Below are 115,343 nucleotides of genomic sequence, written 5' to 3' on the forward strand. Positions count from 1 at the left end.
CCAGCGGGAACAGCGCGAAGGTGGCGAGCTGCACCACCAGGTGCAGCTGCCAGCGGGTCGCGCTCTCCAGCAGCCGCCGGGTGGCGAGCGACACGCCATAGAGGAAGAAGATGACGCCGATGCCCCAGGTCGCCGCGCGGTCCGCGTGGAGAAAGCCCCCGGTCACCCCCGGCTGCGGCCAGACCAGGGCAAGCACAACAACCGCCACAAGGGCAGGAAGAAACGGGTCAATCTTGATGCGTCGGGGCATGGAGGAGGTCATGGGCTGGGGCAGACGGCTTATGGCTTGAGGAACTCGGGGTGAGATCCTCCCTCGGCGACGGCGAATTTCCGAAGGAACGCGTCGGCCTGTTTTTGGCTGCTCCGGCCGCCGGAAAGAGTCCGGAACCGGGCGGGCTTGCCGCCGATCTGTGCCTCGGCAGCGCCGGCAACTTGGTCCGCGTTTCACTTTCGGTCAACCATGCTGCGCTTGCACCGCAGGCAAAAGACCCGGCACCCCCCGTCCGTCCCCAGAAATGCAGCGAAAGTGCAAGCGGCCGGCACGCCCGAAGTCCGCGGGCCGGCCGCTCCATTGCGATGCGCGCCCAGCTGGCCCAAGCTTGGCCCCGCCACCGCAAGGGGAGCCGCGAGCCGGCTGAGGTCAGAATTGTGTCGGCCGCCGGGGCGGGTTATGAGTTAAAAAAACGCGCTTCGCCCAAACATCATGCACGATGATTTTGTAGGCGGAGCCACCAGAGCAGAGGGGTCAAGCGGCGGATGGACATCTTCCTCCAGCAGCTTATCAACGGATTGACCCTCGGGTCGATCTACGGCCTGATCGCCATCGGCTACACCATGGTGTTCGGCATCATCGGCATGGTGAACTTCGCGCACGGCGACGTGTTCATGGTGAGCGCCTTCATCGGCCTCATCTGTGTGCTGCTTCTGACGACGGTCATCGGCATCAGCTCCATTTTCCTCATCCTGGCCATCACGCTCGTTGTGGCCATGGTGTTCACCGGGCTGGTGAGCTGGGCCATCGAGCGGGTGGCCTATCGCCCCCTGCGCGGCTCGTTCCGCCTGGCGCCCATGATCTCCGCCATCGGCATGTCCATCTTCCTGTCGAACTTCGTGCAGGTGGCCCAGGGCCCGCGCAACAAGCCGCTGCCGCCCATGGTGCCCGACGTGATCGTGCTGATGGAGCGCAACGGCTATCAGGTCACCCTCGCCTACAAGCAGATCATCATCATGGCGGTCACCGCCGGGCTGCTGTTCGGCTTCTGGTGGCTGGTGCAGAAGACGCCCCTCGGCCGCGCCCAGCGCGCCTGCGAGCAGGACCGCAAGATGGCCGCCCTGCTCGGCATCAATGTGGACCGCACCATTTCCCTCACCTTCGTCATCGGCGCCGCCCTCGCCGCCGTCGCGGGGGTGATGTACCTGATGTATTACGGCGTCGTGAATTTCGCGGACGGCTTCGTGCCGGGGGTGAAGGCGTTCACCGCCGCCGTGCTGGGCGGCATCGGCTCGCTGCCCGGAGCGGTGCTCGGCGGCCTGCTGATCGGTCTCATCGAAACCTTCTGGTCCGCCTATTTTTCAATTGAATACAAGGATGTGGCGGCTTTCTCCATCCTCGTCGTCGTGCTCATCTTCATGCCCCAGGGCCTGCTCGGCCGGCCTGAAGTGGAGAAGGTGTGATGGCGGACCACCGTTCCGACCTGTGGGAGCGTGAGGACACGCCTCCCGAGGGCGCGCCGGCGCCCCAGCCGGCGCCGCCCGCCCCGCCGGCCGAGGCCGTGCTGCTGCCGGCGCTCAAGGACGCGGTGCTCACCGGCATCATCACCGGCCTGCTGCTGTTGCCCCTGGTGGGCTTCCGCGCCACGGAGTCGGGCTCCGGGCCGCTCACCCTCACCTACCGGTTCGGGCTGGTGTCCGTGTTCGCCGGGCTGGTGATGGTTCTGCGGCTGGTGCTGAACCTCACGGTGTGGCGTCCCGGCCGGCCACCGCGGGCGAAATCGGCCGCGCTGGCCGGCGTCTCACAGCGCATCGCGCCGGCGCTGAAGCCTGCCTTCTTCGCGTTTGCGCTGCTCTATCCCTTTATTGCTATTGTCTTTTCCGGCAGCCTCTCGCTCAGCCGCTATTGGGTGGATCTCGGCATCTACATTCTCACTTACGTGATGCTGGGGTGGGGCCTGAATATCGTGGTCGGCCTCGCGGGGCTGCTCGATCTCGGCTATGTCGCCTTCTATGCGGTGGGCGCCTACACCTTTGCCCTGCTCTCCAGCAGCGTGCCGCTGAATGCCTTCTTCGACGCCCATGTGGCGGAGGGCTTCTGGGCGTCGTGGTCGTTCTGGGTGTGCCTGCCGGTGGCGGGCCTGCTCGCCGGGCTCTGGGGCATCATCCTGGGCTTTCCGGTGCTGCGGCTGCGCGGCGACTATCTCGCCATTGTCACGCTGGCCTTCGGCGAGATCATCCGCCTTGTGCTCATCAACTGGGTGTCGCTCACCAATGGTGGGGCTGGCATTTCCTCCATTCCGCCCATCACCTTCTTCGGCGTGCCGTTCAATAGCGGTGATGATGGTTTCGCGGCCATTTTCGGCCTCGACTACAATTCCATGCACCGGATGATCTTCCTGTATTTCGTCATCCTGGGGCTGGCCGCGCTGACGGCGCTCGCCACCATCCGCCTGCGCAGCATGCCGGTGGGCCGGGCCTGGGAGGCGCTGCGCGAGGATGAGATCGCCTGCCGCTCGCTGGGCATCAACACCACGCTCACCAAGCTTACCGCCTTCGCCACCGGCGCCATGTTCGGCGGGTTCGCGGGGGCGTTCTTCGCGGTGCGGGTGCGGTTTGTCTCGCCCGAGAGCTTCACCTTCATGGAATCGGCGGTGATCCTGGCCATCGTGGTGCTGGGCGGCATGGGCTCGCAGATCGGGGTGGCCTCCGCCGCCATCCTGCTCATCGGCGGCATGGAGCTCTTGCGCAACCTCTCCTTCCTGAAGGCGGACTTCCTGTTCGGCTCGGATTTCGACCCCTCGCTCTATCGCATGCTCATTTTCGGCTTCGCCATGGTGGCGGTGATGGTATGGCGCCCGCGCGGGCTGGTCGCCAATCGCATGCCCACCATATTCCTGAAGGAGCGCAAGGCCGTGTCCGGCGCCCTGGTGAAGGAGGGCCACGGCTGATGGCTGAAGCCGCCTCTCCCTCCCCCGCGCCGAAAAGCTGGGATCTCAACCCGCTGCTGAAGGTGGACCACCTCTCCATGCGCTTCGGCGGCCTGGTGGCGGTGGGCGACGTTTCGTTCCGCGCCGGCCGCGGCGAGGTCACGGCGGTGATCGGCCCCAACGGCGCCGGCAAGACCACCGTCTTCAACTGCATCACCGGCTTCTACAAGCCCTCCACCGGGCGGCTGGCCCTGATGCAGGGCTGCCCCGCCACCGATGCGGAGCTGGACGCGCTCACCTGCGGCGGCCTCGCCTCTGCCCGCACCGCGGCGGGCACCACCTATCTCCTGGAGCGCCTGGCCGATCACAAGGTCTCCTCCCGCGCCAAGGTGGCCCGCACCTTCCAGAACATCCGCCTGTTCGCGGGCATGACGGTGCTGGAAAACCTGCTGGTGGCGCAGCACATGTCGCTGACCCAGGCCGGCCTCATCAACCCCGCCGCGCTGCTGAACCTGCCCTCCTGGCGGCGCCAGCAGAAGCAGGCGGTGGACCACGCCCTGTACTGGCTCGACAAGATCGCGCTGACCGCCCGCGCCGACGATCCGGCTGGCGACCTGCCCTATGGCGACCAGCGGCGGCTGGAGATCGCCCGCGCCATGTGCACGCGCCCCGCGCTGCTGTGCCTGGACGAACCCGCCGCCGGCCTCAATCCCCGCGAATCCCTGGAGCTCAACACCCTGCTCCTCGCCATCCGCGCCGAGCACGAGACCTCCATCCTGCTCATCGAGCACGATATGAGCGTGGTCATGGGCATTTCCGACCACGTGGTGGTGCTGGAATATGGCCGCAAGATCGCCGACGGCACGCCGCAGGAGGTGCGCAACGATCCCAAGGTGATCGCCTCCTATCTGGGCGTGGAGGATGAGGAAGAGGTGGAAGCCGTGGCGGGAGTTCACGCATGACTGCAGCCACCGCCACCCCCCTGCTCTCGGTGCGGGGCGTGAAGACCTATTATGGCAACATCATCGCCCTGAAGGGCGTCGACGTGGATATCAAGGAGGGTGAGATCGTCACCCTCATCGGCGCCAACGGGGCCGGCAAATCCACGCTGATGATGACCATCTGCGGCTCGCCCCAGGCCCGCGAGGGGCGGGTGACCTTCGCGGGGCGCGACATCACGCGCCTGCCCACCCATGACATCATGCGCCTGCGCATCGCCCAGTCGCCCGAAGGCCGGCGCATCTTCCCGCGCATGACCGTCTACGAGAACCTGCAGATGGGCGCCGCAATGGAGGGCGGCACCCATTTCGCGGAGGATCTCGAACGCATGTTCGAGCTTTTCCCCCGCCTGAAAGAGCGCATCGGCCAGCGCGGTGGCACCCTTTCCGGCGGCGAGCAGCAGATGCTCGCCATCGCCCGCGCGCTCATGAGCCGGCCGCGCCTGCTGCTGCTGGACGAGCCCTCTTTGGGCCTCGCGCCCCTGGTGGTGCGGCAGATCTTCGATGCCATCCGCATGCTGAACGAGACCGAGGGGCTCACCGTGTTCCTGGTGGAACAGAACGCCTACCACGCCCTGAAGCTGGCCCATCGCGGCTATGTGATGGTCAACGGCCTCATCACCATGAGCGGCACCGGCGCCGATCTTCTGGCCCGCCCGGAAGTGCGCGCCGCCTACCTTGAAGGGGGGCATTGAGATGGCGTCGGACCCCGGCCGCTCGTCCTCGCCATGGCTCATCGGCCCCATCATCGTGCTGGTGGGACTGGCCCTCGCCATCATCGCCTGGCCCGACGCGGTCATGGGCACCTCGCTCGGCGATTTCGTCCTGGTCTCGCTCGCCATGGGCGGCGGGGCCGCCTGGCTCACCGGCAAGGCGGTGGCGCGGGGCTGGGGCTCCCCGGCGCAGCTCGTCCTTTATTGCGCATTGCTCGCGGTGGCGGTGCGCTTCTGCCACTTCGCCCTGTTCAACGACGAGTTGCTGGAGCCGCTGACCTCGCTGGCCGAGTTCCTGTTCCTGCTGGCGGTGGCGGTGCTGGGGTTCCGTCACGTGCGCAAATGGCAGATGAGCGTGCAGTACGGCTGGATGTTCACCCCCGCCGGCCCCTTCAGCTGGCGACGCCAGGACAGCGTCGAGGAGCCGTAAGGCCCCATCGACAGGCCCATCAATTGCGGCACAATGCGCCGCGCCATTTCCTGCCCGGCCGCGCCGAATCGCGGGGCGGGCACACGAGGGGAGAGATGAGATGAGGAAACTCTTGTTGGCGTCGCTTGCGCTCGGCGCCAGCCTCGCCTTCGCGGCCGGGGCCCAGGCTCAGGTGAAGATGGGCGTGGGCGGCCCCATGACCGGCGGCGCCGCGGCCTTCGGCGCCCAGCTCAAGACCGGCGCCGAGCAGGCGGTGGCCGACATCAATGCACAGGGCGGCATTCTCGGCCAGAAGATCGAGCTTTCCGTGGGCGATGACGCGGGCAAGCCCGAGCAGGGCAAGTCCGCCGCCAACAAGTTCATTTCCGACGGCGTGAAGTATGTGGTCGGCCACTTCAACTCGGGCGTCTCCATCCCGGCGTCGACCGACTATGAAGAAGCCGGTGTGCTGCAGATCAGCCCCGCATCCACCAACCCCACCTTCACCGAACGCAAGATGTGGAACACGTTCCGCACCTGCGGCCGCGACGACCAGCAAGGTTCGGTGGCCGGCGAATACATCGTCAAGAACTTCAAGGGCAAGAAGGTCGCCATCGTTCACGACAAGACGCCCTACGGCAAGGGCCTCGCGGACGAGACCCAAAAGGCCATGAACAAGGGCGGCATGAAGGAAGTCCTCTATGAGGGCATCAATCCCGGCGAAAAGGACTATTCGGCCCTCGTTTCCAAGCTGAAGGCCAATGGCATCGACCTCGTCTATTTCGGCGGCCTGCACCCGGAAGCCGGCCTCATCGTGCGCCAGATGCGCGACCAGGGCATGAACACCGTGCTGTTCGGCGGCGACGGCATCGCCGACAAAGAATACTGGACCATCGCCGGCCCCGGCGCCGCTGGCACGCTGATGACCTTCGGCCCCGATCCGCGCAACAACCCGGCCGCCAAGGATATCGTCGCCGCCTTCCAGGCCAAGGGCGTCGATCCTGAAGGCTATGTGCTCTATTCCTACGCCGCCGTTCAGGTGATCAAGCAGGCGGCTGAGGCGGCGAAATCCCTCGACCCGAAGAAGATCGCGGCGGAAATCCATTCTGGCAAGGTGTTCAACACCGTGCTCGGCCCGCTCTCCTTCGACAAGAAGGGCGACATCACCAAGATCGACTACGTGGTCTATGAGTGGAAGGACGGCGCCTACAAGCAGCTCTGAGCTGAGCGCAGCGCCGAAGAAACGAAGCCCGCGCCTTGTGCGCGGGCTTTTTCATGGGGCAAGGCCCGCCTCGCGGCTCCGCGGCAAACGCCCTCCGCAGCTTAGGCGGAAGGGTTGGGAGGAGCTGGCCGGCGAGCGGCAACCGCGCGGCACCCTCTCAGCCGATGGTGGACAGCGCCGGAAAGGTCTCGATCAGCCAGTAGCTGGCATGGGCGATCCAGCCGGACATGAAGGCGATGCCGGTGAGCACCAGGAGCGCGCCCATCACCTTTTCCATCACCGGCAGCAGCTTGCGCACATGCACGAGGCTCGCCAGGAACGGGCGCACCGCCACCGCCGCCAGCAGGAACGGAACGCCGAGGCCCAGCGAATATGTGGCGAGCAGCAGCGCCCCCTTGGAAACCGCGCCCTCCGAGCCCGCCACCGCCAGGATGGCCCCCAGCACCGGGCCGAGGCACGGCGTCCAGCCAAACGCGAACGCAAGCCCCATGACGAATGCGCCCCACAGGCCGGTGGGCTCGTTCACATGCGGCCGCGCCGTGCGATGCAGGAGCTGGATGCGAAACACGCCAAGGAAGTTCAGCCCCATCACCAGAATGGCGAAGCCGGCGATGATGGACAGCACGTCCAGGTGGGCGCGCAGAAGGTCGCCGATGGCGGAGGCGCCCGCCCCCAGGAGCACGAACACCAGCGAGAAGCCGGAGACGAACAGCGCGGCCCCGAAGATGGCGCGCCGCCCCACCTCCTTCACCGGCTCATCGCCGGCCAGTTCCTCCAGGGTGCTGCCGCCCAGAAAGCACAGATAGGGCGGCACCAGCGGCAGCACGCAGGGGGACACGAAGCTTACGAGGCCAGCCAGGAAGGCGGCGGGAAGGGTGACGTCGGCCATGGAACCTTGACGGCAATCGTTCAAATCCGCCCCCCTCATGGGCCGTGCGGGCGCCGCCGGCAAGCCGCACTTCGCCGCGCTCCCCGGCTTGTGAGCGCCGCACGAGCCCAGTGCGCCCGCCCCAGGCCGTTTCCGCTGGCGCCAAGGCGCTCTACAAGGAGAGGCCAGCGGGAGGACACCATGCGCAATCTCATCACCGACGTTCCGGGCCTGAAGGTGGGACATGCGGACGACGCGCGTCGTGGCACCGGCGTCACCGTGGTGCTGTGCGATGAGCCCACCGTTGCCGCAGTGGATGTGCGCGGCGGCGGCCCCGGCACCCGCGAGAGCGACGCGCTCGGCCCCACCGCCACCGTGCAGGCGGTGGACGCGGTGGTGCTCTCCGGCGGCTCCGCCTTCGGGCTGGACGCGGCGGGCGGGGTGATGGCGGAGCTGGCGGCGCAGGGACGCGGCTTCGCGGTGGGAACGGCGCGAGTGCCCATCGTGCCCTCGGCCGTGCTGTTCGATCTGCTGAACGGCGGCGATAAGGCATGGGGCGCCGAGCCGCCTTATGGGCACCTCGGGCGGGCGGCGCTGAAGGCGGCGGCGCTCGACTTTGCTCTGGGCAGCGTCGGAGCCGGCCTGGGCGCTACCACCGCCACGGTGAAGGGCGGGCTCGGCTCCGCGTCCGCGGTCCTGCCTTCTGGCCATGTGGTCGGGGCGGTGGTGGCCGTGAACGCGGTGGGCAATCCGCTGTTCGGCACCGGCCCCCATTTCCGCGCGGCGCCTTATGAGCGCGCTGCGGAATTCGGCGGGCTGGGCCTGCCAGCCACGGTTCCCGACGAGGCCTCCGCCCCCGCCCTCAAGGGCCATGTGGCGCGCATGGCCACCACCCTGGCCGTCGTGGCGTGCGACGCCGTCCTGACGCCCGCCCAGACGCAACGCCTGGCCGTGATGGCGCAGGATGGGCTCGCTTTGTCGCTGTTTCCGATCCACACGCCGCTGGATGGCGACAGCGTGTTCGCCCTCGCCACCGGCCGCCGCCCCCTGGCCGAGCCCCTCCCCGATTTGGCGCGCATCGGCGCCTGCGCGGCGAGCGTGCTCGCCCGGGCGGTGGCGCGCGCGGTGTTCAGTGCCAAGGCCCTGCCCTTTCCAGGCGCGCAGCCCAGCTGGCGCGACCTGTTCGGCGCCCCTGCCACGCCGCTCCAGCCCTGAGAACCCGCCCGCACCGGCAAGGCCTGAACCAGGGGCAGGCGCCGTATTCCCCGCCGCGCGAGAGAGCGAACCACCCCCATGTTTCATCGAATCGGCCCGATGCTCTAAACCTCCAACCCTTGATGTGCTCTCCTCATCCGAGCGGCCGCGCAGTACCCGGAGCGCGCCGATGGACCTGCCGACGGACCTGCCGAAGGACCTGACATGACCGAACCGCGTTCCGCCGTGCCGCTTTCCACGCCCCCGAAGGCCCCCCGGCCCCGCCGCCGAGCCACGGAACGGGAGACGCCCCGGTTGGGCGGAGCCCTCATGGTGCTGTTCTGGTGCGCCTGCGGTATCACCGCCCTGCCCCTGGCGGCACTGTTTTCCCTGGTGGCGGCCACCGGCGTTTCGGGCGCGAGCTGGGCTTTGAGCGAGGCATACGCCAGTTCTACCATCCAGGCCCAGCTGCTACGGCTTAGCCTGTGGCCGCAGCTGGTGCTGTTCGCCTGGGGCGTCAGCTTCATCGTTCTCACGGTGATGAAGTCGCGCCATGCGCTCATGGTGTCGCCGGCCCTGCTGGCGGCCTGGGTGCTGGTTTCGGCCTACAGCCAGTTCGCCATCCGATCCGCTATCACGCCCGATGGCGCGACGATGGCGGATTTCGCCGCCCTCGCGCCCGGCATCCTGGCGCAGGTGGTGGGTGCTGCCGCGCTATTCGGCTACTTCCGGGAAGGCACGCGGCCACGGGAATATTACGTCAGGGGCTAGAGCATTTCCGAGCGAGGCCGAAGCCGGTTCGCTCGGAAACAGCGGGGCGGCGCGCCGCTACAGGAAGCGGCGTGCCGAGAAGGGCTTGGGATCGGTGAAAGGCTTCTGCCCGGTCATCATCTGCGCAAGCAGCAGGCCGGTGACGGGGCCGAGCGTGAGCCCCCAATGGCCGTGGCCAAGCGCCAGATGCAGGCCGCCAAGGCCCGGCGCCGGGCCGATGATGGGCTTTGAGTCCGGCAGCGCCGGGCGCCGGCCGAGCCATGGCTCGCTCTCGCGCACCGCGCCCAGGGGCAGCAGCTCGCGGGCCAGGGGAATGTCGCGTGCCACCTGCACCGGTGTCGCCGCCGCATCGCGGGCGGCGAGCTCGACGCCCGTGGTCAGGCGAATGCCGTAACGCGTGCTTTGCAGCGCATAGCCGCCCGCCACGTCGACGATGGCGCGCCCGAGGCGCATGCCCCCTTCAGGCGCAAGATGCACATGGTAGCCGCGCTTCGACACCAGCGGGACCTTCACGCCCAGAGGCTCCAGCACATCGAGGCTCCAGGGCCCCAAGGCCACCACCGCCTCTTCGGCATCCACCGGGCCCTCAGCGGTTTCCGCCCGCCAATAGGCGCCGGCGCGGCGCAGGCTGCGGGCATCGCCGTGCAGGAACAGGCCGCCGCGCGCTTCGAACAGGGCCGCATAGGCCTTCACCAGCCCACCGGGGTCCGAGCAATTGTCGCAGTCGTGCCAGTGGATGGCCTTAACGAAATGAGGCTTCAGGGCCGGCTCGAGCGCCTGCGCGCCGCTCACGTCGAGCACCGTGTAAGCCACCTTGAGCTCATCGGCCAAGGCGCGCTCGGCGGCGGTGGCCTCGAAGGCGGCCTGGTCGCGGTAGAGCTTCAGCCAGCCGGTGGGGGTCAGCAGCCCCATGGCGCCGGCCGGCTCGGCGAGGGCATGGTGCTCGGCGCGGGCGCGGTTCAGCAGCGGGCGCAGGTCACGCGCGGTGGCGGCGAGCCCCTGCGGCGAGGAATGCTGGAGATAGGCCCACAGCCAGGGGGCGAGCGCCGGCAGGTCGGAAAGGTGGTAATTGCTCTCGGGCGCCTGCTTCAAGGCGTGGCGCAGCAGCGTGACGGGATCCTGCGGGAAGCCCACAGGGAAAAGGGCGCTGCCCTCGATGACCCCGGCATTGCCGAACGAGGTGCCATCCCCCGGCGCCGCGCGATCCATGAGCACCACGGACAGCCCCTGCGCCTTGAGGTGCAGCGCCACGCAGACCCCGACGATTCCCGCCCCCAGAACGACCACATCACAACGCGCCATGACACTGAGTCTCCCCGTGGGATGCTCGATCTTAGGCGCGAGCGATGACACGAGCACGCCCATCCTGGGGCGGCAAGGAGGCGAGCGACAGAGCCCGAGCTCTCACGCCCTGCGGCGCGACCATGCCACCGCCCCGGCGACCGCCAGCAGGGTCGCCGCAAGGCCGTACCAGGTCAGCGCATATTCCAGGTGGCGGTTGGGAAAGGCGAGGCGGGTGGTGCCGGCCAAAGGCAGGCCCCCGGGCACCGGGCCCGGGTCGAGGTCGATGATGAAGGGCGCTGCCCCGTGAAGCCCACGCGCCAGGGCGATGCTCGCCGGATCGCGACGGTAGAAGGCACCGTGGGCGGCATCGTTGCGGGGCACGAACCAGCTTGCATCCTCCGGCAGGCGCAACAGGCCGGTGATCTCCACCTCCCCCGTCACCTGCCCCGCCGCGCGGCCCTGCGGATCGCGCCGATCCTCCGGCACGAAGCCGCGATTGACCAGGATGGGCGGTTCCCCCACCCGCATCAAAGGCGTGACGACGAACGCGCCGGGGCCGTAAGGCGGCCCCTCCTGCGTTCCGCGCACGGTGTAGACGAGCGTTTCGCGCACATGGTCGAACACGCCGCGCACCCGGACATGGAGATATTCATCGGCCTCCCGTGTCAGCAGAGGCCAGCGCGCGGGCGACGGGACCTCCTGCGGGGTCGCATGGGCGCGGGCGACGGCGACGGCCACCAGATGTTCCTTCCACCCCAGGCGCTGGAGCTGCCAGGTGCCGAGCCCCGCCAGCACCACCACTCCGACAGCCACCGCCAGGAGCGCGGCGATGGAGAAAGCGGGGCGCAGGCGTTGACCCGCCGGCCGCGGCGGGGCGGCGGGCGGCGCGGCGAGATGGATCCTGATCCGCCCTTTCGCCATCATCACGGGGGTGCTCTCCGGTCGAGCCGCCCCTCCTGGGCGCGGTGACGATATTGAAGCGCCACCATCACCCCCTTGAGCGGCCGCAGCAGGCCGAGCGTGACCACCAGGATGGCCGGGATCCACAAGGCGGCGTGCACCCAGAGCGGCGGCTCGTAGACCGCCTCCACCCACAGCGCCAGCGCCACCACCACGCATCCGCCGATGAGGATGACGAACACCGCCGGCCCGTCCCCGGAATCGGCGAAGGCATAATCAAGCCCGCAGACCTCACAGCGCGGCGCGAGGCTCAGGAACCCCTTGAACAGGTGCCCCCGCCCGCAGCGCGGGCAGCGCCCCGCCACGCCGGCGGCAAATGCGGGGGCGCCTTCATGATGCGGGGCAGAGGGCATGTTCCGGCTCCCTCAATGGGTGGAACCACCAATGGAACCCCACACATAGATGAAGGCGAACAGGAACACCCACACCACGTCCACGAAGTGCCAATACCAAGCGCCGGCCTCGAAGCCGAAATGACGCTCGGGCGTGAAATCCCCCTGATAGGCGCGCACCAGGCACACCGCGAGGAACGCCGTGCCCACGATCACATGGAAGCCATGGAAGCCCGTGGCCATGAAGAAAGTGGAGCCATAGATGTTGCCGGCGAAGGCGAAATGGGCGTGAGCGTATTCATAGGCCTGGAGCGAGGTGAACAGCAGGCCAAGCCCCACCGTGCTCCACAGCCCCCATTTCAGCCCGTCGCGATCATTCTCGATGAGGGCATGGTGGGCCCAGGTGAGGGTGGTGGCGGAGGTGAGCAGGATCAGCGTGTTGAGCAGCGGCAGGTGCCATGGGTCCAGGGTCTCGATGCCCTGTGGCGGCCACACCCCGCCGAGCACCTCGGTGCGCTGGAAGGTGATGGCATCCCCCGGGAACAAAGACGAGTTAAAGAAGGCCCAGAACCACGCCACGAAGAACATTACCTCCGAGGCGATGAACAGGATCATGCCGTAGCGCAGGCCCAGCACCACCACCTGGGTGTGAAAGCCCTGGTGCCCCTCGCGGATCACGTCCCGCCACCAGCCCGCCATGGTGAAGACGATGCCGAGCGCCCCCAGCGTCATGTAGAGCGCCGTGCCGCCGTGCATCCACAGCACCGCGCCCGCCGTCATCACCAGCGCGGAGGCCGAGCCGACAATGGGCCAGGGGCTGGGATTGACCACATGATAATCATGCCCCCTGGTGTGAGCCTGAAGGGGTGTGTGAGCCTCCACATCCGTATGGGCCATGGCGAACGGCCTCCCTTGCCTTCCATGCCTCGTTTGCAGCGCCCGGAACTGGCGGGCGCCCTGTTTCAGCCCGGCGGCGCGCTCGCCGCCCGCGCGGTGCCCTCCCGCGCCGCGGAGGCGCCGCGCCCCTCTCCCGCCGCCGCCCGCGTGCGCGCGGGGAAGAAGGTGTAGGACAGGGTGATGGCGGGCAGGCTCCGCAGATCGGGATCATCGAGAATGGCCGGATCCACATAGAAGGCGACCGGCAGGTCCGCCTTCTCATGGGGGCCCAGATGCTGTTCCTCGAAGCAGAAGCACTGCATCTTCACGAAATAGGCGCCGGCCTGGGGCGGCGACACATTGTAGGTGGCATTGGCCGCCGTCTCGGTGGCGGAGCTGTTGCGGGCGCCGTAATAGGCAAGGCTCGGGGCGCCGATGCGCACCACCATTTCCCGTTCCTGCGGCGCAAAGCTCCAGGGCAGGCCCGCGGCCACATTGGCATCGAAGCGGATGGCGATCTGCCGGTCCTGCGCCCGCTCCGGCGCGCGGGCCGCAACGCGGGTGCTGCCGCCGAAACCGGTGAGGGTGCAGAAGGCGGCATAAAGCGGCACCGAGGCATAGGTGACCCCGACCATGACGCCCACGAACGCCGCGAGCGCAACCGCCACTATCCGTCCCCTGCCCTGCCTCCTCATCGCCCTTCTCCTTCCACCGGCGCTAGAGCGGCCGGTCCAGCACGCCGGGGCCGAGCTTGACGATGGTGACCGCATAGAAAAGCAGCGCCAATGCCGCCAGGACCAGCGCGATGGCGATGCTGCGGGCCCGGCGGCTGCGGCTCTGCTCGGGTGTCAGCACCACGCCGTCCTCGGGGCCCTGCTGACGCGGCAGGTGGATCACCGGCGCGCTGCGCACGGTGGCATTCGCGGAGACCGGCGGCCGGCGACGGCGGCCATGCTCGCCGCCAGCGTCGACACCCGGCTTGAAGGTCCTGCTGCTCGTCACCACGGGCGTGCCTCCACGAGATGCGCCGCCAGCGCTTCCCCCAGGAGGGTCGCGAACAGCGCAAAGAGATAGAGAATGGAAAAACCGAACAGGCCGCGTGCCGCCTTCACCGCGGCTTCCCCCTGCCGGGTTCGGAAGACCCGCACCGCGAGGCGCACCATCATCGCCCCCGCCAGCACCGCCACCAAGCCATAGACCGGCCCGGCGAAGCCCAGCAGCGCGGGGCTCGCGGCCACCGGCGCCAGCACCAGGGCATAAAGCAGGATCTGGAGCCGGGTCTGGTCCGCTCCCGCCACCACCGGCAACATGGGCACGCCGGCGCGGGCATAGTCATCGGCCCGGAACAGGGCGAGAGCCCAGAAGTGGGGCGGCGTCCAGAAGAAGATGATGGCCACCATCAGCACCGGTTCCAGCGACACCGTGCCGGCGGCGGCCGCCCAGGCGACCAGCGGCGGCAGCGCGCCGGCGAGGCCGCCGATGACGATGTTCTGCGGCGTCGTCCGCTTCAGCCACATGGTGTAGACGCCGACATAGAAGGCGATGGTGAAGGCCAGCAGCGCCGCCGCCAGCACGTTCACCAGCAGCCCCAGCACCACCACCGAGAAGGCTGAGAGCGTGAGGCCGAAAGCCAGCGCCTCTCGTGGGGAAACGCGCCCGGCGGGGATGGGGCGGCCCCGGGTCCGGCTCATGACCGCATCGATGTCCGCATCCCACCACATGTTGAGCGCGCCGGCCGCGCCCGCGCCCACGGCGATGCACAGGAGGGCAGTGAAGCCCAGGAGTGGATGCAGATCGCCCGGCGCGCGCAGCAGCCCGGCCAGGGCGGTGAACACCACCAGCGACATCACGCGCGGCTTCAGCAGCGCAATATAATCCCGCGGTGTCGCCAGCCCTTCCGCCAGCTCCGCGCCCGCCTGCGGGGCGGATGGTCCGATGCCGATACCCACATCGCTCATGACGAAACCCCTCACGACACGCGTTCAGGCTTGCGGGCTTGTCGGGAGGCGGCGGCGTCTGCCCTCGCCGCCGCCCCCCTTCGCCATCCTCAGCGAATCCGCGGCAGCACCTCGAAGGGGTGGAACGGCGGCGGCGAGGACAAGGTCCATTCCAGCGTGGTGGCGCCCTCTCCCCACGGATTGTCGCCCGCCCTCTCCTTGCGCAGGAAGGCGAGCGTGGTGCCCGTGAGGAAAATGAGCACGGCGACCCCCGAGATGTAGGAGCCCACGGAGGAAACGAAATTCCAGGGCGCGAACGCATCCGGATAGTCCGCATAGCGGCGCGGCATGCCGGCAAGGCCCAGGAAGTGCTGCGGAAAGAAGACGAGGTTCACACCGATGAAGGTGACCCAGAAGTGCAGCTTGCCCCAGAATTCAGGGATCATGTAGCCGAACATCTTCGGGAACCAGTAATACCAGCCCGCGAAGATGGCGAACACCGCACCCAGCGACAGCACATAGTGGAAATGCGCCACCACATAATAGGTGTCGTGCAAGGACCGGTCGATGCCGGCATTGGACAGCACCACGCCCGTGACGCCGCCCACGGTGAAGAGGAAGATGAAGCCGATGGCCCACAGCATGGGCGTGCGGAACTGGATGGAACCGCCCCACATCGTCGCGATCCAGGAGAAGATCTTCACCCCCGTCGGCACCGCGATAATCATGGTGGCGGCCACGAAATAGGACTGCGTGCCGGCCGAAAGGCCCACCGTATACATGTGGTGCGCCCACACCACGAAGCCGACGAGGCCGATGGCCACCATCGCATAGGCCATGCCCAGATAGCCGAACACGGGCTTGCGGGCGAAGGTCGCCACCACATGGGAGATGATGCCGAAGCCCGGCAGGATCAGGATGTAGACTTCCGGATGGCCGAAGAACCAGAACAAATGCTGGAACAGGATGGGGTCGCCCCCGCCCGCCGGATCGAAGAAGGTGGTGCCGAAGTTGCGGTCCGTCAGCAGCATGGTGATGGCGCCCGCCAGCACCGGCAGCGACAGCAGCAGCAGGAAGCCGGTGACCAGCTGCGACCACACGAACAGCGGCATCTTGTGCAGCGTCATGCCCGGCGCGCGCATGTTGAAAATGGTGGTGATGAGGTTGATGGCCCCGAGCAGGGACGACACGCCCGCCAGGTGCAGCGCGAAGATGAGCAGGTCCATGGCCGGGCCCGGATGGCCAAGCTTGGAGGACAAGGGCGGATAGATGGTCCACCCGCCGCCGAAGCCGTTGGCCCCCGGCGCGCCTTCCACGAACAATGACGCGCCGGCCAGGATGAAGGCGGGCGGCAGCAGCCAGAAGGCGATGTTGTTGATGCGCGGAAACGCCGTATCCGGCGCGCCGATCATCAGTGGCACGAAGTAATTGCCATAGCCGCCGATGAGCGCAGGCATCACCATGAAGAAGATCATGATGAGCCCGTGCGCCGTTGTGAAGACGTTGAACACCTGCGGATCGGAAAAGATCTGCATACCCGGCTGCTGCAGCTCCAGGCGAATGCCGATGGACAGGGCTCCACCTGTAATCCCCGCCACGATGGCGAAGATCAGGTACATCAGGCCGATGTCCTTATGGTTGGTGGAGAACAGCCAGCGCCGCCACCCGGTGGGGATGGGCGCGTGACCGGCATCCGACAGCGCATAACTGGCCATGCCATGTCCTTCCCTGGTGCGTTTCTTCCCCAGGGTCCGCCCAGTGAACTGCCATCACCAGCGACCCTCGCCTTTTATTTTCAGTGCCGCAGGCAAAACCTGCGGAAGCCCTGCGGGGCACCCTGAAGTCCGAGGCTGCCAGGGCCCCCGGGGTTCTGCGCCCCGGTGGTGCCCCGGCCCCTCTGTCCCCCTCGGCCCCGCCGGTCACCGCGGATGCGGATGCGACGGGTCGAAGGTGAAATCCAAATGCCGGCCCGCCGCGCCAAACGCCTCAGCGCGCCTCAGCCAACCGCCCGCGCGCGTCGTCCGAAGAGGCGAACTTGCCCTTGGCGCTCGCCACCCAGGCCTGGAAATCCTTTTCGCTCAGAGCCCGCACGGCGATGGGCATGAAAGCGTGATCGCGCCCGCACAGCTCCGAGCACTGGCCGTAATAGACGCCCTCCTTGGTCACCTTGAACCAGGTCTCGTTCAGGCGGCCCGGAAGGGCGTCGATCTTGATGCCGAACGAGGGCACGGCGAAGGAGTGGATCACGTCCGCCGCCGTCACCTGCATGCGGATCACCTTATTCACGGGGACCACCAGCTCGTTGTCCACGGTGAGAAGGCGCGGCTGGCCCGCCTTGAGGTCCGCGTCCTGCACCAGCAGGGAGTCGAAGGCGAAGCCGCCATGGTCCGGATATTCATAGGACCAGTACCACTGGTGCCCCACGGCCTTCAGCGTCAGGTCCGCGGTGGGTACCCGCAACTCCAGGTGGAGCAGGCGGAAGGAAGGAATCGCGATGGCCACCAGGATCATCACCGGCACCACCGTCCACATAACCTCGATGAGGGTGTTGTGACTGGTGCGGGAAGGCACCGGATTGGCCTTCTCGTTGAAGCGCACAACCACAATGGCCAGCAGCACCAGCACGAACAGCACGATGGAAGTGATGATGACCAGCAGGAAGCTGTTGAAAGAGCGGATGCTCTCCATCACCGGCGTGGCTGCGCCCTGCAGGTTCATCTGCCATGGAGAAGGTTGGCCGGTGCCCGCATGGGCAGCCGGAGCGAGAAACAGCGCCGCGGAGAAACTCGACGCGACGCAAGCGGCAATGCCCCTGCGCGACATCTCTTGTTCGCCTCTTCCCTGCCTCGGCTATGAGCTGCCGATGTGCGTGCCTGATATGCCCGCCTGGGGCGGACGGCCCGGCTTTCGCCGCATTTGCCGGCTTTTGCGCCGGTTATGCTCAGGCTGCCATCATCACGTATTTTCGGCAAACACATTCGATTGTGCTTTGCAATGCGACATGGCAACTTTTTGATGCGACACAGTAGCGCCTACGCTGCAAACGCACCCTTTGAGCAAGGCAGCCTTTCGTGCGCACTGCATTTATCGCAGCGGATCATGGAATTGCGAGGTTCCGCTTGGCCTGCCTGAAGGCGCGTCGCCCGGGCGACGCGGGGACGAAGCGAGACAATTTACCGCAGCCCATCCCGCGGAAATTCGTTCAGTGTGCGCCGCAGCAACGCCGATACGGGCCTTTCCGGGGTTCCACCTGAGCGCATGGCGCGACCCGACGCGGAATCGCCCCATTGTTGACAGGAACGCCTGAGCATTAAGGCAATCGTTGCGAAATGCCGCTATTCGAGATGGAGCTCGGCCCGTGGTCGAGGCGCCCGCAGCTTCCGGAGTCGTGTTGATGGTCGTGTCGTCCCGTGGTCTCCCCCTTTTCCCGGCCTCGCGCGGCGTGGCTTTGCGCGGCGGAGCCGGGTGGTGGGCCCGCGCCTTTTCCGCTCTCGGCGACCTCAAGGGACTGCTGCTGGTCGCGACCCTCGCCGTCGCCGCCCTCGGTTCCTCCAGCCCCGCCGCAGCCCAGGGCGTGGTGAAGTCGGTGCACGGGGAATGGCAGATCCGCTGCGACACCCCGCCCGGTGCCCAGGGTGAGCAGTGCGTGCTGCTGCAATCGGTGCAGGCGGAGGACCGGCCCAATGTGGGCCTGACCGTCATCGTGCTGAAGACCGCCGACCAGAAGAGCCGCCTGCTGCGCGTACTCGCCCCCCTCGGCGTGCTGCTGCCGGCCGGCCTCGGCCTCAAGATCGACGACCAGGACGTGGGCCGGGCCGGCTTCGTGCGCTGCCTGCCCAACGGCTGCGTGGCCGAGGTGGTGATGGACGACAACCTCATCTCCCGCCTGAAGAGCGGCAAGCAGGCCACCTTCATCATCTTTCAGACCCCTGAGGAAGGCATCGGCGTGCCGCTGAGCCTGGAGGGCTTCGGCCCGGGCCTGGACGCGCTGAAGTGAGCGGCTCGGCGGCACGCGCCGCGCGCGGCGTGACATGCTTGCCGCAGCGTTCAAGTTTCTGAGCGTCACCCCCGACATTGCCCCATCGGCGGCACGGTTTGGTCACGCTTTGATGTGCTCTTAGGGTTCGCGCGGGCGCTGGTGCCTCGAGCATCGGCCGCGCCTCCCATCTGCCCGCAGCCCGGCCTGCGGCCTTGCGGATCGGCCCTGCGGGCCGGCGCGCGTGGGATGATTCGAAGGTGAACGACGGGCACCCGCCACGCGCGGGGGCAGGCAAGCGCGGGCGGCAGGGGAGATTTGGGGATGCACGGCGAGGATCACGCGCTGTTCGTCGCGGCGCTGGCGCTTTTGACAGCCGCGGTGATCTCCGTTCCCCTCGCCAAGCGGCTCGGCTTCTCCCCCATCGTCGGCTACCTGCTGGTCGGCATCGCCATCGGCCCCGTGGGCTTCAACGTGGCCGACCCCTCGCTCGTGTCCACGGTGGCCGAGCTCGGCGTGGTGATGCTGCTGTTCCTGATCGGGCTGGAGCTCAAGCCCTCGCGGCTGCTGTCCATGGGCCGCTACATTTTCGGCCTGGGAGCGGCGCAGCTGCTGCTGAGCGGGCTGGCCTTCGCCCTGCTGGCTTTCTTCGTGTTCGGTTTCGGCCTCGCGGCGGCCATCGTCAGCGGCATGGCGCTTTCGGTGTCCGGCACCGCCATCGCCCTCCAGCTTCTCAACGAGCGGGAGGACCTAGCCACGCCCTATGGCCAGCGGACCTTCTCCATTCTTCTGTTCCAGGACATCGCGGTGGTGCCGCTGCTGGCGCTGGTGCCGCTGCTGGCGCCGGGGGAAAGCAAGCTCGCCCGCGACCCGATCACGGCCATGCTCAATGCAGGCACGGCCATCGTCGCCATCGCCTTCATCGTGGTGGCGGGGCGCTACCTGCTCAACCCCCTGTTCCGGGTGCTGGCCCGCTCCGGCGCGCGCGAGGCCATGACGGCAGCGGCCCTGCTGGTGGTGCTGGGCGCGGCCGGCCTGATGGAAGCGGCCGGCATGTCCATGGCGCTGGGGGCCTTCCTGGCCGGCCTGCTGCTGTCCGAATCCACCTTCCGCCATGAGCTGGAAGCCAATGTGGACGCCTTTCGCGGCCTGCTGCTCGCCATGTTCTTCATGAGCGTGGGCATGTCGCTGAACGTGGCCGTGGTGGTGGACCATATCGGCCCCCTGCTCATCGGTACGGTCCTGGTGTCGCTCACGAAGGGCGTGGTGGTCTATTCGGTCTTCCGCAACGACAATATCCCCCCGCAGCAATCGGCCCTGGCCGCAGTGGTGCTGCTGCCAGCGGGCGAATTCGCGTTCGTGCTGTTCCCGCTCGGCCTCAGCACCGGGATCCTGAAGCCGGACCAGGCGGATTTGCTGATCGCCATGGCTGCGCTCACCATGATTGTCGGCCCCCTGCTGTTCGCCGCCATGGGGCTCGTCCTCCCGCGCATCTCGCGGGCCGCGCCGGAGCCGCAGGCCGATGATTTTTCCGATGCCGACGGCACGGTGCTGGTGATCGGCTTCGGCCGGTTCGGGCAGATCGTGTCCCAATGCCTGCTGGCGGAAGGCGTGGGCGTCACCATCATCGACAACGATGTGGAGATGATCCAGAGCGCCGGCCGGTTCGGCGTCCACATCTATTATGGCGACGGCACCCGGCTGGAGGTGCTGCGCGCCGCGGGGGCGGAAACCTGCAAGGTCATCTGCGTGTGCGTGGATGACAAGGAAGACGCCAACCGCATCGTGGAGGTGGTGAAGGCCGCCATTCCCGGCGCCAAGCTGTTCGTGCGCAGCTATGACCGCATCCACTCCATGGAGCTGATGCGGCTGGGTGTGGATTTCGAGATTCGCGAGACGCTGGAATCGGCGCTCGGCTTCGGCGGCCGCACCCTTCGGGCCCTGGGTGTGAGCGCGGAGGGCGCCAACGCGCGGGTGGCGGACGTGCGCGCACGTGACCGCAGCCGGCTTGAGCGCCAGCTCGAGGAAGGCATCTTCGCGGCGCCCGAGCTGGTGCGCGGGCGCAAGGTGGAGCCCGAACCGCTCCACACCCCGGAGAAGCCCGCCCGCCCGCTCAATCCCGAGGCTCAGGACATCCTGAGCCATGAGACCGAGTTCTCCGGCTAGGGCAACCTTCCACAACCCTTCGTGATTTTGACGCCGCCATGGCGTAAGCTGTCGTCGACAGCCGCCTGACGGCATGCTCCACCGAGAGCGACCTCCATCCGCTGCGGCATCAGCCTTCCGGAGCGGTTGCCAAAAATGCCTGCGCATCCCATGCGGGTGCGGAACAACAAGAACCGCGGTTCGCGGACGAGGAAACGGACCGGAACCGGCGGGGCGCCATCTCAGCCTCCAGGCGGCAACCGGCGGAGGAGGTTGGATGGATCAGTTCGTGGAGCTGCTGCGCGCCGCTCAAGGGGGACAGGGGATGGAGAATCTTGCACGGGCCTATGGCCTGTCCGCTCAGCAGACCAAGGCTGTGGCCGACGCCATGATGCCCGCCTTCGCCGATGGCTTCCGCCATGTCGTCCAGTCGCCCGAGGCCATGGCATCCCTGATGGCGCTGATGCTCAGCGGTCCTTACGGCTCGTTCTACGGCCAGCCGGGCGGCTACGGCGCCTATGCCCAGCCCAGCCCGCCGCCGCCGCCCCCCTCGCAGCCGGACATCAACCAGGCCGGCGCCGATGCCCTCAATGCGGTGTTCGGCTCCAATGAGGTGAGCCGGGCGGTCGCCAACCAGGTGGCGGCCTCCACCGGGCTCGGCATCGCCATGGTGCGGCAGATGATGCCCACCTTCGCCAGCCTGTTCGTGGGGGGGCTCGCCAAGTCGCTCGCCGCCTCCGGCGCGCTGCAGACCATGACCGCCGCCCTGCTCAGCCGCATGCCCCTCGGCCTGCCGGAAACGCGGCCTGCCCCCATTTCCTCGGGCAATCCCTGGATTGACGCGTTCCTGGCCTTCTCGGCCACCACCGCCAGCAGCCCCAACTATTCCACCGGCAATCCGTGGGCGGATTCGTTCGCTCGGGCGATGTTCCAGCGCCCCCCCCAGCCGCAGCAGCGGGCCAACCCCGCCAATGCTTGGCAGGACGTGGTGAACGCCATGGCGAGCACCCTGGCCCAGGCGGGTGCCCCCGCACCGAGCCCGGCGGCTCCCCCGCCGCCGCCACCGCCGGTGCCGCCGCAGAGCGCCCAGGCCGATGCGATGGCGAACCCGTTGCAGCCCTTCCAGGAATTCTTCGCGAAGCTGTTCGCCCAGGGCTTTCCGCCGAACGTGCCGGGCGTTGACCGTCAGCCTTACACGGTGCCCGAATTCTGGCTGGACGTGCTGAACCGCTCGCGGCCGACGACGCCGGAAGCGGAAATCCTGCCGCCGGACAAGCCGCGCCTCGTGCAGAAGGGCGGCGACGGCAAATAAGCGACGCGGGGCGCCACTCCCGACGAGGCGGGGCGCCTTCGCCCCGCGCTTCCCGCATCAGGGGACGAGGCGGGCCATGATCGGAGAATCCAAAGCCCGCGAGGCGCACTCGCGGGCTTTTCCTTGCCGCCCCTTGCGCGGGCCACCGGGTGACGCCCGCGGCACTGCCCGCACGACCAAAAAAAGACCCGCGCCGGTTGCGGTCGGCGCGGGTCCAGCATCGGCGGGCTCCGAGGGGTGGACCCGCCGAGATCTCGGTCAAAGCGTTTTCGAGCGCGGTGACAACCGGTTTGCTCGAAGGAAGCGCATGGAAACAAAAGGATAGGCCGTTTTCGGGATTTCCATTAAAGCCCCGGACGTTCTGGCGTCGGCTCTCAGCCGCGCGCGGCCCTGGACGCGCGGTCGCGCTGGTCCAGGCACCGGGCGGCGCGCCGCTCGGTGGCACGCAGCACCAGGAGGCGGGTGGGGTCCGCCCCAAGGGGCTCGGACACCGCATCGCACACATCAGCGCGCGTGATGCCCATGTCCTTGAGCATGTGATCGTCGAGAGCAGCCAGGCGGGCCATGACGCGACGGTGTTCGAGCACGCGCCCCGCGGCCTTGAGCCAGGACATCGCACGGGTGTTGGCGCGGGTGATACCAGCCATCGCCGCCAGAACCACGCAGGCGACCACCGCGCCCACCGGAGCCATCACCATTCTACGGGTTTCACCGTGCATGCTCATCGCCATCTCCATCACTGCGACACGGGATGCCGCTCTCCTCTGCTGAGCTGAATGTCGTGTCTTCCGAACGGCTGCGGGACCGGTCTTTTCCGGCGCCCTGCCGCGGAAGCGCGGCCCCTTGTGCCTCCTGCGCATGAATCACGCTAGCGAATGTTATTCATCTCACATATCATTTTGCGTGATGGATAAGCCGAGGCCGCGAGAGCTCCGCGCGCCCGTGGGAGACGCCATGACCGCCTTGCTCGATCCCGACCAGTTGCGCACCTTCGTCGCCATCGCCGAAACCGGCAGCTTCACCCGCGCGGCGGATGTGGTGCACAAGACCCAGTCGGCGGTTTCCATGCAGATGAAGCGGCTGGAAGATCGCGTGGGGCGCCCCCTGTTCGCCCGCGACGGCCGCGCCTCGCGCCTGACGGAGGATGGGGACCGGCTGCTGGATTTCGCCCGCCGCATCGTGCGGCTGAACATGGAGGCGGTGTCCAGCTTCGCCGACATCGAACTTTCGGGGCGGGTGTGCCTGGGCGTGCCGGACGATTATGCCGACCGCTACCTGCCGGACATCATGGCCCGCTTCTCACGCACCCATCCTTCGGTGGAACTGACGGTGATCTGCGAGCCGACCGCCGAGCTGGTGCAGCGCATCGCCGCCGGAACCATCGACCTTGCCATCATCACCGCCACCGAGATCACCTCGCGCAATGCCCAGGTGATCCGGCGCGAGCGGCTCATGTGGGTGTCGTCGGCGCGCCATGCGGTGCATCAGGAACCGGTGGTGCCGCTGGCGCTCGGCCGGCCCACCTGCCAGTGGCGGGATATTGCTGTCGCGCGCCTCGCCACCGCGGGGCGTGGCCATCGCATTCTCTATTCCAGCCCCAATAGCGGCGCGGTGGCGGCGGCTGTGCTTTCGGGGCTCGCGGTGTCGGTGTTTCCCGAATCGGGGTTGCGGCCGGGCATGCGGGTGCTGGGCGCCTCCGATGGCTTTCCGCCCCTCCCGCCCTGCGATATCGGCCTCTTGCGCAACCGCCACGAGCCCTCGCCCCTGGCCGAGGCCCTGGCCCAGCACGTCATCCAGGGGCTCGACAACCTCACGGAACAGGAAGCGGCGCAGTAGCGCGCCTCCGGCAGCAGTGGGCCCTTGCCTGATGGGCGAAACCGCGGAACTCTTAGCCGCCGCCTTTCGCCCGAGAGAAACATGAAGCGCGCCCCTGCCCTGATCTGGTTTCGCGACGACCTGCGCCTGTCGGACAATCCCGCCCTCCACGCGGCGGCCGAGGGCGGTGGGCCGATCGCCGCCCTTTATGTGCTGGATGAGGATTCCCCCGGCATCCGCCCCCTGGGCGGCGCCGCGCGCTGGTGGCTTGCCGGGTCGCTGCGCTCCCTTTCCGCCCATCTCGGCCAGCATGGCGTGCGGCTGCTGCTGCGACGCGGCCCGGCGGCGCGCATCGTGCCGCAGCTGGCGGCGGAGCTGGGCGCGGAGCGGGTGCTGTTCAATGATCGTTCGGGCGCCGCGGAAGGCCGCGTGGATGATGAGATCACCGAACATCTGCGGCGCGAGGGGCTGCGGGTGGAGCGCTTCTGCGGCCACCTCCTGCATGCGCCGGGAACTGTGTTGACCGGCGCCGGCCGGCTGCCGCGCACCTTCGCCGCGTTCCACCGGGCATGCCTTGCGTCGCCGCCGCCCGGTCCGCCCTTGCCCGCCCCGGGACATCTCGCGGCCGCGCCCACCGATCTTGCCAGCGAGCCCCTGGAGAGCTGGGGGCTGGAGCCGGAACGGCCCGACTGGGCGGGCGGCCTGCGCCTGGCCTGGCGGCCCGGGGAATATGCCGCGCAGACGCGCCTTGCCGGCTTCATCGAAGAAGGCCTCGCCGGCTATGAGCAGGGGCGGGACTTCCCCGCCCGCCCCAACGTCTCGCGCCTGTCCCCCCATCTCCGGTTCGGGGAGATCTCGCCCCGCCAGATGCTCACCGCGGTGACCTATGCGGGCGACGCCGCGCCCGGCAGCGACGCCCTGAAATTCACGGCGGAGCTTTATTGGCGCGAGTTCAGCCACCATGTGCTGGCGGCGATGCCGGACATGGCCTTGCGCAACATCCAGTCCGCGTTCGATGCCTTTCCCTGGCGCGAGTGCCCGGGCGAGCTGAAGGCCTGGCAGCGGGGCCTCACCGGCTATCCCATCGTGGATGCCGGAATGCGCGAGCTGTGGCAGACCGGCTGGATGCACAACCGCGTGCGCATGGTGGTCGCTTCCTTCCTGGCCAAGCATCTGCTCATCGACTGGCGCGCCGGCGAAGCCTGGTTCTGGGACACGCTGGTGGACGCGGACCCGGCGAGCAATCCCGCCAACTGGCAATGGGTGGCGGGCACCGGGCTCGACGCCGCCCCCTATTTCCGCATCTTCAATCCCGTGCTGCAGGGGGAGAAGTTCGACCCCCGGGGCGACTATGTGCGCCGCTTCGTGCCCGAGCTCGCCGGGCTGCCGGCCGCCCTCATCCACAAGCCCTGGACGGCGGATGCGGCCACGCTGCGGCACGCCGGCATCCGGCTCGGCACCACCTATCCGCTGCCGGTGGTCGACCATGCCGCCGCCCGCGAGCGGGCGCTGCGGGCGCTCAAATCAACGAAAATATGATGTGTATTTTTCCTTGATACAGTGCGTTTTGAAGAGTTAGATTGAGCCCACTTTCTTTAAGGGCTTAATCGATGACAATCCGTAATGGCCTTGTGGAATCCATTGGCAATACCCCCCTCATCCGGCTGAAGCGTGCCAGCGAGCAAACCGGCTGCGATATCCTCGCCAAGGCGGAGTTTCTCAATCCCGGGCAATCGGTGAAGGACCGGGCCGCGCTCGGCATCATCAAGGACGCCATCGCGCGCGGCGCGCTGCGCCCCGGCGGGGTGATCGTGGAAGGCACAGCGGGCAATACGGGCATCGGCCTCGCGCTGGTGGCAGCTCCATTTGGCTTCCGCACCGTCATCGTTATTCCCGAGACCCAGTCCCAGGAAAAGAAGGACATGCTGCGGCTGGCCGGCGCCACACTGGTGGAGGTGCCCGCCGTGCCCTACTCCAACCCGAACAATTACGTGAAATATTCGGGCCGCCTGGCGGAAGCGCTCGCCAAGAGCGAGCCCAACGGCGCCATCTGGGCCAACCAGTTCGACAATGTGGCCAATCGCCAGGCCCATATGGACACCACCGGCCCCGAAATCTACGCCCAGACCGACGGCAGGGTGGATGGCTTCATCTGCGCTGTGGGCTCCGGCGGCACGCTGGCGGGCATCGGCATGGCGCTGAAGGAACGCAACTCCGCCATCAAGATCGCCCTCGCCGATCCGCCCGGCGCCGCGCTTTATTCCTATTACACCACGGGCAAGCTGGCCTCGGAGGGCTCATCCATCACCGAGGGCATCGGCCAGGGCCGCATCACCGCCAATCTGGAGGGTGCGCCGGTGGATCTTGCGTTCCAGATCCCCGATTCGGAATCGGTGCCCGTCGTGTTCGACCTGCTGGAGCATGAGGGCCTGTGCGTGGGCGGCTCCTCGGGCGTGAACGTGGCCGGCGCCATGCGCCTCGCGCGGGAAATGGGCCCCGGCCATACCATCGTCACCATCCTTGCGGATTACGGCACGCGCTACCAGTCGAAGCTGTTCAATCCCGACTTCCTCCGCTCCAAGAACCTGCCGGTTCCCGGCTGGCTGGAACGCAAGGCGCAGGTGCCCAGCGTCTTCCTGTGACAGGCCTGCGACGCCGGGCCTGTGGACGAAGCGCCCGGCGTCCGCCGACGGAGAGGACCGTCCCGGCTAGAACCATGGGGCAAACGCCCCACTCGCGACCAGGAGAATGCGCATGGCCGAAACCTCCCCCTTCGTTTCCACCGAATGGCTGGCCGCCAATCTTGGCGCGCCCGACCTCGTGGTGGTGGACGCCTCCTGGCACATGCCCGGCAGCGGGCGCGAAGGGGCGCCGGAGTTCCTGGCCCAGCACATTCCCGGCGCCGTCCATTTCGACATCGACGCCATCGCCGACCACTCCACCGACCTGCCCCACATGCTGCCGGACCCGCACAGCTTCGCCCAGGCGGCGGGCGCCCTGGGCATCGGCGACGGCCTGCGGATCGTGGTCTATGACAGCGTCGGCCTGTTCTCCGCGCCGCGAGTGTGGTGGACGTTCCGGGTGTTCGGCGCGCAGGATGTGATGATCCTTGATGGCGGCCTGCCGAAATGGCTGGCGGAGGGGCGCCCAGTGGACAATGGGCCGGCCCGCCGCGCCCCCGCCGTCTTCACCGCACGCATGGACCACTCCATGGTGGCGGACATCACCACGGTGGAGCGCGTGCTCGCCGCCGGCTCCGCCCAGGTGCTCGATGCCCGCAACGAAGCCCGCTTCCGGGGCGAGGCGCCGGAGCCGCGCGAGGGACTGGCCAGCGGCCACATGCCGGGCGCCTTCAACCTGCCGCACGCCCGCGTGGTGGAGAATGGCCGCCTGCTGCCGCCCGATCAGGTGCGCCCCATCATCGAGGCCACCGGGCTCGATCTGGCCCGCCCGGTCATCACCTCCTGCGGCTCCGGGGTCAGCGCCGCCATCCTCTGGCTGGCGCTCGAATCCATCGGCAAGCGCCCGCAGGCGCTCTATGACGGTTCGTGGACCGAGTGGGGTTCCAGCGGCAAGCCTGTCGCGGTCGGCTGAACGCGCCTCCCCTCACAGCCGGGCGGGCGCCTCCGCCGGTCCGGCCAGGGCGGCGCGATCCGCCTCGGTGAGCGCAGCCGCGCCGGCCGGTCGCAGGAGCAGCAGGGCTTCCCCCTCCACCTCCCGCATCGGCCGGTGATGGGCCCAGCCGAACACGTCCACGACGAGGTCGGGGGCCTGCTCGCCAAACCAAGCCAGCGCCTCCGCCGGGCCGATCTGCTGAATGATGCGCGGGCTGGGAGCCCGCTGGCCCAGCAGCAGCAACCGCGCCCCGCGACGCGCCCGCGCCGCGAGCGCGGCCAGGGCCGCGGCCGGGTCATGCACCGCCTGAAGGTCAATCGGCTCGAAAGTCACCCGTGTGCCCAGACGCCGGGAGAATCCGTGCGCCGCCAGCATCCTCCGCGCGATGCCAGCAAGCCCCAGCACCGGCGCCCCCCGGCAGTGACGGCGCAAGGCGCGCGCGCCGAAGCGCTGTTCCAGAACCTGATGGTCGGCGCTTGAAAGCGCCCGCAGCGCTGCCGCCATGCCGCCATTGCGCGCGAGTTCCACTTCCAGCGCGGCCCCCGCCTTCGCCAGCCGGCGGATGGGCGCCCCATACCAGGGCAGGCGCGGCGCGGGGGGCTGGGCGGAGGCCTCCTCCACCCGCCGGCACAGGCTCTCCCCATCATCCTGGCGCACCAGCCCCTGCTCGAGAACGTGGCCCACCAGGGCGGCGACCCGGCCCGACTCAGGCGCCGCCGGCGGCCCCGCACCAAGGACCGCCCCGAGGTCCGCGCCGTCCTCGATGTCAATGGTGAGGCCCTTGCGCCCGTAATAGGGCTCTCCCCAGGCGATGACGGGACGCCCCGCCATCAGCGCCTCCATGCCCACATTGGAAGAGTGCAGCCCCACGACATCGCAGAGCGCAAACAGATCGTGGATGGAGACATTGCGCACCAGGCGCACATGCTCCGGCAACCCTTCCGCCCGGCTGGGATCGGGCCCGCGGGGATGCGCCTTGAAGATGACGCGCCACCCCTCGGGCAGGCTGCGGAAGACCGCCCGGTAGATACTCGCCAGGTCCGGGTAGTTCCGCAGGCTCACGGTGATGCTGGCATCGAACGCCACCTGGCCCGGCACGAACAGAACCGGCCCCGGCCGCTGTGCCAGCCACGCCTTCAGCCCTTCGAGCTCGCCGCTGTCGGTGGACTGCTGATATTTGGAGCCGCGCTCGGCACGGATGCGGGCAATGAAGCCCACCGCGCGCACCGCCGCCCCCCCCTCATCGAGGCCCTCGCCCCTCTGCCAGGTGCGGTCGATGCGATGGGCGCCGCGAAAAAAGTGCGGCGCATAGGGATCCACGAAGTGGTAGCCGGGAAAAAAGGGGCTTTCCCAATACAGATAGCGGATGCCGAGATGGCTGCTCGCGGCCGCCAGAAGGCGTGAGAGGACCTCGGCCCCATGGGGCACGAACACCACCTCCGGCGCCAGCTTTTCCATCACCGCGAGCGCTTCGCCCGTCACCCCGCGCAATTGCTGGCTCCAGACCGATTCGGTCAGCAGGCTGTCGATGCGCGCGTCGTCGATGGTGAGGCTGTGGGCCGACAGGTCGATGAGATCCGGACGGAAGCCATGACGGGCCTGGAAGGCGAAGGCGGACAGACGCGGCGCGGCATCGAAGCCGCCCTGCAGCAGCACCGGCCCCTCGGGATCGCAGGCCGCATGCGCCTCGTCAGACCAGAAGGGGACGATCTGCGGCTCGAAGCCGCCGGCGCGCGCGGTCCGCGCCAGCAAGGCGGCATTGGTGGCCGATTCCTCCCCCACCATGCGGAAGATCACCGCCCGTCGCGCCCGACCACCCACCATCACCCATCCACCTGCCTCTGCTGCGAAAGGGTATAGACCGCTTTCGCCCGCTCCACACCCGCCCGAGAAAGGAACCCATCCGCCTTGGCAGGGCTTCGTGAGATGCCACAGCCGCACGCCCTACGTGAATCAGCGGTATAACTCGCGCGTTTCGAGGGTGCCGAGGCGATCAAATCCGGGTATCAACCGCTCGGGAAACCGAAACCAAACCCGCCCGCCGGATCCGGCACGCCACAAACGGAACCGAATTGGGATGCACCAGGGAGGAATGCAGGGAGGAATGATGGAGACATCCCCCATTCAAGAGGAAGCTGCAGCATTGGGTGCGGTGCCCCTGGTCTGGGCCGCGGCGACGGCGGACCAATCTCACCTCAATCTCGGCGACGCACTGAGCCCGGTCATGGTGGCCCTGCTCTCCGGTCTTCCTGTCGTCCATGCCGGCCACAATGCGAAGCGAACCCGCATGGCCGCGGTCGGCACCATTGGCCAGATGCTGCAGAACGGGGATGTGACCGTATGGGGAACAGGCGCGTCGCGCTACAGCAATCCCCATGTGGTGCCGCGTTCCGATCGCATGCCCTTCACGCCCTACCCCGGCACCCGCTACCGCATCGCCGCCACGCGCGGCCCGGTGTCCCGCGCGCTGTTCGCCCAGGAAGAAACCGGTGCCCCGGCAGCCTACGGCGATCCGGTGTGGCTGCTCCCGCAATTCTACCGTCCGCAGATCGAGAAGAAGTGGGAACTCGGGGTCATCGCCCACCTTTCCGACCTCAGCGGATCGGACCTGGACGCTCCCGTGCGCCCCGAGCTGCTGCGCTATCAGCTGCCGGAGGAGTTCCGCGACAGCGTCCGCATCATCCGCACACGCACCGCCATTTCCGCGGCCGCCCTGCGTGAGCGGCTCGACGAGATTCTCGCCTGCCGGCGCATCGTCTCCGCCAGCCTGCACGGCATGGTTTTTGCGGAAAGCTACGGCATTCCGTGCCTCTATTTCTCCCCGCGCGGGACCCAGCGCGGCTTGGTACGCCAGCACCTTTCCCCGGACAACGGCCAGGATTTGCGCATCACGGACCTCTACCAGGGCCTGGGCCTGAAAGAACTGCCCGTTTATGTTCAGTCGCGGCGCGCCCGCACCAACTGGGCCCACCTGATGAAGAGCATCGACCGCTTCTGGGAGCCAAAGGCGTTCGACTACGAACCCCTGCTGTCGGCGTTCCCACTGGAGATGGCCCCGCTCCATCCGCTGCCGGGTCAAAGCGTGTTCGAGCATCCCCTGATTCGCGACCTTCCCTTCCAACACACCAGTTACACGCGGGCCAACATGGTGGCGAAGACCGCCCCGCAAGGCCTCAAGCGGCTGGTCCGCCGGCTCATGAAGCGCGATGCGGACGAGGCCGCCGCCGACACCTCATCCGAGACTTCGGGCCTCCATTGACAGGACACCCCATGGCCGCCGACAGCCGCTCCCGCCGCTTCATCATGATCGACGGCTACAACCTCGCTTTGGAACGGGGGACAGGCGTTGCGACCTATGCGCGCAATCTGAGCTTTGCCTGCGGAGCACTCGGATACCGTACGGACATCCTCTACGGCATTCCCTCCGCCACCACGAAGGACCCCTTCTTCCGCGAAGTGTCGTTCTTCGCGACCCAGCCCGAGCGGACGAAATGGACCACGCGCCTCGCCCGTGACATTCACAGCCTGACCACGCCGCACGTGAATCCACGGGCGCTTTCCATTCCCGTCAGCGGGCGGGTCATCATCGACCAGTTCGCGAGCCAGCTCCCGCACTTCGACCACATCTGGAATGCGGCGAACCTGTTCGATCGGGCCTTCACCCTTTACTATGCGTACCGCCGCTTCAGCACGGTTGTCGGCACCGATACGCCGGACATCATGCATTGGACCTATCCGCTGCCCATCCGGCTGAAGAATACCAAGAACATTTATACCATCCACGACTTGGTGCCGCTGCGCCTGCCCTACACGACGCTGGATAATCGAAAATATTATTTCAGCCTCATCAAGGCCCTGCTGCAGCGGGCGGACCATATCGTTACCGTCTCCGAGTCGTCGAAGAAGGACATCGTCGAGATCTTCGGCTACCCAGAGGAAAAGATTACCAACACCTATCAGGCCGTCTCCATTCCGCAGCCCCTGCGCGAGAAAAGCGACGATGTGGTGCGCCAGGAGGTCGAAGGCGTCTTCAATCTGCCCTACAAGTCCTATTTCCTGTTCTTCGGCGCTATCGAACCGAAGAAGAATGTCGGCCGCATGATCGAGGGCTATCTGTCGAGCCAGGTGAAGGAGCCGCTGGTGCTCGTGGGCAAGCCCGCCTGGAAGGCGGACCGCGAGTTGCGCGTGCTGGCTGAAACCTCCCACGGGGAGCGCGTGCGCAGGTTCGAATATGTCTCCTTCCCGTTCCTCGTCAGCCTCATCCGCGGCGCGAAGGCGGTGCTGTTCCCCTCTCTTTATGAAGGTTTTGGCCTGCCCATCCTGGAAGCCATGCTGCTCGGAACGCCGGTACTCACCTCGAATCGCAGCTCCATTCCCGAGATCACCGGCGACGCCGCGCTGCGGATCGACCCCTACGACACGCGCGCCATCGCCGAGGGAATCCAGACCCTTTCCGCCGACGCAGCCCTGTGTGAGACGCTCAGCGCCAAGGGGAAAATTCAGGCAGATCTGTTCTCGCCCGAGCGCTATCAGGCCCGTGTCCGCGCCCTCTACGATCAGCTGCTCTGGCCGAACGGATGAAGGAATACCCCCAGAACACCATAAGGCCGGCAATGCGAACCAGGGCCATTCGTGCTAGGCACTTGGTCAACACTGTCGCAAGCCGTCAACAGACTGTCGAGATGGTACTATCGTCTTACGCGACCGGATCCGCCAAGCTCGCTTTCCAACGCAATTGCGCGCCGTTTCGTCATCAATATTGAATGGAGGTATTATAAGACCACGGAAATTAGGAAGTCTGGGCCTCTGCGCCATACCTGCTGTGTTTCATTTCCGCTGTTCGTGTCCATTTGTCGTCGCAATCAGGCGCTGCTCTTGGGCTTCCCCTTGAAGGGGCGGACCAACGAAACGCTTCGACTTGATTGACGCAGTGCCCACGAAGATCGTAACGGGACAGTCTTGAATCACGCTACACCGCCGAGAGTGGCGCTCTCGCACCACAAAAGGTGGCTGAAGCCGTGATGCGGTAAGGAATGAGGGGCGCTCCTGCGGCGTGCCACGGGACGGGATGGACGGCGAGCCGCGCTGTCACCTGCCGCCGGATCGGCGCGAGCAAGGAGCATCCGGCCTCCATTTCGGCGGGCGATGCCGGAATGGAGGATGTTGGGCGGCGGCGGAGCCACGCCAAAGAGGGGATGAATGACGAACCGCATCAGCCGTGCCCAGACGCCGATGCCCGAGATTGGACAGAACCACGCCGCCGCAATTCTGGGCTATGCCTGCCGGTTGCCGGGGGCTGCTAACGTGGACGCTTTCTGGTCCGTGCTGTCGCAGGGGCGTTGCGCCATCACCGAGATCAGCTCCGAGCGGTGGGCCAAGGAGCGCTTCCTGCATCCGCGCTCCGGAGAGCCGGGCCGCACCTATACCTTCGCCGCCGGCGTGCTCGACGACATCTACGATTTCGACCCCGGCGCCTTCGGCCTCTCCCCGCGTGAGGTGGAGCAGGTCGACCCCCAGCAGCGCATCCTGCTCGAGCTCACCCGCGAGGCGTTCGAGAACGCGAACCTTCCCCTGTCCGAGCTGGAAGGCAGCTCGGTGGGCGTGTTCGTGGGCGCCTCGTCCCTCGATTATTCGGTACGGTTCGCGGCGGACGTGTGCTCCATTGATCCGCATTTCGTCACCGGCAACGCGCTTTCCATCATTTCGAACCGCATTTCGTTCGCGTTTGGCTTCACCGGCCCCAGCCTGACCATCGACACCGCCTGCTCATCTTCCCTGGTGGCGTTCGACCGTGCGGTGCGCGCCATTGAAAGCGGCGAAGTCGAAGTGGCGGTGGTGGCGGGCGTGAACATTCTCGCTGCGCCGTATAACTTCGTCGGCTTCGCGCGCGCGGGCATGCTCTCGCCCACCGGCCGCTGCCGCCCCTTCTCCGCCCAGGCCGATGGCTATGTGCGCTCCGAGGGCGCCGTGGTGATGGTGCTGCGCCGCCTGGATGCGACGCGCGGCACGCTTCAGCCGCCGCGCGCGGTGGTGCTCGGCACCGGCACCAATTCCGATGGCCGCACGGTCGGCATCGCGCTGCCCAACACCAGCGCCCAGCAAGCCCTCATCGAGAATGTCTACGCCGCGCGGGGCATCGATCCGGAGGCCCTGGCCTTCATCGAGGCCCACGGCACCGGCACGCGGGTGGGTGATCCGGCAGAGGCGAACGCCATCGGCAATGCCATCGGTCGCCGGCGCTCGGCGCCGCTGCCCATCGGCTCGGTCAAGTCCAACCTCGGCCATCTGGAGCCCGCGTCCGGGCTCGCTGGCCTTTTGAAATCGCTGCTGGCGCTGCAACACAAGCTGCTGCCGGCGTCGCTGCATCTCGATGAGCTCAATGAGAGCATCCCGTTCGACGAACTGAACCTCGCGCCCGCGCGCACCCCCGTGGCCCTTGAAGAGGGACGCGAGGCGGCGGCGGTGTCTTCGTTCGGCTTCGGTGGAACCAACGCCCATGCGGTCGTGCGCCTGCCGCACTCGGACGAATGGGAAGCCCCCGCCAGCCCGGCCGAGAGCGCGCGACCTGCTGCCCTCGCCATCTCGGCTTCCAGCCGCAAGGCCCTGGCCGATCTCGCCGCCGACTACGCCGCCGCCATCGAGGCCGGCGCGGATCCGGCGATGCTGGCCAATGGGGCGGCCCATGGCCGTTCGCAGCTCGCTCATCGCCTGGCGCTGCCGCTCGACGGCATTCTCAAGCCGGCGGACGCCCTGCGCCGCTTCGCCGCCGATCAGCCGGAGCCCGGCCTCGTCTCCGGCGTCTCGGACCGGCCCCAGCGCATTGCCTTCGTGTTCGCGGGCAATGGCGGGCAATATGTGGGCATGGGGCGCACCGCCCAGCTGGCGAGCCCGGCCTTCCGCGACTCTATCGCGCGTATCGACGCCTTTTTCGTGCCCCACGCCGGCTGGTCCATCGCCGAGGCGCTCGAGGCCCCGGCTGACCTGGAGCGGATCGCGGCAACCGAGATCGCCCAGCCCATGCTGTTCGCCATCGGCGTCGGTCTTGCCGAGAGCCTGATGGCCGCAGGGTGCCAGCCCTCCGCCGTGCTCGGCCACAGCGTGGGCGAAATCCCGGCCGCCTATATCAGCGGCGCGCTCGACCTGAAGGAAGCGGTGGAGGTCATCTACTGGCGTTCCAAGCTGCAGGAGCCCGCCCGCGGCACCGGCGGCATGGCCGTGCTCATGGCTTCCAAGGACGACGCAGCCGCCCTCATCGGCCCGCCGGAAGCGTCCGGCGTGGTCATCGCCGCCGTCAACAGCCCGAGCGTGGCCACCATCGCCGGCCCCCATGCCGAGCTTGATGCCCTGCTGAAGCGCGCCCGCAAGAGCGGCGTCGCCGGCAAGCGCATGGACCTGGACTATCCCTTCCATTCGCCGCTGATGGCGCCGGTGGAAGGCCCCCTGCGCGAGGCCCTTGGTGGGCTGCACCCGCGCGCAAGCCACATTCCCTTCTTCTCCACCGTCACCGGCCGCCTGTTCGACACCACCCGCCTCGACGGCGAATACTGGTGGCACAATGTGCGTGAACCGGTGCTGTTCGCCGATGCGGTGCTCGGCGCCGCCGAGGTCGAGAAGATCGACATTTTCCTGGAAATGGGCCCGCGGCCGGTGCTCACCGGCCACATGCGCGAGACGCTGGAACCGCTGCCGGGAAGCCATGTGGTGCTTGGTTCCCTGCAGGAAAAGGCGCCGGCCCATCGCGACCCGGTGTTGCAGACCCTGCTGTCGTGCTTCGTCGAGGGCGCGCCGGTGGCGCGCGAGCGCCTGTTCGGTGCGCGGCGCCCGCTGGGCGAGGTCAAGCTGCCGCTGACGCCGTGGCAGCGCCAGACCATTGTGGTGCCCGAGAGCGTGGAAGCGGCGGACGTGGGCGGCACCCATCGCCTGCATCCCCTGCTCGGCGCCCGCCTGCGCCAGGATTCCCAGGAATGGCATGGCCTCCTGGATCCCCAGCTGGTGCCGTATCTCGCCGACCACAAGGTGAACGACACGGTGGTGGTGCCCGGCACCGCCTTGGCCGAGATGGCGCTGGCCGCCGGCCGCGAGATCCATGGCGATGTGCCGCTGGCCCTGGAGGAATTCGACATCCTCCACGCCCTCACCCTGGGCGAGGAAGGCGGGCGCGAGAGCCTGGTGCGCGTCGCCCCCACCGGCCTTGTGGAAATCCTGAGCCGGCCGCGCCTTACCACGGACTGGACCCTTCACGCCCGCGGCCACCTGGCGCCGTCGTCCTCCACGCCGGCCGACCGCGCGCCGGTGGACCAGGATGCGAGCGCCCCGGCCCTGCCCGTCACCGCCAGCGATCTCTACGCGGCCGCGGAGCGCATGGGCCTGCAATATGGCCCGCAGTTCCGGCTCGTGACGGAAGCGGTTCGCCGTGGCCGCCGCATCGACCTGGAACTGAAGCCCGAAAACGCCGACCAGGGCGCGTTTGGCCTTTCCCACGTGCTGCACCCCACCGTTCTGGATGCGTGCCTGCACGGCCTGCTGCTGGCGGTTGACCCGGCGGCGCTGGAGGATGGGCGCGTCTATCTGCCGGCCCGCTTCGGTGCGCTACATGTTTTCGCCGCCTCTTCGGTGGCGCGGGCCGAGCTGGCGGTGGTGCGCGCCAGCGCCCGCTCGCTGCTGCTCGACATCCGCCTCCTGGATGCCGAAGGCCATGTTGTGGCGCGGCTCGACGGTGCGCGCCTGCGGGCGGCGACCCTCTCCAACACCGCGGCGACCGAGACCGACTATCGCCAGCATCTGGAAGCCCTGCCTGCCTCCGTGGCGGATATTTCTGTCGTGGAGCAGGTGGAAGCCGCCTTCAGCGGTCTCGACGACAGCGTGGATGCCGGCGACGCCCATGTGCTGCTGAACGCGTTCGCCACCGCTTTGGCCCATGAGGCGGTTTCCGGCCTGCTGAAGGGCGATGTCGCCGCCCTCAGCTCCGTGAATCCGGACGATCTGGTGGAGCGGGGCATTCTCGCCGATGCGGCGCGCCCGACCCTGCTCGCGCTGCTGTCCATCCTCGCCGCCGGTGCCCTCGCCGCCCGCGAGGGGCAGGTGTGGACGGTGATCGCCGACAGCGGCCTTCCGGACAGCGCCAGCATCCTGGCCGAGGTGTTGCGGGATGCGCCCGAGCGCGCTGCGGAAGTCACCATCGGTTCCTATCTGGCCGCGGCGCTGCCGGCCCATCTGGCGACCGGCGAGCTCCTGCGCATCACCGGCGCGCTGCTGGACCACTGGGAGGCTTCCGCGCCGCCCGCGCGGGCCCTGCAGGAGGTCGCCCGCGCCCTGGTGGAAGGCGGGCGCAAGTCCGCTCCGGCCCGTGTCCTGGTGGTGGAGCGCCACGGCGCCGTGGCCCTGGCGCTGCTGCCGCTCGCACAGGCGGGCCACATCCGCCTCGCGGTGGATGGCAGCGAGCCCTCCGTGCGCGAGACCCTCGCCGCGCGCCATCCGGCCCTTGCCCCCCTGCTCGCCCCGGCCGCCGATGGCGAGGTCAGCACCTATGACGTGGTGCTGGCCGCCGACCCCCACCCGCTGGTGCTGGAAACCGAGCCCCTGGCCGCGCGCCTTGCCAAGCGGGTCAGCGGCGGCGGCGTGCTGGCCGTGCTGCAGCTTGAAAGCCATCCCTTCGCCGCGCTGATCGACGCGGTTGGAGCGGAAGAGGACAGCCCCGCCCGCCACCGTCCCATGGCGGAAACGGCCCAGCGCCTGGCCACGGCCGGCTTCCTGGGCGTGAAGACCCGCCGGGCCGTTCTCGCCGACGCCGTGGTGGACGTGCTTGTGGCCCGCGCCCCCCTGCCCGAGGCGGACGGCGCCCCGCAGGCCGAAGCTGCACTGGCCGAGGCCATCAGCCTGGAATTTGCCCACAGCACCGCGCCCGCCAGCCTGGTTGCGGCAATCGATGCGGCGGGTCACCTGAGTGCCCTGCGCCGGCTGGAAAGCGGCACCGCGCCCGGAGCCGACCTGCCATTGGCCGACGGCGAGGGGCGCAGCCTCGTCCTGCATCCGCTCATGCCGACCACGGCCGAGCCGGCCGCACTCGCCGGCCTGTTCACCCATGCCACCGCCCTTCTGGAGGCGGTGCGCGCCCATCCGGGCAAGGCCGAAGTGTGGTTCCTCACCCGCGGCAATGCGCCGGTGAATGGCAGCCCACTGGCCAGCGCCTGCTGGGGCTACGGCCGCGTTGCGGTCAACGAGTTCGCGGATATCGACCTGCGTCTCGTGGATGTGGCGCCGAGCCTCGACGCCGACACCGCCGCCGGGCGCCTCGCCGCGCTGCTGCTGGCTGCGCCGGAAGAGCGGGAACTGGTGATCGGCGATGGCCCGGTTTCGGCCGTGCGCACCACCACCGGCGCCGCGGCGCGCGAGCAGGTGGCGCCCGATGGCGAGCCGACCACCACCATGGCCCGCCTGGAGGCGAAGCCCGGCTCCATGGACCGGCTGACCTGGGTGGGCGCCCCGCGCCCCGCCCTTGCCGCCGATGCCGTGGAAATCGAAGTGGCCGCGAGCGCCCTCAATTTCCGCGACGTGATGTTCGCCCAGGGCGTGATCGGCGACGAGATGCTGGAGAACGGCTTTACCGGCCCCTCCCTCGGCTTCGAATGCTCCGGCGTCGTGACCCGGATCGGTACCGCGGTCTCAAGCGTGAAGGTGGGCGACCGCGTCATGGCGTTCGCCCCCGCGGCCTTCGCCTCCCACGTGGTGGTCTCGGCCAACATGGCCATGCCGGTGCCCGACAATGTGCCTCTGAAGGCGGCCGCCACCATTCCGGTGGCCTTCCTCACCGCGTGGTACGGCCTTGTCACCCAGGCCCGGCTGAAGCGCGGTGAGTGGGTGCTGGTGCACGGCGCGGCCGGCGGCGTGGGCCTGGCGGCCCTGCAGATCGCCAAGTGGCTCGGCGCGCGCATCGTCGCCACCGCCGGCACGCCAGAGAAGCGCGCCTTGGCGGCTCTCGCGGGGGCCGACCTGGTGCTCGATTCCCGCTCCCTGGCCTTCGTGGACGACATCCGCTCCGCCATTGGCGGGGTGGACGTGGTGCTCAACTCCCTGGCGGGCGAGGCCATGGAGCGTTCCATCAAGGTGCTGAAGCCCTTCGGCCGCTTCGTGGAGCTGGGCAAGCGCGACTATATCGGCAACACCGAAATCGGCCTGCGCCCGTTCGCCCGTAACCTGTCCTATTTCGGTGTCGATACCGACCAGCTCATCGCCGCCCGGCCGGACGCGCTGCAGGAGCTGTTCGGCGATCTGGTGCGGCTTCTGGCGGAGGGCGAGTTCACGCCCCTGCCCTATCGCGAGTTCGCCGCCGACAGCGCGCCGGAGGCGTTCCGCCTCATGCAGGGCGCCGGCCATGTGGGCAAGATCCTGCTCACCCCGCCCGTGACGCCTCCTCCCGTGGCCGAGACGCCGGCCCCGTTCCGGGCCGCCGCGGAAGGCGTGCACCTGGTGGTGGGCGGCACCGGCGGCTTCGGCTTCGAAACCGCCATATGGCTCGCGGACCATGGGGCGAACGCCATCGTGGTGGCTTCGCGCAGCGGTGCCCTGACGCCGGAGGCGGCCGCCCGCGCCGCCGCCCTCTCCGCCCGTGGCGTGACGCTGACCGCCGAGCGCCTGGACGTGCGCGACGCCGAGGGCGTGAAGCGCTTCGTCGATGGGCTGGTTGAGCGCTATGGGCGCCTCAGCGGCGTGGTGCACGCGGCCATGGTGCTGGATGATGGCCTGCTGCGGGACCTCACTGCCGAGCGCTTCGAGAAGGTGCTGGCCCCCAAGATTGAGGGCGCGGCCCATCTGGATGCCGCCACGCGGAACCTCGCCGTCGCGCCCGATTATTTCGTGATGTTCTCCTCGGCCACCACGCTGGTGGGCAATCCGGGGCAAGGCAATTACGTGGCCGCCAATGCCTTCCTTGAGGGCCTGGCCCGCGACCGCCGCGCCGCCGGCCTCCCGGCGCTCGCCGTGTCGTGGGGTGCCATCTCGGACGTGGGCGTGCTGGCGCGCGAGACCGCCATCAACGAAAAGCTGAAGCGCCGCATCGGCCGCCACGCCATGGCGTCGGCCACCGCGCTGAAGCATCTCGGCGCCTTCCTTTCGGAGGGCGACGCCATCCACCCGCCGGCCGTGACCTGCGCCTATATCGACTGGTCGACCGCCGGCGAGCTGGCCCTGGTGAAGGCGCAGACCTTCGCCGCCCTGCTCACCGACGGGCGCAGCGAGCGTACGCTGGGCAAGAGCTCCGACCTCGAAAGCCTCATCGCGGGGCAGAACGAGTCCGAGGCGCGCCTCACCATCGCCCGCCTGCTGGCTGAGGAGATCGGCAAGATCCTGCGCCTGCCAGTGGAGGCGGTGGACCTGACGCGTCCGCTCATGGACATCGGCATGGATTCGCTGATGAGCCTGGAACTCGACATGGAAGTGCAGCGCCGGTTTGGCGTGGAACTGCCGGTGCTGGCGCTGGGCGCCGGCTCCACCCTCATGGACGTGGCTGAAAAGGTGCTCCAGCAGGTGCGCGGCAGCGGCGATGCCGGGACCGCCACGCCCGAACAGCTGATCGCCGAGGCCGGCATCATGGACAAGCACGTGGATCTCGATCTCGACAAGGACGCCATCGCGCGGCTCAGCGCCAAGGTGATCAGCGAGAGCGAGCACACGGGCGGAGGCATAATGTGAGCGCCAACAACACCCAGGGTCGCCTTTCGGCCGACGCCAAGGCCGCGCTTTTGAACCGCATGCGCAGCACCACGCCCGGGGGCGCCGCCCCCGTGGCCGCCGCCGCCACGCCCCATTACGACACCTCGTTCGCGACCCTTCCGGGTTTCGAACAGCTGAAGCTCATGCACGCGGCCACGAACGCCTTCGGCATTCCGAACCCGTTCTTCCGCACCCATGACGTGCGCGCCGGCGCCACCTCCGTCATCGGCGGCAAGGAGGTGATCAACTTCGCCTCTTACGACTATCTCGGCCTGAACGGCGCGCCGGAGGTGATGGCCGCCGCCCATGGCGCCGTGGATGCCTATGGCACCAGCGTTTCGGCCAGCCGCATCGTGGCCGGCGAGCGCGCCTTCCACCGCGATTTCGAGCGCGAGCTCGCCGCCGTCTACGGCACCGACGACGCCATTGTCTATGTGAGCGGCCATGCCGCCAATGTCGCCACCATCGGCACGCTGGTGGGCCCGCGCGACGTGGTGTTTCACGACGAGCTGATGCACAACAGCGCCATCGTCGGCACCCAGCTCTCGCGCGCCCATCGCCGCTGGTTCGCCCACAACGATCTCGACGCACTGGAGGCCATGCTGGCCGCCGACCGCGCCAGCTATGGCCGCGCGCTGATCGTGGTGGAGGGCAACTATTCCATGGACGGGGACGCCCCCGACCTCGCCCGCCTCGTGGACCTCAAGCAGCGCTATGGCGCCTGGCTGATGGTGGACGAGGCCCACAGCCTCGGCGTCCTGGGCACGCGTGGCCTCGGCATTTTCGAGGCCCAGGGCATCGACCCCAGGTCGGTCGACATCTGGATGGGCACCTTGTCCAAGACCCTGGCGAGCTGCGGCGGCTATATCGCCGGCTCCAAGGACTTGGTGGATTATCTGAAGCTGTCGGCGCCCGGCTTCGTCTATTCGGTGGGCCTGTCCGCGCCGGCGACCCTTTCGGCCCTGACCGCCCTGCGGCTGATGCTGCAGGAGCCGGAGCGGGTGGCGCGCCTGCAGGCCAACAGCGCCCGCTTCCTCGCCGCCGCCAAGGCCGCCGGGCTCGATACCGGGGCAGCGGACGGCCATGCCATTCTGCCCGTCATCGTGGGCGACTCCCTCAAGGCGGTGGTGTTGTCGAACCTGATGCTTGATCGGGGCGTGAACGTGCTGCCCATCATCCATCCGGCGGTGCCCAACAAGGCGGCCCGGCTGCGCTTCTTCGTGACGGCCGCGCACACGCCCGAGCAGATCGACGCGACGGTGAACATCCTCAAGGAAGAGCTGCCGAAAACCGACGCCTTCATCCGCAAGCTCGCCTTCGCGGGCATCTCGGACATGCTGGAAGGCGGCGCCGGACAAGGCTGACGCCGGAGCGGCGGACGAAAGGGCGGGCCTCTCGCCCATCACCGCTCGGGGGGCGGTGCCATGACGATCCTGATGGACATCACGCGCATCTTCCGGCGCGCGCCGCAGCTCACGCCCACGGGCATCGACCGGGTGGAGCTCGCCTACGCCCTCCATCTGCTGAAGCGGGATGATGTGCGCTACATCGTGCGCTACCGCCAGCGTGTCTGGCCGCTGCGCCGGCAGCCGGTGCCGCGCTTCCTGTCGGCGCTCGAGGCCCGCTGGAACGGGGCCAAGATCGCCGCCGCCCGTTCAGGCGAGACCGAGCGCCTGGAAACGTTCCTCGCGCTGCCGGCGGGCACCCTGGCCGAACCGCACGCCTCCGGAACGACGGCGCCGGTGGCAGACATCTGGCCGCTCTATGCCAGCCTGTTTTCCCCGGGCGATGGGCTGACCGGCGCGCTGGCCCGGCCGGTGGGCCGTGGTGCCATCTATCTCAATGTCTCCCATGAGGGGCTGACCTTCCCGGGCGACATGGAGCGGCTGGTGCGCGAACTCGGCTGGAAGCCGGTCTACCTGATCCACGACCTTATTCCGCTGACCCACCCGGAATATGTGCGCGAGGGCGACGAGGCCAAGCACGACTTGCGCATGACGCAGGTTCTGAACACGGCCGCCGCCATCATCTACAATTCCGCCCACACCGAGCAGACCATGCGCGACTTCGCCGCGCGCAAGGGCTTGGCGATGCCACCGGGCATTGTGAGCCTGCTCGGGATCGAGGAAAAGTTCCAGCGGCTCCACCCGCCCGCCGTGGCCGGGGCGACAGCGACGGCGCCCCCCTATTTCGTCGCCGTGAGCACTATCGAGCCGCGCAAGAACCACCTGCTGCTGCTGCATCTGTGGCGCCGGCTCGCCGAGCTGCGGGGGCAAGCCACGCCCAAGCTGGTGCTGGTGGGCCGGCGTGGGTGGGAAAACGAGAACATCGTCGATCTGCTGGATCGGGCCAGCGGGCTGAAGCCCCATGTGTTCGAATGCAACCGCCTCGCCGATGAACAATTGACGCGGCTGCTGCGGGGCGCGCGGGCGATGCTCTTTCCCTCCTTCGCGGAGGGCTATGGCCTGCCGCTGGCGGAAGCCCTGGCCCTGGGCGTGCCCGTCATCGCCTCGGAGCTGGAGGTCTTCCACGAGATCGCGGGCGACATCCCCTGCTACCGGGACGCCATTGACGGGCTGGGCTGGAGCGCGGCCATCGAGGACTTCTGCCGCCCGGACTCCGCGCTGCGCCAAGGCCAGATGGCCGCGCTGAAGGACTTCCGCGTGCCCACCTGGCCCCTCCACTTCGCCAAGGCGGATGAGCTGCTCGACAGCCTCACCTGACGGCTGCGCGACCGACGCGATGGCGCGGCGCCCAGACGGCTTCAGGGTTCATGGAAACAGAGAAACCGTCTATCCCTTTGTTTCTACGGCATCTCTCCGCGCATACCGGTTCCCGTCCGCTCTGAAGCACCCTATGCCCGCCCCAGCATGCGGCGCAAAATGGCGTTGAGGCCTTCGGGCGCGCAATCGCCGGCCACCGCGCCGGCCGCCTGCCCCCTGACGCCGCCCACGACGTGGCGGCCGCACTCGATCACGATGTAATCGGTGCGGGGATCGTCTGCGAGCATGTCGAAGCCTGGCAAGAGCGGCGCGTGATCACCGTAGAAAACCAGCAGCGAGCGTTCGGTGGCGGCGTCCAGCCCCTCCACCATGCTCGCCAGGAGTTCGTCGGCATGGGCGGCGTGCCGGCAATATTGCTCCAGCGGATCGTCGGTCTCCGAGAGGCGGCCGGCGCCGTAGGGGTCGTGCGCCTCCATGGTGACCGCCATCATATAGATGGAGTGCCCCCGCTCCCGCGCGGCAGCGATCTCCGCCCGCAGACGCCGGCCCACGGCAGCGTCGGACACGTAGGGCCCGAAACGCTCCATGCCGGAAAAGTCCGCCTCGGTCAGGAAGCGCTGAAAGCCCAGCTCGGGCACCGCCCGCGCACGGCGAAAGAAATGCGGGTCATAGGGATGGACGAACACCGTCTCCCAGCCCTCCGCCTGAAGCTCCCCCGGCAAGGCATGGCCGGTGAAGCGGCGGGCGCGCAGATAGGGGTGGAACCGGTCCACCCCCTGGGCCGCGAAAGCGAGGCCCGTGGACACCGCGAACTCGGGCCGCAGCGTATAGGCCCCATAACAAGGCACCACCAGCCGCCCATGGGCCAGCGCCCGCTCCCGCAGGGCGTCGAAGGCCGGCAGCTCAAGGCCGACGCCCTGGCGCCGCAGGTCGTAGAAGGACTCGGACTGGATCACCACCACCGCGTCATAGACGCCGGGGGCAGCAGCCGTCCCGGCATCGGGCGGTGGTGAGGCGGCGGCGCGCTCGGGCCGCGGGGCTGGCGCGGGCACGGCGCGCAGCGCCACCGCCGACACAAGGATGGACGGCACCAGGCCGAGGCGGGTGACGAAAACCCGCGCCGATTCGCGGCTCACCAGCTCCAACGCCTGCGGCCAGGGGGCCAGCACAAGGCGCGGCGTGGCGAAGGCCAGGCCGAAAAGCAGCAGCAGCAGCCCCAGCGCGACGCCCTGCCCCGCCCAGCTCAGGGTGCGCGGCTCCAGGATCATCCAGCCGATGATAAGGCCCACGAGCCCGGCAATGACGGCGAGCATGCCCAGCGTCTTGCGCCAGCCCAGATAGAACAGGTCGGGATGCCGCACGAGATGGGTGATGAAGGCGAAGTCCGTGACCACGAACGGCTCTTTCAGATACCGCGCCTTCTCCCCCGAAATCACGAGGAACACCGCCGTGGTGATGATGGAGGCCGTGGCCGCGAACGCCGCGCGTGCCGAAAGCGCCAGCCAGAACAGGAACAGCACCGCGAAGGCCGCCAGCCGCAGTGCCAGGAAGCGGCCCGCCGCCCCCGCCCGCTTCGGCGCGGGCGCGAACACGCGCTCCATCAGGTCGCACACCAGCACGGCGAGCACCCCGGCCGCGAGGCCAGCCGTTACTGTGGAATGGATCATACCGCCATCGCCCCCGCTGCACGGAAAGAGGCGTGCGCCTCGCTCCGCTGGCCCGGTTCGCCACATATACCCGCCCTGGGTCCGATTTTGTGGCCGGCACCGCGGACACGAAGTCGGCGCCGGCTGCCCAAGGACAGACAGGGTTTCAGCCGCCGGCGGTCCCCCCGTCAACCCGCAAATTCGGCGCCGCCCGGCGTTCGCCGGCAAAGAACCGCAGACGGAGCAAGGCGCGGCACCCTCCCCTTCCGCGCCAATCGCCGCGCGGGGCGACGCGGACATCCCTGCCCGGCCCTCACGCCCATCGCGATGGAGGGCCCCACGCGCGGCATTGGGGCTGGCCCTTCATGCGGCAGCCCCGCGCGAAACCGGCATCGCCGGCGCGGCCTCATTGCTCCCCTGCGTTTCCTCGGGCTTGCCCACGGCGCCCGTGTCCGCTAGGCCCGCCATTGCGGCGCGGCGCGCGCGCCCCCAGAAGCCTCCCGGCCGTCCGCCCTGACGGCGGGAGATTGGAAACCTCGCCACCAAGTGGGTCTGCGCCTTGGTCGTTCTGCTCGTCATCGTGGTGGCGCTGAGCCTTGCCTTCAGCGTCGCGTCGCTCGCCTCGGCGGCCCGCAAGCTGCTGTGGATGCACCTGCCCAACGAGCAGGCGACAGCGCGCGTCAGCGTCATCCTGCCGCTCACCGGCGCGGCGCCCCATCTGCGCGAGATGATCGAGCTGCTGGCCGGCCAGACCCTCAAGCCGCGCCGCCTGATCGTGACCGTGGAGGCGGAAGAGGACCCCGCTTTCGCCGCCACCCGCGCCGTGGCGGAAGAGGCCCCCTTTCCCATTCAGATCGTAGTGGCCGGCCCGGCCACCGAGCAGGCGCAGAAATGCCACAACCAGCAGGCGGCCCTCGCCCTCATCGACAGCGAGGATGAGATCATCGTCCTCATGGATGGCGACATCCGGCCCCATTCCAACTGGCTGTCGGGCCTGGTGGCGCCCATCCTCCACGAGGGTTTCGACCTGGTGACGGGGCATCGCTGGCAGCAGGTGATGGCGCCGCGCCTGGGCGCCCATCTGGTGGCGGCGGTGGACCGGGCGGTGACGCTCACCCCCCGCCTCGACCGCGACAGCACCCGCGTGGTGTGGGGCGGCAGCATGGCCATTTCCCGCGACGCCGCGGCCCGCATGGATCTTGCGGGCAGCCTCGACCACACCTTGTCCGACGACCTCTCCATCTCCATCCAGGCGGCCGAGCGCGGGCTCAGGGTGGTGACGCGCGGTGCGCTCTACATCGCCTCGCCCTCGGACCTGCGCTTGGTCCCGGCCTGGCGCTTCGCGCGGCGCCAATACCAGATCTGCAACATCTACCGGCCGTGGCTGTGGCGCCTGGCGCTCGCGGTCATCGGCCTGCGGCTCGCGGCCTTCGCGGTGGCGGCGGCGGCCGTCGCCACCGGGTCGTCCTGGGCTGGCTGGGGCCTGGGTGCGCTCCTCGCGCTCTCGCTGCTCGGCCTAGTAAAGCAGTATCTGGTGGGCGTGGTGGCGGCGCGGGTGGGGCTGCCGGACCCTGCGTCGGTTCGCCTCGGTCAGCTTCTCCTCGGGATCGTGCAACCTGTGGCGGACCTGTTCCACTTCAGCGTCATTTTCGGCGCGGCCTGGACCGGCACCGTAAAGTGGGGGCATGTGACCTATGATGTCCGGGGGCCTGACCGCATCCGGGTGAAAGGGAGACGGCCATTCTCACATTGATCCGGGCCTTCGCCGGCGCCTTCGGCCGGCTGCCCTTCGCCGCCAAGATCGCGGGACGCTTTCTGGGCGACCCCATGCTGCTCATCGGCCACAAGCCGCTGGTGGGCTGGCAGACCGTGTTCACCCTGCCGTTCCGCCGCATGGCGCTGGTGAACGACAACGCCACCGCCGAGGCGGTGATGCTGGATCGCGCCGGCAAGTTCCCCAAGAGCACGGTCATCACCGCCTTGCTGAGGCCCCTCATCGGCGAGGGCGTCTTCGGCCAGCCCGGCGGAGACACGGTGAAGGAGACACGGCGCATTATGGCGCGCGCGCTCGCCGCCATCCCGGCGACGCAGATCGCCGAGGTCACCCGCGCCATGACCCTGGAATATATGGAAGGCTGGCTGAAGCACGCGGGCGCGCCGGCGCCCGTGGGGGTGGACCTGTCCCGCCTCACGGTGGACGTGGTTTCGCTCTGCACCATGGGCCGGCGCTTCACGGCCGAGGAATCCCAGCGCTTCACCGCGCTTTTCTCGCTCTACCACCAGCGCGCCAAGGCCACCCTGCTGCTGCTCGCCCATGAGGACGAAGCCACGCGCGGCCGCATCATCCGCGAGCTGGGGCTTGAGGAGGTCGGGGCCGAGATGCGCGCGCTCATGCGCCAGCGCTTCCTCGCAACGCCCCTCGGCCGGGACGGCGACGCCATCTTCGCCCACGCCCTGGCGGATGCCGGCTATGCCCGGCCCGGGCAGGACGACCGGGCGCTCGACGAGATCGCCGTGATGCTGCTGGCGGGCCATGAAACCACCGCCTCCACCCTGAGCTGGCTCGCTTATGTGCTGGCGGGCGACCCCGCCCTTCAGGAGGCCGCCGCCGCGGCGGTCGCCCTGCCCGAGGGCGAGCGCCTGCCCTCGAATGCGCCCCGATTTGCGGGCGCCGCCGGCGCGGAGGTGCTCTCCGCCCTCACCCAGGAGGCGCTGCGGCTTTATCCGCCCATCGGCTTCTTCCTGCGTGAGAACAAGGAAGAAGTACCGCTGGAAGGCCGCAACCTGCCCAAGGATAATTTCATCGCCGTGGCGCCACGGGTGCTGCATCGCCATCGCGGATACTGGAAGAAGCCCGACGTCTTCTGGCCCGAGCGCTGGCTTGAGGCCCATGACCTGCCGGCGCGCACCGCCTTTATCCCCTTCGGCATGGGCGCGCGGGTGTGCCCCGGTGCGCAGTTCGCCAATATCGAGATGGCGGAAATCACGCGGCTGATGCTCACGCGCCTGCGGTTCGGCTTGACAGCCGGCGCCGCGCCCCTTCCTCTCGGAAACCTGACCTCGCGGCCCGAGCCAGACATCGTGCTCACCGTCACGCCACGCGCCGCGGCGCCGTCATCCGCTCAACGGAGCTGAACCGCTCGTGTCCGATACCTCCACGACCACCAAGACCAAGGCCCCCAAGAAGAAGATTAATCCGGAGCTGGCCGGGGCGCTGCCCTGCCCCATTACCGGAGCTCCCCCGGTGCGGCGCATCCAGACCATGTCGAAGGCGCTGCTTCAGGACATCTGGCGGCTTGGACAGGGCGTGGACGTGAGCCATCTGTTCAAGGACATCAAGAGCTTCAGCCTCTACGAATCGCCCACCGGGCTCGTCTATTTCGACCCCATGGTGGTCGGCGACGGGGAGTTCTACGGCACCTATTACGACAAGTGGGAGGTGCATGACGCACTCACCTACCTGTCCGACACGCGCGTGGACTTCATGCATACGGCCAAGCATGTGCCGGCCGGCGCCAAGGTGATCGACATTGGCTGCGGGCCCGGCGTGTTCCGCCGCCATGTGCCCCACGCCACCTATGTGGGCCTCGACCCCTATGCGGGACCGGACGTGGACGACGTCGTCATCCGCGAGACTCTGGAGGAGCACGCGGAGAAGAATCCCGGCGCCTATGACGTGGCCACCTGCTTTCACGTCATCGAGCACGTGCCGAACCCGCGCCGCCATGCGGAGCTGATGGCGAAGCTGGTGAAGCCGGGCGGCCTAGTGGTGCTGGCGGCGCCGCTCTTCCCCTCGCCGCTCACCGAGATCCCCAACCTGCCCATCAACATGCCGCCCCACCATGTGACCTGGTGGAACGCGCGCGCCTTCACCGCGCTGGCGGAGAATCTGGGGCTCGAGGTGGTGGAGGCCAATGCCACGCCGCCCTCGCCGCACCAGAACATGTTTTTCTGGATGCACAAGCTCTTGTTCCGCCGCACCTATCATTCGCCGGACGAGCGCTATTTCGCCCATCGCTGGTCGTGGCACGCCAGCATCGCCCTGGCCTATCTCGGTGCGCGGGTGGTGAGCCGGTTCCGCTCCATGCCCGCCACGGCGCGGCCGGTGGACGCCTATCTGGTGGCTCGCAAGCCGGCCTGACGGGCCACCCGCGAAGCGCAAATGCTTTTGGCGGGCCGATGATGTATAGGAGCGCCAGCCAACAACGGACGTGAAGGCAAGATGCGGGTTCTGATCACGGGTGGCGCGGGCTTCATCGGCTCGGCGGTGGTACGGCATGTGGTGGGCCTCGGGCACGAGGCGCTGACCTTCGACAAGCTGACCTATGCCGGCAATCTTGCTTCACTGGAGCCGGTGAAGGACAATCCGCGCCACCGCTTCCTGAAGGCCGACATCTGCGACGCGGCCGCCGTGCGCGCCGCCCTCGCCGAGTTCCGCCCGGATCTGGTGATGCATCTGGCGGCCGAGTCCCATGTCGACCGCTCCATCGACGGGCCCGCCGCCTTCATCAATACCAATGTGGTCGGCACCTTCACGCTGCTCCAGGAGGTTCTGGACTACTGGCGCGCGCTGCCGGAGGCGGCCAAGGCGGCCTTTCGCTTCCACCACATTTCCACGGACGAAGTGTTCGGCAGCCTGGGACCGGAGGGCCTGTTCCGCGAGGACACGCCCTATGCGCCCAATTCGCCCTATTCCGCCTCCAAGGCGGCTTCGGACCATCTGGTCCGCGCCTGGCACCACACCTATGGGCTGCCGGCGGTGATGTCCAACTGCTCCAATAATTACGGGCCCTACCACTTCCCGGAAAAGCTCATCCCGCTGGTGATCCTCAACGCGCTCGACGGCGCGGAGCTGCCCATCTACGGCACCGGCGAGAACGTGCGCGACTGGCTCTATGTGGAGGACCACGCCGAGGCGCTGTTCATCATCGCCACCCGCGGGCGGCCTGGCGAGAGCTACAATGTGGGCGGCGCCAGCGAGCGGCGGAACATCGATGTGGTGCGCACCATCTGCACCACCCTCGACGCCAACGTGCCCGACCCCGCGGGCCCGCGTGAGCGGCTCATCCGCTTCGTCACCGACCGCCCCGGCCATGATGCGCGCTACGCCATCGACTTCTCGAAGCTCCAGCGCGAGCTCGGCTGGTCGCCACGCCACACGTTCGAGGGCGGCATTGCCAGCACCGTGCAATGGTACCTCGACAACCGCGCCTGGTGGGAACCGCTGCGCCAGCGCTACCAGGGCCAGCGGCTCGGTCTCACTCCCGCGGAAAAGGCCTCCTGATGCGCATTCTGCTGCTCGGCGCCGGCGGCCAGCTCGGCCGCGAGATCACGGAACACGCGGCCAAAAGGGAGGTGGAGCTCATCGGGCTCGACCACACCGCCCTCGACATCTGCGACCCGGCGGCCGTGGCCCGCGCCATGGAGGCGCAGCGCCCCGACGTGGTGATAAACACCGCCGCCTATACCGCCGTGGACAAGGCCGAGAGCGAGCCAGAGCTGGCGGCGCGCATCAATGCCTTCGCCCCCGGCCACATCGCCGAGCGCTGCGCGCGCTATCGCACGCCGCTCATCCATGTTTCGACCGATTATGTTTTCGACGGCACCAAGGCCGCGCCCTATGTGGAGCAGGACCCGGTGGCGCCGCTGGGCGTCTATGGCCGCACCAAGGCGGCCGGCGAGGCGGCCGTGCGCTCGGCGGCGGAGCGGCACATCATCGTGCGCACCTCCTGGGTCTATGGCGCCTACGGCCACAATTTCCTGAAGACAGTGCTGCGCCTTGCGCGCGAGCGCGAGCGGCTGACCATCGTCGCCGACCAGCACGGCTGCCCCACCGCCACATATGACCTTGCGGAAGCGCTGCTGACGGCGGCGCAGGCGGCCATGGGCGAGGATGCCCGCTGGGGCACCTATCATTTCGCCGGGGACGGGGCGACCACCTGGCATGATTTCGCGGCCGAGATCGTGCGCGCGGCGGGCCCGCGCCTGGGCAAGGTGCCCGAAGTGGCGCCCATCACCACCGCCGAATACCCCACCCCCGCCAAGCGGCCCGCCAATTCCCGGCTTGCCAGCGACCTGTTCCAGCGCACCTTCGGCCTCAGGGCCGCGCCCTGGCAGCAGCGTGTGGCGGAGGTGGTGGACACCCTTCTCGCGCCGGCCGCCGCCTCCTGAGGGAGGCGCGGACACGCCGTCGCACTTTTTCGCACCGCCCGCATCTTGTAGGGTGCGGCGCGATTTTATCGATGCAGCCCAGGTCTCCGCCGGCGTGGCGGCCTCTGAGGGCTCGCCGTTCCGGACTTTGAGATGAGCAGCAATTTCAACGAGGAAACCGTGAAGAGCGTCCACCACTGGACGGACCGGCTCTTCACCTTCACCTGCACCCGCGATCCCGGATTCCGCTTCCTCAACGGCCAGTTCACCATGATCGGCCTGATGGTGGACGGTCGCCCGCTGCTGCGCGCCTATTCCATGGCCAGCGCCAATTATGAGGAAGACCTTCAGTTCTTCTCCATCAAGGTGCAGAACGGCCCCCTCACCTCCCGCCTTCAGCACCTGAAGGTGGGCGACAAGATCCTGGTCGGCCGCAAGCCCACCGGCACCCTGATCCAGGACAATTTGTTGCCCGGCAAGCGGCTTTATCTGCTTTCCACCGGTACCGGCCTCGCCCCGTTCCTCTCCGTGACGAAGGATCCGGACGCCTATGAGCGTTTCGAGAAGATCATCCTCATTCACGGCACCCGCACGGTAGCCGAGCTCGCCTACGAGGACTTCTTCACCAAGGAACTGCCGAACAACGAATATATCGGCGAAGAGGTGAAGAAGAAGCTCATCTATTACCCCACCGTGACGCGCGAGCCGTTCCGCCACCAGGGCCGGCTGACGGACCTCATCACCTCCGGCAAGCTGTTTTCCGATATCGGCCTGCCGGTGATCTCGCCGGAAGAGGACCGCATGATGCTCTGCGGCAGCCCGGCCATGCTGAAGGACACTGTGGCCCTGCTGGAGGCGCGCGGCTTCAAGGAAGGCAGCCAGTCGGAGCCCGGTCACTATGTGATCGAGAAGGCCTTCGTCGAGCGCTGAGGCGGCCGGGGCCCTGTCGGCCCCCTTGTCGGCCACACCCTTGCCGGCCGCCCTTGCCGGCCTCCCTTGCCTTCGCCTGCCGGAGCCGCCCTAATGCCGAGGGGCCAGCGCGCTTCGGCGGGCCATGCGGCCGGCGGCGGCGGTCCACCACAATCCCGGGGGCTCGGGGACGAAGGCAGGCATGTTCGATGCGGTCATCATAGGTGGCGGACCGGCCGGCGCCTCCTGCGCCCTGTGGCTGAAGATGCTGGGCTTCCGCCCCTGCCTCGTGGAGCGCCGCCCCACCCTGGGCGGCCTTCAGAACGACAACCCCTATCCCAATGAGTGGATCGCCTCCGCCCCCAACCGCACCGGCTACGAGGTGGCGGCGGACATTCATCGCCAGATCCTGGCCCAGGACATCGTCTGCCGGCTCGGCGAGGCGGTGAGCGCGCTGGATGTGATCCAGGACGGCTTCCGCGTCACCACCACCGGCGGCGCCATGATTTTCGCGCGGTCAGCCGTGCTCGCTACCGGCGTGCGTCCGGTGAAAGGCGGGCTTGCCGCCTCCGACCAGGTGCTGATCGGTCCTGGCCGCACCATGTTCAATGCCGACTTCGACGGCCAGGAGATCGCCATTCTGGGCGGCGGCGACAACGCCTTCGAAAACTACATTTTCGTGCGCAAGCGCGGCGCGGCGGCGGTGCACATCTATGCCCGCACCATCCGCGCCCGCCGGGAGTTTCTGGAAAAAGTGCCCGCGAACGACGTGCGCATCGGCACCTACCATGTGGAGCCTGAGCGCCCCGCAGTGGCGGACCGCATCTATGACCGGCTGGTGGTGCTCTATGGCTGGGAGCCCTACCTGCCCTACGCCCACCACCTCGACCTCGCCCGCACCGCGCGCGGCTTCGTCGAGACCGATGCCGACTGCCAGACGTCCATCCCCAATCTCTATGCGGTCGGCGAGATCGCCCAGCGCATGCACCCGTGCTGTGTGACCTCCATGGCCGATGGCGTGGTTGCGGCAAAAGCCATCCAGCGCAGCTTAGAAGAAGACGCGGTCGCCCGTTTCGTGGAGCGTGTGCACGCCAGCCGCCGCCTGGATTGACGCCGGCAGATGACCCGCTTCCGCGCGAAGCGGGAACCGGTTCGCGCGGAAGCCCATACAAACACACGGATAGAGCGCTTCGGCATTTCCCGGAAAAACTGAAGTCCGCTGAAGCACGTCGCCTCATGCCGCCGACCAGTTGCTGATCGCGGCGGAAGGCGACCTGTGCGCACCGCAAGCGGATCCCCGAACGCCCCTTGACCATCAGGCGCGCGACCTCTTCCGACAAGCGCCCGAGCCAGAGCGGCTGCCCCAAGCCAGTCCTGCCGTCCCGGTCCGGGCGCCCCCGGTGAGCCCCTCCCAGAGATGCGCCGCCCCTGGGCGCGGGCCGGAAGCAGGCCTGCGCATCACCCGACATTGCGGTATCGGGACACCGCTGCCGCCTGTTGAGATGAGAGCATTCTCTTCAGGCGAAGCAGGTCGCTCCGCGAAGAGATGCACGATCAAGAGAGGCGTTATTCTCCCGGGACAGCCACCGCATCCCCGGCCAGCTCCGGCTCACGGGTCGTCCGCACCGCAGGAATGGGAGCCGCGAGCGCGGCGGCCACCTCGGGCTGTCGCATGAGGGCGGCGGCGGCGGCATAGATGTCGCCCGCCTCGCTCACCGGGGCCTGCGCCATCTCCGCCGCCACGCGCGAGGGGCGGGAGGACAGCACCACGATGCGGTCCGCCAGGCGCACCGCCTCGGCCAGATCATGGGTCACGAACAGGACCGCCGTGCCCGCCCGCTCCACTTCGCGCCGCACCAGCGTCTGCAGCTCCTGCCGCAACCCCACATCGAGGGCTGAAAACGGCTCGTCCATCAGCACCAGGTCCGGCGACACCGCCAAGGCACGTGCGATGGCAACGCGCTGCTGCATGCCCCCCGAAAGAGCTGCGGGGCGCTTCCCGAGATCGGTTTCGCTGAAGCCGAACCGCATCAGGATTTCCGCCGCCGCCGCGCGGCGCGCCGGCCGGCTCACCCCGCGCGCCTTCAAGCCAAAGGCGGCATTGTCCAGCGCGTCGGCCCAGGGCAGCAGGCGCGGCTCCTGAAACACCATGGTGGGGTTGGAAAAACCGTTGCGCAAAATGCCCGCGCTCGGCATCTGGGCCCCGGCCGCCAGACGCAGCAGCGTGGTTTTCCCGCAGCCCGAGCGGCCGATCAGCACCACCAGCTCGCCCGGCCGCACCTGGAGATCAATGCGCTCCAGCACCACACCGTCGGCGAAGGCGAGGCGAACCCCTTCAAGACTCAGCATGGTTCATCCTCCCGCCACGGAAACGGCCGCGCCCGAACCGTTGCGGGAGGCCAGCCACCCCCGCAGCGGCGCCAGAAGCACGGCATCGGCGCAGAGCAGGAACACCACCACCAGCACGATCCAGGCCATAGTCTCCCCGAGATCGAGATAGGCGCGCGCATCGGCGATGCCGCCGCCGACACCGTCCGCGCCGCTCAGCACCTCCGCCATCACCGCGACCTTGAAGGAAAAGGCCAGCGCCGTGGCGAAGGCGGGCACCAGATGGTCCGCCAGCGACGGGAGGATCAGATCGGTGGCGCGCTGCCACACCGGGGCGCGATACACCCGCGCCATCTCCTGCAGGCGCGGATCAAGGCTACGCACGCCCTGCGCCGCCGCCAGGAACACGATGGGGGCGGCCGTCACCGCCACCGTGAACGCCGGCGCGCCACCGCCCGGGCCGAACCAGAGCAGCGCCAGCACCACCCAGGCGATGGGCGGCGTGCCAAGAATCATGGTGAGCACCGGCGCCGTCATCGCGCCGATGGGGACGAACAGCCCGCCAAGCAGCCCCAGCGTGAGCCCCACGGCCCCTCCAACGAGGAAGCCGCTGAGGGCGTGGCCGGCGGTGGCGGCCAGGGCCGGCAGCGCCAGCCCTTCCGCGAACAGCCGCACGATGGCCTCACCCGTCGTCTGCAGCGAGGGAAGCACGAACGGCCCGAGCGCATAGTAGCCCCACTGCCAGGCCGCGAGCAGCAGCAGCACGCCAAGGGCACCCCAGCCCCAGCGCACCGCGCCTGACTTGAGGGAGGCGGCGCACATGCCAGCCTCCTCACATGTTCAGGTAGAAGTCGTCGGGCGGCAGCTTGCCGCCCAGGGCTTCCGGCTGCATGGAGAGAATGGTCTCGTAGAAGGCGACGAGGCCCGGCTTCAGATCCTTCGCGCCGGTGGCGACCACGTTGAAATAGTCGAGCGAGGCGGAAAAGATGGGGGCCTTCATGCCCATTTTTTCCTGGGCCAGCTCGCCAGCGGCGGCCTTGTTCGCCAGCACCCAGTCCTTCGCCGGGACGAGCCCGGTGCGCATGGCCGCCATCACCTCCGGATTTTCCTCGATCAGCTTTTCATGCACGGCGATGCCCGCCATGGGCAGGCCGAGCCCGTTGTGCTGCTCGCGCCAGACGTCCTGCAGGTTCACGGCGCGATAGAGGTCCTTGCCGGCCTTCTTCGCCATCATGATGGCCGCGGTGGCCGGCGGCTCGGAGAGCACGGCGGTGGTTGCGCGCCCGGCGCCCAGCAGCTGGGCCGCCTCCATGGGCGTCTGCACATAGGTGAGCTTGAGGTCCTTGTCCGGATCCATGCCCGCACCCTTCAGGCAGGCCCGGAACACCAGGTCCGGCATATCGTTGCGGAAGAAGCCGAGCACTTCCTTGCCGGCCAGATCCTTCAGGCTCTTGATGCCCGCATCGGCACTGACGACGAACAGATGGCCCATGGACAGGATGGCGAACAGCTTCAGCGGCATGCCGCGATTGGCCAGATTGGCCGGCACATGGGTGGGCGTGGTGAAAAGCCGGGTGCGGCCGGAAACGATGGCAGCGCGCAGATCATCCGTATCGCGCCAGAGGCGGAAAGTGGCGCCGGGCGCGGCGGCATTCAGCCCGCCCGAGGCCAAAAGGCGTACCAGAACGATGGTGGAGCCATTGGGCGCCCCCAGAATCTCAAGCCCCTCGGCGGGCTTGGCGAAAGCGCGCGGCAGGGAGCCGGCACCAAAGGCGGCCAGGCCGGAAGCAGCGAAGGCGTTCAGCATCTGCCGGCGCGAAAGCAATGCGGTCATGAAACCCGTCCCCTGAAAAGTCCTGCTCAAGCTGGAGCGCATCCTATATACCTGTAAATATAACACGAGCCACTCGGGGACTTCACGCAGGCCGAGCCCGGCGAGATGTCGCGCCCGCCGCGCCGACACGGGTGGCCTTTTTGCCGGTACGATGGCAGCATCCCCCCGCTGTTCGATCTGGCAGGACGAGGGGGGAAAAGGATGCGGGCACTTCGTGTGCGGCTGATGGCTCTTGCGCTGGCGCTGCTGGCACCGGCGGCTCTGTTTCCGGCGGCCGCGGAAACGCTGGAGCGCGTGACGCAGAACCAGACCTTCCGCATCGGCTACCGCCACTTCGCCCCGCCTTATTCCTATTCCGCCGCCGACGGCCAGCCCGCGGGCTACATCGTGGACCTCTGCCGCGAGGTCGCGGCCGGTGTGAAGAAGGCGCTCAAGCTGCCCAAGCTGAACATCGAATATGTGAAGGTTTCCGCGGACGACCGATTCGAGGCCGTGCGGGACGGGCGGGTGGACATTCTGTGCGAGCCCAGCTCCATGACCATGTCGCGCCGCGCCATGGTCGACTTCTCCCTCCCCACCTTCATTGACGGCGCCAGCGTCGTTACCCGTGGCACGCCGGTGAAGGGGCTGGAGGATCTTTCCGGGCGCAAGGTGGGCGTGCTCAAGGGCACCACCACCGAGGAAACCCTGCGCACCACCCTCGGCCAAATGCACGTGAAGGCGGACGTGGTCGCCGTGAACGATCACCCCGAAGGGCTGAAGATGCTGGCGGACGGCAAGCTCGACGCCTATTTCGGCGATCGCGGCATCCTCTATTACCTCATCACCAACAGCCCGTATGCCGGCAAGCTGGCCCTTTCGGACCAGTATTTCACCTTCGAGACCTATGCCCTGGCCCTGCCGCGGGGCGATCAGGCCTTCCGCCTGCTGGTGGACACCACCCTGGCCGACCTTTATCGCACCGAGCGCATCCGCGACATCTATGCGCGCACCTTCGGCAAGTTCCCGCCGGACCAGTTCCTGAACGCGCTGTTCGTCATCAATGGCGTGCCGCGATAGGGCGTTCTTGAGCGAGGTGGGATCCGGCTCGCACGAAAGAAACCCATCAACGCAAAGGGATCGGCTGTTTCCGAGCGCCCTTGAGGCACCGAAACAGTCCGGCGCGCCCTTGCCACGAGGACACCCTTGGCCCGAGGACACAGCGCAGGAAAATCCGGGCAAAGCCCGCCCCCTCCCTTGCGGGAGCGACTTTCTTGCGTCGCGCAATCGTGCCAGGAAGGGCGGAAGCATCGCGCTCCGACACAGATTGCCACACGGATTGCCCATGAATGCTCTTGAAGCTGAAGGCCTGCTCTCCGCTTGGTCCTTCGACGGCAAGGGGGCCGGAGTGCCCATCTCCTGGCACGACCTGCAGCAGCCCAATCCCGTGCCGGCGGGGGGCTTCCTCTGGCTCCATTTCCGGCACATCGAGCGCATGCCCCAAACCTGGCTGCGCCAGACCTCCGGCATCGACCCCTCCGCGGTCGAGGCCCTGGTGGAGGCGGAAGCCCGGCCGCGCTGCGCGGTGTTCGCGGATGGTGCCCTGCTCTCGCTGCGCGGCATCAACCTCCAGCGCAACGCGCTGCCGGAAGAGCTGATCACCGTCCATCTCTGGGTGGACGTCAAGCGCATCATCTCCGTGCAGCACGAGCCGCTGTCGGCCATCGCCGATTATGAGGACATGCTGAAACGCGGCCGCTGCCCGCGCACCCAGGGCGAGTTCGTGGCCGAGCTTTCCATGCGCCTTGTGGACCGGCTGGACGCGGTGGTGAACAGCCTCATCGATGAAGCCGACGACCTTGAGGACAGTGTCGAGAAGACGGAAAGCTCCGTGCTGCTGCCCAAGGTGGCGGTGCTGCGCCGCGTGGCCATCAAGCTGCGCCGCCACATCGCCCCCCAGCGCGAGGCGCTCAACCACTTTTCGCTGGAAGACGACGACTGGCTCGGCCCCAAGGATCGTAACCGCCTGCGCGACGCCGCCGACCGCGTGACCCGCTTCACCGAAGAGCTGGACAGCGTGCGCGAGCGTGCGGCCGTCATCCGCGACCAGATGGTGGACCGGCGGGCCGAGCAGATGAACCAATCCATGCTGGTGCTCGCGGTGGTGACCGTGGTGTTTGCCCCGCTCACCCTCATTTCCGGCATGTTCGGCATGAATGTGGGCGGTATACCCGGCTCGCAGGACGGCGAGGGCTTCTGGATCGTCACGGTGATCCTGATCGCCCTCGGAATGTTCTTTTTCTGGGCTTTCCGCCGCCTGCGCTGGATCTGAGAGCCAACCTCCACGAACCAGCCGGCGGAGCGCGCATCAGCAAACGGCTAGAGCCATCGCCCGCCTTTTCCACAGCGGGCGATGGCGTGGTGCCACGCGTTACTGGCCGGCGGCGAACACGCTTGGGAACGGCCGCCCGCGCACATCGAACACCCGGGCGTAGGTGACGCCGTCGCGCTCCACCTTGACCAGCACCGGCGCCTTCACATCGGCGCAGTAGAACTCACCCAGGGCCAGATAGAAATCGGCGGTCTGGCTGTCATAGGTGGCCTCGTACCGCGGCCCCAGCTCCGCCGCCGCCGCGAAGCGCGGGCCGCACACCGCCACCCGCAGCTTGCGCCCCTGGGGCAGGCTGTGGCGGTGGGCCTCCACATATTCGTCCAGCTCCTCGGTCGCCTGCTTGAAGGCGAGGCCCCAATAATCGAGCATGAACATCTTCTCGGCGCCCTTGATGCCGCCGACAATGTGGTTGTAATAGGTATATTCGTAAGGGTGCAGCTGATAGAAGCTGGCTGCGGGCAGCAGAATGCCCACCGCGAACACCGTCGCGAGCGCGCCGCGGACCACGGCAACTCGTCGCGCCTTCGCCAGCCGCCCCACCTTCTCCCACGCCCACCCTGCCGCGAGGCTGCCGAGAATGGCGAGCGCCGGCGAAATGAACACGAAATGCCGGATGCCATTATAGACGACGGGCCGCGTGGTCACGACCAGCAGAATGGGGAACAGCGCCGCCATCAGCACCACGATGAGCCGGGCCCGGCGCGCGGGCGTATCACGCCCGGCGAACACCGCCACCAGCGCGCTGGCGGCACCCGCCAGAGTGAGGGTGAGGAACAGCTCCGGCATCTGCACTGAAAACAGTGTCGGCACATAACTGCGCGGCATGTCCGGAACCAGGATCGGCCGGCCCTCGAACATCTCGCGCCACGGCACTTCCCAGAACTTCGAGTAATATTTGAGCGCATAGAAGGGGTTGGCCGGCTCCGCGACGCCCCAGGGCCACACCACGCCCAGCACGAAATAGGCCAGCGGCAGCCCGAGCGACAGCAGCAGCACAAAGCGGCCGACCTGCTTGGCGCTAGCGCTCAGCCCTTCCCGGCGCCAGGTGAGGGCAAACAGGAAGCAGATCGCGGTCAGGATATAAATGCCGGTCATGATGCCGACCACACGGGTCCCCACGGCAAGGCCGAGGAAAAGGCCGAACAGGCCCACCGTGCGCGGGGTCGGATTGGGGAATTCGTCGAACGCCCGCACCGTGCCGTAAATCAGGCCCGCCACCGCCACCGCGAAGGGGGCATCCTTCGCGTTCATGAACATATGGCCGTAGTACAGCGGGCAGATAGCCAGAAGCGCGATGGCGGCAAATCCCGCCACCGGCCCGGCGAGCCGGCGCGAGATGCGCCACACCAGCACGAACCCGGCCACACCCACCACGGCGCCCATGAAGCGGCGAATGTCGAACACATCCACCGGCAGCACCCGCGACAGCATGTTCGACAGCAGATCGAAGCCGCCGCCGTAATAATACAGGTTGACGAAGGAAAAGACCTTCCGCTGCGTCATGCCAGACGCAAAATACTGATACAGCAGATCGCCATATTGCGAGTGGGTGAAGTCATCCCACCCCAGCCCGTAGTCCGAGAAGGTCAGCGCGGCGATGGCCGCGAGCAGCACCAGAAGAGCGATGGAGCAGGCGTCGGCGATCGCGCCCGGCCGCCGGCTGTCAGGCAACACCCACATGAACGGAGGACCCCAAACGAGACACCTGAAGGGAGCGTCCACCCGCCTACCGGCAGCAATGTTCGCCGTCGGGCAAGCCCCCGGCGCGGTCACGGCCTCGGTCGCGAATGCAAGCGCAGATAAAGACGGCTAGCTTGGAACTGCAACAAGATTATGCCGACCGGCGCCACAATTAAGGCATTTTGCACATCGCCCAGGGGCAAGCCGTTACGTTATCTAAAACAATATTCTCGCAACGAAACGTTAGCCGCATAAAAAATAGCCGACCCAGAAGATCGGCCACGAGAGACGGCAATGAATAAAGTATCCGGCTACGGAACAGCGCGCCCCGGCTCCCGGCCAGAGCGCGCCCATCCATCGTCCCGAGAGGTCAGACGGCCTTGCTGTAAAGCTCGGCCACATACTCCCAGTTGACCATGTGGTCGATGAAGGCCTTCAGGTAGTCGGGCCGACGGTTCCGGTAATCGATGTAGTAGGAGTGCTCCCACACGTCGACGCCGAGAATGGGGGTGGCGCCATGGATCAGCGGGTTCTCGCCGTTGGCGCTCTTGGTGACCTCGAGCTTGCCGTCCTTCAGCGAAAGCCAGGCCCAGCCGGAGCCGAACTGCGTGGTGCCGGCGGCGATGAAGTCTTCCTTGAACTTCTCGACCGAGCCGATGTCCTCGATGATCTTCTTCTCGAGCTCACCGGGGATGGCGCCACCGCCATTGGGCTTCATCCAGTTCCAGAAATGCAGGTGGTTGTAGTGCTGACCCGCATTGTTGAAGAGGCCCGCATTCTTGCCGTAGGCGCCCTTCACCACCTCCTCGAGGGATTTTCCTTCAAATTCAGTTCCCTTTAGGAGATTGTTGCCATTATTGACATAAGCAAGATGGTGCTTGTCGTGATGGTACTCCAGGGTCTCGCGAGACATGTAGGGCGCGAGAGAGTCGTAGGAGTACGGCAGGTCGGGCAGCGTAAAGGACATGAAACATCTCCGCAAACGATCCGGCACGAACTCGGCGCCAGATCGCAGGTCCCCGCGGGAGCGCGGGAAGATGCGGAGCGACCGAGCTGCGAATAGATAGGGCGGGGTCGGGCTGCATACAACCTTGATCTCGCCAATTTTCTGGGTGCGGCGCCGCTCTGGCGTAACATGGCGTTGGATGGCAAAAGGGGCGGCCCGCCACCGGATCCTCGTTTAGGATTCGAAGCGGGCACAGCGTAATGGGGTAGCGGGATGTGGTGGTTTCTAGTCCTTCTCGGCATACTGATCGCGCTCGCCGGCCTTTCGGTCATCGCGCTCGGCATTTCCATTTTCGTGTCCACCTTCGGCAACACCCTCATCACCACCGGTGCGGTGGCGGCCTCGGGCGGCTTCGTCATCACCGCCATGGGCCTGGTGCTGCGGCAGATGGAGCGGCTTTCCCAGCGCATCGAGACCGCCATCGAGCGGGGCCGCGTCGAGGAAAAGTCGTCCGGTGAGCAGATGGAGAGCGAGGCCGAGGCCGAAGCGCCCCTTCCCGGTCAGCGCCGCGCCGGCCCCCTGCCCTTCCCGGCAGCCCGGAACACCGAGCAGCCGGCACCCGCCAGCGAGCCGGGCCCCGCTGCCGAAGAAGAACCCGTCGCGGAGAACGCGCCGCGTGCGCCGAGCGAGGCCCGACTGCCCCCCGTGCGCGAACGGAGCAAGCCGGACCTGCGCGCACCGGACCTGCGCGCGCCACGTCATTCGGAAGAGGCAGCCCCGCCCGCCGAAGCCGCGACAGCGGAACCCACTGCTCGCGCGCCCATTCCCCCGCGTGGACCGCAGCCTCGCGGGCCGCAGCCGGTCGACCCCATGCAGCAGGCGCGCCGCGAACGTCTGGAACGCCGTGGCGAAACAGCTCCGGCGGCTGAGCCGGAACAGCCGGCAGCGCCGCCCCGGCCGCAGACGGGCTATGAGCCTCCCCAGCGCGCGGCAGATGCGCGCGGCCCGTCGGCCCCCACTCCCGAGGCCGAGCAGGAAGCACCCGCCACTTCGGAAGAACCACGGGTCCTGAAGTCGGGCATCGTCGGAGGGATGGCCTACACCCTTTATTCCGATGGCTCGATCCAGGCCGAGCTGCCCGATGGCGTGGTCCGCTTCGCCTCCCTGCAGGAGCTGCGGGACCACGTGGCCAGGGCCCACCAGATGCGCTGATCGCGAATCCGCATAGCTGTGTCGTTGAGGTTCCCGCCGCTGCAGGCGGGCGCCTGCCGACAGCGGCGGGGGCGGAAAACGAAGGCGCGTTCAAAGGCGCAGTGAGCACCTGTTCTTCAGGCAGAAATACGCAGAACCGACCTGCGTATTCGGCATGCCTCATACCACGATCCGCTGCGTTCTGCCGTGCCGGCCGCGTGCAGGCCTGCCCCCGCCAAACAACCCTGCGGCGAAACTCGCCTCGCGCCGATCGCGTTGCATTAAAGCCGATGAGAGCAGGCCAGCCGAGCAGCGCCGCCGCGCGGCAGTCGTTTCCCGGCTGGTGTGGGCGACGGGGATCGAACCCGTAAGCCTTTCAAAGGCGAGGGATTTTAAGTCCCTTGCGTCTACCAGTTTCGCCACGCCCACCGCGCGAACAATCTTGAACCGAACCGCGATCCATAAAGCGGGATCAGATCGGCGTGTAAGCCGAAACGTCTGCCGGTGTCAAAGAAACCGATTCGCCACAACCACAGGAAGAAACCTGATTCGGGTTGTTGAAGACAAACTGCGCGGACAACTTGTCCACTTTAAAGTCCATTTCGGTTCCGAGAAGGAACAGCAGCGCCTTCGGATCGATCACGACGCGCACGCCTTTCTCTTCGACGACGGTATCCAACGCGCCGATATCATTGGTATAGTCCATCGTGTACGACATGCCCGCGCAGCCACCGTTGGCAACGCCGAGTCGTACTGCCTCGCCGGGCCGTTCGGCGTTGGACAAGAGTTCTTTCAGGCGCGCGGCGGCGGCGTCTGTGATGCGGAGAACGGGCGGACGTGAGCGCTTGGCTTCAAGTGACGGGGCTTGCCCCTCGGCTGGCGGAGAAACCTCTGTCATGAACACACTCCGGTTCGCGCCTCGCATGTTGGGGCGCCTCTGTGACCGTACATGGGGCCTGCCGCAGCTTCCCACAAGGCTGCCCTTCTGCGTGACGACGCCCCGCCCGGCACGCTAAAAGGCCCGCTTCCTGTCCCCCGCGGGCCTACCGCGCCCACTTTCACCAGTCGGGCGCCGACCGTCCCGTTCGAGAGTTCGAGATGCTTATTCGCAGTCAAAACCTGGGCCTGACGATTGCCTATGTGGCCATCGCCGGCATCTGGCTGCTGTTTCCCGAGGTGTTCCTCGCCCGCATGATCGGCGCCGACACGGCCGCCGTGATGTCGCCGTATCGCAACGCGCTGTTCCTGGCCTTCTCGGCTCCCCTGCTGCTGCTGGTGCTGCAGCGCGTACGCGGCGCCAATCCCGGAGAGAGGGCCTTCCGGCCGAAGCTGGTGCACGCGGCCATCCTGGCCCTTGCACTCAGCATCGCCGTGGTGGCGGGCATCGCCTATACCTACGACATGACCTCGCGGCGGCTGATCAATGACAACCGCCGCTATCTGGCCAGCCTCACCGAGGTTCAAAGCCGAACGCTGAACCGCCAGCGCACCATGCGGATGACGACCACAGAGGCGCTGGCCTCGGCTCCGGTGCTGGCCGACGTCGCTCGCCTGCGCCAGGGCGGTGCGGATGTCGCGGCCGCCCGCACGATGCTGCAGCGCGCCACCAATACCGCCGACTTCCTGGCCTTCAACGTCCTGGACGCAAGCGGCCAGGTCCTCTTCCACACCGGCGAGCCCGGCCTTCCGCCACCGGATCTCGCCGGGGCGCTGCGCGAGGCCGTGGAGACCCGCCGCCCCGTGCTCATCCCGCTGTGGAAGGCGGGGGAAGGCGATATCCGAACAGGCATCCTCGCGCCGATCATCGACGGTTCGGATCAGGCCGCGCCGGTGCGTGGCGCGCTGATTTCCGAGACGTCGGCGCCGCAATTCCTGTTCCCGGTCCTCACCGGTGCCCTCGCCGGCTCACGCACGACCGACGTCTTCCTCATTCGCCCGGCCGGAGAGGGGCGCTGGGTCATCGCCTCGCCGCAGCGCGGCTCTGATGCCGCCCCCCTGTCGCAGATCGTTGACAAGCATGTGTATGACTTCGCCGTCACGCCCGGCGGCAGCCAGCCCGGTATCGGCACGGATCACCTTGGCCAGCCGGTTCTCGCCTTCCGCCGCGCGGTTGAGGGAACGCGGGCCGAACTGATCGCCAAGATCGACCTGCAGGAGGTACTTGGCGACGCGCAGACGGTCGCGGCCCTGTCCACCGCCGTCGCGGGCCTGTCGCTGATGCTGGCATTCGCCATCGGCTACGCCGCCACCGAGGCCGCCAAGCGCCGCGCCGCCTCACGCATCGTCGCCCAGGCGCGCGCCCTTGATCACGCCGAAATTCGCTTCCGCTCCACGTTTGAACAGGCGGCCGTGGGCATCGCCCATGTAGGCCTCGACGACCGGTTTCTCCACGTCAACCAGACGCTGTGTGATCTGCTCGGCTACACAAAGGAGGAGCTGCGCGGCCAGCCTTATGGCCGTGTCCGCCGCCCCGACGAGGTCGCGGACGACATCCGCATCTGGCAATCCCTGGTCGCCGGCGCCGTGCCGAACGTGCACACCGAGCTGCGCCACATCCGCAAGGATGGCAGCGAGATCTGGCTGGCCTGCACCACCTCCCTCGCCCGCACCCCGGAGGGCGAGCCGGACTATTTCATCACCGTCGCCCAGGACATGTCGGTGCGACGCGCCCAGGAGGTCGCCCTGCTGGAAAGCCAGGAACGCTTCGAGCTCGCGGTGGCCAGCACCGACCAGGGCGTATGGGATTGGCGCCGCCGGGGCCCCGGCCTCTATCTTTCCGAACGCTGCTACACCCTGCTCGGCCGCGAGCCCGACTCCCCGCTGGACCTCCTGCAGCTCTGGCGCGACCTGCTGCATCCCGAGGATCGCAGCCTGTTCCGCGCCGCCTGGCGGCGGCTGCGCGGGGGCGATGACGACCAGTTCCAGGCCGACGTGCGCATCCTCCACACCGACGGCACCTATCATGACTTCCGCCTGCGCGGCTCCGCCAAGCGTGACCTGAACGGCACCGTTGAACGCCTGGTGGGCATGCTGGCGGACGAGACGGAGAACAAGGGCACCGAGCGCCACCTGCGGCTGGCGGCCGCGGTTTTCGTCAGCTCCCACGAAGGGCTGGTGGTCACGGACCTCAAGGGCACCATCTCGGCCGTCAACCCCTCCTTCACCCGCATTACGGGCTATGACGAAGCCGATGTGGTTGGCCGGAACATGCATGTCATGCGCTCCGGCCGGCACGACGCCGCCTTCTATCAGAAGATGTGGAACGCCATCCGGCAGAACGGCAGCTGGCAGGGCGAGATCTGGAACCGCCGCCGGAATGGCGAGATCTTCCTTCAGCAGCTCGTCATCAGCACCGTCTACGACGCGAACGGGGCACCCCAGAGCTATATCGGCGCCTTCCACGACATCACGGCCATGAAGCGGTCCGAGTTCGAGCTGGACCACATCGCCCATTACGACCTGCTCACCGATCTGCCGAATCGAACCCTCCTGGCCTCGCTGCTCGACCATGCGGTGATCCGCCCGGCCGCCCACTGCGCGGTGCTGTGCGTGGACCTGGACCGGTTCAAGACCGTGAACGAAAGCTATGGCCACGTGGCCGGCGACCAGGTGTTGCAGATGTCCGCGGCGCGCATGCACGGCGTGCTGCGCGGCACGGGCACCCTGGGGCGCTATGGCGCCGACGAGTTCCTGGTGATCCTGGACGAGGTCAAGGGCCCGCAGGATGCGGCCGCCACCGCCAGCGCCATCATCACCGCCCTCGCCGCGCCCTATGTCTTTCCCGACGGGCAGGAGGTCTATGTCGGCGCCAGCGTCGGCATTTCGCTCTACCCGCAGGATGCCGACAACGCGCAGAAGCTGGTGCAGCACGCCAACTCGGCCCTGTTCGAGGCCAAGAACAACGGACGCGGCACCTACGCTTTTTATACGCAGGAGCTCACGCAGTCCGCCAAGGCCCGCATCGAGATGGAGGCCGAGCTGCGCCGCGCCTTGGCGCGCAAGGAGTTCGAGCTGCACTACCAGCCCTGCGTGGACCTCTCCACCGGCCATATCCGCTCGGTCGAGGCCCTGGTGCGCTGGCGCGCCCCTCGCGCGGTCTTGTGCCGCCCGACCAGTTCATTCCCTTCGCCGAGGAAACCGGCCTCATCGTGCCGCTGGGCGACTGGGTGATGGAGGAAGCCTGCCGCCAGATGGCGGAATGGCTGCGCAAGGATATCGTCTGCGACTATGTGGGCGTGAACCTCTCACCGCGCCAGTTCAGCCGCGAATCCGTGTGCGACCGGGTGTCGGAAGTGCTGCGTCTCACCGGCCTGCCGCCTGAGCGGCTGGAGGTGGAAATCACCGAAGGCATGCTGTTCGAGGCCCGCGCCGCCGCCGAGCAGAAGTGCCAGAAGCTCTCGCGGATGGGCGTGCACATCGCGCTCGACGATTTCGGTACCGGCTATTCGTCGCTGGGCTATCTCAAGCGCTTCCCCATTTCCAAGCTCAAGATCGACCGCAGCTTCTTGCGCGACCTGCCCCGCTCGGTGGCCGATGGGGAAATCACGGTGGCCATCATTGCGGTGGCCAAGGCGCTGGGCCTGCAAGTGGTTGCGGAGGGCATCGAGACCGACGCCCAGTTCGCCTTCCTGCGGGATCGCTCCTGCGATCTCGGCCAGGGCTTCCTGTTCAGCCGCCCCCTGCCCGTGGCGGAGATCGAGGCGCGCTTCGCCGGCAAGCGGGTCAAGTTGGGGCAGGATGAGAACGGGGTCGTGACCGCCCTGTGAGGGGCGGTCCCCGCCGGGACTGGGCGCGGCACCGGGCAAGGGCCCCATCGCCCATTCCCGACCCCCCGGTTGCCTAGGCGGTTGCGCGTTCAATAATTGTCCCAGAGGCCGGGGCTCGCAATCTCCACCAGATTGCCGTCGGGGTCGCGGAAATAGAGGCTCACCCCGCCCCTGGGCCAGCGCGCCTCGCCTTCGATGGCCACGCCGTTGGCCTCCAGGTGCCGCCGCCAGGGCGCCACATCGTCTACGGCGAAGGCGAAATGCAGCCGGCCAGCCCCGTCATGGGGCGGTATGGAGCCACCGAACGGCAGCTCCACGACAGCGTCCGTGGTCCCGCGCTTGAACAGCAGCAGCACCGTCTGCCCCACCGGATAGGCAATAAAGCGGGCATCCGCGCGCATCGGGCGAAGGCCCATCACGCCTTCATAGAAGGCGGCCGCGCGCGCCAGATCATCCACATAAAGGCCGGTTTCCAGCACGCCGGAGAGTGCGGGCGGCCGCTCCATGTCCTTCGACAGCATCGGCTTTTCGGACCGCGCCACAAGAGGCGCGGCCTCCTCACACAGCGTGGATCCCACCAGGAACGCCGACTGCGCTCCCGGCAGGAAACGCCTCAGCTCACCACAAGTTCAGGGTGGCGCGCGCTTCATCGGACATGCGCCCCTGGTCCCACGGCGGATCGAAGGTGATTTCGACCTTCACGCCCGAGACGCCGGGCACCGCCGAAATGGCATTCTCCACCATGCTGGGGAGCTCTGCGGCGGCGGGGCAATTGGGGGTGGTCAGCGTCATCTCCACCGCGACGGCGCGGTCGTCGCCGATATCGACCTTGTAGATGAGGCCCAGCTCATAAATGTCCACCGGGATCTCGGGGTCGAAAACCGTCTTCAGCGCATCGACAATGCCGTCGGTGAGGCGGGCCAGCTCGGCCTCGGGAATGGATGAGTGGATCTGCGGCAGGTTGGCAGTCTCCTGAACTGCCGCGTGAGCCTTGGTCTCAGTCATGCGAACACATCCTGTGCCATGGGCCGGGCGCCGGAATGGCTGTTTTCCAAATGTGGGACCAAACGTCGAACTTTGGTGTAACGGCCTCGGGCACCACGGCCTTGGGAGTCAGGCACCTGGCTTCGGCCGGCATCGTACCCCTGGAAAAGGCGCACGCTACGCGGCCGGAAGCCTTCTTTCATATCAGCCTAAATGGGCGTGCATGCAACGCCTTCACGCCCATTGTGCTGCTCAGACGCACCCGGGGCCCCGTCCTAGGTGCCTCAGCGGTGCCGCTCTTCTAGCCAGCGCGTCATGTGGGCGGTGAGCACCTCGCGCACGGCAAGGTCCGCCACAAATTCCACGGCCTCTCCGGCAAAGGCCTGGATCAGCAGCATTTCGGCCTCCTCGCGGGGCAGCCCGCGAGACATGAGGTAAAACAGCATCTTGCCATCGAGGGCTCCGGCCGTGGCGCCGTGGCCGCACTGCACGTCGTCGGCGAAGATCTCAAGCTCCGGCTTGTTGTCCATCTCCGCATCGTCGGAGAGCAGCAGGGCCTGGCTCATCATGCGGCCGTCGGTCTTCTGGGCATCGGGTCGCACGATGATCTTGCCCTGGAACACACCGCGCGCCGAATCCGCCAGCACGGTCTTGAACAGCTCCCGGCTCTCGCACCCCGCCACCGCATGGTCCACGAACAGGGTCACGTCCGCATGGCGCTTGTCCGAAAGCAGGCTTGCGCCGCGCACCCCCAGATGCCCGCCCGTTCCGCCGAAGCGGCCATGGACGGTGAGGCGCGACAGCGCCGCCCCCAAGGTCAGCACGAAGGCGTCATAGCGCGCATCACGCCCCAGATCGGCCACCAGCGTTCCGAGATGGATCGCCGCCGCGCCTTCCGCCTGAAGGCGCACATGATCTAGCGCGGCGCCATCGCCGATAAACAGCTCGCTCACCGTGTCGTCGAGATAGGCGGCGCCGTCCCCTTCGAAACTCTCGATGAGGGAGAGGGAAGCCCCCTCCTCCACCACCACCAGCAACCGGGTGAAGACGCTGGCCGCCTCGCCGCCAAACAGCTGCGCCACCTGAATGGGCCGCGCCACCTTCACCCCCGCCGCCACATGCAGCACGAGGCCCGCCCCCAGGAGGGCGGTGTTGAGAGCGAGCGGGGCATCATACAGCGCCGGCGCGGCGGCGCCGAGGCGCTGCAGCAGCGGATGGTCGCTGGCGATGGCATCGGCAAGGGTGAGAAGGCTCACCCCCTGCGGCAGCTCCGCCGGCAGAGGTCCAACCTCGCCATTGGCGAGCGTCACGCGGATCGCATTGGGGAAGGATACGGCCTCTCCCGGCGTGCTCGTGGCGGCGCGGCGGGCGGGCACGGTGCGCAGCAGGGCGCGCAGGTCGGTATAGTGCCACTCCTCCACCCGCCGGTGGGGCAGGCCGTTTTCAACGAAGGCAGCGGCCGCCGCGCGGCGCAGCTCGCCCAGGCGCCCCGCCTCGGAAACGGGCGCGGCCGACAGCATGTCCGCAAGGGCCTGCTCGGCGGGCGTGCGGGTGGGGCGCGAGGTCATTTTCGGTTCGGCATTCATGACGCGCCCCTCACGCCGCGTCGGCGCCATAGGCGGCGTAGCCAGTCTCTTCCAGCTCCAGCGCCAGCTCCTTGCCGCCCGTGCGGACGATGCGGCCCTTGTGCATCACATGGATCACATCCGGCACGATATGGTCCAACAGGCGCTGGTAATGGGTGATGACCAGCATGGAGCGCTCGGGCGAGCGCAGGGCGTTCACCCCCTCCGCCACCACCTTCAGGGCATCGATGTCGAGGCCGGAATCCGCCTCGTCCAGGATGCACAACTTGGGCTCCAGAAGCGCCATCTGGAGGATTTCATTGCGCTTCTTCTCGCCGCCCGAGAAGCCCACATTCACGCCGCGCCGCAGCATGTCCTGGGAGATGCCGAGCGCGGGCGCCTTCTGCTTCACCAGCCGCAGGAAATCCGGGGTGGAGATCTCCTCCTCCCCGCGGGTGCGACGCTGGGCGTTGAGGGCGGCGCGCAGGAAGGTCATGTTGGCGACGCCGGGCACTTCCACCGGATACTGGAAGGCGAGGAACACCCCCGCCGCCGCGCGCTGGCTGGCGGAAAGGGCCAGCAGGTCCTGGCCATTGAAGGTCACGGAACCTTCCGTCACCTCATAGTCCTCCTTGCCGGACAGCACATAGGACAAGGTGGACTTGCCGGAGCCATTGGGCCCCATGATGGCGTGCACCTCGCCCGCCGGCACGGTGAGGTCGAGCCCCTTGATGATCTCGTTATCGCCGATCCGGGCGTGAAGATTTCTGATGTCGAGCATTTTGCCGTCCTTGAACCGTTGAAAGCGCGGGGGTCGCTCTCCTGCGCCCGCCAACCGCGCCGCGCCGCCCCCTCGGGCGGCCCGCATCATTCCGAAAGCGCCGCGACGGGCGCCGCTCAGCCCACCGAGCCTTCGAGGCTTACAGCGATGAGCTTTTGCGCCTCCACGGCAAATTCCATGGGCAGCTGCTGCAGCACGTCGCGAACGAAGCCGTTCACGATCAGCGCCACCGCCTCTTCCTGCGACAGGCCACGCTGGAGGCAATAGAACAGCTGATCCTCGGAGATCTTGGAGGTGGTGGCCTCGTGCTCGAACACGGCGGAGGCGTTCTTGGCCTCCATGTAAGGCACGGTGTGCGCGCCGCAGGTGTCGCCGATGAGCAGCGAATCGCAATTGGTGAAGTTGCGCGCGCCCGCCGCCTTCTTGTGCGCCGAGACCAGGCCGCGATAGGTGTTGTTGGAGCGGCCCGCCGAGATGCCCTTGGAGATGATGCGGCTCGACGTATTCTTGCCGAGATGGATCATCTTGGTGCCGGAATCCACCTGCTGGTGGCCGTTCGAGATGGCGATGGAGTAGAACTCGCCCCGCGAATTGTCGCCGCGCAGGATGCAGCTGGGATACTTCCAGGTGATGGCGGAGCCGGTTTCCACCTGGGTCCAGGAGATCTTGGAATTGTCGCCCCGGCAATCGCCGCGCTTGGTGACGAAATTATAGATGCCGCCCTTGCCGTCCTTGTCGCCGGGATACCAGTTCTGGACGGTGGAATATTTGATCTCCGCATCCTTCAGGGCCACCAGCTCCACCACGGCGGCGTGCAGCTGGTTCTCGTCGCGCTGGGGCGCGGTGCAGCCTTCCAGATAGCTCACATAGGAGCCCTCGTCGGCGATGATGAGGGTGCGCTCGAACTGCCCCGTATTCTTCTCGTTGATGCGGAAGTAGGTGGACAATTCCATGGGGCAGCGCACGCCCGGCGGCACATAGACGAACGAGCCGTCGGAGAACACCGCGGTGTTCAGCGTGGCGTAGAAATTGTCCGACACCGGCACCACGGAGCCGAGATACTTCCGCACCAGCTCGGGGTGCTCGCGGATGGCTTCGGAGATCGAGCAGAAGATCACGCCCGCCTTGGCCAGCTCCGCCTTGAAGGTGGTGGCCACCGAGACGCTGTCGAACACCGCGTCCACCGCCACCCTGGGCTTGTCCGCGCTCTCGATGCCCAGCAGCGCGTCACGCTCGCGCAGGGGAATGCCGAGCTTCTCATAGGTCTTGAGAATCTCGGGATCGATCTCGTCGATGGACTTGGGCGCGGCCTTGGGGCGCGCGAAATAGTAATAGTCCTGGAAATCGATCTTCGGATAGCTCACCCGCGCCCAGGTGGGCTCCGGCATGGTGAGCCAGCGGCGATAGGCATCCAGCCGCCATTCCAGCATCCATTCCGGCTCGTTCTTCTGAGCCGAGATATAGCGCACCGTGTCCTCGGACAGGCCCTTGGGCGCCTTCTCGCTCTCAATGTCGGTCACGAAACCGTATTTGTACTGATCCACATCGATCGCGCGCACCTGCGCGACGGTCTCCTGGACGGCAGACATCTTCACTTCTCCTCTCCCGCGCGGGGTCAAGGCCCGCGGGTCAAGTGCATCTCCCGGCGGCGGCCGGGTCCTCTCATGCCGCCTGCGGAGAGCGGCCTCTCACCTGCGGCACGACCTTTTGCAAGGCCTCCACCGCCCTATCCACATCCTCGTCACGGCTGGACCAGCCGAGCGAAAGCCGAATGGCCCCCGCCGCCCGCTCCGCATCCAGCCCCATGGCCTGAAGCACATGGGATGGGCCGACCTTGCCCGACGAACAGGCCGAGCCGGCACTGACGCTTATGTGGGCGAGATCGAGCGCAATCACCAGTGTTTCCGCGCGCAATCCGGAAAAGGCGATCAAAGCGGTATTGGGCACCCGCTCCACCGCCGCCCCGATGACCGACGCGCCGGAAATGCCCGCCAGCACCTCGTCTTCCAGACGGTCGCGCGCGGACCGGAGCCGAACCACATCGGCATGGAGGGCCGCCACCTCCGCGGCTGCGCCGAAGCCGGCAATGGCGGCCACGTTCTCGGTTCCCGCGCGCCGGTTCCGCTCCTGCCCGCCACCTGCCACCAGGGGCGCCACGCGAAAGTCCGGCCGCAGCCCCACCAAGGCGCCCGCCCCCTGCGGCCCGCCCAGCTTGTGGGCGGACAGGGCCATGAAGTCGATATCAAGGTCCGCCATGTCCAGCGGCACGCGGCCCGCCGCCTGCACCGCATCGCAGAAGATCACGCCGTCATAGGCGTGAACCAGGTGCGCCGCCTGCTCCAGCGGCTGGAGCACCCCGGTCTCGTTGTTCGCGGCCATCAGGGCGACCATGGCCCGACGACCGGAATCGCGATGGTGGCGCAGCCGTTCCTCAAGGGCGTCGAGGTCCACACGGCCGGCCACGTCCACCGGCACCCGCTCCACCCGAGGAAAGCGATGGCCCTTCAGCACCGCCGGGTGTTCCACCGCGCTCGCCAGCAGAACGTCGCAAAGGTGCGGGCGCCCGTCGATCTCCACTTCCGGATGCAGGGCAAGGGCCACCGCCTCGGTGGCGCCAGAGGTGAACACCACGCTGCGCGAGGCCCCGCCCACCAGGGCCGCCACCGCCCCCCGGGCCCGCTCCACCACCGCGCGGGCGCCGCGCCCCTCCTGATGCACGGAGGACGGATTGCCGGGCGCGTCGAGCACGGCCAGCATTGCGTCGCGCGCCTCCGGCCGCAACGGGCTGGTGGCATTGTGATCGAGATACACCCGGTCACGCGTTCCGCCGCCGCCTTCCGCCGTCTCCACCGCCTGCTGCCGCTCGCTCATGGCCGTCTCGATCCGCCTTGCATCCACCGGATGATCTTCTCATCCGCAGGCTTGCAATTGCCAGGAATCTCGGTCATAGGTCAAATTCCAACTGTTCCTGCCCTGCGTAACCCCTGAAAGCATAGCCTTTCAGCACCGCCGCGCGAGCAGAAACACATTAGAACGATTAAAAATGATGGGTCGACCCCGTCGTGAAGTCAAGGCACCCGAAGTCAAGGCCCCCGCGGCACCGGGCACCCATGGCACAGGCTCGGCCCTCCGCCGATTCGCCGTCCACAGTGCCAGTCCGGCAGGACTGTAAGGGCCCCGCCGGTTGAAGGCCACCCCTTCGGACCGGTCATCCCCCGGGGAGCAATTCCAGAAACCTACGCAAGGGGTTGGCACCAGGAATTGTGAAACGGCACATGATTGGAAGCCATCCGGTGAACTCGCTTTCGCCAGATGCGCCTGAAATCCGACCCGCGAGCGTTGCGCCCCAGGGCATGACAAGCGTGGGCCGGCCCTTGAGAGGTCGCCGCCTGGAGGTCGTCAATTGGCGCATGTCCCTGTTTCCCGGAATCGGGGAAATGCACCAGATCGTTGAGTTGACGCCTTTTCTTCACGCGACCCGGTACCCACTTGGCCCGAGAACGCTCTGAGAGGTTGCGGACGTCCAATGCCAGAAGTCATCTTCCCCGGCGAGAAGGGGCGCCTCGAAGGCCGCTACCAGCCCGCCAAGACCCGCAATGCCCCCATCGCCATCATTCTTCATCCCCATCCGCAATTCGGCGGAACGATGAACAATCCGGTGGTCTACAACCTTTACTACCAGTTCGCGAACCGCGGCTTCTCCGTGCTGCGCTTCAATTTCCGGGGCGTGGGCCGCTCCCAGGGCTCGTTCGACCACGGCCAGGGCGAGCTGTCCGATGCCGCCGCCGCGCTCGATTGGGCCCAGTCCGTCAATCCGGACGCGCGGGCGTGCTGGATCGCCGGCTTCTCGTTCGGCGCCTGGATCGGCATGCAGCTGCTGATGCGCCGCCCGGAGGTGGAGGGCTTCATCTCCATCGCCGCGCCGGCGAACCTTTATGACTTCTCCTTCCTTGCCCCCTGCCCCTCGTCCGGCCTGTTCGTGCACGGCGACAAGGATGCGGTGGTGCCCACCACCGCGGTGCAGACCCTGGTGGAGAAGCTGAAGACCCAGAAGGGCATCGTCATCGAGCAGCAGGTGGTGCCCGGCGCCAACCACTTCTTCGATGGCAAGACCGAAGAGCTGATGGGCGTGGTGGGCACCTATCTCGACAAGCGCCTGCCCGGCACCCGCAACGACAGCGCCGCCTGAAGGCGCGCCTTCGACGATGGAGGAAAGGGGTCGCCTCGGCGGCCCCTTTTGCTTTTGGCCCCCGCCCTCAGGTCTCCACCAGCCCGGTGCTGTCGCCGCCGATCGCCTCGGGGCGGCCATGGGGCTTGGCGAGATATTCGCTCGAACGCATCTCGTGTAGGCGCGACACCGTGCGCGCGAACTCGAACGCCTCCGTGCCGTCGGTGCCCACATAGAGGCCCTCCGGCGGCGCCGCGGCGGACGCGACGAGCTTCACATTGGCATCGTAGAGCGTGTCGATCAGCGAGATGAAGCGCTTCGCCTCGTTGCGCTGGTCCGGCCCCATGACCGGAATGTGCTCCAGCACCAAGGTGTGGAACATGCGCGCGAGGCTCAGATAATCCGGGTTCGGCCCCAGCGGCGCCTCGCACAGATTGGCGAAGGAGAAGCGCGCCGCCCCGTGGGCCATGGCCGGGATCTCCAGATGCCGCCCCTTCAGCTCGATGGAGCTGGGCACCCCGCCGGACGGCCCGGCGAGTCGCTTCCAGGCGTCGTTGATGGCGGCATCCGCCTGCGGGCCGAGGGGCGTGTACCAGGTGGAAAGGCCTTCCAGCTTCTCCATGCGGTAATCGGTCCGTGATTCGAGGGACAGCACCTTCATGCGCTCCTCGATCATGGCGATGAAGGGCAGGAACAGCGCGCGGTTGAGGCCGCCGACATAAAGGTTCTTCGGCTCCACGTTGGAGGTGGCCACCACCACCACGCCATCGGCGAACAGCTTCTCGAACAGCCGCCCCAGGATCATGGCGTCGGCGATGTCGGTGACGTGGAACTCGTCGAAGCACAGCACCTTGGCTTCCTGGGCAAGCGCCGCCGCCACCGGGGCGATGGGATCGGCCGTCTTGCGCTCGCCATTCTTCTGCGCCTGGCGCTCCTTGAAGATGCGCTCGTGCACATCGCCCATGAAGGCGTGGAAATGGGCGCGGCGCTTGCCCTTGGGCGGCAGGGCCTCGAAGAAGAGGTCCATCAGCATGCTCTTGCCGCGGCCCACCTCGCCATAGATGTAGAGCCCCTTGGGCGCGGAAACCGGCGCGCGGCGCTGGAACAGCCAGCCGAGGGAGGACGACTTCTGCGCCAGCGCCTTCTGCCGCAGCTCCAGCTCCAGCCGGGCGAATTCGCTCACCACCTCGGCCTGGGCGGGGTCGGCCTCGATATCGCCGGCGGCGAGCCTTGCCGCATAAAGCTCCGCCACACGCGCCGTCGTCTCAGTCGCCATGGAGTGTCCCCTGCGCCCGGCCGAGCCGGGGCTTCACCGCGTTGTTGGGGGAAGGTGGCCGGATGCCCCCTCCGTTGCGGTCTGGTTTAGAGCATTTTCCGCAGCGATGGATACCGGGGCACGCAAGGAAACGCCGGGGTCGAGCGGAAAGCCTCTCACGCGGCAGGGGGCGGCAGGGGATGGCCAGGCATCAGCTCATAGGGGTGCACCCATCCCGGCAGGGCGGCGATGCGATCGGCCCAGCGGGCGATGTGGGGGAATTGCTCCAGCTCCACCCCCGCCCGCTCCGGATAATAGACATAGCCGGCCAGGGACACGTCGGCGATGGTGGGCAGGCCTCCCACCATGAAGTCATGCTGCGCCAGATGGGCGTCGACGATGCCATAAGCGGCAAGGGCGCGCAGGCGCAGAAAGGCGGTCACATCGCCCTCCATGTGGCCGGACAGACCCACCATGAAGCGCAGGGTGGCGAAGTAGCTGGTGAACTTGTGGTTGTCGAACAGGATCCAGCGCAGCGCCTCCAGCCGCTCGCTCTCGCCCTCGGGCAGGAAGCGGCCAGTCCTGTGGGCGAGATAGTCGAGAATCACGCCCGATTGGGAGAGCTTCAGGTCGCCATCCACCAGCACCGGCACCTCGCCCATCTCGTTCACATTGGCGCGGAAGGCGTCCGAGCGGGTCTCGCCATTGAAGAAGTCCACGAACACGGGCTCCCACGGCACGTCGCACAATTGCAGCATCAGCGCGGCGCGATAGGCGTTGCCGGACTGGGCGAAACAATAGAGCTTCATCGGATGCACGGCGCACGCTCCCCTCAAGGACCGGTCCAGATTAACGCCTCCCGCCCTCCGCCGCACTGGACAGTGTCGCCGACCCGTGAAATTTGACCGCCGCCACCTGTCGCAAGCCGGAGCCGCTGTGAGCGCCCCTGACACCGCCCCACCCCCACCGGCTCCCCCGCGGGCGCCCCTTCTGGGCCGCATCGGCATTTGGCTGGCCGATCACGACCCCGGCGGCATCGACACGACGCGCGCGCTGCACTTGGGCATCGCCCTGGTGGGGGCCATCCTGCTGGGTGTCACCACCTCCCAGCTGTTCGGCCTCGACATGACCATCACCTTCCCGCTGATGGCCGGCACCGGCGCGCTCACCATGATTTCCTTCAATCCCGCCGCCAGCCGCCGCACGGAGGCGGTGACCATGGTCCGGCTGTTTGCGGTGGCGGCGGCCTTCCTCGCTCTGCTGGCGGTGGTGGGGCCCGGCGAGGGGGCGGGGAACGCCATGGCGCAAAAGCTACTGCTGATCCCCCTCTCCTTCTGCGCCCTGATCCTGCGGCGCTACGGCATGGACGGGCAGCGCCTGGGCCTTGCTCTGATCGTGGTGGCGACGGTGGGCACCATTCTGACGCCGACGCGGCTGCAGGCCCTGCTGCTGCTGGCCGCCTTCTGCCAGGGCGCAGTGGTGTCGGCGCTGCTGCGCCTGTCGCCCTGGCGGCCTTCGGCGGTGGCTGCCTATGTGCAATCCACCCTCGATGTGCAGGCGGCGGTGGCCGCCTTCCTGCGCGAGATGTCGGATGCGGTGCGCACCGGCGCGCCCTTCACCGATGATGCCGCCCGCACGGTGGAGCGCCTGCGCGCGCGGGTGTGGAACGCCCTCGGCAACGCCCTGGCGGAGGACCCCGGCGGGCGCGTCGAGTTCGAGGCGCTGCGCGCCAAGTTCTATCGGCTGCGCGTGGCCGTGCAGCTGCTGGCGGGGTGCATTCCTCAAAACACCACGGGGCCCTCGGGCTGGCGCAGCCCGTTCGCCACCGCCGCCGACCACATTGCCCGGCGGCTCGAAGCCATCGACGTGCGCGACGTGCATTCCCAGGAGCGGTTCGAACGGGCCATCGCCTTGCTGCGGGAACAGGCCTTCTCGCCGGATCTGCCGCCGGAAGACCGATTCGCCCTGCTGCGCGCGCTCACGGCCTTCGATCGCCTGTCCCTCGTGATCCACGGCATCGAGACGGCGGAGCTCGCCCCGTTCCCATCCCCCCATTCGGAAGCGGAAGAGGCGCCGCCCCCGGTGAAGCCGATTGCCTGGCTGCAACGAGCGGCGGACGGCACGCGGCAGCTCTCGGCGCCGCTCAAGGTGGCCTGCCAGGGGCTGGTGGCGACCAGCCTCACCACCGCGCTCGACCTGGGTCTACATCTCAGCCATGCCTATTGGGCGACGATGACGGTGATGTTCGTCATCGGCAACAGCGTGGGCGAAACCTATGTGCGGGTGCGCTACCGGGTGGTGGGCACCCTGGTGGGCGTGCTCATCGGCATCCTGTTCTTCCTGGTGCTGGGCGACACCATCTGGCTGCTCGCCATTCTCTGCATGGCGGCCCAGCTCGTCTCCATCGTCACCCAGAAGGACCGTTATGACGTGGCCTCGGCGGCGGTGGGCTTCTCCGTGGTGCTGGGGCTCCACATTCTCGACGGGCTCGGCACGTCGGGCATGCTGGCGCGCATCTATGAAACCGCCATTGGCGCCCTGACGGCCCTCGCCATTTCCTATGTGGTGCTGCCGGTCTACGTGACCGATCAGTTCCGCCCCGAGGTGGAAGGCATTCTCAAGCGCTGCCGCGAGGCACTGGCGAGCTGGTGGCCACACCCTGGCACCGCCGTGTCGGTCGCCTCGCAGGTGGCGGCGGTGCGTCAATTGAGCATGCGCCTGCCCCAGTTCGGCGCCGAGCAGAGCTTCGGCCATTCCGCCGGGGACGCGGCCAACGTGGTCTCCACCCTCGACGTTCTGGTGACCTATCTCGCACTGATCGAGGACATTTCCGGGCGGCTCGGCGATGCGCCGGACAGGCCGGAAATGGTGGCGGTGGTGGAAGCCGCGCGCTCGCGCAGCCTCACCGCCTTCGCCGTTGTCCTGCACGAGGGCGGCGCCTCGGGCCTGGCCGCGGCGGCGCCGGCGGTGGAGGCCGCCGTTTCCACTGCCCTCAAGCTGGCCGACGAGCCGGCGGTGAAGGACCTGCTGCCTTTGGTGGCCGACTATCTGGCTTATTCCGATGCCCTGTTGCGGCCGCTGCGCGAGCTGCGCACCGCGATGCAGGACGAGACGCCCTGGCAGAAGGAACGCACCCTCGCCGCCGGCGACACGCCCATGCGCGTCACCTGACGACCGGCCGGCCGCTTGCCTTTATGCGTCGCTGGGAAGCGCCCTAGTCGCCCGTGAATGGGCGGAAGTGCTTGGAAAGCTTCAGGCCCTGCCCCTGGTAGTGGGAGCGCATGTCGGCGCCGTAGAGGGTGCCGGGGCGCCCGGCCATCCGCTCATAGACCAGCCGGCCCACGGTCTGCCCATGCTCCAGGATGAAGGGCACCTCGCGCGAGCGCACTTCCAGCACCGCGCGGGCCCCGCGGCCGCCGGCCACGGCGCTGCCGAAGCCGGGATCGAAGAAGCCCGCATAATGCACGCGGAACTCGCCCACCAGCGGGTCGAAGGGCACCATCTCGGCCGCATAGTCCGCCGGCACATGCACCGCCTCGCGGGAAGCGAGGATGTAGAAGGCATCGGGGTCGAGCACGAGCGAGCGCCCGTCCCCCCGGACCCGGATCGGCTCCCAGAAGTCCTCCACGTCCAGCGCGCCGGACTGGTCCACGTCGATGACGCCGGTGTGGCGTTTGGCCCGGAACCCCTGGAGGCCACCGAGCGCCTCGCCCGCCAGATCCACCCCAAGCGCAATGCCGCCCGCGGCCACATCCGGCTGGGGCGCGTCCACCAGGCATTCGGCGGTCTGCAGGCTCAAGAGTTCCAGATCCGAGAGCCGCGCCACGCCGCGCCGGAACCGCAGCTGCGACAGACGCGAGCCGGTGCGCACCAGGATGGGGAAGGTGCGCGGCGAGATTTCCAGATAGAGCGGACCCCGATAACCCTGCGGAATGGTGTCGAACGCCCGCGCCCCGTCGGTGATGACGCGCACGAACACGTCCAGTCGGCCGGTGGAGCTCTTGGGATTGGCGGCGGCGGCGAGGTCCGCCGGCAGCTTCAGCCGCTCGAACAGCTCCACCAGATAGACGCAGCCCGTCTCCAGCACCGCCCCCTGGGAGAGGTCCAGCTTGTGAAGGGCCAGCGTGTCGAGCCGCTCCTTCACGCTCACGCCGGCGCCGGGCAGAAAGCTCGCCCGCACGCGCCAGGCGCTGCGCCCCAGCCGCAGGTCCAGGCTGGCCGGCTGGATCTGATCGGCATCAAGAGCATGCCGGCAGGCGATGAGCCCCTTCGCCTTCAGCTCCGAGATGGCTTCGGCGGGAAGGATTCCCGGCTTCAGTACATCGGCCACGCGCATCCCCACATCCGCTTTGCCATCCGTCCCGTTCGATTTAACGAACGAATTCCTTGACGCCAAGGGGACGGCGGCATTAGTGATCCCGCTCGTGGTCAATTTGAGCCGGCCGGCTTGCAGCCACGTTAAAAACGCACTTGCTAAAAGGCCGGGGATGAGCGGATCGCCGCCGCGCATGTGCCGTGAAGTCGCGGACAAATGCAAGCGTGGGACCGCAACACATCCTCCGCCGTGGAGACAGCCATGTCGTCGGCGTCCGAAACGGGCCAGCCCCGTCCCAGCTTCCTCGGTTCCGCGGAGGCGCGCGCGCTTCATCCGGAAACGCGCCTCGTGCATGCGGGCACCACCCGTTCGCCGTTCGGCGAAACCTCGGAAGCCCTCTTTCTCACCCAGGGCTTCGTCTATGACAGCGCGGCCGCCTGCGAGGCGCGCTTCAAGGGCGAGGATCCCGGCTTCGTCTATTCCCGCTACGCCAACCCCACCACCTCCATGTTCGAGGAGCGCATGGCGCTGATCGAGGGCGCTGAGGTGGCGCGCGCCACCGCATCGGGCATGGCGGCGGTGAATGCGGCCCTGCTCTGCCAGGTGAAGGCCGGCGACCATGTGCTGGCGGCCCGCGCCCTGTTCGGCTCCAGCCGCTGGATCCTGGAAGAGCTGCTGCCGCGCTTCGGCGTCGAGGTGACGCTCGTGGACGGCACCGACATCGAGGCCTGGCGCCGGGGCATCCGCTCCAACACCCGCGCCTGCCTGCTGGAAAGCCCCACCAACCCCACCCTCGACATCATCGACATCGCGGCGGTGGCCGAGATCGCCCATTCCGTGGGCGCGCGGCTGGTGGTGGACAATGTGTTCGCCACCCCCCTCCTGCAGCACCCGCTGAAGCTGGGCGCCGACGTGGTGGTTTATTCCACCACCAAGCATGTGGACGGCCAGGGCCGCTGCCTGGGCGGCATGGTGCTGTGCTCGCGCCAGTTCCTCGATGAGGAGCTCCAGGTGTTCCTGCGCCAGACCGGCCCTTCCATCTCCCCCTTCAATGCGTGGGTGATGCTGAAGGGGCTGGAGACGCTGTCCATCCGCGTCGAGCGCATGCAGGCGAGCGCGGCGCGGCTGGCGGACGTGCTGGCCGGCGCGCCGGGCGTGGAGAAGGCGCTTTATCCCTTCCGCGACGACCATCCGCAGGCGGCCCTCGCGCGCCGGCAGATGAGCGGCGGCGGCACCCTCGTGACCTTCGTGGTGGAAGGCGGCAAGGAGGGCGCGTTCCGCTTCATGGATGCGCTCAGGGTGATCCGCATCTCCAACAATCTCGGCGACGCCAAGAGCCTCATCACCCATCCCGCCACCACCACCCACCAGCGCTTCACGCCCGAGGCACGCGCGGAAATGGGCATCAGCGACGGCCTGTTGCGCCTGTCGGTGGGCCTTGAGCATCCTGACGACCTGGAAGCCGACCTGCGCAACGCCCTGACGGCCATCTGAGGCACCCGCCGCACGCGCTCGCCCGCAATGGCGACGCGCGGCCCCGCTGACAGAGCCGTGGCAACCAGCCCCTTCGCCCCCCCCTGGTGACTTGCGACTCCGCAACGAGCCAGAGGGCATGGAGGGGCTGAAGGCCACGGCGGCGGGGTACACCTCCGGACGAACAGGCCGCAGACAGCCAGCCGGTGCGCGTGACGGCGCGCGCGTTACCGTGCACCGCGGCGCGAAACCACCCAGCGGCCGCGCCACGCCCCTGCGCCGCGAGGTGGGAAGCCGCTCTCGGAACGGCAACGGACATCCGCCGCTCGCGCCATGCCCCACGGCGGGGCCGCCCCTGCCCCCATCTCCCAGACGACAGAAACACGCCCCTCGCCCCGCGCCACATGAGCCCGGCGGCAGACGTATGGGTGCGTGCGGAGATCAGCACCACTCCCGACCATATCCAGCGCCCCGGCCACGCCCCCCGGGCCCGAAGCGCCCGCGTGCCGCTCCCCACGACCGCAACGATCCCCGAGGGAACTACTGTCGTCAGCCTTGGCCGACATGAGTCCCCCTCGGACCGCAGCAACTGCCACAGACCCCTTATAAGTTGCGCCGATGCCGCGACATCTATCCGTCGGATATATCCGACATCCGCAGCATTCTCCGGCCCACGCCCGTAAGGCTGCATCGCCGCCACAGGACACCACTCGTCGGATTTTATCGACACTTCATATCTGCACCGCCACGGCGACCTTTTGCCGGAAATTTGTGCGTAAAAAATATAATAAAATCATTATATTATACAATTTTCATGCAGCCATCGGAACGGCTGCACAAAATATCGCATATCGCTATGATTGACGGAATATAGTGACAGGTCGTAGCGTTCTGTCATCTCAGCCGGAAACGAGCGGAAAGGCGGAAACATGACTGTGGCAACCCTGGGCCGGCGCGGAGCTCTGGCGGCCCTTCTCGGAGCGGGACTTTTCGCGGCGGGCGCGCCCATCGCGGCGCGGGCGGCGGATGATGTGGTGATTGGCGTCATCCAGCCTTTGAGCGGGCCCAACGCCCAGTTCGGCATCGGCTCCCTGCGCGGCATCGAGCTTGCCGCCGACACCATCAATGCCGCGGGCGGCATCAAGGCCCTGGGTGGTGCCAAGATCAAGCTGGTGACGGCCGACGTGCCCACCCCCAACACCGCCGCCGCCGCCACCCAGCGGCTGATTTCTCAGAACGGCGTGAGCGCCGTGATCGGCGCCTTCGTCTCTTCCACCACGCTCGCGGCCTCGGAAGTGACCGAGCGCGCCGGCATTCCGCTGGTGACCTTCGCCTTCGCCGACCAGATCACCGGGCGCGGCTACAAATACGTGTTCCAGGTCTCGCCCAAGGGCACCGTATTCGGCAAGGCGCAGTTTGATTATGCCACCGAGATCGCCAAGGCCGCCGGCGAGAAGATCGACAAGATCGCGATCCTTTATGAAGACACCGCCTATGGCACCGCCCAGGCCAAGGGCCTGCGCGAGGCGGCCAAGGCCGCCGGCGTCGAGGTGGTGATGGACGAGGCGTATCCCCTCGGCATCACCGACGTGTCGCCGCTGGTGAACAAGCTGAAGGCCTCCGGCGCGCAGATGGCGTTCCCGGTCTCCTACCTCAATGACGGCCTGCAGATCATCCGCGCCCTGCGCCAGCAGAATATCGACATTCCGGTGGTGGGCGGCGCGGCCGGCTACATCATTCCCGACTTCAAGAAGGGCCTCGGCGACTATGCCGAAGGCGTGCTCTCGGTGGCCGCCGCTTCCGGCGACCTGATCCCCGAGGTGGCCGCCGAGTACAAGAAGAAGTACGGCACCTTCATCACCCATGAGGCTCTGATCCACGCCGCCGCCCTGGACGCGGTGGTGCAGGCCATGGAGAAGGCCAAGTCTTCCGACCCCGAGAAGGTGCGCGCCGAGCTGGCCTCCCTCGATTACTGCAAGGGCTTCGCCCAGGGCGTGCCGGGCGGCTGCATCAAGTTCGACGCCAACGGGCTCAACGCATCGGCCTTCCCGGTGTTCGTGCAGTGGCGCGGCGATGAGCCGGTCACCGTCTACCCGCCGAAGGCCGCCAAGCAGAAGCCGATCTGGCGCGGCAAAACCGTCGAGTGAGCGGGCGAAGCTGATCCCCCATTTGAAACTCCCGGCCCTTCCCGCCTTGCGGGAGGGGCTCCTTCTCCAAGACCGGACCACGGAACGGATCAAGGCATGATTCAGGCTCTCGTCGACGGCATCCTGCTCGGCGGCGTCTATGGTGTGATCTCCACCGGACTGTCGCTGGTGTTTGGCGTGCTCGGAGTGGTCAACTTCGCCCACGCGGAATTCCTCATGCTGGGCATGTATGTGGCGTGGTTCGCCTGGCGCATGCTGGGGCTCGATCCGCTGCTGGGCTCGGTGCTCTCCTTCATCATCGTGTTCGCTGTCGGCTACGGCGTGCAGCGCCTGCTCATCCAGCGGGTGCTGAAGGCGCCGCCGGCGGCCCAGGTGTTTCTCACCGTGGGGCTCATGATCGTCATCGAGAATGCCGCCCTCATCGCCTTCGGCTCTGATTTCCGCTCGGTGAGCGTGCCCTATCAGGTGGAAGGCTATCGCCTCGCCGGCATCTTCATCAGCGCCCCCTATCTCTATGCCTTCATCGCCGCCGTGGTGCTCTCCCTTGCCTTGTGGCTGTTCCTGGAGCGCAGCTGGAGCGGGCGGGCTATCCGCGCCGTGGCGCAGGACCCCATGGCCTCGACGCTGGTGGGCGTGGACACCAAGCGCACCTACGGCTTCGCCTTCGGCCTGGGCGTCGGCCTCACCGCCTTCGGGGGCGCCGTCATCCTGCCCTACATCACGGTGAGCCCCACGGTGGGCGGCCAGTTCGTGGTGCTGATGTTCACGGTGGTGGTGCTGGGCGGGCTCGGCAGCGTCACCGGCGCTCTGGTGGGCGGCCTGGTGGTGGGCATCGTGCAGTCCATGTCGGCGCTGTTCTTCCCCATCCAGCTGCAGAATTTGTTCCTGTTCGTCATCTTCATCGCCGTGCTCGCCCTGCGCCCGCAGGGCCTCATCAAGGGGGCCTGAACGTTGCGCTTCGCACTCAAGCCGGGGCACGTGGTGCTCCTCCTGTTCTTCATCGCCGCAGCGCTCTTGCCGCTGTTCGTGGATCCGCGCGGGCATCTGCTGCGGGTGGCGGCCATGGCGCTGCTGTTCGCCGCCATGGCCCAGTCGTGGAACATCGTCGGCGGCCTCGCCAACCAGATCTCGCTGGGCCATGCTGCCTTCTTCGGCCTCGGCGCCTACACCTCCACCCTCCTGTTCCTGCGGCTCGGCATCTCGCCGTGGATCGGCATGCTGGCCGGGGCGATGGTGGCGGGCATCGCTGCGGCGCTGCTCTCGGTGCCCACCTTCCGCCTGAAGGGCCATTATTTCGCGCTGGCGACGCTCGCCTTTGCCGAGGTGCTGCGGGTGATCGCCAACAGCTGGGCGGATCTGTCCGGCGGGCCGGTGGGGCTCACCGTGCCCTTCCTCGGCACCCAGCCGCTCAGCTTCGCCTTCCGCGCGGTGTCGTCCTATTACTGGATCATCCTCGCCTTGCTGGTGATCGTGTGCGTGGTGTTCTACGTGCTCGCCCACGGCGCCATGGGCTATCGCCTGCGGGCGGTGCGGGAGAATGAGGCGGCGGCGGAAGTGGCCGGCGTCAATACCTTCCGGGTGAAACTGGTGGCGAGCGTGATCTCGGCGGCGCTCACCGCCATGTGCGGCACGGTGTTCGCCCAGTTCACCTTCTTCTTCGATCCGGACTCCATCTTCTCCTTGTCCGGCATCTCGGTGCGCATGGCCATGATCGCCATCGTCGGCGGCCTCGGCACCCTGGGCGGGCCCATCATCGGCGCCCTGTTCCTGATCCCGCTGGAGGAGGTGGCCAATGCCTATCTGTCGTCGCGGGCGGCGGGCCTGTCGCAGCTGGTATTCGGGCTCATCCTCATCGCCGCCATCCTGATCCAGCCGCGCGGCATCATGGCCTTCTTCCCGAAGTCCAGAGTGAAAACGCCACCCAAGGCGCAACCGGCAACCGAGGGAGCGCGCGGATGACCCCCACCAACCCCAAAGTGGTGCTGGAAGCCGCCGACATCTGCGTCACCTTCGGCGGTCTGAAGGCGGTGGATGGCGTGTCCTTCTCCCTGCATCAGGGCGAGATCGTCGGCCTCATCGGCCCCAACGGCGCCGGCAAGACCACCTTGTTCAACGCGCTGGTGGGGCTGCAGAAGCTCTCCGGTGGCGCGGTGCGCCTGGACGGCGAGACGGTCTCGGGCCTCAAGCCCCACCGTATCGCCACGCGGGGCATGACCAAGACCTTCCAGAACGCGGCTTTGTTCCCCGACATGAGCGTGCTGGAAAACGTCACCACCGCCGCCCTGCTGCGGCATGACCTGAAGGGCGCCCGCGCCAAGGCCACCGAGGTGCTGGCGCGGCTCGACCTCAGCCCCATCGCCGACGCCGACGTGGCCGACCTCACCTTCCCCCAGAAGGCCATGGTGGAGATGGCCCGCGCGCTCGCGACCGAGCCCCGCGTGGTGCTGCTGGACGAGGTGATGGCGGCCCTGACCCCCAGCGAGATGGACGAGGTGATGGACGTGATCCGCGCGCTGAAAGGCGAGGGCCTAACCTTCCTGGTGGTGGAGCATCACATGCGGGCCATCATGGCCCTGTGCGACCGGCTCATTGCCGTGAATTTCGGCCGCCTCATCGCCGCCGGCACCCCGGCGGAGGTCGCCTCCCACCCCACCGTCATCGAGGCCTATCTCGGCCACGGCGCCGCAGGCCAGGAGGGCAGCCATGCTTGAGGTGCGTGATCTCAGCGTGTCCTATGGCGGCCCCAACGTGCTGGAGCATGTGGAGCTGGAGGTGAAGGCGGGCGAGACGGTGGCGGTGCTGGGCGCCAACACCGCCGGCAAGACCACGCTTCTGCGCACCATCTCCGGCCTCGTGGCCAAGGCGCGCGGCACCATCCTGTTCGAAGGCGCGCCCCTGCTCGGCCGGCCGGCCCACACCATCCCGGCCCTGGGCATCGGCCATGTGCCGGAAGGCCGCCACGTGTTCCCGCGCATGTCCACCATGGACAACCTGATGATGGGGGCCTTCGGCGACCGCCGCGCCAGCGACCTTCAGGCCCGCATCGACCGGGTGCTGACGCTGTTCCCGCGCCTCGGCGAGCGGCGGACCCAGATGGCCGGCTCCATGTCCGGCGGCGAGCAGCAGATGGTGTCCATCGGGCGTGCGCTCATGGGCAATCCCAAGCTGCTGCTGCTCGACGAGCCAAGCCACGGCCTCGCGCCCATCGTGGTGGACGAGCTGCATGCCGCCATCGGCGAGATTAACCGGCAGGGCGTGGCGGTGCTGCTGGTGGAGCAAAACGCGGTGCTGGCCCTCGACGTCGCCCATCGCGGCTACGTGCTGGAGGCCGGCCACGTGGTGCTGTCCGGCAGCTCCGAAAGCCTCAAGGCCGATCCGGCGGTGCGCCGCGCCTATCTCGGGGTCTAGCGCGCAAGCCGCCCGCAACGTTTCCAAGGAGAGACAAGATGAAGATCACAGCCGGCGTCGCCCAGGTGGGTGCGGTGCCCTATGACGTGGAAGCGAGCCTTGCCAAGGCCGAGGCCTGGATTGCCAAGGCCGGCGCGGCAGGCTGCCAGATCGTGGTGTTCCCGGAGGCGTTCCTGTCCGGCTATCCCAAGGGCTCGGATTTCGACATCTCCATCGGCGTGCGCACCACCCGCGGGCGCGACGAGTTCCGCCGCTATCTCGACGCCGCCATCACCGTGCCCGGCCCGGAAACCGAGCGCCTCGGCGCAGCGGCGGCGGCGGCCGGCACCTATGTGGTGATCGGGGTGATGGAACGCGAGCTCGGCACCCAGTATTGCACCGCCCTCTATTTCGGCCCCGACGGGACCCTTCTGGGCAAGCACAGAAAGCTGATGCCCACCGCCGGCGAGCGGCTCGCCTGGGGCTTCGGCGATGGCTCCACCTTGCCGGTCATCGACACCCCCATTGGCAAGATCGGCGCGGTGATCTGCTGGGAAAACTACATGCCCATGCTGCGCATGACCATGTACGCGAAGGGCGTTTCCCTCTATTGCGCCCCCACCGCCGACGATCGCGAGACCTGGCTGCCCACCATGCGCCATATCGCCATGGAAGGCCGCTGCTTCGTGCTCACCTCGTGCCAGGTGGTGCGCCGCGGCGACTTCCCGAAGGACTATCGCTGCGCCGTGTCGGATGATCCGGACACCCTGCTGATGCACGGCGGCTCGGCCATCATCGATCCGCTGGGCCAGGTGCTGGCGGGGCCGCTGTTCGATGAGGAAGGCCTTCTCACCGCCACCCTCGACCTCGACGACCTCGCCCGCGCCAAGTTCGATTTCGACGTGGCCGGCCACTATGCGCGGCCCGACGTGTTCACCCTGACGGTGAACGAGGCGCCACAGAACGCCGTCCGCCTCAAGCCCTGACCGGGACGGGCGGCCGCCACCCCGCGCCAGCGCGCGGGGTGGCGGCCTCAGCCACAGGCACTCTTTCACCCGCCCCTTGCGCGCTCGGCACCCGGGGCTGATACATCGGTTGTTGTCCTCACCTCAATCGGCGCGTCATGAGCATTGAAGAAAAGCTGGCGAAGATCGGAATCAGCGGCAAGCTGCTGAAGCTCTATTTGGCCGCCGTCGAGCTGGGCGAGGCTCCCGTGCAGGAGATCGCCGCCCGCGCCGGCCTCGCCCGCACCACCGCCTATGACGTGCTGGAGCGCCTGGAACAGGAAGAGCTGATCCGGGTGGAAGAGCGCCAGGGCCGGCGCTACGTGATCGCCGAAGATCCGGTAGGCATGCTGCAGCGGCTCGACCATCGCCGCCAGGTGATCGGCGACCTGATGCCCCAGCTGCGCTCCCTCTACAATCGCGCCAAGGGCAAGCCGCAGATCCGCTTCTATGAGGGCGAGGAAGGCGTGCACACCGTGCTGTGGGACACCCTCACCTGCCAGAGCAAGGTGCTGCGGGGCATCCTCTCCATGGGCGAGCTCATCGAGACACCCGGCCTTGCGGAGATGGACACCTACATTTCCGAGCGGGTCAATCGCGGCATCACCCTCAGGGTGGTGCGCTCGCGCAGCAAGGACACCGAGCGCATCTGGCCCTGTACAGCCCAGGACCTGCGCGACCTGCGCTACGCCCCCGACAGCATGGTGCTGGGCGTGACCCAATATGTGTATGACGACAAGGTCGCCATCATCTCCTCGAAGCGGGAGAATTACGGCCTCGTCATCGAAAGCGAGGACTTCGCGCGGCTGCAGACCATCCTGTTCGAAACCCTCTGGTCCATGAGCGCCCCTGCGAACCTGCCAGCCAGCCCACCGGCGAAGACGGGCCGTCGCGGCACCAAGACCGCAGGCTCGCCGCAATAGAGCGCTTGCGAGCGACGGGGATACCTGTCCCTTTGATGAATACGCCTCAAATTAGTGAGCCACGGCGTTCCCCGGCTTCAGCGAAACGCGGCAGGGCTCTACAATAGAACTGAAGCGGCTTGGGCGACGACTCAAGAACTACGTGGCGAGCCTGAGGCCCTTCAATCTGCAGCGCCTGTCCAGCACCGAGGCCGCGGCACAATCGAATCCCTCGTAAGGGGCCCGCCGGAATGGAGATGGATTTCGGTGCGACATGCGCCGCCGGAGCGGCTTGGGCCACCACAGGCGCCGGCAGAGCGCGAGCGCGCATCGTGCCGGCTTGAAGGGCCCGCCCCGGGCAAGGAACGGCCCGCTTCAGCCACCGCCGCCTCGTTTCAGTCCTATCGCCTCACCCCACTCCGCGCGGCGCCCGGGCACAGCCGCCAATCGCATCGAGCCGCCTGGATTGTCCCAGACCGGAGCGACGGGCGGGGCGAAGATTTGGGCCTCCACACCGCTAAACTCCCGCGGAAATCCTCGGATACCGCGGCCGGCGAGCACGTCTAAGCGGATAAAGATGGAGTGCAGGGGCTGAAATTGATGCGCCCTCCGGCAAGCGCGCCGCCCCGCCACATGCGCGCAGCTGCGACCGCGGCAACCGGCGACCAACATCGCCCCACCGATTTCGGAAACTTAAAGTAATTCAAAACATTCATTTTCACAAAATACGCAATAAGTTTATGTAATTAAGTTTTATAACTATTCAATCATCGACAAGATGAGAGAATCGTGCAATTTTCGCTGCGTCAAGATGAACAGCTACTGCTCTCGGCGGCACGCCAAACCCATCAGCCACGATCTTGACGTTCGGCTCTGGGCGGGTTGCCGGGATTTCAATAATGACGACCAATTTTCGTGGTTTCACTGAAGTTTTCCTTTTGGGCTTTGCGTTTACGGGCGGCGGCGTGGGCTTGGCGAAGGCCCAGCAAGCAGCTGCGGAACTCGAGTTGCCGACCGTGGAAGTGGTCGGCTCCGCATCCGCGGAAGGCGACGACGGCGCGTCGGTTGCCGCCGGTGTGCGGGGCGCCGCCAACGGCCGGGCCACTCCGTCCTCCGCCTCCCCCGTGATCGATTATGTCGCGACGGATTCACGCGTCGGTACCAAGACCGATACCCCGCTGATCGAGACGCCCCAATCCATCACCGTGATCGGCGACGAGCAGATGCGCGACCAGGGCGTGCAGAATGTTCAGGAGGCGCTGCGCTATACCCCCGGGGTCCTGGGCGGGGCCTTCGGCGTGGATACGCGCAGCGACTACAACTATATTCGCGGCATTCCCGCCACTTACTTCATTGATGGGCTGCGCAGCAGCTTCGGCTACACCTATACAATCCCCATCGAGCCCTATGCCCTGGAGCGCGTGGAAGTGCTGCGCGGGCCGGCCTCCATGCTCTATGGTCAGGCGCCTGTGGGCGGCATCGTCAACGGCGTCTCCAAGCTGCCGCTGACGACGCCGCGCAACGAAGTTACTGTCGAATATGGCTCTTTCGACTTCAAACAGTTCAAGTTCGACAGCAGCGGCCCGCTGACCCAGGACGGCAAGTGGCTCTATCGCGTCGTCGGCCTCGCCCGTGATGCGGACACGCAGGTTGACTATGTGGGCGACGACCGCCTGATGATCGCGCCCTCCCTCACCTACCGGCCAACGGACGACACGTCCATCACGTTGCTGGCCAACATCCGCGATGACAAGACCGGTTCCACCCAGCAATTCCTGCCGGCGCTTGGCACGCTCACGCCTAATGCATATGGCCAGCGCGCAAATTTCAGCACTTTTGTGGGTGAGCCCGGAGATTACTACAACACCCGGCAACAATCCTTGGAGATGCTCCTCGACCACAGGTTCAATGAGAGCCTGAAGCTCCACAGCGTCACGCGCTATACACACACCGAGAATGACTACCAGTCCACCTATGCGGCCGTCATGACACCCTCGCGCGTGGCCGTCTTCAACGCGCTTTTGGGGGGGCCGATCTTCAATCCGGCCTATGCCCCCTACCTCAATGCCGGGCAAAGTCAGATCGCCCGCGCCGTGACCAAGCAAAACACCGACACGGGCGTGCTGGCCTCCGACACCTACCTGTCCGGCACGTTCCAGACCGGCATCTTCGAGCACAAGCTGACGGGCGGCATCGACTACACGCGCTTCGCGATGGACTTGGAGACGGCCGGCACCCTGGTGGACAATGCACTGCCCGGACAGCCGCGCTTCGACATCTATGCGCCGCTCTACGGCCAGTCGACCTATCTTTATTCCCTCAGCGGCGGCATTGTCTCACCCTATGCCATTCCCATGTCCGCGCAGCCCCACGAGGTGCAGAGCGACGTGGGCCTCTACCTCCAGGACCAGATCAAGGCCGGGCCCTGGCGCGCCGTGCTCGGGCTGCGGGAAGATTGGCTCACCATCGAGCAGGACGGGTCGCCCTCGGACAATATGAGCGCCACGTCCAGCCGGCTGGCCCTCATGTATGAAACCGATTTCGGCCTTGCCCCGTATGCGAGCTATTCCACCTCCTTCACGCCGCAGCCGGGCGCGCTGGTGGGCTCCAGCATCTTTGCGACGGCCTATGGCGAGGCGCTCACACCCGCCAAGCCACTCCAGGGCGAGCAAGTTGAAATCGGCTTCAAATACGAGCACCCCACATTGCCGCTGGCGGTTAATGGCTCGCTCTATGAGCTGACGCAGAGAAACGCCATCGTCCAGCCCGACTTCCTGTTCGATGCCGTCGGCGGCGCGGACATCAAGGTGCGTGGATTTGAGATCGACGTCACCGGCAAGATTCTGCCCGAATTGAAGATGATCGCCTCCTATTCTTACACCGACGCCACCTATGACCGCTATCCGGAGCTTTACCCCTACGCTTCGGGCATCTCTGAATTCATGCAGGGCAAGCCGGTCAGCGGCATCCCGAAGAATCTGGCCTCGCTGTGGGGTGTCTACACGGCGCAGGGCGGCGCGATGAAGGGATGGTCCGTCGGTGGAGGCGTGCGATATGTCGGGGCTTCGCAAAGCTTTGGACGCGATGTCGCCACCCAGCAGGCCCTCTATGTGAGGACACCGGCCTACACGCTCTTCGATGCCATGCTGGCGTGGGAGAATGAGGATTGGCGCTGGCAGCTGAACGCGCAGAACCTTGCCAACACCTTCTATGTGGTGAGCTGCACCGCCTATCGCGGCGATTGCGCCATTGGCCAGGCCCGCACCGTGATCACCAGCCTGACCTACAAGTTCTGACCGCACCCCATGCGACACGCGGAGCAGCGATGACCTTCATGCCAGCGATCGAGATGCTGGGGAGCCTGGCCGGCTTGGTGCCGCTCCTGTGCGGCGTCGTTCTCCTGCGTCGATGCTGGCGCCAGCGGGATGCGTCGGCGAGGACGCTCGCAGCGGGGTGGGGGCTCATCCTCGCCGGCGTCTGGATGTTTGCGCGGGCCTTCGGGGTCAAACCCGGCATCGCATCCGCCCTTCTCGCCCTCTCCCTCATCGCCTTCGCCGTGATCGCGGTGCGGGTGGATGTCCGGCAGGCGCGCTGGCGCAAGGCGGCGCCCGCGACCTTCGAGCCGGAACCCCGCCGCACCGACTGGATGCGTGCAGGAGCCAAGGCATTCCTGGCCGTCGTCCTGTCGGGGTTCACGGCCATTGGCCTCGGCGTGGCCTTCGCGGTCGCCATGCCTCTGGGGCCCCATGATCGCATCGTCATCGGCGGCGTGCTGGTGCCGATCCTGTGGGGCGCGGGCATGGCCTGGACCCTTTCCGATGCCCGCCTCGCGCGAGCCACGGCGGCGCTCCTGGCGGCCTCCGTCTTCGGCTATGGCATCGCTTTTTTGCCAAAGGTCATGGGCTGATGCGCCAGCGGATCGAAGTCCGGGCGGCCCGCCGCCCCTGGCTCTCGGCGGATTTCGTGCGCGCCATGTTGGCGGGGCATTCCGCGTTGGGGCTCGGCTTTGCGGCCCTGATCTATATCGTCTGCTTCACCGGAACAGTGGCGGTGTTCCTGAACGAGTTCAAGCGTTGGGAACAGCCGGACGCCCCCGTGGCCCCACAAGGCGTGACCGCAGACGCTGTCGCCGCGGCCTTCGCCGCCGCCCATGCGCGATCGCTGGCGGAAGGGGGCGCGGACGCGATCTATATCGCGGGCCCCGGGCCGATCAGCCCGCGCTTCGAGATTCATTATGACGACCATCATGCGGGCGTCGAAGGCGAGTGGCTGGCAGATGGGAACGGCTCTCTTGTCACGCCGCTGCGCGCGCCATGGTCTGAATTCCTGGCGGAGCTGCACACGGCGCTGCACCTGCCGCGCGCGTGGGGCACCTTCCTGGTCGGGCTTGTGGGCGTGGCGCTGCTCTCCTCGCTGATCTCCGGCCTGCTGTCCCATCCGCGCATCTTCAAGGATGCCTTCGCTCTCAGATGGGGCGGTTCGCGCCGGCTGCAGGAAGCGGACCTTCATAACCGCCTCGGGGTGTGGGGCCTGCCCTTTCATCTTGTGGTGTCGCTCACCGGGGCGCTGCTGGGGCTCTCGACACTGATCATCGGCATCCTGGCACTCGCCGCCTATGACGGGGAATCGGAAAGGGCCTTCGCCGAGATCCTTGGCCCCATGGCCCGCGCCGACGAGACCCCCGCCCCCCTGCCCGATATCGCGGCCATGATCCGCCAGATCGAAGCCACGGTGCCCCACGCCCGGTTCGTCAGCGCGCGGGCGCAGCACATCGGCGCCGCGGGGCAGATGGTGCACCTCGGCATGAGAACACCTGGCCAGATCGCAATGGCCAACACCTATTACTTCGACGGCCAGGGCACCCGGCTCGGCGATGGCGGCCTTGAAACGGGCGGCATTGGCCAGCAGATCCTCGGCATGCTGCAGCCGCTCCACATCGGGTGGTTCGGCGGCATGGCGGTGAAGGTCGCCTATGGCCTGCTCGGCGCGGCTTTGACCCTCGTGACCTATAGCGGCGTGACCATCTGGCTGGCACGGCGCCGCGACAAGGGGCAGCCGGCTCCCGGCTGGGAAACGGCCTGGTCCGCTTTGGGCTGGGGCCAGCCTCTCGCCCTTGCCACCACTGCCGGCGCCTCTCTCGTGATGGACGCAGGGGCCCTTCTGCCGATCTATCTGACGACGATGGCCGCGGCTTTTGCCGCCGCCTTTGCCACCAGGCACAGCATCGGCACCCCGCGCTTGCTGCGCCTTGCCACCGCCCTGGCGTTCGGCGCGGTGGCCCTTCTCCACACGACCCTCTGGGCCGGCCTGGGGAGCGACCCCATGGCGACCGCCATCAACGCCATCCTTGTGGGCTGCGCACTGCTCCTGGCCGCCTCCACCTTCCACCGCAAATGGAAGGGCGCCTGACAGGCCAGGGCATTTCCCCGGCCGGCAACAGAAGAAACGACAACTCATTGAGTTAAAATGATTATTCCTGAATGCGGCGTCCGCTTCGCTCGAAAGGCCCTTACGGCACCGAGCGGACCCTTGCGGTGAGCACCGCGGGCTCCGGTGTCTGGTCCGCCGTCATGTGCGGTCAACGCGCGCCGGTTCACCGCCGCTCCGTTCCGAGGCGGAGCTGAGCGCTTTCGCGTTCAACGCCCGGGCTTGAAATACACCCTGAACCGATCCTCATCTCCGCCCATGGAGAAGCGATCCGTGTACCAATCGTCCGGATGCCGCTCGAACGCCTCCCAGACGAACAGACCGAACATCAGCGCTGCGAGTTCAGGATTGGCCATCGCCGCGCGTTCGTAAATGGGCTGATACGCGGTCCCTCGCCAATCGGCGCCCGGAATCCAGGAGGATGTCTCGATCCTGCTCCCCGCAATCCGTGTATCGAGGGCGGCCCGTATGGCTTGGAGCTCCTCGGGTGCAAGGCGAGAGACAGCCAGCCTATAAGTTCGGCCCCGCTCTCCGCTGGAAAGAGTGCCGGTAATGGCCTTGTCAGACGTCAGGTCTCGGATCGTCACGTCAGCTCATCCGGATAGTATTCGACGACTAGCTTACCAATGCGCGGCCACGACACGCGCTACGATCGCTGCCCAGACAACGTCCTTGCAGTCATCACGCTTGCCGCGGCACGCGCCTCGCCCTGCCGCCGCTTCAGCGCGACAGCAGGTTCGTCTTCGCGAGATCGATCACGGCATCGCCCTTGCCGGCCATCACCGCGCGCAGCATCCAGAGGCTGAACCCCTTCACCTGCTCGATGCCGATGGTCGGCGGCATGGACAGCTCCTGCTTCGCCGTGACCACATCGAGCAGCGCCGGCCCGTCATGGGCCAGGATATCGGCAACGGCGGCCGGCAGATCCCCCGGATCCTCGACGCGAATGGCGTGGATGCCCATCGCCCGCGCCATGGCGGCAAAATCCGGATTATCCAGATCGACGCCCGCGCCCGCATCGACGAAGCCCGCCGCCTTCATCTCCAGCGCGACGAAGCCGAGCACGCCGTTGTTGAACACCACGACCTTCACCGGAATCTGATGCTGCTTCAGCGAGATGACGTCGCCCATCAGCATAGAGAAGCCGCCATCGCCGGAGAGCGTGACCACCTGCCGGCCGGGCTGGGCGCTGGCGATACCGATCGCCTGCGGCATGGCATTCGCCATGGAACCGTGGGTGAGCGAGCCGATGAGGCGGCGCCTGCCGTTCATCTTCAGGTAGCGCGCGGCCCACACCGTGCAGGTCCCCACATCCGCGGTAAACACGGCGTCGTCGCTCGCCGCCTCGCTCAGCACGCGCGCGACATATTGGGGATGGATCAGCTTACGGCCCGGCGTGCCCTTGGCAAGCTCATCGAGCCCTTCGCGGGCATGGGCATAATGCTTGATCGCGCTATCGAGAAAGCTCGTGTCGCTCTTCGCGGTCAGCTTCGGCAGCAGCGCCGCGAGCGTGGCCTTGATGTCGCCGACGATGCCGAGATCGAGGCTCGCCCGGCGGCCGAGCTGCTCCGGCCGGATGTCGATCTGGGCGACCTTGCAGCCGGTCGGCAGGAACTGCTTGTAAGGAAAGTCGGTGCCGAGCATCAGCAGCAGGTCGCAGCCCTGCATCGCGGCATAGCCCGAGGAGAAACCGATAAAGCCGGTCATGCCGACATCATACGGGTTGTCGTACTCCACATGCTCCTTGCCGCCCAGAGCGTGAACGATGGGGCTCTTGAGCGTTCCCGCCAGCTCCATCAGCTCGGCGTGGGCGCCGGCGCAGCCGCGTCCGGTGAAAAGCGTCACGCGCTTTGCGCCGTTGAGCAATTCCGCGAGGGCATCGAGATCGGGTTCGGAGGGGCTAACCACGGGGCGCGGCGGCACCAGGGCCCGCCGGGTGCCGATGGGGTGCTCCGGCGCGGCCTTCAGCGCGATGTCGCCCGGCAGCACGACCACCGCCACCCCCTGCTGGCCGATCGCGGCGCGGATGGCATTATCCAGGACATAGGGAAGCTGCGCCGGATCGGAGATCAGCTCACAATAGTGGCTGCATTCCTTGAACAGGTTCTGCGGATGCGTTTCCTGGAAATAGCCCCCGCCAATCTCCGCCGTCGGGATGTGGGCGGCGATGGCCAGCACCGGCGTGCGGGTGCGATGGGCATCGAACAGGCCGTTGATGAGGTGCAGGTTGCCCGGCCCGCATGAGCCGGCGCAGACCGCCAGCTCACCGGTGGCCTGCGCTTCGCCGGAGGCCGCGAAGGCCGCGACCTCTTCATGGCGCAGGCCGACCCATTCGATACCGGGGCGCTCGCGGATCGCCTCGGTAATGGCGTTGAGGCTATCGCCCACCACGCCATAGATGCGCTTGACCCCGACCTCTTCCAGGGTCTCAACGACGAAGTCGGCAACAGTCTTTGCTGGCATGGCGTCCTCAAATATTGTCGATCTTCAGCACCGGCGCGGTGTCCGCGCGCGTACGGGCGCAGGCTTCGGCATCAACCTTCAGATCGATGCCATAGGTCGGGATCATCCGCTTCAGGGCCGGCAGCCACTCCTCGTCCGTCAGGCGCTCGGCGAAGCAGGTCTGAAGGACCTCCATGGCGATGAAGGCGGCGGTCGAGGCGCCCGGCGAGGCGCCGAGCAGAGCCACCAGCGACTTGTCCGCGGCCGGGACCAGCTCCGTGCCGAACTCGAGATAGCCGCCCTCATGTCCACTGGGCTTGATGATCTGGACGCGCTGGCCGGCAACCGCTTCCTTCCAGTCGCCCCGCGCGGCGTTCGGGAAAAACTGCTTCAGGACGCCGAACTGGTGGGAAGAACTCTGAAGCACCTGCCCGATCAGATACTCAGTCAGGCTCATATTATTCTTGGCGACATCAAGCAGCGGCAGAATATTGAAGGGGGTGATGGATTCGAACAGGTCCAGCAGCGAGCCCTGCTTGAGGAATTTGGTCGAGAAGCCCGCATAGGGCCCGAACAGCAGGGACTTCTTGCCGCCAATGATGCGCGTGTCGAGATGGGGCACGGACATGGGCGGCGAGCCGCTGGCCGCCTTGCCATAGACCTTCGCGTGGTGGCGCTGGCTCACCGCATCCACATCGCAGCGCAGCCAGATGCCGCTGACGGGGAAGCCGCCATAGCCCCGACCTTCCGGAATCTTGGACATCTGCAGAAGATCGAGCGCATCGCCGCCCGCGCCGATGAAGACGAACTTCGCCGAGACGCTCTCGCGGGACTTGTCGGCGCCGTTCTCCACCGTCACACGCCAGCGTCCGTCCGCCTCGCGCTCCAGCCCGACCACCTGTCGGCTGTAATGCACCTCGAACCCGGTCTGGGCGCGCAGCTGCGCCACCAGAAGGTGGGTAAGGGAGCCGTAATCGACATCCGTTCCCGTGATGATGCGCGTCGCCGCCACCTTCTCGTCCGCGGCGCGCCCTTCCATGATGAGCGGCGCCCATTGCGCGATCTGGGCCGGGTCGTCGCTGAACTCCATGCCGTGATAGCAGTGGTGCGCGGACATCTCCTTGAAGCGCGCCTTGAGGAACGCAACGTTTTCCTCGCCCCATACGAAGCTCATGTGCGGGCAAGGATGGATGAAGGCGCGCGGATCGGGGATCGCGCCCTTGCGGACCAGATGGGCCCAGAGCTGGCGCGAGATGTCGAATTCGGTGTTGACGATGAGCGCCTCGGAGATGTCCACCGAGCCGTCCGCCCGCTGCGGCGTGTAGTTCATCTCGCAATTGGCGGCATGGCCGGTGCCGGCATTGTTCCAGGAGTTGGAGCTCTCCTGGCCGCAATCGGCCAGCCGCTCATACATGACGACCGAAAGCGAGGGCTCCAGCTCCTTCAGCACGGTGCCGAGGGTGGCGCCCATGATACCGGCGCCGATGAGGACGATATCGGGATTTTCGATGGACGGTTGCGACACGGCAGGTCTCCACGCGTTCAGCTGTTGGCCTTCACAGGAACGAAGCCGAGATCGACCCCTTCCTCATACACCACATAAGCGCGGCGCCAGGGCTCGTCGCCGATCAGCCGCCACTTGTGGCCGGAGCCGGAATTGTCCTGAGCGATGAGGATGTCGCCCGGACGGATGGTGAAGGTGGCGCCGGACTTGGTTTCGAATTCCAGGGTCCCCGACAGGGTGATCACGTAGCGCGGCTCGGGATCCTGATGCCATTCGAAGGAGCCGCCGGAGGCGGTTTCGCGGAAGGAAATGTTCTTGGCTCCCGCCGCCTTGCCGATGAAGTCACCGCGCTCGCCGTCAGCGAGGGCGATCACGCCTTCCTCGAACAGGGAATTGCCATCGGGCCCGGTCCACATCCTGACACACCTGATCATCGCGTATCCCCCCTCGTTTCAAGCGCCAGCCAGCCCCGTGCCGACCATGTCCAGCGGCCGGATGGTCTTGTCGAAAAGCGCGGCATCCACCTTGCCGGACGCCAGCGCGGCTTCCCGCAGGGTCGTACCATCGGCAATCGCTTTTTCCGCGATGTGCGCGGCGTTCTGATAGCCGATGACCGGAGACAAAGCAGTGACCAGCATCACACTGCCGTTCACATATTCGTCGATCTTCTTGCGGTTGAGCTCGGTGCCCTCGACCGAGAACTCCCGGAACCTGGCACAGCCATCCGCGAGAATACGCGCGGAGTGCAGGAAGTTGTTGATGATGACGGGGCGCATGGCGTTGAGCTCGAAATTGCCCTGGCTGCCGGCCACCGAGACCGCGGTGTCGTTGCCCATGACCTGGATGGCGATCATGACCATGGCTTCGCACTGCGTGGGGTTCACCTTGCCCGGCATGATGGATGATCCGGGCTCGTTGGACGGCAGCAGGAGCTCGGCAAAGCCGCAGCGCGGGCCCGAGGCCAGCCAGCGCATGTCGTTGGCGATCTTCATCAGGGCCACGGCGAGCCCGCGCAGCGCCGCATGGGCCCGCACCATGGCGTCGAGGGAGCCCTGAGCCGCGAACTTGTTGGGTGCGGTGATGAAGGGCTTGCCGGTCAATTCGGCGATCTGGGCGGCGACGTCCGCCGCAAAGCCCTTCGGTGCGTTGAGGCCCGTTCCCACCGCGGTGCCGCCGACCGCCAACTGATAGAGGCCCGACCGGCTCGCCTCGATGGCGGCGATCGCATCGCGGATCTGCCCCGCCCAGCCGTACCATTCCTGGCCGACGGTCAGGGGCACGGCGTCTTCCAGATGGGTGCGGCCGATCTTCACCACGTCCATCCAGGACTCGGCCTTGCGCTCGATGGTCTCCACCAGCTTGACCACCTCCGGCACCAGAAGGTCGTCGATCGCCGCCACCGAGGCGATGTGCATGGCGGTGGGGAAGGTGTCGTTGGAGGACTGCCCCATATTGACGTCGTCGTTGGGACCAACCGGATGCTGGGTGCCGAGCGTGCCGCCGAGCAGCTGAATGGCCCGGTTCGACAGCACCTCGTTGACGTTCATGTTGGACTGGGTGCCCGACCCGGTCTGCCAGACATAGAGCGGGAAATGATCGTCGAGCTTCCCGGCGATCGCTTCGTCCGCCGCGCGGATGATGGCGTCGCGCTTCTCCACCGGCAGGCGCCCCGCGGCTGCGTTCACCAGCGCGCAGGCTTTCTTCACATAGCCATAGGCGTGATAGACCGCCTTCGGCATCCGGTCGCCACCGATGTTGAAGTGATGCAGGGACCGCTCCGTCTGCGCCCCCCAATAACGGTCGGCGGGGACCTCGACCTCACCCATGGAATCGAACTCGCGCCGGGTGCCGCTCGCCTGGATGCCAATGGGCAGGTCGAGCAACGTCCGGGTCTCGGGAGGAAGCGAAGTCATAGTCGGAACTCCGAGCGGATTTGAGATGACAAGAACTGCGTCAGTCGCGGAAATCTGGAGCCATCAGACGCGGCCAAGCTTATGGGCTTCCGGAAGGCGGCCTATGGACCAATTCTGGCCGGGCCTGTGGCAAATGGCATCAGGACGGAGGGCGGATCGCGCCCCACTCCGCCGCCCCCTTTCCGAGGGCCCGCGCCTGACCGGCAGACCTGCCGGAATGCCGGCTGCACAAGCATTTGAAACGACATCGGTCGCAGCGGCCGGCTCAACTTGCCGTGCCCGGCGCCGGTGCCGCGCTGGCCACCTGCCGGGCGGCATTGCGCAACACGCTGCGGAATGCGCCCACCGCCTCGTTCGAGGCGTCCGCCTGCTCCTCCAGCACATAGCTGAGGGTGCCGACCGGCGGCAGGCCCGCACCCTGCGGAAGGGTTGCGATGCCCGGGGTCCGGAAGCTGCGGCCGATGGCCATGACGCCAAGGCCGGCTTCCGCCGTGGCCAGCAGGCCGAGAAGGTTGCTACCCTCCACCACCGGGGTCCAATCGCGGCCGGCGGCGCGAAGGGCGGCTTCGGCGATGGTCCTGGTGATGCTGGGGCTGGTGTAGGTGATGAACCGCAGCGGCTCGTCCGCCGCGATCCGCTCGCGGGCGCGCGCCACCCACACCAAGTGCTCGTGCCAGAGGACTTCGCCGCCATCGTCCATGTGGCCCTTGCCCAGAACCAGATCGACCTCCTCGGCGCGCAGCGCATCGTGCAGATGCTCATTGCGGCCGGTGACGAACTTCATCGCGAAATCCGGAAACTCGGAGCGGAAGATGCTGAGGGCCAGAGGCAGCCGCGTCGTCGCGAACTCATCCTCAATGCCGACCTTCAAAATCCCCCGCATGCCCGGGCGGGCGAGCTGCTCGCGCGCATCCGCCGCCAGCCCCAGGATGGAGCGGGCATAGATCAACATCGCCTCGCCATCAGCAGTCAGCTCGACCCGGCGCGTCGTGCGGCGGATGATCCGGCGCCCGATCCGCTTCTCGATCCGCGCGACGCGCTGGCTGATGGCGGACTGGGAGCACCCCAGCTGCTCCGCCGCGCGACTGAAGCTGCGGCTGCTCGCCACCGCGTCGAATGCCTTGAGTTCGTCGGTGTCTATGAGGTCGCCCGGTCCTGCCATCCCCTGCCCGTCCCCAGCCGCGATGACGGTATTGACAGCACGCTTTCGACGACACACCAGCAACAAGTTGCAGCGCGATTATTTATATTAAACTGAAATAAATATATATAAATATCAAATAAATTGATTCCGATTGCCCTCATGTCGACATACATGTTCAAAATGAATATAAGCTCAATTTATAAACACGACTCACGGACGCTGAGCGCGATTTTCACATAAATATATCAGCTCCACAAAGGAACATAATTGCAATTGTCATATATTATTTTTCTGCAGCGACACAAAACCTCTCCCTCCGCGCCACACCGCGGGGGCAACGCCGGATTGCGCGGTGATCGGCGCCTTTTGAAGGGCCATGGGTCCGCCCGCAGGGGACCCGCCACGGCGTGCCCCTTGAAGCTGTTGGCCGCCCAATCCCTCCGGCTCCGGCCGCTCCGCCGGGTCCGTTACCGCCACTTACCTGATGGGGCGCGCCCGGCGTGCCCTGTACCCGTCGGACACAAGTCCGCCGCCCTTAACCCGCCAATAACGTCAACCAAGCCGGAAAGGTCTCAAGCATGTTTAGCAGACAGGCAAAGGCCATCACCGATGCTGCCGGCCGCCGCATCAGCACCACCGCGCGCGGCTACGACGTCCTGCGAGATCCAGCGCTCAACAAAGGCTCGGCCTTCTCGCCCGCGGAACGCAAGGCCCTCGGCCTCGAGGGGCTGTTGCCGCCCTTGGTGACGACCGAGCTGGAGCCCCAGCTGGAGCTGACCTACCAGGCTTATCACGCCGCCCCGACTGATCTGGCGAAGCACATTTACATGTGGCACCTGCACGACAATAACATCACGCTGTTCTACGCCCTGCTGCAGCGCCACATGCTGGAAATGCTGCCCGTCGTCTATGATCCCGTCGTCGGCGAGGCCATCGAAAACTATAGCGAGGTGATGACCCGCCCCCGCGGCATCTTCCTGAGCATTGACGACCCGGCAGGTGTCGAGGGGAAGCTGGCGGCGTTCGGCGCCGGCCCCGATGACATCGACCCTCACCGGGTCATTCCCGTGGCGCTCGATGTCGGCACCAACAATGAGAAGCTGCTCGACGCCCCCTGCTATGTCGGCTACCGCCACGCCCGTGCGGGCGGGCAAGACTATGACAACTTCATCGATGCCTATGTCACCGCGGCGAAAAAGCTGTTCCCGAAGGCGATGCTGCACTGGGAAGACTTCGGCTCCACCAATGCGCGCCGCATCCTCGGCCGCTACCGTGACAAGGTCGCCACCTTCAACGACGACATGCAAGGCACGGGCTCCATCGTCATTGCCGGTCTGCTCAACACCGTGGCCCGCACCGGCACCCCTTGGAGCGAGCAGCGCGTGGTCGTCTTTGGCGCCGGCACGGCGGGCGTCGGCATCGCCGACCAGATCCGCGACCTGATGGTCCGCCATGGCCTCTCCAAGGAAGAGGCCACGCGCCGCGTGTGGCTGGTCGACTTGCCCGGCCTCCTCACGGCCGACATGTCCGATGGACTGCTCGACTTCCAGCGGCCCTATGCACGCCCCGACGCGGAAGTGGCAGGCCTCGCCCGCACCCGCTGCGAGGCGATCCCGGCGGCCGAAACGCGCTGGCCCGAAATGTCCGCGCTGCGGGCTGCCGCGGCGGCGAAGGGCGGCATCATCGACCTTGCGACGGTGGTGGCGGCGGTGAAGCCCACCATCCTCATCGGCACCTCCACCACGCCCCATCAGTTCACCCAGGAGATCGTGGGCACGATGGCCGCCCACGTGGAACACCCGATCATCTTCCCGCTCTCCAACCCCACGCTGCTGCACGAAGCCACGGCGGCGTGCGCCTCAACGTCAGCGATTGGGAGGCGCAATTCGACCGGCGCCTGCGCGACGACGACGCCGTGAAACGCCGCATCGCCCGCGCCGCGGTGGAGCTGATCGACAAAGAGGCCACCATCCTCCTCGACAATTCGTCCACCGCCTGTTTCCTCGCCGAGATGCTGGCGCCGCGGGCGGGCCGGCTGACCGCCATCACCTTCTCCCTGGAGGTGACGCAGATCCTCACCGGCGCCGGCCGCAGCCACCGCGTCATCCTGCCGGGCGGGGAATAGCGCGCGGACGACCGCACTGTCATCGGGCCATCGGCCATCGATTTCGCCTCGCAATTCACGCCGAGCCTGTTCGTGATGTCGGTGGCGGCCGCATCCCCGCAGCACGGCTGCATGGATTTCGACCTGTTCGAGACCGAGCTCGAGCGGGCCATGATCCCCCTTGCGGACAAGGTGATGCTGCTGCTCGGCAGCTCCAAATGGACCAAGCCCGATCTCATCAATGTGTGCGGCTGGTCGGCCGTGGACATCCTCGTCACTGAGGCGGCGCCTCCTGCCGCGGTCACCGGCGAGCTGGAGCACGGCCGCATCGTGGTCGCCCCGTCCGCCGGCTGAAGGCGCGCAGCCCCACCTGTACGCCCCGGCAACGCAAAGAGGGCGGCACGCGGCCGCCCTCTTCCTCATGCTCCCGGCGCCCGACCCCGCGCCCTCTTCGAGGACGCGGGGGCCCGGCATTCAGGTCGCATAGGTCTTGCCGCGAATGAGAGTGCTCGGGACCAGGCCGCACAGCAGGAACGCAATGCACATGACCAGGAAGCCTGTTCCGATGTTCCCGCCGGTCGCCAGATAGCCGATGACGATGGGCGCCGCCACGCCGCCGAGCCGGCCGATATTGTAGGTGGCGCCGATCGCGAGGCCGCGAACGCTCGTGTCGAAGCTCTGGCCCATATAGGTCGCCGTCACGCCGAAGGGCATGCCGTAGAAGAAGCCGAACAGGGTCATCAGATAAGCGATGTTGCTTGGCGAATGCCAGAACACCACCACCGGAATGAAGGCCGCCGTCGCGGCATTGGCGATGAAGAACACCGCGCGGCAGCCGATCTTGTCCGCCAGCCAGCCGGCCGAGATCTTGCCGAGGGTCGACGCAAGGAAGGTCGCCATCATGTAACCGGCGATGGCACTGAACTTGATGTGCAGCTCTTCCTGAAGATAAGACGGCATCCAATTGACGACGCCATAATAGCCGAACTGCAGAAGGCCTGTGGCGATGGTCCAGATGACGAAACGCTTGCGATTCTCCACATCGCTGAGGAGCTGGCGGATGATGGAGGCCCGCTTGGTTCCCCCCGCCCCCCCATTGAGCGCGCGAGCGGCCTTCACCTCCAGATAGCAGGCGGGCTCCTGCACGAACATCTGCATGCCCAACGCCACCACCACTGGTACGATCGAAGTAAAGAACAGATAGCGCCAGCCAAAATCAGGGATGACGAAGCTCGACACCAGGGAGGCGACCACATAGCCGATGGTCCAGCCCGATTGCAGGGCTCCCAGGATGGTGGTGCGATATTTGGCGGGCGCATACTCGAACATCAAAGTATTGCTGCACACGAAGACCGCGCCGAGCCCCAGAGAACCGAAGAAGCGAACCACGGCGAACTGCCAGTAGTTCTGCGTCAACCCCAGAACACTGGTGCCGACTGAGAACAGGAAAACGGCGATCGACAAGGTCCGCACGCGCCCGAAACGATCGCAGGCCCAGCCGCCATAGATGCCGCCCACCGCCATGGCCGCCAAGGTAATGCTGCCCAGGGCGCCGGCCTCCACATTCGTGAGCGAGAACTCCTGCTTCAGGCTGGGAAGGCTCAAAGCCAGGTACATTACATCAGCGCCATCCGCCAGCAGGGCAAGGAAGGCGAAGACAAACACGACCATCCACTTTTTGTCGGCAACTGCTTTTTCGTCCGTCTCGACAGCCGTCGTCATCCTGTTTCCTCCGATATATTTATTTTATTTTGGGCGGGGCATATCGTTTCGCCCCCACGGGACCATGGCCCACGATGGGCTGCCTCGCCGCGCAAGGTCCAGGCGGGGGCGCAAGGTTCGGTTCAGATCATCAGCTCGATGAGGAAGGGCTTGGCCTCCTTGAAGCTCGCCTCCATCAGGGTCGCGCATTCCTCCATGGTATGCGCGCGGGCGGCTTCGACCCCGAGGCCGTTCGCCAGGGAAACCCAGTCAAGGTCCGGCTTGCCCAGGTCCAGCATGCTCATGGCCGTGGCACCGGGAACGGCGCCGACATTCTGATACTCGCCGATGAGGATATTATACTTCCTGTTATTGAGCAGGATGGTGGTGACAGGCAGGTTTTCACGGGCCTGGGTCCACAAGGCCTGCACCGTATACATGCCCGACCCATCCGCCTGCAGCGAGATGACACGACGCTCGCTCTTGCCGCCGATCGCCGCGCCCGTCGCCATGGGCAGCCCCCCGCCGATGGCGCCGCCGACCTGGTGCAGCCAGGTGTGAGCCGGCGAGGCATGGGAGCAGCGATAAAAGCCGCGCCCGTAGGAAATGCTTTCATCCGCGATGATTGTGCCTTCCGGCATCAGGGCCGCCACCGTCTGGGCCACCTTGTCCGACGTCGGGGCGCCTGATGCCACCGCGGCGCGCGCAGGGGCGGGCGGAAGGGGCACATCGGGCGCGCCAAGCGCTTCCACCAGCGCCGTCAGTGCCGCCACGGCGTCCTGTTCCGGCCGCGCCAGGACATGGATGTCGGCGTCGGGCCGGTGCTGGATGGAGGGCATGTCGGGATACCCGAAGAAGCCCACCGGCGCTTTCGCATTGACCAGAACGATCTGATCGAATTCCCGCAGCGCCTCGATCGCGAGACTCATCGCATAGGGAACCTTGGCCAGCGGGAGCGAACCTTCCCCGCGCTCCACGGTGGGTGCGCAATATTCCAGCATGATCTTGGCGCCGGTGGCCTGCGAGACGCGCCACGCCAATTTCTGGGCCTGCCGCGTGCCGCCCTTGCCGGAAAGCAGGATCAGCGTGTTGCGCCCATTCCGCAGGGCCCGCGCGGCATTGTCGACGGCGATGGCATCCAGCGCCACCAGCTCGGGAACGGCCAGGGCCGGCGCCACCACGCCCCCCTCGCTCCAGGAAATGTCGGACGGCACGATCAGCGTCGCGACCTGGCCCGGTCCGGTCCGCGCCGCCCGCACCGCTTCCGCGGCATCCGCGCCCAACAGCGGTGTGGCGGTGCTCATGCGCACCCATTGAGACACGGTGCGCGCGATGGCGTCCACGTCGGAGGTCAGCGGCGCGTCATACCAGCGGTGGTAGGTGGCCTGATCGCCGACGATGTTCACGATGCCGCTTCGGGCACGACGCGCATCATGCAGATTGGCCATGCCGTTGGAAAAGCCGGGGCCGCAGTGCAGCAGGGTACAGGCGGGCTTTCCGGCAATCCGATAATAGCCGTCGGCCATGCCGGTCACCACATTTTCCTGCAGCCCCAGATAGCAACGCATGCCGGGGCTCTGGTCCAATGCGGCGACAAAGTGCATCTCACTCGTGCCGGGATTGGCAAAGCAGGTATCCACGCCGGACTGCAACAGTGTTTCGACAAGACTTTTCGCGCCGTTCATCGGCAACTCCCATCGCATCAGCCCAAGATCGCAGCGCACAGAGGCGGATCTCGAGCCGAAATCAGATATGGATCGAAGCCGGGCCTCCTCGGCCCGGAAGTCGCACAAGGCGTCACCGTCAAGACGGGCGGCGCCTTTCGCAAGTGGCCAGCCCTTTCAGACGCCGATCTGGGAGACGAATTTGGGGTTGAGATAGGCTTCGATAGCCTCCGAGCCGCCTTCCGAGCCATAGCCGGAATCGCGCACGCCGCCAAACGGCACCTCCGGCAGGGCCAGGCCCAGATGGTTGATGGTCATCATGCCCGCGTCCACCCCGTCCGCCACCGCCGCCGCCGTCTTGGCCGAGCGCGTGTAGGCGTAGGACGCAAGCCCATAAGGCAGCCGGTTCGCCTCTGTGATGGCCTCGTCGAAGTCGCTGAAGGGCAGGATCATCGCCAGCGGGCCGAACGGCTCCTCGTTCATCATCCGCATCTCGCGGGTGACGCCCGTCACCACCGTCGGCTCGAAGAAATAGCCCTTATTGCCGATCCGCGCCCCGCCGGTCGCCACCTGCGCGCCGCGCTGGCGGGCATCGGCGATCAGCGCCTCCATGGCCGGGATGCGCCGCTCATTGGCCAGCGGGCCCATGGTGGTGTCGGGGTCGAGCCCGTTGCCCACCTTCACCGCCTTGGCCACCGCAACGAAGGTGTCCACGAACGCCTCATACACCTTCTCCTGCACCAGATAGCGGGTCGGAGACACGCACACCTGGCCGGCATTGCGGAACTTAGCGGTGGCGATCTGGCGGGCGGCGGCCTTCACGTCGGCGTCCTCGAACACGATCACCGGCGAGTGGCCGCCCAGCTCCATGGTGGCCCGCTTCATGTGCGCGCCGGCGAGCGCGGCCAGATGCTTGCCCACCGGGGTGGAGCCGGTGAAGGTGACCTTGCGGATGGTCGGGTGGGGGATGAGATGCTCGCTGATCTCGGCCGGCACGCCATAGACCAACCCGATGACGCCCTTCGGCACGCCGGCATCCACGAAGGCGCGGATAAGCTCGGCCGGGGAGGCCGGGGTTTCTTCCGGCGCCTTCACGATGATGGAGCAGCCGGCGGCAAGGGCTCCGCACAGCTTGCGCACCAGCTGGTTGATGGGGAAATTCCAGGGGGTGAAGGCGGCCACCGGCCCCACCGGCTCCTTGATGACGAGCTGGTAGACGCCCGGCGCGCGGGCCGGGATGACGCGGCCATAGGCGCGCCGGCCTTCTTCGGCGAACCAGTCGATGATGTCGGCGGCGGCCAGCGTCTCGCCGCGCGCCTCGGCCAGGGGCTTGCCCTGTTCGAGCGTCATGAGGCGGGCGATGGCCTCGGCCCGCTCGCGCAGGAGGTCGGCGGCGCGGCGCATGAGCTTGGAGCGATCATAGGCGGACACCTTGCGCCACACGGCAAAGCCGCGGGCGCTCGCCTCCAGCGCCTCGTCCAGGTCGGCCCGGGAGGCGTGGGCCACCGTGCCGATCTCCTCCTCGCTGGCCGGATTGACAACCGCAATGCGACCGCCGCCCGAAGCATCCCGCCACGCACCGTCAATGTGCAGCTGCACGTTCGGATAGGGGGTGTCGGAACTCATGAGCCCTCCCTTCAGACAGCATAATCCGCTGCGGCGCCATGAACTTGCCGCCTATGCTTGTGCTTTGTTGGTCTTGTTTTTCCACCTCCCGCCCGAGGTGGTAAAGCGAGAAAAAATCACTAGGTCATGCGCTTTCGTCATTAACTCCAGCGTCAGGCGCCCCCGCGGCCTGGCCTGCCATGTGGCGCGAAGCACCGGTTTCCAAGCGCGCGGCGGGGTAGCGGCGCCCTCCGATGCGACGCAGGCCGCAGCCGGCTCATGACGGGCGCTAAGGATTCTCTCGCAGGGGGAAGAAAGGAGCATCGAGAAACGTCTTCATGCTCTTTCACGAGCACAAGCACGCCATCAGCGGGCTCCGCCTGGAAGCCGCGTTCACGAATGGGCTCGCCCAGGCCGTGCGGAGGAAGCCGTCGCCGGAGCCTTCGGGTCGGGGCCGCTCCGATCAAGGCCGCGTGTATAGGCAGCGGCCTGTTCCAGCAACCAGGCGCGGAAGGCAAGTAATGATGGCCTCTGGCTCAGAGCCTCCGGATAGACGAGGTAATAGGCATCGCTATCCGACAAGTCCGGCTCGGCGAGGGCTCGCAGACGCCCCTCCGCAATATGCCGCTGCACGAAGAAATCCGGCACGAGCGCGATTCCAAGGCCGGCTTCCGCTCCGCTGATCAGCATGGTGTGGAGCTCGTAGCGGGCACCGCGAACGGCGCGCGCATCATCCACGCCATGATGCCCGAACCAGTCTTCCCACGCATTCGGCCGCGTCGTCGAATGCAGCAGCGGATAGGCAAGAAGATCCCGCGGCGAGCGGATTTCTCCGCTGATAAGAGCCGGCGCGCAGACGGGCACCACGCCTTCCCCAAAGAGATAGTCGAGCTGCGCAGAGGCCCAATAGGGTCTGCCATAATGGATCGCGGCCTCGAAATGCGTCTCCTCGAAGGAAAAAGCTTCCGTTCGCACCCCCATGTTCACACCAACGTCGGGATGCCTCGCATTGAAGCTGGGCAAGCGCGGGATCAACCAATGGGAGGCAAAGGTAGGCAGCACCGCCAGTTCCAGCTGCGCGCCACCACCATGGGACATCAGGGATGCGGTATCCCGGTTCAAGGCCTCGATCGAGCGGCGAACCTGGGTCGCGTAAAGCCGCCCCGCGCGCGTCAGACGCACACGCTGCTTGACGCGCACAAAAAGCGTGACGTCGAGATTGCCTTCCAGCAGGGCGATCTGCCGCGAGATGGCGCTTTCCGTCAGGCAAAGGTCCCTGGCGGCCAGAGTGAAACTCTCATAGCGCGCCGCCGCCTCGAAGGCCAATAAAGTTCCAATATTCGGTATTCTCACCTTGCGCATATGTGATGATGCTCGACAGACTGGATAATAAAACCTGGGCCTTGACGATATCCAGAGCGTCGCCATATCGCAATCCATCCCACGGGGTGGACGGGCCGGTTGGCGCGGGACGCACCGACGTCTTCCGTGGCCGCGGCGGGGGCACACAAGCGGTTTGGCACCCCAGGCGCCCGGTGCCGCGAAGCGCGCCGTGACGATGGCAAGCCCCGAACGGCACTCACCATCACTACGATCAGCCCTCGAAAGAGCCGCCTCCCGGAGCGTTTTGAGGCGCGGCCTTCCTGGAGCGTCCCGACAAGCCGTGCAATACCGCACGCGTGCGAGGTCCATGCGCGTTCAGCCATAAGCTGAGGCACCGCCCCGGCTTCACCAAAGTCATCGCTTTGGCATCCTTTCTCCGCCACCGCAGAACACTGCAAGGCCGTTCTATGGCCAAAAATCGCCATTCATACCGGCACGAGGATACGCATGGTAGAGATGCATCTGCGCCCAGCTTTGATATTTCCATTATTTAGAAAAATACCAATACTCGATCATCCATGATTGTGTAGATACAACTGTTCTGCGTCATACTGCTTTCACCAAAGGCCACTTCCTTGCGGCGTCCCGCGCCGCCTTTGTTGCCTCAGTGGCCATCGGAGCGTTGAGCGCACCGGCTTTCGCCCAGACAGCCTCAGTTGGGACGACCGTCTACTACAAAAATCAGATGACCGGCCCCAGCGGCGGCAACGCGCACGATTCCTGTTTCGACAAGCCCGGGGACGGCCACGGCGGGCAACCCGGTGACAGCATCGACGCAACCGTATCCTATGGCGGCGCCTCCGGCTCCACCTATGACGGCACATTGATCGTCGCCAGCTCGACGGCGGCAAGGGGGGGCACGGGCGGCTCGGGCGAACACTGTGGCTATGCCGGCGGCGGCGGTTCCGTGACGCTGAACACGTCCAGCCTGTCGGGGACTTACAAATTCAATTACACGGGAATTTATGTTCTCTCCCAACGCGGCCAGTGGCAACGTGGTGGTCGTTAATTACGGCGGCATCATCTCCAACTCGCCGACCACCGGCAATGCGGAGAGCCTGGTGGCCCAGGCCCTGGGCGGCTCGGGCGGCAATGGCGGCTTTGCGGTGCCCGGGTCCGTGTCGAACGGGGACCTGTCCCTGGCGGTCGGCGGCGGTGGTGCCGGCGGAACCGCGGGCGCCGTCTTCAATGAGGGCGTGATCCAGACCGTCGGTCCGTTGTCGGCGAGCCTGGCGGCGCAAAGCCTCTGCGGCGCGGGCGGCGTCGGTGGCGGCAGCCTGGTGGGCGGGGTCGCCAGCGATACCAGCCTTGGCGTGAACGTGGGCGGCATCGCCGGCGGTGTCGACGTCTACACGACGTCGATCTCGACCGCCGGCGATCAATCGCCCGGCATCGTCGCCCAAGCCATTGGCGGGGCCGGCGGCTCGGGTGGATGGGACGTGGCGGGCACCATCGGCAGTAGCGTCTCGGCCAACCTGACCACTGGCGACACCGGCGGCGCCGGCGGCATGGTTATCTTCGTGTCCACGAAGCCGGCTGCAGCTCAGATGTGAGAGTTTCGATCCACGCCCCGGCACGGGGGCGACTCCGGTGTTGAAGACACCGTTGTTGTTGTAGCGGTTTCGATCCACGCCCCCACACGGGGGGCGACCCAAGGTACCGCAGGACGGGAGGCTCTTCGCACGCGTTTCGATCCACGCCCCCGCACGGAGGGCGACTTCTACCGCCTCGCAGTGGGCGCGCGGGCGACGAAGTTTCGATCCACGCCCCCGCACGGGGGCGACCACCGTGCGCAGTGGCTCGGTGAGCATGGATTCCTGTTTCGATCTACGCCCCCGCACGGGGGGGGCGACGTAGCGCTCGGTCTCGTCACGCACGACCATGTGCATGTTTCGATCCACGCCCCCCCCCCCCGCACGGGGGGCGACATCATCGATGGCTCGGTGGATCTACTGACCTTCGTTTCGATCCACGCCCCCGCACGGGGGGCGACAGGCCGTCCCCGAAAGTCCGATGGAGGAGCTGACGGTTTCGATCCACGCCCCCGCACGGGGGGCGACGTCTCCTGAGTGAAGGCCGCCTTCCGGCCGTCGATGTTTCGATCCACGCCCCCGCACGGGGGGCGACGACCTCATAGCCATCAAGGCCGGGAGGAACATCAGTTTCGATCCACGCCCCCGCACGGGGGGCGACGCGGCCGGGGCGGGCTGGTTCCCATAGCCCCGGTGGTTTCGATCCACGCCCCCGCACGGGGGGCGACTTGGTAGCTACCGATAATCCAGTTGTACCCATCGGAGTTTCGATCCACGCCCCCGCACGGGGGGCGACCGCATGACCTGGATGACTTCCTCGCGATCCTGCGTGTTTCGATCCACGCCCCCGCACGGGGGGCGACTGCGCTTGGGCTCTATAAGCCCAAAAACCCGCGCAAGTTTCGATCCACGCCCCCGCACGGGGGGCGACGGCGGGCTCCTGCCCCTCCGGGACCAGGAACAAAAGGTTTCGATCCACGCCCCCGCACGGGGGGCGACTTTATTGCGCGCTGCATGTCAACGGCATGCTGGCAGGTTTCGATCCACGCCCCCGCACGGGGGGCGACCGGTTACAGCTCTGGCAGCTATCAGCCCGCCAGCGTTTCGATCCACGCCCCCGCACGGGGGGCGACATGGCATCATCCAGCGTCGCTACAACCAGTATCGGTTTCGATCCACGCCCCCGCACGGGGGGCGACATCTGCGCGGCCTTGGTGGGGGCGAAGAGCACCTTGTTTCGATCCACGCCCCCGCACGGGGGGCGACATCGCTCGTGCCGCCAGAGCTGCCGCTACCGGAGTTTCGATCCACGCCCCCGCACGGGGGGCGACCTGTCTCCTTGCCTGCGCCGGCTCGGGCGGGACGGTTTCGATCCACGCCCCCGCACGGGGGGCGACCTCTTGGGTTGGTGCGCCTTCTTCGAGCGACATGTGGTTTCGATCCACGCCCCCGCACGGGGGGCGACCTCCTGCAACACACCTGCCGAGGAGATACCACCGAGTTTCGATCCACGCCCCCGCACGGGGGGCGACATCGTCCGCGTCTCCGCGTGATGTCAAAAGCATCGTTTCGATCCACGCCCCCGCACGGGGGGCGACACCCGCATGTCGACGGGGATGCGCCGCCCATCCGGTTTCGATCCACGCCCCCGCACGGGGGGCGACGCGCCGGCCACTCTGACTGCATCGCCCTCCGCGACGTTTCGATCCACGCCCCCGCACGGGGGGCGACTCTCCTAACTCATCAATGCATAACGTTTGAGGGTGTTTCGATCCACGCCCCCGCACGGGGGGCGACGCCGACGCGTTGATCCAGCTCGGGCGCTGCGTCCCGTTTCGATCCACGCCCCCGCACGGGGGGCGACGTACCGGCTGTAGGAGACCGTCTCCGGATCGTCGTTTCGATCCACGCCCCCGCACGGGGGGCGACCCGGATGATCGGGTGCGCACGCATCTTCTCATTGTTTCGATCCACGCCCCCGCACGGGGGGCGACACGTTTGGTCCCAGGCCGTTGGCTATGGCGAAGCGTTTCGATCCACGCCCCCGCACGGGGGGCGACCGTGACGCGCGCATCGAACTCGATTGGGCGGATGGTTTCGATCCACGCCCCCGCACGGGGGGCGACCACCTCAAGCCAGATCACCAGCCTGCAGACCCAGGTGTTTCGATCCACGCCCCCGCACGGGGGGCGACCAACTTGGCTCGCGACCATCCCTGACATCGAAAACGTTTCGATCCACGCCCCCGCACGGGGGGCGACCGCCCGTCTCTAACACCCTGCCGCCACGCTGAAAATGCCGTTGTCCGCGCGAACCGACCGGCGGTGAGGGGCTGAGGCCGCTCGATGCCGGGCTTAATTTGCGTGAAGTCGTAAATTTCCCATGCCTTAGTGGGCGCGCGAACCGTCTAGGCTCCGTATGTGGGCTTCAGGTTCGCGCTGGCCTTCAGAACACCAACGGACCGTCGAGATCCTGGACGGGTTTGGCGCCGACATGCTCGACCCTGCGCCGGCCTTCCGCGCCCAGCCGATAGAAACGCAGACTGTCCGTTGAGGCGTCTATCTCGGCAATCAATCGCGATTTGAGAATGACCCACTGGGAAGGGTCGACCTCGCATTCGAACACGGAGTTCTGCACCCGCTGTCCGTAATCGAGGCACGCCCGCGCCACGCGGCGGAGCCTGCGGCGGCCCGCGGCAGTCTCGGTGCTCACGTCATAGGCCACAAGCATCAGCATGCGTCATTTCCAGATGAAACCCGGATAGCCGTCGATGTCGCCGCGCAGATGGCGAGCCAGCAACTGCGCCTGCGCATGAGCGACAAGGCCCAGCGGCATCTTCTCATTGAGGAAGGGATGGGTCAGCTCCTCCCGCTTGCGCTCCTGCCAAGCCACCAGGACACGCTTGCGTGCCTCATCGGTCAAGCGCACGCCGCCCGCATCCTCGACCTTGAAATCTCCTGGCGCGAGCTGTCGGCGGTTGACAAGACTGAGCACGAGGCGATCCGCGAGCACAGGCCGAAGCTCTTCCATCAGATCGAGGGCGAGCCCCGCGCGGCCCGGTCGATCGGCATGCAGGAAGCCGACCTGGGGATCGAGGCCGTGAGTTTCGAGGGCAGAGCGACAATCATGGCCGAGCAGAGCATAAAGAAACGACAGCAGCGCATTGATCCGGTCGAGCGGCGGACGGCGCGACCGTCCACCGAAGACGAAGGCGGGATCATCGCTCCGCAGAAGGTGGTTGAAGCAGCCGAAATAGACCTGCGCCGCCTCTCCTTCCAAGCCGCGCAGCAGGGCGACTTCCGCCGCGATGAGGGAGCGGCGGGCCACATCGGTGAGCCGGCGCTCTGCCACTTCCAACATCTCCCGGCCAGAGGCCGGCATGGTGCCGCCATGATCGCGCAGGGCGCGGCGGATCACCGTGCGCTGGTTCGCGGCTTTCGCCGCCACGATCCCGCGCACGATGGGCACCGTTTGTCCAGGGGTGTCCGCTACGCGGAACTGGGTGCGCCGCAGCAGCACATTGCCGGTGCGCGGGCCCTCGACGCGGGCGAGAAAGCGGCCATTCGGATCGAGGAGCGACACCGTGATGCCGGCCTCGGCGCAGGCGGCCAGCAAGGCCGGCGAGGCGCCCGGCCGGCCGAAGCTGACCACCCCTTCCAGCATGTGCAGCGGCGCGCGGCCACGCTCCGCTCCGGCCACCTCGACGACGAGATTGGCGCCGTCCTTGCGCAGCCAGGCATCCTCGCTGGTCACATAGATGGTGTTGAGCATCCGCCGCATAGCGCCCTCACCGCTTCAATTGAGCAGCAAGCCAGAGCGCGATGGAGGGCGGGTGCTCCAGTCGCACCGGCTGGCATAGCGCCTCCAGTGAGCAACGACGGCAACCGGCCATGTGGACCGGAGCCGGAGTGCTCTGCGCCATGATCATGGCGCGGGCCGCCGCCGCCGTCTGCGTCGTCAGGGCGCGCAGGGCGTCGTCGAATATCACGCTCTGGCGGCGACGGGTCTCGCCATAGAACAGCGCCCCCTCGGGCACTGCGACGCCGAAAGCCTCCTCAAGGCAGATCGCCTGGGCGCAAAGCTGCACCTCGTCCGCGCGGTGGGCCTTGGGCTTGCCCCGCTTG

General features: G+C 67.2%; 89 protein-coding genes, 1 tRNA gene, 2 pseudogenes, 1 CRISPR repeat array and 1 riboswitch (1 of these 94 running past the window's edge). Of the genes and pseudogenes, 49 read left to right on the forward strand and 43 right to left on the reverse strand.

Features of this window, described 5'->3' with window-relative positions; translation table 11 throughout:
* A partial coding sequence (locus L0966_RS13375; protein WP_234052444.1) for a bile acid:sodium symporter occupies positions 1-250 on the reverse strand: 250 nt, incomplete at its 3' end.
* Positions 251-300: 50 nt separating this feature from the next.
* Between L0966_RS13375 and L0966_RS13380 the strand changes: the two genes are divergently transcribed.
* From L0966_RS13380 to L0966_RS13410, 7 genes are all read left to right on the forward strand, one after another.
* The gene (locus L0966_RS13380) at positions 301-714 is read left to right on the forward strand and encodes a hypothetical protein (protein WP_234052445.1); all 414 of its coding nucleotides are present in this window, start codon (positions 301-303) and stop codon (positions 712-714) included.
* Between the two features lie 42 nt (positions 715-756).
* Positions 757-1,674: a branched-chain amino acid ABC transporter permease LivH gene (locus L0966_RS13385; protein WP_234052446.1), complete on the forward strand. Its 918-nt coding sequence runs from the start codon at positions 757-759 to the stop codon at positions 1,672-1,674.
* Positions 1,674-3,161 carry a high-affinity branched-chain amino acid ABC transporter permease LivM gene (livM, locus tag L0966_RS13390; protein WP_234052447.1) on the forward strand — a complete coding sequence of 496 codons (1,488 nt, stop codon included), beginning with the start codon at positions 1,674-1,676 and terminating at the stop codon, positions 3,159-3,161. The genes L0966_RS13385 and livM overlap by 1 nt, the downstream gene beginning before the upstream one ends.
* Positions 3,161-4,102: an ABC transporter ATP-binding protein gene (locus L0966_RS13395; RefSeq protein WP_234052448.1), complete on the forward strand. Its 942-nt coding sequence runs from the start codon at positions 3,161-3,163 to the stop codon at positions 4,100-4,102. Before livM ends, L0966_RS13395 begins: the two co-directional genes overlap by 1 nt.
* Positions 4,099-4,833, forward strand: coding sequence for an ABC transporter ATP-binding protein (locus L0966_RS13400; protein WP_234052449.1), 735 nt, complete (start codon positions 4,099-4,101; stop codon positions 4,831-4,833). Before L0966_RS13395 ends, L0966_RS13400 begins: the two co-directional genes overlap by 4 nt.
* Position 4,834: 1 nt before the next feature.
* A complete protein-coding gene (locus L0966_RS13405) occupies positions 4,835-5,281 on the forward strand; it encodes a DUF6867 family protein (protein ID WP_234052450.1) in 447 nt (148 codons plus the stop codon).
* A gap of 100 nt (positions 5,282-5,381) precedes the next feature.
* Complete coding sequence (locus L0966_RS13410) at positions 5,382-6,482, forward strand: branched-chain amino acid ABC transporter substrate-binding protein (protein ID WP_234052451.1); 1,101 nt, start codon at positions 5,382-5,384, stop codon at positions 6,480-6,482.
* A gap of 157 nt (positions 6,483-6,639) precedes the next feature.
* Here L0966_RS13410 and L0966_RS13415 read toward each other — a convergent pair whose 3' ends face one another.
* Positions 6,640-7,371, reverse strand: coding sequence for a cytochrome c biogenesis CcdA family protein (locus L0966_RS13415; protein ID WP_234052452.1), 732 nt, complete (start codon positions 7,369-7,371; stop codon positions 6,640-6,642).
* Positions 7,372-7,551: 180 nt separating this feature from the next.
* Between L0966_RS13415 and L0966_RS13420 the strand changes: the two genes are divergently transcribed.
* Both L0966_RS13420 and L0966_RS13425 read left to right on the forward strand, forming a co-directional pair.
* The gene (locus L0966_RS13420; protein WP_234052453.1) at positions 7,552-8,565 is read left to right on the forward strand and encodes a P1 family peptidase; all 1,014 of its coding nucleotides are present in this window, start codon (positions 7,552-7,554) and stop codon (positions 8,563-8,565) included.
* 204 nt (positions 8,566-8,769) lie between these two features.
* On the forward strand, positions 8,770-9,315 hold the full coding sequence (locus L0966_RS13425; protein WP_234052454.1) for a hypothetical protein: 546 nt from the start codon (positions 8,770-8,772) through the stop codon (positions 9,313-9,315).
* 57 nt (positions 9,316-9,372) lie between these two features.
* Here the strand turns inward: L0966_RS13425 and L0966_RS13430 are convergent, their stop codons facing one another.
* From L0966_RS13430 to coxB, 9 genes are all read right to left on the reverse strand, one after another.
* Entirely contained in the window at positions 9,373-10,617 is a 1,245-nt protein-coding gene (locus L0966_RS13430) for an FAD-binding oxidoreductase (RefSeq protein WP_234052455.1), read from the reverse strand.
* 102 nt (positions 10,618-10,719) lie between these two features.
* Positions 10,720-11,523: an SURF1 family protein gene (locus L0966_RS13435; RefSeq protein ID WP_234052644.1), complete on the reverse strand. Its 804-nt coding sequence runs from the start codon at positions 11,521-11,523 to the stop codon at positions 10,720-10,722.
* Positions 11,523-11,912 (reverse strand): DUF983 domain-containing protein, encoded by a 390-nt coding sequence (locus tag L0966_RS13440; RefSeq protein ID WP_234052456.1) that lies wholly within the window; start codon positions 11,910-11,912, stop codon positions 11,523-11,525. The genes L0966_RS13435 and L0966_RS13440 overlap by 1 nt, the downstream gene beginning before the upstream one ends.
* A 12-nt stretch (positions 11,913-11,924) precedes the next feature.
* Complete coding sequence (locus L0966_RS13445) at positions 11,925-12,788, reverse strand: cytochrome c oxidase subunit 3 (RefSeq protein WP_234052457.1); 864 nt, start codon at positions 12,786-12,788, stop codon at positions 11,925-11,927.
* Positions 12,789-12,853: 65 nt separating this feature from the next.
* Positions 12,854-13,537: a cytochrome c oxidase assembly protein gene (locus L0966_RS13450; protein ID WP_255688108.1), complete on the reverse strand. Its 684-nt coding sequence runs from the start codon at positions 13,535-13,537 to the stop codon at positions 12,854-12,856.
* Positions 13,485-13,664 carry a hypothetical protein gene (locus tag L0966_RS22550; RefSeq protein WP_370640750.1) on the reverse strand — a complete coding sequence of 60 codons (180 nt, stop codon included), beginning with the start codon at positions 13,662-13,664 and terminating at the stop codon, positions 13,485-13,487. Before L0966_RS22550 ends, L0966_RS13450 begins: the two co-directional genes overlap by 53 nt.
* 101 nt (positions 13,665-13,765) lie before the next feature.
* Positions 13,766-14,725, reverse strand: coding sequence for a heme o synthase (locus L0966_RS13460; RefSeq protein ID WP_234052459.1), 960 nt, complete (start codon positions 14,723-14,725; stop codon positions 13,766-13,768).
* An 89-nt stretch (positions 14,726-14,814) separates the two neighbouring features.
* Positions 14,815-16,419 (reverse strand): cytochrome c oxidase subunit I, encoded by a 1,605-nt coding sequence (ctaD, locus tag L0966_RS13465; RefSeq protein WP_234052460.1) that lies wholly within the window; start codon positions 16,417-16,419, stop codon positions 14,815-14,817.
* A gap of 271 nt (positions 16,420-16,690) precedes the next feature.
* Complete coding sequence (gene coxB, locus L0966_RS13470; RefSeq protein ID WP_234052461.1) at positions 16,691-17,527, reverse strand: cytochrome c oxidase subunit II; 837 nt, start codon at positions 17,525-17,527, stop codon at positions 16,691-16,693.
* A gap of 571 nt (positions 17,528-18,098) precedes the next feature.
* Here coxB and L0966_RS13475 point away from each other — a divergent pair.
* From L0966_RS13475 to L0966_RS13485, 3 genes are all read left to right on the forward strand, one after another.
* Positions 18,099-18,701 (forward strand): invasion associated locus B family protein, encoded by a 603-nt coding sequence (locus L0966_RS13475; protein ID WP_234052462.1) that lies wholly within the window; start codon positions 18,099-18,101, stop codon positions 18,699-18,701.
* Positions 18,702-19,004: 303 nt separating this feature from the next.
* Positions 19,005-20,846, forward strand: coding sequence for a monovalent cation:proton antiporter-2 (CPA2) family protein (locus L0966_RS13480; protein WP_234052463.1), 1,842 nt, complete (start codon positions 19,005-19,007; stop codon positions 20,844-20,846).
* A gap of 256 nt (positions 20,847-21,102) precedes the next feature.
* A complete protein-coding gene (locus tag L0966_RS13485) occupies positions 21,103-22,137 on the forward strand; it encodes a DUF937 domain-containing protein (protein ID WP_234052464.1) in 1,035 nt (344 codons plus the stop codon).
* 374 nt (positions 22,138-22,511) lie between these two features.
* Here L0966_RS13485 and L0966_RS13490 read toward each other — a convergent pair whose 3' ends face one another.
* Positions 22,512-22,862: a DUF1127 domain-containing protein gene (locus L0966_RS13490; RefSeq protein WP_234052465.1), complete on the reverse strand. Its 351-nt coding sequence runs from the start codon at positions 22,860-22,862 to the stop codon at positions 22,512-22,514.
* A 229-nt stretch (positions 22,863-23,091) separates the two neighbouring features.
* On the opposite strand from L0966_RS13490, the gene L0966_RS13495 reads away from it, so the two are divergent.
* The 4 genes from L0966_RS13495 (at position 23,092) to sseA (ending at position 27,546) form a co-directional block, all read left to right on the forward strand.
* On the forward strand, positions 23,092-23,973 hold the full coding sequence (locus tag L0966_RS13495) for a LysR substrate-binding domain-containing protein (RefSeq protein ID WP_234052466.1): 882 nt from the start codon (positions 23,092-23,094) through the stop codon (positions 23,971-23,973).
* 81 nt (positions 23,974-24,054) lie between these two features.
* Positions 24,055-25,491, forward strand: coding sequence for a deoxyribodipyrimidine photo-lyase (locus tag L0966_RS13500; protein ID WP_234052467.1), 1,437 nt, complete (start codon positions 24,055-24,057; stop codon positions 25,489-25,491).
* Between the two features lie 71 nt (positions 25,492-25,562).
* Positions 25,563-26,594, forward strand: coding sequence for a cysteine synthase A (locus L0966_RS13505; protein ID WP_234052468.1), 1,032 nt, complete (start codon positions 25,563-25,565; stop codon positions 26,592-26,594).
* Between the two features lie 112 nt (positions 26,595-26,706).
* Positions 26,707-27,546: a 3-mercaptopyruvate sulfurtransferase gene (gene sseA / locus L0966_RS13510; protein WP_234052469.1), complete on the forward strand. Its 840-nt coding sequence runs from the start codon at positions 26,707-26,709 to the stop codon at positions 27,544-27,546.
* A gap of 12 nt (positions 27,547-27,558) precedes the next feature.
* On the opposite strand, the gene L0966_RS13515 is transcribed toward sseA, so the two are convergent.
* Complete coding sequence (locus tag L0966_RS13515) at positions 27,559-29,391, reverse strand: hypothetical protein (RefSeq protein ID WP_234052470.1); 1,833 nt, start codon at positions 29,389-29,391, stop codon at positions 27,559-27,561.
* 280 nt (positions 29,392-29,671) lie between these two features.
* On the opposite strand from L0966_RS13515, the gene L0966_RS13520 reads away from it, so the two are divergent.
* From L0966_RS13520 to L0966_RS13540, 5 genes are all read left to right on the forward strand, one after another.
* A complete protein-coding gene (locus tag L0966_RS13520; RefSeq protein WP_234052471.1) occupies positions 29,672-30,826 on the forward strand; it encodes a polysaccharide pyruvyl transferase family protein in 1,155 nt (384 codons plus the stop codon).
* 11 nt (positions 30,827-30,837) lie between these two features.
* Positions 30,838-32,148, forward strand: a complete 1,311-nt coding sequence (locus L0966_RS13525) for a glycosyltransferase family 1 protein (RefSeq protein ID WP_234052472.1) — start codon at positions 30,838-30,840, stop codon at positions 32,146-32,148.
* Positions 32,149-32,766: 618 nt separating this feature from the next.
* Positions 32,767-40,254, forward strand: a complete 7,488-nt coding sequence (locus tag L0966_RS13530; RefSeq protein ID WP_234052473.1) for a type I polyketide synthase — start codon at positions 32,767-32,769, stop codon at positions 40,252-40,254.
* A gap of 59 nt (positions 40,255-40,313) precedes the next feature.
* Positions 40,314-41,639 carry an aminotransferase class I/II-fold pyridoxal phosphate-dependent enzyme gene (locus tag L0966_RS13535; RefSeq protein WP_370640749.1) on the forward strand — a complete coding sequence of 442 codons (1,326 nt, stop codon included), beginning with the start codon at positions 40,314-40,316 and terminating at the stop codon, positions 41,637-41,639.
* Positions 41,640-41,699: 60 nt separating this feature from the next.
* On the forward strand, positions 41,700-42,998 hold the full coding sequence (locus L0966_RS13540; protein WP_234052475.1) for a glycosyltransferase family 1 protein: 1,299 nt from the start codon (positions 41,700-41,702) through the stop codon (positions 42,996-42,998).
* 131 nt (positions 42,999-43,129) lie between these two features.
* Here L0966_RS13540 and L0966_RS13545 read toward each other — a convergent pair whose 3' ends face one another.
* Complete coding sequence (locus L0966_RS13545; RefSeq protein ID WP_234052476.1) at positions 43,130-44,665, reverse strand: LTA synthase family protein; 1,536 nt, start codon at positions 44,663-44,665, stop codon at positions 43,130-43,132.
* 538 nt (positions 44,666-45,203) lie between these two features.
* On the opposite strand from L0966_RS13545, the gene L0966_RS13550 reads away from it, so the two are divergent.
* The 7 genes from L0966_RS13550 to L0966_RS13580 all read left to right on the forward strand — a co-directional run bounded on the left by L0966_RS13550 (position 45,204) and on the right by L0966_RS13580 (position 52,814).
* Entirely contained in the window at positions 45,204-46,397 is a 1,194-nt protein-coding gene (locus tag L0966_RS13550) for a glycosyltransferase family 2 protein (RefSeq protein WP_234052477.1), read from the forward strand.
* Positions 46,394-47,779: a cytochrome P450 gene (locus tag L0966_RS13555; protein WP_234052478.1), complete on the forward strand. Its 1,386-nt coding sequence runs from the start codon at positions 46,394-46,396 to the stop codon at positions 47,777-47,779. The genes L0966_RS13550 and L0966_RS13555 overlap by 4 nt, the downstream gene beginning before the upstream one ends.
* 7 nt (positions 47,780-47,786) lie before the next feature.
* Entirely contained in the window at positions 47,787-48,785 is a 999-nt protein-coding gene (locus L0966_RS13560) for a class I SAM-dependent methyltransferase (RefSeq protein WP_234052479.1), read from the forward strand.
* Positions 48,786-48,866: 81 nt separating this feature from the next.
* The gene (gene rfbB, locus L0966_RS13565) at positions 48,867-49,928 is read left to right on the forward strand and encodes a dTDP-glucose 4,6-dehydratase (protein WP_234052480.1); all 1,062 of its coding nucleotides are present in this window, start codon (positions 48,867-48,869) and stop codon (positions 49,926-49,928) included.
* On the forward strand, positions 49,928-50,815 hold the full coding sequence (gene rfbD, locus L0966_RS13570) for a dTDP-4-dehydrorhamnose reductase (RefSeq protein ID WP_370640747.1): 888 nt from the start codon (positions 49,928-49,930) through the stop codon (positions 50,813-50,815). Before rfbB ends, rfbD begins: the two co-directional genes overlap by 1 nt.
* A 132-nt stretch (positions 50,816-50,947) precedes the next feature.
* Positions 50,948-51,724: a ferredoxin--NADP reductase gene (locus L0966_RS13575; RefSeq protein ID WP_234052481.1), complete on the forward strand. Its 777-nt coding sequence runs from the start codon at positions 50,948-50,950 to the stop codon at positions 51,722-51,724.
* A gap of 181 nt (positions 51,725-51,905) precedes the next feature.
* Positions 51,906-52,814, forward strand: a complete 909-nt coding sequence (locus tag L0966_RS13580) for an NAD(P)/FAD-dependent oxidoreductase (protein WP_234052482.1) — start codon at positions 51,906-51,908, stop codon at positions 52,812-52,814.
* Positions 52,815-53,269: 455 nt separating this feature from the next.
* Here L0966_RS13580 and L0966_RS13585 read toward each other — a convergent pair whose 3' ends face one another.
* The 3 genes from L0966_RS13585 to L0966_RS13595 are packed head-to-tail and all read right to left on the reverse strand — an operon-like array spanning position 53,270 to position 55,865.
* Complete coding sequence (locus tag L0966_RS13585) at positions 53,270-54,052, reverse strand: ABC transporter ATP-binding protein (RefSeq protein WP_234052483.1); 783 nt, start codon at positions 54,050-54,052, stop codon at positions 53,270-53,272.
* A gap of 3 nt (positions 54,053-54,055) precedes the next feature.
* Positions 54,056-54,853, reverse strand: coding sequence for an ABC transporter permease (locus tag L0966_RS13590; RefSeq protein WP_234052484.1), 798 nt, complete (start codon positions 54,851-54,853; stop codon positions 54,056-54,058).
* A 10-nt stretch (positions 54,854-54,863) separates the two neighbouring features.
* Entirely contained in the window at positions 54,864-55,865 is a 1,002-nt protein-coding gene (locus L0966_RS13595) for an ABC transporter substrate-binding protein (RefSeq protein WP_234052485.1), read from the reverse strand.
* Between the two features lie 201 nt (positions 55,866-56,066).
* On the opposite strand from L0966_RS13595, the gene L0966_RS13600 reads away from it, so the two are divergent.
* Positions 56,067-56,924: an amino acid ABC transporter substrate-binding protein gene (locus L0966_RS13600; RefSeq protein ID WP_234052486.1), complete on the forward strand. Its 858-nt coding sequence runs from the start codon at positions 56,067-56,069 to the stop codon at positions 56,922-56,924.
* Positions 56,925-57,189: 265 nt separating this feature from the next.
* Positions 57,190-58,176 (forward strand): zinc transporter ZntB, encoded by a 987-nt coding sequence (locus tag L0966_RS13605; protein ID WP_234052487.1) that lies wholly within the window; start codon positions 57,190-57,192, stop codon positions 58,174-58,176.
* A 99-nt stretch (positions 58,177-58,275) separates the two neighbouring features.
* Here the strand turns inward: L0966_RS13605 and L0966_RS13610 are convergent, their stop codons facing one another.
* Together L0966_RS13610 and L0966_RS13615 are read right to left on the reverse strand one after the other, a co-directional pair.
* A complete protein-coding gene (locus L0966_RS13610) occupies positions 58,276-59,916 on the reverse strand; it encodes a glycosyltransferase family 39 protein (RefSeq protein WP_234052488.1) in 1,641 nt (546 codons plus the stop codon).
* Positions 59,917-60,286: 370 nt separating this feature from the next.
* Entirely contained in the window at positions 60,287-60,883 is a 597-nt protein-coding gene (locus L0966_RS13615) for a superoxide dismutase (protein ID WP_234052489.1), read from the reverse strand.
* A 252-nt stretch (positions 60,884-61,135) separates the two neighbouring features.
* On the opposite strand from L0966_RS13615, the gene L0966_RS13620 reads away from it, so the two are divergent.
* Positions 61,136-62,074 (forward strand): hypothetical protein, encoded by a 939-nt coding sequence (locus L0966_RS13620; RefSeq protein ID WP_234052490.1) that lies wholly within the window; start codon positions 61,136-61,138, stop codon positions 62,072-62,074.
* A 320-nt stretch (positions 62,075-62,394) separates the two neighbouring features.
* Here the strand turns inward: L0966_RS13620 and L0966_RS13625 are convergent.
* Together L0966_RS13625 and L0966_RS13630 are read right to left on the reverse strand one after the other, a co-directional pair.
* Positions 62,395-62,482 (reverse strand) — tRNA-Leu (locus tag L0966_RS13625).
* A gap of 43 nt (positions 62,483-62,525) precedes the next feature.
* Positions 62,526-62,951, reverse strand: a complete 426-nt coding sequence (locus L0966_RS13630) for an iron-sulfur cluster assembly accessory protein (RefSeq protein WP_234052491.1) — start codon at positions 62,949-62,951, stop codon at positions 62,526-62,528.
* A gap of 1,319 nt (positions 62,952-64,270) precedes the next feature.
* Between L0966_RS13630 and L0966_RS13635 the strand changes: the two are divergent.
* Positions 64,271-66,819: pseudogene (locus L0966_RS13635) on the forward strand (EAL domain-containing protein).
* An 89-nt stretch (positions 66,820-66,908) separates the two neighbouring features.
* Here the strand turns inward: L0966_RS13635 and L0966_RS13640 are convergent.
* The 6 genes from L0966_RS13640 to L0966_RS13665 all read right to left on the reverse strand — a co-directional run bounded on the left by L0966_RS13640 (position 66,909) and on the right by L0966_RS13665 (position 73,020).
* Positions 66,909-67,340 (reverse strand): VOC family protein, encoded by a 432-nt coding sequence (locus L0966_RS13640; RefSeq protein WP_370640748.1) that lies wholly within the window; start codon positions 67,338-67,340, stop codon positions 66,909-66,911.
* A gap of 97 nt (positions 67,341-67,437) precedes the next feature.
* Positions 67,438-67,824 carry an SUF system Fe-S cluster assembly protein gene (locus L0966_RS13645; protein ID WP_234052492.1) on the reverse strand — a complete coding sequence of 129 codons (387 nt, stop codon included), beginning with the start codon at positions 67,822-67,824 and terminating at the stop codon, positions 67,438-67,440.
* A 263-nt stretch (positions 67,825-68,087) separates the two neighbouring features.
* Positions 68,088-69,389, reverse strand: a complete 1,302-nt coding sequence (gene sufD / locus L0966_RS13650) for a Fe-S cluster assembly protein SufD (protein ID WP_234052493.1) — start codon at positions 69,387-69,389, stop codon at positions 68,088-68,090.
* Positions 69,390-69,399: 10 nt separating this feature from the next.
* Complete coding sequence (sufC, locus tag L0966_RS13655) at positions 69,400-70,149, reverse strand: Fe-S cluster assembly ATPase SufC (protein WP_234052494.1); 750 nt, start codon at positions 70,147-70,149, stop codon at positions 69,400-69,402.
* A 116-nt stretch (positions 70,150-70,265) separates the two neighbouring features.
* Positions 70,266-71,738 carry a Fe-S cluster assembly protein SufB gene (sufB, locus tag L0966_RS13660; protein ID WP_234052495.1) on the reverse strand — a complete coding sequence of 491 codons (1,473 nt, stop codon included), beginning with the start codon at positions 71,736-71,738 and terminating at the stop codon, positions 70,266-70,268.
* Positions 71,739-71,811: 73 nt separating this feature from the next.
* A complete protein-coding gene (locus L0966_RS13665; protein WP_234052496.1) occupies positions 71,812-73,020 on the reverse strand; it encodes a cysteine desulfurase family protein in 1,209 nt (402 codons plus the stop codon).
* A gap of 655 nt (positions 73,021-73,675) precedes the next feature.
* On the opposite strand from L0966_RS13665, the gene L0966_RS13670 reads away from it, so the two are divergent.
* Positions 73,676-74,338 (forward strand): alpha/beta hydrolase, encoded by a 663-nt coding sequence (locus L0966_RS13670; protein ID WP_234052497.1) that lies wholly within the window; start codon positions 73,676-73,678, stop codon positions 74,336-74,338.
* 67 nt (positions 74,339-74,405) lie between these two features.
* On the opposite strand, the gene zapE is transcribed toward L0966_RS13670, so the two are convergent.
* The gene (gene zapE / locus L0966_RS13675) at positions 74,406-75,593 is read right to left on the reverse strand and encodes a cell division protein ZapE (RefSeq protein WP_234052498.1); all 1,188 of its coding nucleotides are present in this window, start codon (positions 75,591-75,593) and stop codon (positions 74,406-74,408) included.
* A gap of 155 nt (positions 75,594-75,748) precedes the next feature.
* Complete coding sequence (locus L0966_RS13680) at positions 75,749-76,390, reverse strand: glutathione S-transferase (RefSeq protein ID WP_234052499.1); 642 nt, start codon at positions 76,388-76,390, stop codon at positions 75,749-75,751.
* A 118-nt stretch (positions 76,391-76,508) separates the two neighbouring features.
* Between L0966_RS13680 and L0966_RS13685 the strand changes: the two genes are divergently transcribed.
* Positions 76,509-78,743, forward strand: coding sequence for an FUSC family protein (locus L0966_RS13685; RefSeq protein WP_234052500.1), 2,235 nt, complete (start codon positions 76,509-76,511; stop codon positions 78,741-78,743).
* A 43-nt stretch (positions 78,744-78,786) separates the two neighbouring features.
* Here the strand turns inward: L0966_RS13685 and L0966_RS13690 are convergent, their stop codons facing one another.
* The gene (locus tag L0966_RS13690) at positions 78,787-79,908 is read right to left on the reverse strand and encodes a 2'-deoxycytidine 5'-triphosphate deaminase (RefSeq protein ID WP_234052501.1); all 1,122 of its coding nucleotides are present in this window, start codon (positions 79,906-79,908) and stop codon (positions 78,787-78,789) included.
* A 78-nt stretch (positions 79,909-79,986) separates the two neighbouring features.
* Positions 79,987-80,069, forward strand: a riboswitch (SAM riboswitch).
* A gap of 79 nt (positions 80,070-80,148) precedes the next feature.
* Between L0966_RS13690 and L0966_RS13695 the strand changes: the two genes are divergently transcribed.
* The 11 genes from L0966_RS13695 (at position 80,149) to L0966_RS13745 (ending at position 94,209) form a co-directional block, all read left to right on the forward strand.
* A complete protein-coding gene (locus tag L0966_RS13695) occupies positions 80,149-81,381 on the forward strand; it encodes an O-succinylhomoserine sulfhydrylase (RefSeq protein ID WP_234052502.1) in 1,233 nt (410 codons plus the stop codon).
* Between the two features lie 908 nt (positions 81,382-82,289).
* Complete coding sequence (locus L0966_RS13700; RefSeq protein ID WP_234052503.1) at positions 82,290-83,507, forward strand: ABC transporter substrate-binding protein; 1,218 nt, start codon at positions 82,290-82,292, stop codon at positions 83,505-83,507.
* Positions 83,508-83,603: 96 nt separating this feature from the next.
* Positions 83,604-84,455 carry a branched-chain amino acid ABC transporter permease gene (locus L0966_RS13705; protein ID WP_234052504.1) on the forward strand — a complete coding sequence of 284 codons (852 nt, stop codon included), beginning with the start codon at positions 83,604-83,606 and terminating at the stop codon, positions 84,453-84,455.
* A 3-nt stretch (positions 84,456-84,458) separates the two neighbouring features.
* The gene (locus L0966_RS13710) at positions 84,459-85,466 is read left to right on the forward strand and encodes a branched-chain amino acid ABC transporter permease (RefSeq protein WP_234052505.1); all 1,008 of its coding nucleotides are present in this window, start codon (positions 84,459-84,461) and stop codon (positions 85,464-85,466) included.
* Positions 85,463-86,218 (forward strand): ABC transporter ATP-binding protein, encoded by a 756-nt coding sequence (locus L0966_RS13715; RefSeq protein ID WP_234052506.1) that lies wholly within the window; start codon positions 85,463-85,465, stop codon positions 86,216-86,218. Before L0966_RS13710 ends, L0966_RS13715 begins: the two co-directional genes overlap by 4 nt.
* Positions 86,211-86,915: an ABC transporter ATP-binding protein gene (locus L0966_RS13720; protein ID WP_234052507.1), complete on the forward strand. Its 705-nt coding sequence runs from the start codon at positions 86,211-86,213 to the stop codon at positions 86,913-86,915. The genes L0966_RS13715 and L0966_RS13720 overlap by 8 nt, the downstream gene beginning before the upstream one ends.
* Before the next feature lie 38 nt (positions 86,916-86,953).
* Positions 86,954-87,880 carry a carbon-nitrogen hydrolase family protein gene (locus L0966_RS13725; RefSeq protein WP_234052508.1) on the forward strand — a complete coding sequence of 309 codons (927 nt, stop codon included), beginning with the start codon at positions 86,954-86,956 and terminating at the stop codon, positions 87,878-87,880.
* A gap of 137 nt (positions 87,881-88,017) precedes the next feature.
* Entirely contained in the window at positions 88,018-88,821 is an 804-nt protein-coding gene (locus L0966_RS13730) for a TrmB family transcriptional regulator (protein WP_234052509.1), read from the forward strand.
* An 878-nt stretch (positions 88,822-89,699) separates the two neighbouring features.
* A complete protein-coding gene (locus L0966_RS13735; RefSeq protein ID WP_234052510.1) occupies positions 89,700-92,096 on the forward strand; it encodes a TonB-dependent siderophore receptor in 2,397 nt (798 codons plus the stop codon).
* A 29-nt stretch (positions 92,097-92,125) separates the two neighbouring features.
* Positions 92,126-92,707: a hypothetical protein gene (locus L0966_RS13740; protein ID WP_234052511.1), complete on the forward strand. Its 582-nt coding sequence runs from the start codon at positions 92,126-92,128 to the stop codon at positions 92,705-92,707.
* Positions 92,707-94,209: a PepSY domain-containing protein gene (locus L0966_RS13745; protein WP_234052512.1), complete on the forward strand. Its 1,503-nt coding sequence runs from the start codon at positions 92,707-92,709 to the stop codon at positions 94,207-94,209. The genes L0966_RS13740 and L0966_RS13745 overlap by 1 nt, the downstream gene beginning before the upstream one ends.
* Before the next feature lie 227 nt (positions 94,210-94,436).
* Here L0966_RS13745 and L0966_RS13750 read toward each other — a convergent pair whose 3' ends face one another.
* From L0966_RS13750 to L0966_RS13775, 6 genes are all read right to left on the reverse strand, one after another.
* Positions 94,437-94,814, reverse strand: a complete 378-nt coding sequence (locus L0966_RS13750) for a hypothetical protein (protein WP_234052513.1) — start codon at positions 94,812-94,814, stop codon at positions 94,437-94,439.
* Between the two features lie 133 nt (positions 94,815-94,947).
* Positions 94,948-96,690, reverse strand: a complete 1,743-nt coding sequence (gene poxB, locus L0966_RS13755; protein ID WP_234052514.1) for a ubiquinone-dependent pyruvate dehydrogenase — start codon at positions 96,688-96,690, stop codon at positions 94,948-94,950.
* Positions 96,691-96,697: 7 nt separating this feature from the next.
* The gene (mqo, locus tag L0966_RS13760; protein WP_370640746.1) at positions 96,698-98,194 is read right to left on the reverse strand and encodes a malate dehydrogenase (quinone); all 1,497 of its coding nucleotides are present in this window, start codon (positions 98,192-98,194) and stop codon (positions 96,698-96,700) included.
* A gap of 17 nt (positions 98,195-98,211) precedes the next feature.
* The gene (locus tag L0966_RS13765; RefSeq protein WP_370640745.1) at positions 98,212-98,589 is read right to left on the reverse strand and encodes a cupin domain-containing protein; all 378 of its coding nucleotides are present in this window, start codon (positions 98,587-98,589) and stop codon (positions 98,212-98,214) included.
* 36 nt (positions 98,590-98,625) lie between these two features.
* A complete protein-coding gene (gene fumC / locus L0966_RS13770; protein WP_234052516.1) occupies positions 98,626-100,086 on the reverse strand; it encodes a class II fumarate hydratase in 1,461 nt (486 codons plus the stop codon).
* A gap of 265 nt (positions 100,087-100,351) precedes the next feature.
* Positions 100,352-101,248, reverse strand: a complete 897-nt coding sequence (locus L0966_RS13775; protein WP_234052517.1) for a LysR family transcriptional regulator — start codon at positions 101,246-101,248, stop codon at positions 100,352-100,354.
* Positions 101,249-101,808: 560 nt separating this feature from the next.
* Here L0966_RS13775 and maeA point away from each other — a divergent pair.
* Together maeA and L0966_RS13785 are read left to right on the forward strand one after the other, a co-directional pair.
* The gene (gene maeA, locus L0966_RS13780; protein ID WP_234052518.1) at positions 101,809-103,149 is read left to right on the forward strand and encodes an oxaloacetate-decarboxylating malate dehydrogenase; all 1,341 of its coding nucleotides are present in this window, start codon (positions 101,809-101,811) and stop codon (positions 103,147-103,149) included.
* 23 nt (positions 103,150-103,172) lie between these two features.
* Positions 103,173-103,688: pseudogene (locus L0966_RS13785) on the forward strand (DeoR/GlpR family DNA-binding transcription regulator).
* A gap of 120 nt (positions 103,689-103,808) precedes the next feature.
* Here the strand turns inward: L0966_RS13785 and L0966_RS13790 are convergent.
* The 4 genes from L0966_RS13790 to L0966_RS13805 all read right to left on the reverse strand — a co-directional run bounded on the left by L0966_RS13790 (position 103,809) and on the right by L0966_RS13805 (position 109,666).
* Positions 103,809-105,056: an MFS transporter gene (locus L0966_RS13790; RefSeq protein ID WP_234052519.1), complete on the reverse strand. Its 1,248-nt coding sequence runs from the start codon at positions 105,054-105,056 to the stop codon at positions 103,809-103,811.
* Positions 105,057-105,178: 122 nt separating this feature from the next.
* Positions 105,179-106,720, reverse strand: coding sequence for an acetolactate synthase large subunit (locus L0966_RS13795; protein ID WP_234052520.1), 1,542 nt, complete (start codon positions 106,718-106,720; stop codon positions 105,179-105,181).
* 156 nt (positions 106,721-106,876) lie between these two features.
* The gene (locus tag L0966_RS13800) at positions 106,877-108,325 is read right to left on the reverse strand and encodes an NAD-dependent succinate-semialdehyde dehydrogenase (RefSeq protein ID WP_234052521.1); all 1,449 of its coding nucleotides are present in this window, start codon (positions 108,323-108,325) and stop codon (positions 106,877-106,879) included.
* 372 nt (positions 108,326-108,697) lie between these two features.
* Positions 108,698-109,666, reverse strand: coding sequence for a LysR family transcriptional regulator (locus L0966_RS13805; RefSeq protein WP_234052522.1), 969 nt, complete (start codon positions 109,664-109,666; stop codon positions 108,698-108,700).
* A 706-nt stretch (positions 109,667-110,372) separates the two neighbouring features.
* On the opposite strand from L0966_RS13805, the gene L0966_RS13810 reads away from it, so the two are divergent.
* Positions 110,373-110,696 (forward strand): hypothetical protein, encoded by a 324-nt coding sequence (locus L0966_RS13810; RefSeq protein ID WP_234052523.1) that lies wholly within the window; start codon positions 110,373-110,375, stop codon positions 110,694-110,696.
* Positions 110,653-111,240, forward strand: coding sequence for a hypothetical protein (locus tag L0966_RS13815; protein WP_234052524.1), 588 nt, complete (start codon positions 110,653-110,655; stop codon positions 111,238-111,240). The genes L0966_RS13810 and L0966_RS13815 overlap by 44 nt, the downstream gene beginning before the upstream one ends.
* A 2-nt stretch (positions 111,241-111,242) precedes the next feature.
* Positions 111,243-113,480: a CRISPR direct-repeat array (repeat unit 27 nt; unit sequence GTTTCGATCCACGCCCCCGCACGGGGG).
* Positions 113,481-113,664: 184 nt separating this feature from the next.
* On the opposite strand, the gene cas2 is transcribed toward L0966_RS13815, so the two are convergent.
* The 3 genes in view from cas2 to cas4 are tightly spaced (at most 7 nt apart) and all read right to left on the reverse strand, a layout consistent with a single transcriptional unit that may run on beyond the window.
* Positions 113,665-113,955: a CRISPR-associated endonuclease Cas2 gene (cas2, locus tag L0966_RS13820; RefSeq protein WP_234052525.1), complete on the reverse strand. Its 291-nt coding sequence runs from the start codon at positions 113,953-113,955 to the stop codon at positions 113,665-113,667.
* Positions 113,956-113,958: 3 nt separating this feature from the next.
* Positions 113,959-114,999: a type I-C CRISPR-associated endonuclease Cas1c gene (cas1c, locus tag L0966_RS13825; protein WP_234052526.1), complete on the reverse strand. Its 1,041-nt coding sequence runs from the start codon at positions 114,997-114,999 to the stop codon at positions 113,959-113,961.
* Between the two features lie 7 nt (positions 115,000-115,006).
* On the reverse strand, positions 115,007-115,343 hold the 3' portion of the coding sequence (cas4, locus tag L0966_RS13830) for a CRISPR-associated protein Cas4 (protein ID WP_234052527.1). 314 nt of this gene lie beyond the right edge of the window; 337 of the gene's 651 nt are visible here — the last part of the coding sequence; the start codon falls outside the window, past its right edge — the gene reads right to left on this strand; its stop codon occupies positions 115,007-115,009.

The sequence above is a fragment of the Xanthobacter sp. NM-59 genome (assembly GCF_021401125.1).
Lineage (GTDB): Bacteria > Pseudomonadota > Alphaproteobacteria > Rhizobiales > Xanthobacteraceae > Xanthobacter.

Bases quoted from the DNA above. Each gene is read 5' to 3' on its own strand.
- L0966_RS13385 (WP_234052446.1), top strand. From the start codon at position 757: ATGGACATCTTCCTCCAGCAGCTTATCAACGGATTGACCCTCGGGTCG.
- livM (WP_234052447.1), top strand. From the start codon at position 1,674: ATGGCGGACCACCGTTCCGACCTGTGGGAGCGTGAGGACACGCCTCCC.
- L0966_RS13395 (WP_234052448.1), top strand. From the start codon at position 3,161: ATGGCTGAAGCCGCCTCTCCCTCCCCCGCGCCGAAAAGCTGGGATCTC.
- L0966_RS13400 (WP_234052449.1), top strand. From the start codon at position 4,099: ATGACTGCAGCCACCGCCACCCCCCTGCTCTCGGTGCGGGGCGTGAAG.
- L0966_RS13405 (WP_234052450.1), top strand. From the start codon at position 4,835: ATGGCGTCGGACCCCGGCCGCTCGTCCTCGCCATGGCTCATCGGCCCC.
- L0966_RS13410 (WP_234052451.1), top strand. From the start codon at position 5,382: ATGAGGAAACTCTTGTTGGCGTCGCTTGCGCTCGGCGCCAGCCTCGCC.
- L0966_RS13415 (WP_234052452.1), bottom strand. From the start codon at position 7,371: ATGGCCGACGTCACCCTTCCCGCCGCCTTCCTGGCTGGCCTCGTAAGC.
- L0966_RS13420 (WP_234052453.1), top strand. From the start codon at position 7,552: ATGCGCAATCTCATCACCGACGTTCCGGGCCTGAAGGTGGGACATGCG.
- L0966_RS13425 (WP_234052454.1), top strand. From the start codon at position 8,770: ATGACCGAACCGCGTTCCGCCGTGCCGCTTTCCACGCCCCCGAAGGCC.
- L0966_RS13430 (WP_234052455.1), bottom strand. From the start codon at position 10,617: ATGGCGCGTTGTGATGTGGTCGTTCTGGGGGCGGGAATCGTCGGGGTC.
- L0966_RS13435 (WP_234052644.1), bottom strand. From the start codon at position 11,523: ATGATGGCGAAAGGGCGGATCAGGATCCATCTCGCCGCGCCGCCCGCC.
- L0966_RS13440 (WP_234052456.1), bottom strand. From the start codon at position 11,912: ATGCCCTCTGCCCCGCATCATGAAGGCGCCCCCGCATTTGCCGCCGGC.
- L0966_RS13445 (WP_234052457.1), bottom strand. From the start codon at position 12,788: ATGGCCCATACGGATGTGGAGGCTCACACACCCCTTCAGGCTCACACC.
- L0966_RS13450 (WP_255688108.1), bottom strand. From the start codon at position 13,537: ATGCGGTCACCATCGTCAAGCTCGGCCCCGGCGTGCTGGACCGGCCGC.
- L0966_RS13460 (WP_234052459.1), bottom strand. From the start codon at position 14,725: ATGAGCGATGTGGGTATCGGCATCGGACCATCCGCCCCGCAGGCGGGC.
- ctaD (WP_234052460.1), bottom strand. From the start codon at position 16,419: ATGGCCAGTTATGCGCTGTCGGATGCCGGTCACGCGCCCATCCCCACC.
- coxB (WP_234052461.1), bottom strand. From the start codon at position 17,527: ATGTCGCGCAGGGGCATTGCCGCTTGCGTCGCGTCGAGTTTCTCCGCG.
- L0966_RS13475 (WP_234052462.1), top strand. From the start codon at position 18,099: ATGGTCGTGTCGTCCCGTGGTCTCCCCCTTTTCCCGGCCTCGCGCGGC.
- L0966_RS13480 (WP_234052463.1), top strand. From the start codon at position 19,005: ATGCACGGCGAGGATCACGCGCTGTTCGTCGCGGCGCTGGCGCTTTTG.
- L0966_RS13485 (WP_234052464.1), top strand. From the start codon at position 21,103: ATGGATCAGTTCGTGGAGCTGCTGCGCGCCGCTCAAGGGGGACAGGGG.
- L0966_RS13490 (WP_234052465.1), bottom strand. From the start codon at position 22,862: ATGAGCATGCACGGTGAAACCCGTAGAATGGTGATGGCTCCGGTGGGC.
- L0966_RS13495 (WP_234052466.1), top strand. From the start codon at position 23,092: ATGACCGCCTTGCTCGATCCCGACCAGTTGCGCACCTTCGTCGCCATC.
- L0966_RS13500 (WP_234052467.1), top strand. From the start codon at position 24,055: ATGAAGCGCGCCCCTGCCCTGATCTGGTTTCGCGACGACCTGCGCCTG.
- L0966_RS13505 (WP_234052468.1), top strand. From the start codon at position 25,563: ATGACAATCCGTAATGGCCTTGTGGAATCCATTGGCAATACCCCCCTC.
- sseA (WP_234052469.1), top strand. From the start codon at position 26,707: ATGGCCGAAACCTCCCCCTTCGTTTCCACCGAATGGCTGGCCGCCAAT.
- L0966_RS13515 (WP_234052470.1), bottom strand. From the start codon at position 29,391: ATGGTGGGTGGTCGGGCGCGACGGGCGGTGATCTTCCGCATGGTGGGG.
- L0966_RS13520 (WP_234052471.1), top strand. From the start codon at position 29,672: ATGATGGAGACATCCCCCATTCAAGAGGAAGCTGCAGCATTGGGTGCG.
- L0966_RS13525 (WP_234052472.1), top strand. From the start codon at position 30,838: ATGGCCGCCGACAGCCGCTCCCGCCGCTTCATCATGATCGACGGCTAC.
- L0966_RS13530 (WP_234052473.1), top strand. From the start codon at position 32,767: ATGACGAACCGCATCAGCCGTGCCCAGACGCCGATGCCCGAGATTGGA.
- L0966_RS13535 (WP_370640749.1), top strand. From the start codon at position 40,314: ATGCGCAGCACCACGCCCGGGGGCGCCGCCCCCGTGGCCGCCGCCGCC.
- L0966_RS13540 (WP_234052475.1), top strand. From the start codon at position 41,700: ATGACGATCCTGATGGACATCACGCGCATCTTCCGGCGCGCGCCGCAG.
- L0966_RS13545 (WP_234052476.1), bottom strand. From the start codon at position 44,665: ATGATCCATTCCACAGTAACGGCTGGCCTCGCGGCCGGGGTGCTCGCC.
- rfbB (WP_234052480.1), top strand. From the start codon at position 48,867: ATGCGGGTTCTGATCACGGGTGGCGCGGGCTTCATCGGCTCGGCGGTG.
- rfbD (WP_370640747.1), top strand. From the start codon at position 49,928: ATGCGCATTCTGCTGCTCGGCGCCGGCGGCCAGCTCGGCCGCGAGATC.
- L0966_RS13575 (WP_234052481.1), top strand. From the start codon at position 50,948: ATGAGCAGCAATTTCAACGAGGAAACCGTGAAGAGCGTCCACCACTGG.
- L0966_RS13580 (WP_234052482.1), top strand. From the start codon at position 51,906: ATGTTCGATGCGGTCATCATAGGTGGCGGACCGGCCGGCGCCTCCTGC.
- L0966_RS13585 (WP_234052483.1), bottom strand. From the start codon at position 54,052: ATGCTGAGTCTTGAAGGGGTTCGCCTCGCCTTCGCCGACGGTGTGGTG.
- L0966_RS13590 (WP_234052484.1), bottom strand. From the start codon at position 54,853: ATGTGCGCCGCCTCCCTCAAGTCAGGCGCGGTGCGCTGGGGCTGGGGT.
- L0966_RS13595 (WP_234052485.1), bottom strand. From the start codon at position 55,865: ATGACCGCATTGCTTTCGCGCCGGCAGATGCTGAACGCCTTCGCTGCT.
- L0966_RS13600 (WP_234052486.1), top strand. From the start codon at position 56,067: ATGCGGGCACTTCGTGTGCGGCTGATGGCTCTTGCGCTGGCGCTGCTG.
- L0966_RS13605 (WP_234052487.1), top strand. From the start codon at position 57,190: ATGAATGCTCTTGAAGCTGAAGGCCTGCTCTCCGCTTGGTCCTTCGAC.
- L0966_RS13610 (WP_234052488.1), bottom strand. From the start codon at position 59,916: ATGTGGGTGTTGCCTGACAGCCGGCGGCCGGGCGCGATCGCCGACGCC.
- L0966_RS13615 (WP_234052489.1), bottom strand. From the start codon at position 60,883: ATGTCCTTTACGCTGCCCGACCTGCCGTACTCCTACGACTCTCTCGCG.
- L0966_RS13620 (WP_234052490.1), top strand. From the start codon at position 61,136: ATGTGGTGGTTTCTAGTCCTTCTCGGCATACTGATCGCGCTCGCCGGC.
- L0966_RS13630 (WP_234052491.1), bottom strand. From the start codon at position 62,951: ATGACAGAGGTTTCTCCGCCAGCCGAGGGGCAAGCCCCGTCACTTGAA.
- L0966_RS13640 (WP_370640748.1), bottom strand. From the start codon at position 67,340: ATGCTGTCGAAGGACATGGAGCGGCCGCCCGCACTCTCCGGCGTGCTG.
- L0966_RS13645 (WP_234052492.1), bottom strand. From the start codon at position 67,824: ATGACTGAGACCAAGGCTCACGCGGCAGTTCAGGAGACTGCCAACCTG.
- sufD (WP_234052493.1), bottom strand. From the start codon at position 69,389: ATGAATGCCGAACCGAAAATGACCTCGCGCCCCACCCGCACGCCCGCC.
- sufC (WP_234052494.1), bottom strand. From the start codon at position 70,149: ATGCTCGACATCAGAAATCTTCACGCCCGGATCGGCGATAACGAGATC.
- sufB (WP_234052495.1), bottom strand. From the start codon at position 71,738: ATGTCTGCCGTCCAGGAGACCGTCGCGCAGGTGCGCGCGATCGATGTG.
- L0966_RS13665 (WP_234052496.1), bottom strand. From the start codon at position 73,020: ATGAGCGAGCGGCAGCAGGCGGTGGAGACGGCGGAAGGCGGCGGCGGA.
- L0966_RS13670 (WP_234052497.1), top strand. From the start codon at position 73,676: ATGCCAGAAGTCATCTTCCCCGGCGAGAAGGGGCGCCTCGAAGGCCGC.
- zapE (WP_234052498.1), bottom strand. From the start codon at position 75,593: ATGGCGACTGAGACGACGGCGCGTGTGGCGGAGCTTTATGCGGCAAGG.
- L0966_RS13690 (WP_234052501.1), bottom strand. From the start codon at position 79,908: ATGCGCGTGGCCGATGTACTGAAGCCGGGAATCCTTCCCGCCGAAGCC.
- L0966_RS13695 (WP_234052502.1), top strand. From the start codon at position 80,149: ATGTCGTCGGCGTCCGAAACGGGCCAGCCCCGTCCCAGCTTCCTCGGT.
- L0966_RS13700 (WP_234052503.1), top strand. From the start codon at position 82,290: ATGACTGTGGCAACCCTGGGCCGGCGCGGAGCTCTGGCGGCCCTTCTC.
- L0966_RS13705 (WP_234052504.1), top strand. From the start codon at position 83,604: ATGATTCAGGCTCTCGTCGACGGCATCCTGCTCGGCGGCGTCTATGGT.
- L0966_RS13715 (WP_234052506.1), top strand. From the start codon at position 85,463: ATGACCCCCACCAACCCCAAAGTGGTGCTGGAAGCCGCCGACATCTGC.
- L0966_RS13720 (WP_234052507.1), top strand. From the start codon at position 86,211: ATGCTTGAGGTGCGTGATCTCAGCGTGTCCTATGGCGGCCCCAACGTG.
- L0966_RS13725 (WP_234052508.1), top strand. From the start codon at position 86,954: ATGAAGATCACAGCCGGCGTCGCCCAGGTGGGTGCGGTGCCCTATGAC.
- L0966_RS13730 (WP_234052509.1), top strand. From the start codon at position 88,018: ATGAGCATTGAAGAAAAGCTGGCGAAGATCGGAATCAGCGGCAAGCTG.
- L0966_RS13735 (WP_234052510.1), top strand. From the start codon at position 89,700: ATGACGACCAATTTTCGTGGTTTCACTGAAGTTTTCCTTTTGGGCTTT.
- L0966_RS13740 (WP_234052511.1), top strand. From the start codon at position 92,126: ATGACCTTCATGCCAGCGATCGAGATGCTGGGGAGCCTGGCCGGCTTG.
- L0966_RS13745 (WP_234052512.1), top strand. From the start codon at position 92,707: ATGCGCCAGCGGATCGAAGTCCGGGCGGCCCGCCGCCCCTGGCTCTCG.
- poxB (WP_234052514.1), bottom strand. From the start codon at position 96,690: ATGCCAGCAAAGACTGTTGCCGACTTCGTCGTTGAGACCCTGGAAGAG.
- L0966_RS13765 (WP_370640745.1), bottom strand. From the start codon at position 98,589: ATGTGGACCGGGCCCGATGGCAATTCCCTGTTCGAGGAAGGCGTGATC.
- fumC (WP_234052516.1), bottom strand. From the start codon at position 100,086: ATGACTTCGCTTCCTCCCGAGACCCGGACGTTGCTCGACCTGCCCATT.
- L0966_RS13775 (WP_234052517.1), bottom strand. From the start codon at position 101,248: ATGGCAGGACCGGGCGACCTCATAGACACCGACGAACTCAAGGCATTC.
- maeA (WP_234052518.1), top strand. From the start codon at position 101,809: ATGTTTAGCAGACAGGCAAAGGCCATCACCGATGCTGCCGGCCGCCGC.
- L0966_RS13790 (WP_234052519.1), bottom strand. From the start codon at position 105,056: ATGACGACGGCTGTCGAGACGGACGAAAAAGCAGTTGCCGACAAAAAG.
- L0966_RS13795 (WP_234052520.1), bottom strand. From the start codon at position 106,720: ATGAACGGCGCGAAAAGTCTTGTCGAAACACTGTTGCAGTCCGGCGTG.
- L0966_RS13800 (WP_234052521.1), bottom strand. From the start codon at position 108,325: ATGAGTTCCGACACCCCCTATCCGAACGTGCAGCTGCACATTGACGGT.
- L0966_RS13805 (WP_234052522.1), bottom strand. From the start codon at position 109,666: ATGCGCAAGGTGAGAATACCGAATATTGGAACTTTATTGGCCTTCGAG.
- L0966_RS13810 (WP_234052523.1), top strand. From the start codon at position 110,373: ATGACCGGCCCCAGCGGCGGCAACGCGCACGATTCCTGTTTCGACAAG.
- L0966_RS13815 (WP_234052524.1), top strand. From the start codon at position 110,653: ATGTTCTCTCCCAACGCGGCCAGTGGCAACGTGGTGGTCGTTAATTAC.
- cas2 (WP_234052525.1), bottom strand. From the start codon at position 113,955: ATGCTGATGCTTGTGGCCTATGACGTGAGCACCGAGACTGCCGCGGGC.
- cas1c (WP_234052526.1), bottom strand. From the start codon at position 114,999: ATGCGGCGGATGCTCAACACCATCTATGTGACCAGCGAGGATGCCTGG.